Annotated in this window: 90 protein-coding genes, 1 tRNA gene and 1 other RNA gene (1 of these 92 cut by a window edge); 57 read left to right on the plus strand and 35 right to left on the minus strand. The window is 67.6% G+C overall.

Annotated features, from left to right (window positions below):
• The 5 genes from thiD to ACQG3P_RS14285 all read right to left on the minus strand — a co-directional run.
• Window positions 1-441, minus strand: partial view of a bifunctional hydroxymethylpyrimidine kinase/phosphomethylpyrimidine kinase gene (gene thiD / locus ACQG3P_RS14265; RefSeq protein ID WP_068850928.1) — the 5' portion only. The gene continues 369 nt to the left of window position 1, outside the view; the window shows 441 of its 810 coding nt (coding positions 1-441); the start codon lies at window positions 439-441; its stop codon lies off the left edge, out of view.
• A 55-nt stretch (window positions 442-496) separates the two neighbouring features.
• Window positions 497-1,000: a hypothetical protein gene (locus ACQG3P_RS14270; protein ID WP_426805449.1), complete on the minus strand. Its 504-nt coding sequence runs from the start codon at window positions 998-1,000 to the stop codon at window positions 497-499.
• On the minus strand, window positions 997-2,397 hold the full coding sequence (locus ACQG3P_RS14275) for a PhoH family protein (RefSeq protein WP_068850934.1): 1,401 nt from the start codon (window positions 2,395-2,397) through the stop codon (window positions 997-999). Before ACQG3P_RS14275 ends, ACQG3P_RS14270 begins: the two co-directional genes overlap by 4 nt.
• Window positions 2,398-2,478: 81 nt before the next feature.
• A complete protein-coding gene (locus tag ACQG3P_RS14280; RefSeq protein WP_093534134.1) occupies window positions 2,479-2,958 on the minus strand; it encodes a peroxiredoxin in 480 nt (159 codons plus the stop codon).
• 81 nt (window positions 2,959-3,039) lie between these two features.
• Window positions 3,040-3,600 carry a glycine cleavage system protein R gene (locus tag ACQG3P_RS14285; RefSeq protein WP_019183297.1) on the minus strand — a complete coding sequence of 187 codons (561 nt, stop codon included), beginning with the start codon at window positions 3,598-3,600 and terminating at the stop codon, window positions 3,040-3,042.
• 163 nt (window positions 3,601-3,763) lie between these two features.
• Here ACQG3P_RS14285 and dapA point away from each other — a divergent pair, with 163 nt between their 5' ends.
• Window positions 3,764-4,657, plus strand: a complete 894-nt coding sequence (gene dapA / locus ACQG3P_RS14290; protein WP_354276774.1) for a 4-hydroxy-tetrahydrodipicolinate synthase — start codon at window positions 3,764-3,766, stop codon at window positions 4,655-4,657.
• Between the two features lie 28 nt (window positions 4,658-4,685).
• Window positions 4,686-5,195, plus strand: coding sequence for a hypothetical protein (locus ACQG3P_RS14295; RefSeq protein WP_426805450.1), 510 nt, complete (start codon window positions 4,686-4,688; stop codon window positions 5,193-5,195).
• Window positions 5,196-5,915: 720 nt separating this feature from the next.
• Here ACQG3P_RS14295 and fdxA read toward each other — a convergent pair.
• Entirely contained in the window at window positions 5,916-6,239 is a 324-nt protein-coding gene (fdxA, locus tag ACQG3P_RS14300; RefSeq protein ID WP_184124067.1) for a ferredoxin FdxA, read from the minus strand.
• A gap of 248 nt (window positions 6,240-6,487) precedes the next feature.
• On the opposite strand from fdxA, the gene ACQG3P_RS14305 reads away from it, so the two are divergent.
• On the plus strand, window positions 6,488-7,909 hold the full coding sequence (locus tag ACQG3P_RS14305) for a sugar porter family MFS transporter (RefSeq protein ID WP_217535945.1): 1,422 nt from the start codon (window positions 6,488-6,490) through the stop codon (window positions 7,907-7,909).
• Window positions 7,910-7,972: 63 nt separating this feature from the next.
• On the opposite strand, the gene ACQG3P_RS14310 is transcribed toward ACQG3P_RS14305, so the two are convergent.
• Window positions 7,973-8,047 (minus strand) — tRNA-Glu (locus ACQG3P_RS14310).
• 50 nt (window positions 8,048-8,097) lie between these two features.
• Between ACQG3P_RS14310 and pcnB the strand changes: the two genes are divergently transcribed.
• From pcnB to pgi, 6 genes are all read left to right on the plus strand, one after another.
• Window positions 8,098-9,468: a polynucleotide adenylyltransferase PcnB gene (gene pcnB / locus ACQG3P_RS14315; protein WP_068850951.1), complete on the plus strand. Its 1,371-nt coding sequence runs from the start codon at window positions 8,098-8,100 to the stop codon at window positions 9,466-9,468.
• Between the two features lie 3 nt (window positions 9,469-9,471).
• The gene (folK, locus tag ACQG3P_RS14320) at window positions 9,472-9,960 is read left to right on the plus strand and encodes a 2-amino-4-hydroxy-6-hydroxymethyldihydropteridine diphosphokinase (RefSeq protein ID WP_068850954.1); all 489 of its coding nucleotides are present in this window, start codon (window positions 9,472-9,474) and stop codon (window positions 9,958-9,960) included.
• A 31-nt stretch (window positions 9,961-9,991) separates the two neighbouring features.
• Window positions 9,992-10,807 (plus strand): 3-methyl-2-oxobutanoate hydroxymethyltransferase, encoded by an 816-nt coding sequence (gene panB, locus ACQG3P_RS14325; protein ID WP_426805451.1) that lies wholly within the window; start codon window positions 9,992-9,994, stop codon window positions 10,805-10,807.
• Entirely contained in the window at window positions 10,804-11,646 is an 843-nt protein-coding gene (panC, locus tag ACQG3P_RS14330) for a pantoate--beta-alanine ligase (RefSeq protein ID WP_068850960.1), read from the plus strand. Before panB ends, panC begins: the two co-directional genes overlap by 4 nt.
• Window positions 11,647-12,391: 745 nt before the next feature.
• The gene (gene panD, locus ACQG3P_RS14335) at window positions 12,392-12,772 is read left to right on the plus strand and encodes an aspartate 1-decarboxylase (RefSeq protein WP_068850963.1); all 381 of its coding nucleotides are present in this window, start codon (window positions 12,392-12,394) and stop codon (window positions 12,770-12,772) included.
• Window positions 12,769-14,280 (plus strand): glucose-6-phosphate isomerase, encoded by a 1,512-nt coding sequence (gene pgi, locus ACQG3P_RS14340; protein ID WP_426805452.1) that lies wholly within the window; start codon window positions 12,769-12,771, stop codon window positions 14,278-14,280. The genes panD and pgi overlap by 4 nt, the downstream gene beginning before the upstream one ends.
• 126 nt (window positions 14,281-14,406) lie before the next feature.
• Here the strand turns inward: pgi and ACQG3P_RS14345 are convergent, their stop codons facing one another.
• Together ACQG3P_RS14345 and ACQG3P_RS14350 are read right to left on the minus strand one after the other, a co-directional pair.
• Window positions 14,407-14,985 carry a response regulator transcription factor gene (locus ACQG3P_RS14345; RefSeq protein WP_184124062.1) on the minus strand — a complete coding sequence of 193 codons (579 nt, stop codon included), beginning with the start codon at window positions 14,983-14,985 and terminating at the stop codon, window positions 14,407-14,409.
• Window positions 14,982-16,208 (minus strand): ATP-binding protein, encoded by a 1,227-nt coding sequence (locus ACQG3P_RS14350; RefSeq protein ID WP_426805485.1) that lies wholly within the window; start codon window positions 16,206-16,208, stop codon window positions 14,982-14,984. The genes ACQG3P_RS14345 and ACQG3P_RS14350 overlap by 4 nt, the downstream gene beginning before the upstream one ends.
• Window positions 16,209-16,292: 84 nt before the next feature.
• On the opposite strand from ACQG3P_RS14350, the gene ispG reads away from it, so the two are divergent.
• From ispG to ACQG3P_RS14365, 3 genes are all read left to right on the plus strand, one after another.
• Window positions 16,293-17,558, plus strand: coding sequence for a flavodoxin-dependent (E)-4-hydroxy-3-methylbut-2-enyl-diphosphate synthase (gene ispG, locus ACQG3P_RS14355; protein WP_210132284.1), 1,266 nt, complete (start codon window positions 16,293-16,295; stop codon window positions 17,556-17,558).
• Window positions 17,539-18,246: a phosphatase PAP2 family protein gene (locus ACQG3P_RS14360; protein ID WP_426805453.1), complete on the plus strand. Its 708-nt coding sequence runs from the start codon at window positions 17,539-17,541 to the stop codon at window positions 18,244-18,246. Before ispG ends, ACQG3P_RS14360 begins: the two co-directional genes overlap by 20 nt.
• 223 nt (window positions 18,247-18,469) lie before the next feature.
• On the plus strand, window positions 18,470-19,117 hold the full coding sequence (locus ACQG3P_RS14365; RefSeq protein WP_093534153.1) for a response regulator: 648 nt from the start codon (window positions 18,470-18,472) through the stop codon (window positions 19,115-19,117).
• Between the two features lie 50 nt (window positions 19,118-19,167).
• On the opposite strand, the gene ACQG3P_RS14370 is transcribed toward ACQG3P_RS14365, so the two are convergent.
• Complete coding sequence (locus ACQG3P_RS14370; RefSeq protein ID WP_426805486.1) at window positions 19,168-19,821, minus strand: bifunctional 4-hydroxy-2-oxoglutarate aldolase/2-dehydro-3-deoxy-phosphogluconate aldolase; 654 nt, start codon at window positions 19,819-19,821, stop codon at window positions 19,168-19,170.
• Between ACQG3P_RS14370 and ACQG3P_RS14375 the strand changes: the two genes are divergently transcribed.
• A complete protein-coding gene (locus tag ACQG3P_RS14375) occupies window positions 19,750-19,899 on the plus strand; it encodes a hypothetical protein (protein ID WP_237334374.1) in 150 nt (49 codons plus the stop codon). The two genes, ACQG3P_RS14370 and ACQG3P_RS14375, sit on opposite strands and share 72 nt — an antisense overlap.
• A gap of 217 nt (window positions 19,900-20,116) precedes the next feature.
• On the opposite strand, the gene edd is transcribed toward ACQG3P_RS14375, so the two are convergent.
• The 4 genes from edd to zwf are packed head-to-tail and all read right to left on the minus strand — an operon-like array spanning window position 20,117 to window position 25,245.
• Complete coding sequence (gene edd / locus ACQG3P_RS14380) at window positions 20,117-22,033, minus strand: phosphogluconate dehydratase (protein ID WP_426805454.1); 1,917 nt, start codon at window positions 22,031-22,033, stop codon at window positions 20,117-20,119.
• A gap of 46 nt (window positions 22,034-22,079) precedes the next feature.
• Entirely contained in the window at window positions 22,080-22,805 is a 726-nt protein-coding gene (pgl, locus tag ACQG3P_RS14385; protein WP_426805455.1) for a 6-phosphogluconolactonase, read from the minus strand.
• On the minus strand, window positions 22,802-23,809 hold the full coding sequence (gene glk / locus ACQG3P_RS14390; RefSeq protein WP_068850993.1) for a glucokinase: 1,008 nt from the start codon (window positions 23,807-23,809) through the stop codon (window positions 22,802-22,804). The genes pgl and glk overlap by 4 nt, the downstream gene beginning before the upstream one ends.
• On the minus strand, window positions 23,806-25,245 hold the full coding sequence (gene zwf, locus ACQG3P_RS14395; protein ID WP_426805456.1) for a glucose-6-phosphate dehydrogenase: 1,440 nt from the start codon (window positions 25,243-25,245) through the stop codon (window positions 23,806-23,808). The genes glk and zwf overlap by 4 nt, the downstream gene beginning before the upstream one ends.
• 332 nt (window positions 25,246-25,577) lie before the next feature.
• Here zwf and ACQG3P_RS14400 point away from each other — a divergent pair, with 332 nt between their 5' ends.
• Window positions 25,578-26,672: an ABC transporter ATP-binding protein gene (locus ACQG3P_RS14400; protein ID WP_426805457.1), complete on the plus strand. Its 1,095-nt coding sequence runs from the start codon at window positions 25,578-25,580 to the stop codon at window positions 26,670-26,672.
• Window positions 26,673-26,784: 112 nt separating this feature from the next.
• Here the strand turns inward: ACQG3P_RS14400 and ACQG3P_RS14405 are convergent, their stop codons facing one another.
• Window positions 26,785-27,648, minus strand: a complete 864-nt coding sequence (locus ACQG3P_RS14405; protein ID WP_426805458.1) for a YgfZ/GcvT domain-containing protein — start codon at window positions 27,646-27,648, stop codon at window positions 26,785-26,787.
• A 39-nt stretch (window positions 27,649-27,687) separates the two neighbouring features.
• Between ACQG3P_RS14405 and ACQG3P_RS14410 the strand changes: the two genes are divergently transcribed.
• The 10 genes from ACQG3P_RS14410 to ACQG3P_RS14455 all read left to right on the plus strand — a co-directional run bounded on the left by ACQG3P_RS14410 (window position 27,688) and on the right by ACQG3P_RS14455 (window position 34,698).
• Window positions 27,688-27,861 carry a DUF1674 domain-containing protein gene (locus ACQG3P_RS14410; protein WP_083214109.1) on the plus strand — a complete coding sequence of 58 codons (174 nt, stop codon included), beginning with the start codon at window positions 27,688-27,690 and terminating at the stop codon, window positions 27,859-27,861.
• Between the two features lie 57 nt (window positions 27,862-27,918).
• On the plus strand, window positions 27,919-28,311 hold the full coding sequence (sdhC, locus tag ACQG3P_RS14415) for a succinate dehydrogenase, cytochrome b556 subunit (RefSeq protein WP_068851002.1): 393 nt from the start codon (window positions 27,919-27,921) through the stop codon (window positions 28,309-28,311).
• Entirely contained in the window at window positions 28,308-28,694 is a 387-nt protein-coding gene (gene sdhD, locus ACQG3P_RS14420; RefSeq protein ID WP_068851005.1) for a succinate dehydrogenase, hydrophobic membrane anchor protein, read from the plus strand. The genes sdhC and sdhD overlap by 4 nt, the downstream gene beginning before the upstream one ends.
• Window positions 28,695-28,724: 30 nt before the next feature.
• The gene (sdhA, locus tag ACQG3P_RS14425; protein WP_068851008.1) at window positions 28,725-30,515 is read left to right on the plus strand and encodes a succinate dehydrogenase flavoprotein subunit; all 1,791 of its coding nucleotides are present in this window, start codon (window positions 28,725-28,727) and stop codon (window positions 30,513-30,515) included.
• 84 nt (window positions 30,516-30,599) lie between these two features.
• A complete protein-coding gene (locus ACQG3P_RS14430; protein ID WP_093534163.1) occupies window positions 30,600-31,385 on the plus strand; it encodes a succinate dehydrogenase iron-sulfur subunit in 786 nt (261 codons plus the stop codon).
• Between the two features lie 149 nt (window positions 31,386-31,534).
• Window positions 31,535-31,783, plus strand: coding sequence for a succinate dehydrogenase assembly factor 2 (locus ACQG3P_RS14435; RefSeq protein ID WP_426805459.1), 249 nt, complete (start codon window positions 31,535-31,537; stop codon window positions 31,781-31,783).
• 52 nt (window positions 31,784-31,835) lie between these two features.
• On the plus strand, window positions 31,836-32,171 hold the full coding sequence (locus tag ACQG3P_RS14440; protein ID WP_426805460.1) for a hypothetical protein: 336 nt from the start codon (window positions 31,836-31,838) through the stop codon (window positions 32,169-32,171).
• A 34-nt stretch (window positions 32,172-32,205) separates the two neighbouring features.
• Window positions 32,206-33,447 carry a lipoprotein-releasing ABC transporter permease subunit gene (locus tag ACQG3P_RS14445; protein WP_184124046.1) on the plus strand — a complete coding sequence of 414 codons (1,242 nt, stop codon included), beginning with the start codon at window positions 32,206-32,208 and terminating at the stop codon, window positions 33,445-33,447.
• Window positions 33,440-34,153 carry a lipoprotein-releasing ABC transporter ATP-binding protein LolD gene (gene lolD, locus ACQG3P_RS14450; protein ID WP_068851023.1) on the plus strand — a complete coding sequence of 238 codons (714 nt, stop codon included), beginning with the start codon at window positions 33,440-33,442 and terminating at the stop codon, window positions 34,151-34,153. The genes ACQG3P_RS14445 and lolD overlap by 8 nt, the downstream gene beginning before the upstream one ends.
• 86 nt (window positions 34,154-34,239) lie before the next feature.
• Window positions 34,240-34,698, plus strand: coding sequence for a DUF6491 family protein (locus ACQG3P_RS14455; protein WP_426805461.1), 459 nt, complete (start codon window positions 34,240-34,242; stop codon window positions 34,696-34,698).
• A gap of 14 nt (window positions 34,699-34,712) precedes the next feature.
• On the opposite strand, the gene ACQG3P_RS14460 is transcribed toward ACQG3P_RS14455, so the two are convergent.
• From ACQG3P_RS14460 to htpG, 4 genes are all read right to left on the minus strand, one after another.
• Window positions 34,713-34,982 (minus strand): oxidative damage protection protein, encoded by a 270-nt coding sequence (locus ACQG3P_RS14460; RefSeq protein WP_068851029.1) that lies wholly within the window; start codon window positions 34,980-34,982, stop codon window positions 34,713-34,715.
• A 3-nt stretch (window positions 34,983-34,985) separates the two neighbouring features.
• Window positions 34,986-36,083: an A/G-specific adenine glycosylase gene (mutY, locus tag ACQG3P_RS14465; protein WP_426805462.1), complete on the minus strand. Its 1,098-nt coding sequence runs from the start codon at window positions 36,081-36,083 to the stop codon at window positions 34,986-34,988.
• Window positions 36,083-37,378 (minus strand): signal recognition particle-docking protein FtsY, encoded by a 1,296-nt coding sequence (ftsY, locus tag ACQG3P_RS14470; RefSeq protein ID WP_426805463.1) that lies wholly within the window; start codon window positions 37,376-37,378, stop codon window positions 36,083-36,085. The genes mutY and ftsY overlap by 1 nt, the downstream gene beginning before the upstream one ends.
• Window positions 37,379-37,578: 200 nt before the next feature.
• Window positions 37,579-39,477: a molecular chaperone HtpG gene (htpG, locus tag ACQG3P_RS14475; RefSeq protein WP_320458505.1), complete on the minus strand. Its 1,899-nt coding sequence runs from the start codon at window positions 39,475-39,477 to the stop codon at window positions 37,579-37,581.
• 117 nt (window positions 39,478-39,594) lie between these two features.
• Here htpG and rsmD point away from each other — a divergent pair, with 117 nt between their 5' ends.
• The 6 genes from rsmD to ACQG3P_RS14505 all read left to right on the plus strand — a co-directional run bounded on the left by rsmD (window position 39,595) and on the right by ACQG3P_RS14505 (window position 44,372).
• A complete protein-coding gene (gene rsmD, locus ACQG3P_RS14480; RefSeq protein WP_426805464.1) occupies window positions 39,595-40,200 on the plus strand; it encodes a 16S rRNA (guanine(966)-N(2))-methyltransferase RsmD in 606 nt (201 codons plus the stop codon).
• A 7-nt stretch (window positions 40,201-40,207) separates the two neighbouring features.
• Window positions 40,208-40,717, plus strand: coding sequence for a pantetheine-phosphate adenylyltransferase (gene coaD / locus ACQG3P_RS14485; protein WP_093534179.1), 510 nt, complete (start codon window positions 40,208-40,210; stop codon window positions 40,715-40,717).
• A 45-nt stretch (window positions 40,718-40,762) separates the two neighbouring features.
• Window positions 40,763-41,254 carry a hypothetical protein gene (locus ACQG3P_RS14490; RefSeq protein ID WP_068851048.1) on the plus strand — a complete coding sequence of 164 codons (492 nt, stop codon included), beginning with the start codon at window positions 40,763-40,765 and terminating at the stop codon, window positions 41,252-41,254.
• Window positions 41,255-41,381: 127 nt separating this feature from the next.
• Entirely contained in the window at window positions 41,382-41,663 is a 282-nt protein-coding gene (locus tag ACQG3P_RS14495; protein WP_068851051.1) for a YfhL family 4Fe-4S dicluster ferredoxin, read from the plus strand.
• On the plus strand, window positions 41,660-43,405 hold the full coding sequence (gene ggt / locus ACQG3P_RS14500) for a gamma-glutamyltransferase (protein WP_426805465.1): 1,746 nt from the start codon (window positions 41,660-41,662) through the stop codon (window positions 43,403-43,405). The genes ACQG3P_RS14495 and ggt overlap by 4 nt, the downstream gene beginning before the upstream one ends.
• A 79-nt stretch (window positions 43,406-43,484) precedes the next feature.
• Window positions 43,485-44,372, plus strand: coding sequence for an MBL fold metallo-hydrolase (locus tag ACQG3P_RS14505; RefSeq protein WP_068851057.1), 888 nt, complete (start codon window positions 43,485-43,487; stop codon window positions 44,370-44,372).
• A gap of 11 nt (window positions 44,373-44,383) precedes the next feature.
• On the opposite strand, the gene upp is transcribed toward ACQG3P_RS14505, so the two are convergent.
• A complete protein-coding gene (upp, locus tag ACQG3P_RS14510) occupies window positions 44,384-45,019 on the minus strand; it encodes a uracil phosphoribosyltransferase (protein ID WP_068851060.1) in 636 nt (211 codons plus the stop codon).
• 157 nt (window positions 45,020-45,176) lie between these two features.
• Between upp and ACQG3P_RS14515 the strand changes: the two genes are divergently transcribed.
• Genes ACQG3P_RS14515 through ACQG3P_RS14530 form a run of 4 tightly spaced genes read left to right on the plus strand, consistent with a single transcriptional unit; the run spans window position 45,177 to window position 50,867 of the window.
• Window positions 45,177-47,726: a TonB-dependent receptor gene (locus ACQG3P_RS14515; protein WP_426805466.1), complete on the plus strand. Its 2,550-nt coding sequence runs from the start codon at window positions 45,177-45,179 to the stop codon at window positions 47,724-47,726.
• Complete coding sequence (locus ACQG3P_RS14520) at window positions 47,726-48,847, plus strand: phytase (RefSeq protein ID WP_426805467.1); 1,122 nt, start codon at window positions 47,726-47,728, stop codon at window positions 48,845-48,847. Before ACQG3P_RS14515 ends, ACQG3P_RS14520 begins: the two co-directional genes overlap by 1 nt.
• 35 nt (window positions 48,848-48,882) lie before the next feature.
• Window positions 48,883-50,223: a metallophosphoesterase gene (locus ACQG3P_RS14525; protein ID WP_426805487.1), complete on the plus strand. Its 1,341-nt coding sequence runs from the start codon at window positions 48,883-48,885 to the stop codon at window positions 50,221-50,223.
• 8 nt (window positions 50,224-50,231) lie between these two features.
• A complete protein-coding gene (locus ACQG3P_RS14530) occupies window positions 50,232-50,867 on the plus strand; it encodes an inorganic diphosphatase (RefSeq protein ID WP_426805468.1) in 636 nt (211 codons plus the stop codon).
• A 19-nt stretch (window positions 50,868-50,886) separates the two neighbouring features.
• Here the strand turns inward: ACQG3P_RS14530 and ACQG3P_RS14535 are convergent, their stop codons facing one another.
• Window positions 50,887-51,666 (minus strand): SDR family NAD(P)-dependent oxidoreductase, encoded by a 780-nt coding sequence (locus ACQG3P_RS14535; RefSeq protein WP_426805469.1) that lies wholly within the window; start codon window positions 51,664-51,666, stop codon window positions 50,887-50,889.
• Window positions 51,667-51,779: 113 nt separating this feature from the next.
• On the opposite strand from ACQG3P_RS14535, the gene ACQG3P_RS14540 reads away from it, so the two are divergent.
• The 3 genes from ACQG3P_RS14540 (at window position 51,780) to ACQG3P_RS14550 (ending at window position 54,362) form a co-directional block, all read left to right on the plus strand.
• Entirely contained in the window at window positions 51,780-52,670 is an 891-nt protein-coding gene (locus tag ACQG3P_RS14540) for an AraC family transcriptional regulator (RefSeq protein ID WP_426805470.1), read from the plus strand.
• Between the two features lie 55 nt (window positions 52,671-52,725).
• Complete coding sequence (locus tag ACQG3P_RS14545) at window positions 52,726-53,283, plus strand: TetR family transcriptional regulator (protein WP_426805471.1); 558 nt, start codon at window positions 52,726-52,728, stop codon at window positions 53,281-53,283.
• An 83-nt stretch (window positions 53,284-53,366) separates the two neighbouring features.
• On the plus strand, window positions 53,367-54,362 hold the full coding sequence (locus ACQG3P_RS14550) for an NAD-dependent epimerase/dehydratase family protein (RefSeq protein WP_426805472.1): 996 nt from the start codon (window positions 53,367-53,369) through the stop codon (window positions 54,360-54,362).
• A gap of 22 nt (window positions 54,363-54,384) precedes the next feature.
• Here ACQG3P_RS14550 and ACQG3P_RS14555 read toward each other — a convergent pair whose 3' ends face one another.
• The gene (locus tag ACQG3P_RS14555) at window positions 54,385-55,473 is read right to left on the minus strand and encodes a catalase family protein (protein ID WP_426805473.1); all 1,089 of its coding nucleotides are present in this window, start codon (window positions 55,471-55,473) and stop codon (window positions 54,385-54,387) included.
• Window positions 55,474-55,676: 203 nt separating this feature from the next.
• Here ACQG3P_RS14555 and ACQG3P_RS14560 point away from each other — a divergent pair, with 203 nt between their 5' ends.
• Window positions 55,677-57,086 carry a cryptochrome/photolyase family protein gene (locus ACQG3P_RS14560; RefSeq protein ID WP_426805474.1) on the plus strand — a complete coding sequence of 470 codons (1,410 nt, stop codon included), beginning with the start codon at window positions 55,677-55,679 and terminating at the stop codon, window positions 57,084-57,086.
• 118 nt (window positions 57,087-57,204) lie between these two features.
• Window positions 57,205-57,900: an OmpA family protein gene (locus ACQG3P_RS14565; RefSeq protein ID WP_184124011.1), complete on the plus strand. Its 696-nt coding sequence runs from the start codon at window positions 57,205-57,207 to the stop codon at window positions 57,898-57,900.
• 199 nt (window positions 57,901-58,099) lie between these two features.
• Here ACQG3P_RS14565 and ACQG3P_RS14570 read toward each other — a convergent pair whose 3' ends face one another.
• Window positions 58,100-59,119, minus strand: a complete 1,020-nt coding sequence (locus tag ACQG3P_RS14570; protein WP_068854629.1) for a LysR family transcriptional regulator — start codon at window positions 59,117-59,119, stop codon at window positions 58,100-58,102.
• Between the two features lie 141 nt (window positions 59,120-59,260).
• On the opposite strand from ACQG3P_RS14570, the gene ACQG3P_RS14575 reads away from it, so the two are divergent.
• From ACQG3P_RS14575 to ACQG3P_RS14605, 7 genes are all read left to right on the plus strand, one after another.
• Window positions 59,261-59,488 carry a hypothetical protein gene (locus ACQG3P_RS14575; RefSeq protein WP_068851096.1) on the plus strand — a complete coding sequence of 76 codons (228 nt, stop codon included), beginning with the start codon at window positions 59,261-59,263 and terminating at the stop codon, window positions 59,486-59,488.
• Window positions 59,485-60,255: an SDR family NAD(P)-dependent oxidoreductase gene (locus tag ACQG3P_RS14580; RefSeq protein ID WP_426805475.1), complete on the plus strand. Its 771-nt coding sequence runs from the start codon at window positions 59,485-59,487 to the stop codon at window positions 60,253-60,255. Before ACQG3P_RS14575 ends, ACQG3P_RS14580 begins: the two co-directional genes overlap by 4 nt.
• A gap of 92 nt (window positions 60,256-60,347) precedes the next feature.
• Window positions 60,348-61,550, plus strand: coding sequence for an efflux RND transporter periplasmic adaptor subunit (locus ACQG3P_RS14585; RefSeq protein ID WP_068851102.1), 1,203 nt, complete (start codon window positions 60,348-60,350; stop codon window positions 61,548-61,550).
• 128 nt (window positions 61,551-61,678) lie between these two features.
• Entirely contained in the window at window positions 61,679-64,849 is a 3,171-nt protein-coding gene (locus ACQG3P_RS14590; RefSeq protein ID WP_095364188.1) for an efflux RND transporter permease subunit, read from the plus strand.
• A 25-nt stretch (window positions 64,850-64,874) separates the two neighbouring features.
• On the plus strand, window positions 64,875-65,612 hold the full coding sequence (locus ACQG3P_RS14595) for an SDR family oxidoreductase (protein WP_068851108.1): 738 nt from the start codon (window positions 64,875-64,877) through the stop codon (window positions 65,610-65,612).
• The gene (locus ACQG3P_RS14600) at window positions 65,606-67,036 is read left to right on the plus strand and encodes an efflux transporter outer membrane subunit (protein WP_426805476.1); all 1,431 of its coding nucleotides are present in this window, start codon (window positions 65,606-65,608) and stop codon (window positions 67,034-67,036) included. Before ACQG3P_RS14595 ends, ACQG3P_RS14600 begins: the two co-directional genes overlap by 7 nt.
• Before the next feature lie 229 nt (window positions 67,037-67,265).
• The gene (locus ACQG3P_RS14605; protein ID WP_306298147.1) at window positions 67,266-67,451 is read left to right on the plus strand and encodes a hypothetical protein; all 186 of its coding nucleotides are present in this window, start codon (window positions 67,266-67,268) and stop codon (window positions 67,449-67,451) included.
• Window positions 67,452-67,524: 73 nt separating this feature from the next.
• Here ACQG3P_RS14605 and ACQG3P_RS14610 read toward each other — a convergent pair whose 3' ends face one another.
• From ACQG3P_RS14610 to ACQG3P_RS14620, 3 genes are all read right to left on the minus strand, one after another.
• On the minus strand, window positions 67,525-68,391 hold the full coding sequence (locus ACQG3P_RS14610; protein WP_426805477.1) for an endonuclease/exonuclease/phosphatase family protein: 867 nt from the start codon (window positions 68,389-68,391) through the stop codon (window positions 67,525-67,527).
• Window positions 68,392-68,486: 95 nt separating this feature from the next.
• Window positions 68,487-69,155, minus strand: coding sequence for a hypothetical protein (locus tag ACQG3P_RS14615; RefSeq protein WP_426805478.1), 669 nt, complete (start codon window positions 69,153-69,155; stop codon window positions 68,487-68,489).
• Window positions 69,156-69,228: 73 nt separating this feature from the next.
• A complete protein-coding gene (locus tag ACQG3P_RS14620) occupies window positions 69,229-76,695 on the minus strand; it encodes a deaminase domain-containing protein (protein ID WP_426805479.1) in 7,467 nt (2,488 codons plus the stop codon).
• A gap of 469 nt (window positions 76,696-77,164) precedes the next feature.
• On the opposite strand from ACQG3P_RS14620, the gene ACQG3P_RS14625 reads away from it, so the two are divergent.
• The gene (locus ACQG3P_RS14625; protein WP_095364192.1) at window positions 77,165-77,476 is read left to right on the plus strand and encodes a hypothetical protein; all 312 of its coding nucleotides are present in this window, start codon (window positions 77,165-77,167) and stop codon (window positions 77,474-77,476) included.
• A 67-nt stretch (window positions 77,477-77,543) separates the two neighbouring features.
• Here the strand turns inward: ACQG3P_RS14625 and ssrA are convergent.
• The 3 genes from ssrA to smpB form a co-directional block, all read right to left on the minus strand.
• Window positions 77,544-77,936: a transfer-messenger RNA gene (ssrA, locus tag ACQG3P_RS14630) on the minus strand.
• 111 nt (window positions 77,937-78,047) lie between these two features.
• Entirely contained in the window at window positions 78,048-78,404 is a 357-nt protein-coding gene (locus ACQG3P_RS14635; protein WP_184123990.1) for a hypothetical protein, read from the minus strand.
• A 69-nt stretch (window positions 78,405-78,473) separates the two neighbouring features.
• Window positions 78,474-78,977, minus strand: a complete 504-nt coding sequence (smpB, locus tag ACQG3P_RS14640) for an SsrA-binding protein SmpB (protein WP_068851133.1) — start codon at window positions 78,975-78,977, stop codon at window positions 78,474-78,476.
• A gap of 56 nt (window positions 78,978-79,033) precedes the next feature.
• On the opposite strand from smpB, the gene ACQG3P_RS14645 reads away from it, so the two are divergent.
• Both ACQG3P_RS14645 and ACQG3P_RS14650 read left to right on the plus strand, forming a co-directional pair.
• Window positions 79,034-79,462: a type II toxin-antitoxin system RatA family toxin gene (locus ACQG3P_RS14645; RefSeq protein WP_068851136.1), complete on the plus strand. Its 429-nt coding sequence runs from the start codon at window positions 79,034-79,036 to the stop codon at window positions 79,460-79,462.
• A 3-nt stretch (window positions 79,463-79,465) separates the two neighbouring features.
• The gene (locus ACQG3P_RS14650; protein WP_426805480.1) at window positions 79,466-79,723 is read left to right on the plus strand and encodes an RnfH family protein; all 258 of its coding nucleotides are present in this window, start codon (window positions 79,466-79,468) and stop codon (window positions 79,721-79,723) included.
• Window positions 79,724-79,773: 50 nt separating this feature from the next.
• On the opposite strand, the gene ACQG3P_RS14655 is transcribed toward ACQG3P_RS14650, so the two are convergent.
• Window positions 79,774-80,169, minus strand: coding sequence for an outer membrane protein assembly factor BamE (locus ACQG3P_RS14655; RefSeq protein WP_068851142.1), 396 nt, complete (start codon window positions 80,167-80,169; stop codon window positions 79,774-79,776).
• A 104-nt stretch (window positions 80,170-80,273) separates the two neighbouring features.
• Between ACQG3P_RS14655 and fur the strand changes: the two genes are divergently transcribed.
• Entirely contained in the window at window positions 80,274-80,690 is a 417-nt protein-coding gene (fur, locus tag ACQG3P_RS14660; protein ID WP_068851145.1) for a ferric iron uptake transcriptional regulator, read from the plus strand.
• Between the two features lie 78 nt (window positions 80,691-80,768).
• Here the strand turns inward: fur and ACQG3P_RS14665 are convergent, their stop codons facing one another.
• Window positions 80,769-82,001 (minus strand): SGNH/GDSL hydrolase family protein, encoded by a 1,233-nt coding sequence (locus tag ACQG3P_RS14665; protein WP_426805481.1) that lies wholly within the window; start codon window positions 81,999-82,001, stop codon window positions 80,769-80,771.
• Window positions 82,002-82,097: 96 nt separating this feature from the next.
• Here ACQG3P_RS14665 and ACQG3P_RS14670 point away from each other — a divergent pair, with 96 nt between their 5' ends.
• Window positions 82,098-83,015 (plus strand): LysR family transcriptional regulator, encoded by a 918-nt coding sequence (locus tag ACQG3P_RS14670; protein ID WP_426805482.1) that lies wholly within the window; start codon window positions 82,098-82,100, stop codon window positions 83,013-83,015.
• 45 nt (window positions 83,016-83,060) lie between these two features.
• Here ACQG3P_RS14670 and recN read toward each other — a convergent pair whose 3' ends face one another.
• Complete coding sequence (gene recN / locus ACQG3P_RS14675) at window positions 83,061-84,725, minus strand: DNA repair protein RecN (RefSeq protein WP_306989022.1); 1,665 nt, start codon at window positions 84,723-84,725, stop codon at window positions 83,061-83,063.
• A gap of 92 nt (window positions 84,726-84,817) precedes the next feature.
• On the opposite strand from recN, the gene hrcA reads away from it, so the two are divergent.
• The 6 genes from hrcA to ACQG3P_RS14705 all read left to right on the plus strand — a co-directional run bounded on the left by hrcA (window position 84,818) and on the right by ACQG3P_RS14705 (window position 91,962).
• On the plus strand, window positions 84,818-85,885 hold the full coding sequence (hrcA, locus tag ACQG3P_RS14680; protein ID WP_068851154.1) for a heat-inducible transcriptional repressor HrcA: 1,068 nt from the start codon (window positions 84,818-84,820) through the stop codon (window positions 85,883-85,885).
• An 82-nt stretch (window positions 85,886-85,967) separates the two neighbouring features.
• Window positions 85,968-86,483: a nucleotide exchange factor GrpE gene (grpE, locus tag ACQG3P_RS14685; protein ID WP_068851157.1), complete on the plus strand. Its 516-nt coding sequence runs from the start codon at window positions 85,968-85,970 to the stop codon at window positions 86,481-86,483.
• 130 nt (window positions 86,484-86,613) lie between these two features.
• Window positions 86,614-88,548 (plus strand): molecular chaperone DnaK, encoded by a 1,935-nt coding sequence (dnaK, locus tag ACQG3P_RS14690; RefSeq protein WP_068851160.1) that lies wholly within the window; start codon window positions 86,614-86,616, stop codon window positions 88,546-88,548.
• 160 nt (window positions 88,549-88,708) lie between these two features.
• Window positions 88,709-89,836: a molecular chaperone DnaJ gene (dnaJ, locus tag ACQG3P_RS14695; RefSeq protein WP_068851162.1), complete on the plus strand. Its 1,128-nt coding sequence runs from the start codon at window positions 88,709-88,711 to the stop codon at window positions 89,834-89,836.
• A 108-nt stretch (window positions 89,837-89,944) separates the two neighbouring features.
• The gene (gene pdxY, locus ACQG3P_RS14700) at window positions 89,945-90,853 is read left to right on the plus strand and encodes a pyridoxal kinase (protein WP_093534345.1); all 909 of its coding nucleotides are present in this window, start codon (window positions 89,945-89,947) and stop codon (window positions 90,851-90,853) included.
• A complete protein-coding gene (locus tag ACQG3P_RS14705) occupies window positions 90,850-91,962 on the plus strand; it encodes a prephenate dehydrogenase (RefSeq protein WP_426805483.1) in 1,113 nt (370 codons plus the stop codon). The genes pdxY and ACQG3P_RS14705 overlap by 4 nt, the downstream gene beginning before the upstream one ends.
• Window positions 91,963-92,078: 116 nt before the next feature.
• Here the strand turns inward: ACQG3P_RS14705 and ACQG3P_RS14710 are convergent, their stop codons facing one another.
• From ACQG3P_RS14710 to ACQG3P_RS14720, 3 genes are all read right to left on the minus strand, one after another.
• Complete coding sequence (locus ACQG3P_RS14710) at window positions 92,079-92,267, minus strand: hypothetical protein (protein ID WP_093534349.1); 189 nt, start codon at window positions 92,265-92,267, stop codon at window positions 92,079-92,081.
• A 68-nt stretch (window positions 92,268-92,335) separates the two neighbouring features.
• On the minus strand, window positions 92,336-94,102 hold the full coding sequence (locus ACQG3P_RS14715) for an ABC transporter transmembrane domain-containing protein (RefSeq protein ID WP_426805484.1): 1,767 nt from the start codon (window positions 94,100-94,102) through the stop codon (window positions 92,336-92,338).
• A complete protein-coding gene (locus ACQG3P_RS14720) occupies window positions 94,095-94,703 on the minus strand; it encodes an IMPACT family protein (RefSeq protein ID WP_184123965.1) in 609 nt (202 codons plus the stop codon). Before ACQG3P_RS14720 ends, ACQG3P_RS14715 begins: the two co-directional genes overlap by 8 nt.
• Window positions 94,704-94,866: the final 163 nt, after the last annotated feature.

Raw genomic sequence — 94,866 nt, forward strand, 5'->3', positions numbered from 1 at the left:
TTCGGCTTCCGGGGTGTTCGGGGTAAGCAGCGTGGCCAGCGGCAGCAGCCGCGTGCGCAGCGCGTCCAGGGCGCTGTCTTCGAGCAGGCGCGCACCACTGGTGGCCACCATCACCGGATCCAGCACCACGTGGGTGGGGCGATGCTTTTCCAGCGCGTCGGCGACCAGACCGATCACCTCGGCGTTGGCCAGCATGCCCAGCTTGACCGCATGGATGTCGAAATCGGTAAAGCAGGCGTCGATCTGCGCCTGCAGGAAATCCAGGGGCGGCACGTGGACGGCGGTCACGCCGCGGGTGTTCTGCGCGGTGAGCGCGGCAATCGCCGACAACCCGTGCACGCGGTGCGCGGCGAAGGCTTTCAGGTCGGCCTGGATGCCGGCACCACCGCCGGAATCGGAACCGGCGATGGTGAGGACGGACACGGGGGTGGAAGGGCTCATTTCGCGATTGTGCCATGCCGCCCCGGACGTAGCGGCAGCCACGCAGGGCGTGGCGCTACCCGCCGAAGCCGCCGTTGAACTGCAGCTCGGAGAACTCGCCACTGGTCGGATCGAACAGCGCGCCCCAGAACTGGTTGCCACCATCGCACACGCGGATCGCTTCGCGCGCGGGGTCCATGTCGCCGTGGTCGGGCAGGTGGAAGGCGTTGAGGTAGATCAGCTTGCGCCCTTCCACTTCGATGCCGACATACTGGCGGTCGAAATCGGTGACGTTGGGTACCTGCGCTTCCAGTGCGGGCAACCGGCTTTCCAGCTGTTCGATCTGCTGGCGGCTGGGTGCCCAGTAGCCGGTCACCCGCCCCGGCGTCTGGCCGGGGCTGGGACGGGAGCAGGTATCCAGGACCTGGGCAACCACCAGCGGGCGGGTGACCACCCACGACTGGCCGGTCTTGACCGCCGTCGGCACGGTGGCGCCGGGGCGGGTGTTGGCAGGCGTGCAGGCAGCTGCCACGGCCGCCAGCGCCAGTGGCAGCAACGCGCGGGACAGGGAACGGTTCACAGCACCTCCGAAGCGTAATCGGCCAGGCGCGAACGCTCGCCACGGCGCAGCGTGATGTGCGCGCTGTGCGGCCAGTTCTTGAAGCGGTCCACCGCGTAGGTCAGGCCCGAGGTGGTTTCGGTCAGGTAGGGCGTGTCGATCTGTTCGACGTTGCCCAGGCAGACGATCTTGGTGCCGGGGCCGGCACGGGTGATCAGCGTCTTCATCTGCTTCGGGGTGAGGTTCTGCGCCTCGTCCAGGATCAGGTAACGCGACAGGAAGGTGCGGCCGCGCATGAAGTTCAACGAGCGGATCTTGATCCGGCTGGCGATCAGGTCGTTGGTCGCCGCACGGCCCCAGGCGCCGCCTTCCTGGGTGTGGGTGAGCACTTCCAGGTTGTCGGTGAGCGCGCCCATCCACGGGGTCATCTTTTCCTCCTCGGTGCCGGGCAGGAAGCCGATGTCCTCGCCCACGCTGACCGTGGCGCGGGTCATGATGATTTCGCGGTAGCGCTGCTGGTCCATGGTCTGGGCCAGGCCGGCGGCCAAGGCGAGCAGGGTCTTGCCGGTGCCGGCGGTGCCGAGCAGGGTGACGAAATCGATCTCCGGGTCCATCAGCGCGTTGAGCGCGAAATTCTGCTCGCGGTTGCGTGCGCTGATGCCCCATACCGCATGGCTGCCATGCCGGAAATCGTTGACCAGCGACAGGATCACCTTGCCGCTGCCATCGACCTTGGCCACCCGCAGTTCGACTTCATCGTCGCCCGGCAGGTAGGCGTACTGGTTGGGATGCCAGTCTTCGTCATCCTTGGCCAGGATTTCGTAACTGGTGCGGCCCTTGTCGCTCCAGCTGCGCAGGTCGTCGGTGTGCTTCTTCCAGAAGTCTTCCGGCAGCTCGGTGGCGCCGGTGTAGAGCAGGCTGAAATCGTCCAGCGCGCGATCATTCTCGTAGTCTTCCGACACGATCCCGGCGATGGCCGCCTTGATCCGCAGGTTGATGTCCTTGGAGACGAACACCACCGGAATCTCGGGAACCTGTTCCTTCAGGGCCAGGATCGCGCCGAGGATGGCGTTGTCCGGGATGACCGCGCCGAAGCTCTTGCCGGCATCGAAATGGCTGGTCTGGAAGCGCAGCAGGCCCACGCTCTGCTTGCCGCGCAGCTGCAACCCGTTCGGGCGCTGCAGCGGAATGCCGTCGGCCAGGTTGTCCAGGCCCGAGGCCTGCACAAGCTCGTTGAGGAAGCGGCTCACCTGGCGGGCGTTGCGGCTCGCTTCGGACGTGCCCTTCTTGCCGTTGTCCAGCTCTTCGATCACCTGCATCGGCAGGTAGACATCATGCTCCTCGAACTTGAACAGCGCGGTTGGATCGTGCATGAGCACGTTGGTATCCAGAACGTAGATGCGCTTGCCTCGGGTCATCGTCATTTCCTGGTGGCAGAACAGGGACAAGCCATCACGACCTGCAGGGCAGGGTGATGGCCATTGTGGGGTACAGGTGGATCACTGGGTTTTCGCGGCCTTCAGGGCTTCAAGGACGGATTCGGCGTGGCCGGCCACTTTCACCTTGCGCCACGACTGCACGATACGACTGTCGGGAGAAATGAGGAAGGTGCTGCGTTCGATGCCACGCACCTGCTTGCCGTACATGTTCTTCAGCTTGATCACATCAAACGCGCTGCACAGCGCCTCGTCGCCATCGCTGACCAGCGGGAAGGCAAAGCCCTGCTTGGCGCAGAAGTTGTCGTGGGATTTGACCGAGTCGCGGGAGACGCCGAACACCCGGGCGCCGGCACGCTTGAACGCCGGCAGCAGGGCGTTGAAGTCGATGCCCTCGGTGGTGCAGCCCGGGGTGCTGTCCTTGGGGTAGAAGTACAGCACCAGCCACTGGCCGGCGAGATCGCCGAGGGTGGTGTGGTCGCCGCCGGACAGGGCCAGCGGGAGGGCGAGGGTGGTGCTGTCCAGGGTATCGCCGTTGTTCATGAGGTCCTTGCTGCGGAGCCTGAGTGACGCGTCTTACAACTGCATGAAACACCGCGCGTTGGTGATGAACGCGCGAAGCCGTCAGAACTTCATCGGATCCATGATCGCGTCCAGGTTGAGGTGGTCGCAGAATTCGAGGAAATCGTCGCGCAGGGCGGCGATGTGCATGTTGGCGGGCACCCCGATGGTGACCTGCGCCGAGAACATTTCCGCGCCGGTCTGCATAGCCCGGTAGCGGGTGCTCTGCAGGTTTTCGATGGTGATGCCCTGGCGGTCGAAGAAATCGGCCAGCTGGAACAGGATGCCGGGCTTGTCGGCGGCGATCACTTCCACGATGTAGGGCAGCAGGTTGGACTGTGCCTGCTTGGCACCGGTGCGGTACCACACAAGCTTCAGGCCTTCCTCGCGCTCGAGCCGGGTCAGCATGGCTTCCAGCTTGGCCACCGAGTCCCAGGAGCCGGTGGCCAGGGCGGTGACGGAGACATCGCGGCCAACGGTGGCAAGGCGGGCATCGACCAGGTTGCAGCCGCTGTCGGCGATGCGCCGGGTGACGGGCAGCAGGGGGGACTCCGGATGCGTCGTGTAGGCGTTGATCAGGAGATGGTTTTCGGTCGGCGCAGGCCGCGGCGTGGTGTCGGTCAAGGTGGTTCCGGTAATGCGGGATGAGTCTGAACGGCGCCGACGACGGCGCGTTCGCCGGAGTCCAGCATACTTGCCCGCGCTTTCGACCCGCAAGTAACATGCAACGTACGTCCGACCGCGCTTCCAGCGGCGTTCGTCCCCCTTACTTCCGAGCATCGTTTCCTTGTCCCTTTCCGGTCTCATCACCGCGCTGGCCACGCCTTTCCAGGCCAATGGCGCATTGGATCCCGACGGTTGGCAGCGCCTGCTGCACCTGCAACTGGAGGGTGGCGTTCACGGGGTGGTGGTGGCCGGGTCGACCGGCGAGGCCGCGACCCTGTCCGATGACGAATATGACCAGCTGCTGCGCAGTGCGGTCAAAACCGTGGCCGGGCGGGTTCCGGTGCTGGCGGGTACCGGCCTGTCCGGAACCGCCAAAACGATCGAGCAGACCCGCCGGGCGGCGGCCAGCGGCGCGACCCACGCGCTGGTGGTGACCCCGCCGTACGTGCGCCCGACCCAGGCCGGGCTGCTCGCCCACTACCGGGCGGTGGCGGACCAGGGTGGGCTGCCGGTGATCCTGTACAACGTGCCGGGCCGCACCGGCTGCGACATGCTGCCGGAAACGGTGGCCGAGCTGGCCGCGCACCCGAACATCGTGGGCATCAAGGAAGCGGTGGGCGATGTGGGCCGGGTCCAGGCGCTGCTGGCGCTGCGGTCGCCGACCTTTGCGATCCTCAGTGGCGATGACGGCACGGCCGCCCGTTCGATCCTGTCGGGGGTGGACGGGCTGATCTCGGTCGGCTCGAACGCGCTGCCCGGTGCCTACCGGCGCATGTGCGACCTGGCCGCGGCCGGCGAACGCGAGGCCACCGAGGCCTGGGATGCCCGGCTGGAGCCGTTCCATGAATTCTGCGGAGTGGAACCCAACCCCATCCCGGTGAAAGACCTGCTGCGCCGGATCGGCATCGGCCACGGCCTGCGCCTGCCGCTGCTGTCGTTGTCGGCCGCCCACCACGCCGCCGCCGAACACCTGGCCACCGACATCGGTGCGCTCGAAGCCCTTTCCAGCCACTGACATCAGTGGCCTGACCCAGGAGATTCACATGCGTCAATCCGTTTCCGCCATCCGCGTGCTGTCGTTCGCGATTCTGGCCACCGCCACCCTGGCAGGTGTCACCGGCTGCAAGCGCGGCGTCAAGGGCGACTACGCACTGGCGCCGGAAGTGCGCCCGCTGGAAATCCCGCCGGACCTGAACGCCCCGGGCGCCAGCCCGGCCGCGCAGGTGCCGGTGCTGGCCTCGCAGGCCGCCAAGCCGGCCTCGTCCCAGGCGCCGGCCGCCAACAATGCCGGTTTCACCGTCCCGGGCAGCAAGGACGAGGTGTTCGGCAAGGTCGGCACGGCGCTGGAGTCGGTTCAGGGCGTGAAGGTCGCCAGCAAGGCCCAGCTGCTGGGCTCCTACGACGTGGCCTTCGAAGGCAGCGATTTCCTGATCCGCGTGGTCGCAGTCGAAGCCGGCGCCTACATTTCGGCCGTCGACCCGCGCGGCCTGCCGGCTACCGGCGCAGCCCCGACCAAGCTGCTGGCTGAGCTGAAGGCCAAGCTGGCGCCGTAATTCCGCGCTTATTGCGGTTGCAGGCTGTCATGAGGCTGCCGGGCTTTGCCCGGCAGCCTTCTTGCTTTTTGGCGAACAGCCGGTGGGCACCGGTTGCCTGGTTTGGCGGGACGGTGCGGGTTTGCGGGGGACGCCGTGAACCCATCCCTGGGGGCTTGGCAAAAACATCCATGTTTTTGACACCCCCGCAAACCCGCCCCGTCCCACCTTCGACGGATGATGGGTGGCCACGGGAAATCACCAGCGGTCCCCGATGATTTTCATGCGTCTCCGGGTGCGGCAGCGTTCCCTGCCGTCGTTCGGGAACCGACGCTACCCGCCCCAAGCCCGTCCGGTGCACCTGCCACGTAACCGCCTCCAGGCTCATTCGGCGCACCCGCCGGGTAGAGCCACGCCGTGCGTGGCTGCTCTTGCCATCCGCCAACGACCATCCCACGGGGGGAGGCCGGCGGGCAGCCCCCGTAGGGACTGTCAAAAACATGGGTCCGGCGCATGCGCCGGGCGGGTTGGGCAGGACGCCCAACCCCGGTCTTGCCGTGCACGCAGGATTGCGTACACGCGCAAGTTTTTGCCAAGCCCCCAGGGATGGGTTTACGGCGTGTCCCGGAGCGGGGCTGCCCGTCGGCCTCCCCGGCACGTAACGATGAAACGCCGCTCTGGCTGTTGCTGTTGCTCCACACCCAAACAACAAAAAAGGCGCCAGAGGCGCCTTTTTCAGCTTCACCGCTCCAGATACTGGAGCTTGTCCGGCTTGCCGTCCCACTCGCCGGCGTCGGCGGGCGGGTCCTTGCGCACGGTCAGTACCGGCCAGGCCTTGGCCAGCTCGGCGTTGAGTTCCACGAACTTTTCCTGCCCGGCGGGCACGTCGTCTTCGGGGAAGATCGCGTTGACCGGGCATTCGGGCTCGCACAGGGTGCAGTCGATGCACTCATCCGGGTCGATCACCAGGAAGTTCGGGCCTTCGTGGAAGCAATCCACGGGGCACACTTCCACGCAATCGGTGTGTTTGCACTTGATGCAGTTTTCAGTGACGACAAAGGGCATGGCTGGATCTGGATCCGACAGTAAGCCGGACAATTCTAGAACAGTTGCGGCTTTGTCGCAGTGCACGATGCGCCGGAGCCGGTGGGTGCGGTTAGATGCCGATGCCTACCGGTAGACACCCGGGCGGCCAAGACGCAGGTAGATCAGGCCCCGGCAGCCCTTTGTGGGCGGGCAGGGCGTGTGAGAACCTGCCGGACGAGACCCCGCTGCGCTGACCCGTTGCTGTCCCACTCCTGCCAGGACCCTTCATGTCCACCACACTTGCAGCCAACGCCGCCCGCGGCGAGAACACCTCCTTCATCGTGCTGATCAGCTGCGTCGCCACCATCGGCGGCTTCCTGTTCGGCTTCGACAGCGGCGTCATCAACGGCACCGTCGATGGCCTCAAGCAGACCTTCCAGTCCAGCGAGGCCGGGATCGGCTTCGAGGTCGCCTCCATGCTGCTGGGCTGCGCGATCGGCGCCTTCTTCGCCGGCCGCCTGGGCGACCGCCTCGGCCGGCGCGGGGTGTTGATCATCGCCGCCGTCATGTTCCTGCTGTCGGCACTGGGCGCCGGCTCGGCGCACAGCTCGCTGGCGTTCGTGATCGCACGGGTGATCGGTGGCTTCGCGGTCGGCGCCGCCAGCGTGATGTCGCCGGCGTACATCGCTGAAGTGGCTTCGGCCCGGTACCGCGGGCGCCTGGCCACCGTGCAGCAGATCGCCATCATCAGCGGGCTGTTCTGCGCGTTCCTGAGCAACTTCCTGCTGGCCCGCGCTGCCGGGGCCTCCACCGAGCCGCTGTGGCTGGGCCAGGAAGCCTGGCGCTGGATGTTCTGGATGCAGGCCATTCCGTCGGCCCTGTTCCTGGTGCTGCTGCTGGGGATCCCGGAAAGCCCGCGCTACCTGGTGGTGAAGGGGCGTCGCGCCGATGCGCTGGCCGTGATGACCCGCCTGTACGGCGCGGCCGAGGCCCAGGCCAAGATTGCCGAGATCGAAGGCTCGCTGGCCCAGGACCAGCATCGCCCGCGGCTGTCGGACCTGGTCGACAAGGGCACCGGCAAGCTGCGCGGCATCGTCTGGGTCGGCATCGGCCTGGCCGTGTTCCAGCAGCTGGTTGGCATCAACGTGGTGTTCTACTACGGCGCGGTGCTGTGGCAGGCGGTCGGCTTCTCCGAAAACGACGCACTGCTGATCAATGTGCTGTCCGGCGCGCTCAGCATCGGCGCCTGCCTGCTGACCGTGGTGCTGATCGACCGGGTCGGCCGCAAGCCGCTGCTGTGGGTCGGCTCGGTCGGCATGTCGGTGGCGCTGGCGCTGATGGTGGTGGCTTTTGCCAGCGGCACCCTGGCCGATGGCCACCTGCAGCTGTCCGACGGCATGGGACGGCTGGCGCTGGTGGCGGCCAACGTCTACGTGGTGTTCTTCAACATGTCCTGGGGCCCGGTCATGTGGGTGATGCTGGGCGAGATGTTCCCCAACCAGATCCGCGGTTCGGGCCTGGCGGTGGCCGGCGCGGCCCAGTGGACCTCGAATTTCGCCATCACCGTGACCTTCCCGATCCTGCTGGCCGGCATCGGCCTGGCCGGCGCCTACGGCATCTATACGGTGGCGGCGGTGGCTTCGATCTTCTTCGTGCTGCGCTATGTGCGCGAGACCAAGGGCAAGGAGCTGGAGCAGATGGAGGGCTGAGGCCCGGCCCCACAACGCAAAAACCCCGCCAAGGCGGGGTTTTTCGTCGGCTGGCGCGGCAAATGGTGCTCCCTAGGGGACTCGAACCCCTGTTTTAGCCTTGAGAGGGCCACGTCCTAACCTCTAGACGAAGGGAGCATGCTTTGTCGCGAACTGCGCAGCGCGCTAGTATATGGACCTCGATGCCATTGGGCAATCCCGAAACTTCAACCGGAAGCGCCAACATCAATTCCTCCGCTACATCACCGTTCAGTCTGCGCGTGATCCCCCGCGACCAGCACAACATCTCCCGCAAGGACATCAGCCCCAACGCGTTGCGCGTCCTGTACCGGCTGCGCGACTCGGGCTTTGGCGCCTACCTGGTGGGTGGCGCCGTGCGCGACCTGCTGGTCGGCGGCAACCCCAAGGATTTCGACGTGGCCACCGATGCCACGCCGGAGCAGGTCAAGTCGCTGTTCCGCAACTGCCGCCTGATCGGGCGCCGCTTCCGGCTGGCGCACGTGGTGTTCGGCCGGGAAATCATCGAAGTGGCCACCTTCCGCGCCAACATCGACGATGGCAGCGGCGACCGCGAGATGGAAAACGGCATGCTGGTGCGCGACAACGTGTATGGCAGCATCGAAGACGATGCGGTGCGCCGCGACTTCACCTGCAATGCCCTGTACTACGCCATCGAGGATTTCTCGGTACGCGATTACACCGGCGGCTTTGAAGACGTGCAGGCGCGCCTGATGAAACTCATCGGCGATCCCGAAAAGCGCTACCAGGAAGATCCGGTGCGCATGCTGCGCGCGGTGCGCCTGGCCGCCAAGCTCGGCTTCCAGATCGACGACGCCAGCGCCGAACCGCTGCCGCGCCTGGCCAGCCTGCTGGGCGAAGCCGCGCCGGCGCGCCTGTTCGAAGAAGTGCTCAAGCTGTTCCTGTCCGGCCACGGCGTGGCCAGCTTCGAGGGGCTGGAGCGTTACGGCCTGCTCGACGTGCTGTTCCCGGAAAGTGCCGCCGCGCTGCGCAGCAACCGCAGTGGCGCGCTGCGCCGCATGGTCATCGAAGGCCTGCACAACACCGACCAGCGCGTGGCCAACGACGAGCCGGTCTCGCCCTCGTTCCTGTTCGCGCTGCTGCTGTGGCCGGCGTTCTGCCGCGCGCTGGCGACCCTGCAGAAGCAGGGCGTGCAGCTGGAAGAAGCGCAGCGCCGTGCCGCCGACCGGGTCACCCTGCACCAGCTGACCACCATCGCGCTGCCGCGCCGGTTCTCGCTGCCGATGCAGGAAATCTGGCTGCTGCAGGGCCGTTTCAGCTCGCGCCAGCGCAAGCGCGTGGTGCGCACCCTGACCCACCCGCGCTTCCGTGCCGCGTTCGACTTCCTGGCGCTGCGCCAGGTGGCCTCCAGCGAGCACCAGGCCGATGTGGAGTTCTGGCGCGAAGCCCAGCTGCAATCCGGGCCCGAGCTGGATTCCACGCTGGACGCCGCGCAGGCCGAAGGCGAGCTGGACGAAAACGGGGCGCCGCGCAAGCGCCGCCGCCGCCGTCGTCGTCCCGGTGGCGCTGCAGGCGAGTAAGTCGTGACCCTGGCCTGTATTGGACTGGGCGCCAACCTCGGCGACGCCGCGCAGACCCTGCGCGCGGCGTTCGCAGCCATGGCCGCGCTGCCGCTGACCACGCTGCAGGCGCGCTCGCAGCTGTACAGCACGCCGGCCTGGGGCAATGAAGACCAGCCGGCGTTCGTCAATGCCGCCGCGCTGCTCGACACCGGGCTGGAACCGACCGCACTGCTCGAGGCCCTGCTGGGCATCGAGCGCGACTTCGGCCGGGTCCGCGATGCGGCGGTGCACTGGGGCCCGCGCACGCTCGACCTGGACCTGCTGCTGTACGGCGAGGCAGTGATCGACCTGCCGCAGCTGAAGGTGCCGCACCCCTACCTGCACGAGCGCGCGTTCGCGTTGCTGCCGCTGGCCGAGATCGCCCCTGGGGCGATGATTCCGGGGCAGGGTCGCGTGCGGGACGCTGCGATGCGTATCGAGGCCTGCGGGATCGCGCCAATAGGAGGATAATGCGGGGCTTATCGCCACCGGTTATCAGCTCATGAGTACCCACGCAGACAGCAAGCCCTGGACCGTCCCCGCACTGGCCGAGGCCAAGCGCAACGGCCAGAAGCTGGTCATGCTGACCGCCTACGACGCCGGCTTCGCGCGTGCGTTCGATGCCAATGGCGTCGACCTGATCTTGATCGGCGATTCGCTGGGCATGGTGGTGCAGGGGCACGATTCGACCCTGCCGGTGACCACCGACGATATGGTCTACCACACCGCCTGCGTGGCCCGGGTGCTGACCCGCGCGCTGCTGATCGCCGATCTGCCATTCGGCGCTGACGCCAGCCCTGAGCGCGCCTTCGAGGCCTCGCTGCGCCTGCTCCAGGCCGGCGCGGAGATGGTCAAGATCGAAGGCGCCGGCTTCAAGCTGGACGTCATTCGTTACCTGGTGGATCGCGAGATTCCGGTCTGCTCGCATCTCGGCCTGACCCCGCAGTCGGTGCTGCGCCTGGGCGGATACCGCGTGCAGGGCCGCGGCGATGCGGCCCGCCAGCTGGTTGAAGACGCCAAGGCCGTTGTCGAGGCCGGCGCCAGCATGATGGTGCTCGAATGCCTGCCGTCGCCGGTGGCTGCAGAGGTCACCGCCGCGGTGTCGGTGCCCACCATCGGCATCGGCGCCGGCCCGCAGTGCGACGGCCAGGTGCTGGTGCTGCACGATTTCCTCGGCCTGGACAGCGGCCACCGCCGTCCCAAGTTCGTCAAGGATTTCCTTGCCGAAGGCGGGTCGGTCGCCGGCGCGGTCCGTGCCTACGCCGACGCCGTGCGCGACGGCTCCTTCCCCGACGCAGAACACGCCTACGCCTCATGATCGACACCGTCACCGAACTGTCCCGCCTGCGCGCCGTCGTCAACGGCTGGAAGCGCGAGGGCCTGCGCGTCGCGCTGGTCCCCACCATGGGCAACCTGCACGCCGGCCATTACTCACTGGTTACCCTGGCAAAGCAATACGCCGACCGCGTGGTCTCCAGCGTGTTCGTCAACCCGACCCAGTTCGGCCCGAACGAAGACTTCACCCGCTACCCGCGCACCCCGGAAGCCGACACCACCGGACTGGAGCAGGCCGGCTGTGACGTGCTGTGGCTGCCTACGGTCGAATCGATGTACCCGTTCGGGGTGGAGCTGGCGGCCAGCGTGAACGTGCCGGGCATTTCCAGCCTGCTCGAAGGCGCCCACCGCCCGGGCCACTTCGACGGCGTGTGCACCGTGGTCTCGCGCCTGTTCAACCAGGTCCAGCCGGACGTGGCTGCCTTCGGCAAGAAGGACTACCAGCAGCTGGCGGTGATCCGCCAGATGGTGGAGGACCTGGCCTTCCCGATCCAGATCGTGGGCGGCGACATCGTGCGCGAAACCGACGGGCTGGCCATGAGCTCGCGCAACCAGTACCTCAACGCCGAACAGCGCCCGGTCTCGACCACCATCCACCAGGTGCTGCTGGGCATGCGCGAAGGCTTCATCACCGGCAAGACCCGCAGCCTGATCGAAGCCGAAGCCGCCGCGGCCCTGCAGGCCGCCGGCTTCCAGGTCGACTACGCCGTGGTCCGCAAGCCGGACCTGTCCGAGCCGGCCGACAGCGAAGACGGCAACCGCGTCGCCCTGATCGCCGCGCGCATCGGCAACACCCGCCTGATCGACAACCTCGAGTTCTGATAGCGATTGGGTGAGCGCCGGCCAGGGATTGCGTTGGATCCCTGGCAGTCGGCCCTGAGGCCGACTGCTTCGCGCAATCTGGCAAACAGCCGATAGCTGAGCCTTGGTCTGAGCTGGGCCGAGCGGTGCGGGTTTGCGGGACACGCCGTGAACCCGTCCATGGGGGCTCGTAGAAAACATCCATGTTTTCTACGGTCCCGCAAACCCGCCCCGGCCGACCCTCCGACAGTTGGCTTTAGGCCACGGGAAACGCGGAATGCAGACCGTTGGTCGGCAACAGTCGGGCGCCGCGACCCCGGTAGGGTTGGTTCCCAAACAACCGCCGTGAACGGATCAACGTTCGGTTACGCATGACCCAAATCGAGGCCCGTTGACGGCCAACGGCCGTCCTCCGCCTTTCCCGCGGCAACGACACACTGTCAAAAGGCGGGTCGGGGCGGGTTTGTGGGGGTGTGAGCGGCATGGATGCCGCGACCAAGCCCCCAAGGATGGGTTCACGGCGTCCCCCGCAAACCCGCACCGTCCCGCCAAGCCAGGGAAACTGCTGGCAACCAGCTGTTCGCCATAAATCGTCAGCTGCCGGGCGAAGCCCGGCAAATCAGCCAACCGTCGAATGCCGCAAAAAAGTCAGCACTGGCGGCAGCGACCCTCATCTGCCTGAACCGCCGGCAGCGGGCGGGTGGAAACCCCTGCCGCCCGGTGCCCGGGTGCTAGAATTTCCCTTTCCTTTACGTCGTCCCGTGCCATGCACCTCTCCCTGCTCAAGACCAAGATCCACCGCGCCACCGTGACCCATTCGGAGCTGAACTACGAAGGGTCCATCGCCATCGATGACAACCTGCTGCTGGCCACCGGCATCCGCGAGTTCGAGCAGGTGCACATCTGGGACGTCACCAACGGTGCGCGCTTCTCGACCTATGCCATCCGCGCCGAAGCGGGCAGCGGCGTGGTCTCGCTCAACGGCGGCGCCGCGCGCCACGTGCAGGTCGGCGACATCATCATCATTGCCGCCTTCGCCAGCATGAGTGAAGAAGAAGCTGACAGCTTCCGGCCGAAGTTGGTATATGTGGACGGCAACAACCAGATCTCCCACACCAACGACAGCATCCCGACCCAGGCCGCATGACACAGACCAACGGATTCGACCCGCTTCACTCCCATGCCCAGCGCCTGCGTGGCGCGAGCATCCCCGCACTGATCGCCGCCGAACCCGGTCGCGCACAATCGCTGGGGCTGCGGGTCGGTCCGTTGTATGCCAACTTCGCGCGGCAGAAGTACGACCGCGCGGCGTTGGACGCGCTGCTGCAGCTGGCCGCCGAGCGCGATGTCGCCGGCGGCTTCCAGCGCCTGTTCCGCGGTGAGACGGTCAACGTCACCGAAGGCCGTGCCGCGCTGCACACCGCCCTGCGTGGCGATGTCAGTGGCGCCCCGGTCGCCGCAGAAGCCTTCGCCACCGCCGCGCAGGTGCGTGCACAGATGGGCGAACTGATCGCCGCACTGGAAAAGACCACTGTCACCGACATCGTCAGCGTCGGCATCGGCGGTTCCGACCTCGGTCCGCGCCTGGTCGCCGACGCGCTGCGTCCGGTCACCGGCGCGCGCTTCCGCGTGCATTTCGTTTCCAACGTGGACGGCGCCGCCATGCAGCGCACGCTGGCCACGCTGGACCCGACCACCACCGCCGGCATCCTGATTTCCAAGACCTTCGGCACCCAGGAAACCCTGCTCAACGGGCAGATCCTGCACGACTGGCTGGGCGGCAGCGAGCGCCTGTACGCCGTCAGTGCCAACCCCGAGCGTGCCGCCAAGGCGTTCTCGATCGCCGCCGGCCGCGTGCTGCCGATGTGGGACTGGGTGGGCGGACGCTATTCGCTGTGGTCGGCGGTCGGTTTCCCGATCGCGCTGGCGATCGGTTTCGAGCGTTTCGAACAGCTGCTGGCCGGTGCGGCCGAAATGGACGCGCATGCGCTCAACGCGCCGCTGGCGCAGAACCTGCCGGTCCTGCATGCCCTGACCGACATCTGGAACCGCAACCTGCTTGGCCATGCCACGCATGCGGTGATGACCTACGACCAGCGCCTGGCGCTGCTGCCGGCCTACCTGCAGCAGCTGGTGATGGAAAGCCTGGGCAAGCGCGTGCAGCTCGACGGCACCCCGGTCGGCAGCGACACCGTGTCGGTGTGGTGGGGCGGGGCGGGCACCGACGTGCAGCACAGCTTCTTCCAGGCGCTGCACCAGGGCACCAGCGTGATTCCGGCCGATTTCATCGGCTGCGTCCACAATGACGACCCGTATGAAATCAACCACCAGGCGCTGATGGCCAACCTGCTGGCGCAGACCGAAGCACTGGCCAACGGCCAGGGCAGCGACGATCCGCACCGCGAGTACCCGGGTGGACGCCCGAGCACGCTCATCCTGCTGGACGCGTTGACCCCGCAGTCGCTGGGTGCGCTGATCGCGATGTACGAACATGCCGTGTACGTGCAGTCGCTGATCTGGAACATCAACGCCTTCGACCAGTTCGGCGTGGAGCTGGGCAAGCAGCTGGCCAGCCAGCTGTTGCCGGCGCTGCAGGGTGAGGCGCATGGCATCACCGATCCGGTGACGCTGGAGCTGTTGGGGCGTTTGCGCTGACAAGCAGTATCGACCAACGGTCGATACCTACCGGCGGCGCATCGACCAACGGTCGATGCCTACCGGTTCGCCGATCGTGATGCGCGGTAGGCGACGACCGTTGGTCGTCGCGCCGCGATCCCGCCATTACCTCGTCGGATCGCGCTCCGGGCTCGGCCGCTTGGCCAATTTGCGCTGCAGCGAACGCCGGTGCATGCCGAGCAGGCGCGCCGCCGCCGACACATTGCCGCCCGTTTCATGCATCGCCTGCTGGATGTGTTCCCACTGCAGGCGGCTGATCGGGGTCATCGCATCCGGTGGCTCCATCTCGCCATCGTCGGCCGGGCCGTCGTCTTCCTCGCCCAGCGCACGCAGGATCATCGGCACCGTGGCCGGCTTGGGCAGGTAGTCATCGGCGCCCAGCTTGATCGCCTCCACCGCGGTGGCAATGCTGGCGTAGCCGGTCACCAGCAGGATGCGCATGTCCTCGCGCAATGCCCGCAGCGGCTGGATCAACGCCAGGCCGGACTCCGAACCCAGCTTCAGGTCGATCAGGGCGTAGGCCGGCGGCTGCTGCCGCGCCAGCACCAACGCCGAGGCGATGTCGCTGGCGGTCACCGTTTCCAGCCCCTTGCGGGCCAGGCTGCGCTGCAGCGTGCGCAGGTACAGTTCGTCATCATCGACCAGCAGGCCGTGGCTGGAGGCGGGCAGGGTGGGGGTATTCATGGCGAAATCTCCGGTGCAGCCAGGGGCAGGCGGAAGCCGACGCGGGTGCCGGCGCCCTGCGCCGGCCGCATCCACAACTCGCCGTCCAGGCGCTCGATGGTGGCATGGGACAGGGCCAGGCCCACGCCCATGCCCTGGGTCTTGCCGCTGTTGAACAGGGTGCCGGGCAGCACCGCATCGCGTGCGTCGAAGCCGCGCCCGTAATCGCGCACTTCGCCGATCAGGTCGCTGCCTTCGATACGCAGGGTCAGGTCCACCTGCGGCCGTTCGGCCTGTTCGCCGGCGTCGGCGGCGTTGTTGAGCAGCACCATCAGCAGGTGGCCGATGCCCGGGTCCAGCGGCTGCTGCAGCGGGGCATCCTCGTTGCGCTTGAGGGTGATGGTCGGGCGCACCAGCTGCCACTGCTCCAGCACCTGCGGCAGGGTCACCGGCGCGTTGCCGCGCGCCTGGCCGGCGGCCGGGCGCGCCAGCGCCAGCACCCGTTCGCGGCACTGCACCAGCAGCTCGCGCAGCGTGTCGACATCGTCACGTACTTCCGGGTTGTCGGTCTGGTCGGCGATGTCGTCGGCCAGCAGGGTCATGGTCGCCAGCGGGGTGTTGAGTTCATGCGCTACCGAGGCGGCATGGGTGGCCAGCGCCACGATGCCCTCGTTGCGCGCGAAGCGTTCGCGCAGCAGGGCCAGTTCGTGTTCGCGCCGGCGCAGTGCCATCGCCAGCCGGGTGGCGAAGGCCAGCACCACCGCCGCCGACAGCAGGAAGTTGGCCACCACGCCCCACTGGTGCAGGTCCATGGCCGTGAAGTAACCATGCGGCAGCGGCTTGCCGAAGATGCCGCTGACCGCATAGCCGATCAGGCAGGCGGCGGCCACGGCCAGCGTCCAGCGCACCGGCAGGGCCAGCGCGGCCAGTGCGATCAGGATCAGGAACAGCGAGCCGAACGGATTGCCCACCCCGCCGCTCCAGCCCACCATCCAGGTCAGCACCGCCACGTCCACCAGGATGTGGCAGAACGCGGTCAGCGGCGCGGTATCGGCATCCAGCACGCGCAGCTGCGCGTAAAGGTTGAACAGGATCAGCACCAGCACCCCGGACCACAGCGGCAGCTGCGGCAGTTCCAGCCCCAGGACCCAGCTGGCCACCAGGATGGTCGCGGCCTGGCCGGCCACGGCCAGCCAGCGCAGGCTGCACAGGGTGCGTAGGAAGGGGGCGTCGGTACCGGTCATCGGCTGCCATCGTATGCGCTTGCGCGGTTCGCTGCCTGCGACAATCGGCCGCATCGGGCGCGCGCGGGTGCGTTAAAATGGGGAATGCACGACGCCGTCAGCCAACCGACCCAACCTTCCGACACCACCGTGTGGGCCCGCCGCCAGACCCAGCCTGTCCGCATCGGCGGCGTGGTCGTGGGCGGGGGCCACCCCGTGGTGGTCCAGTCGATGACCAACACCGACACCGCCGACGTGGCCTCCAGTGTCAAGCAGGTGGCCGAGCTGTGGCGGGCCGGGTCGGAAATGGTGCGCCTGACCGTGAACAATCCCGAGTCGGCCGCCGCCATTCCGCGCATCGTGGAGAAGCTGCGGATGATGGGGATCGAGGTCCCGCTGATCGGCGACTTCCATTACAACGGCCACCAGCTGCTGACCCAGGAACCGGCCTGCGCCGAAGCGCTGGCCAAGTACCGGATCAACCCGGGCAACGTCGGCTTCGGCAAAAAGAAGGACACCCAGTTCGCGCAGCTCATCGAGTTCGCGATCCGCTACGACAAGCCGGTCCGCATCGGCGCCAACTGGGGCTCGCTGGACCAGTCGCTGGCCGCGCGCCTGATGGACGAAAACAGCCAGCGCGCCCAGCCCTGGGACGCCGGCCGGGTGCTGCGCGAAGCGCTGATCCGTTCAGCGCTGGATTCGGCGCACACCGCCGTGGAACTGGGCCTGCCGCGCGACCGCATCGTGCTGTCGGCCAAGGTCAGCGGCGTGCAGGAACTGATCGCCGTGTACCGCGACCTGGCCCAGCGTTCGGACTTCGCCCTGCACCTGGGCCTGACCGAAGCCGGCATCGGCAGCAAGGGCATCGTCGCTTCCTCGGCGGCGCTGGCCGTGCTGCTGCAGGAAGGGATCGGCGACACCATCCGCATTTCGCTGACGCCCGAACCGGGCCAGTCGCGCACGCAGGAAGTGATCGTCGCCCAGGAACTGCTGCAGACCACGGGCCAGCGCGCCTTCACCCCGCTGGTCACCGCGTGCCCGGGCTGCGGCCGCACCACCTCCGAGTTCTTCCAGGAGCTGGCCAAGGTCGTGCAGAACCACGTGCGCGGCAAGATGCCCGAATGGAAGGTGAGCCATCCCGGCGCGGAAAACATGACCCTGGCCGTGATGGGCTGCATCGTCAACGGGCCGGGCGAATCGCGCCACGCCAACATCGGCATCTCGCTGCCCGGCACCGGTGAAACCCCGGCTGCACCGGTGTTCGTCGACGGCGAAAAGACGGTCACCCTGCGCGGCGACAACATCGCCCAGGAATTCGTGGCGCTGATCGACGAGTACGTCGAACGCAAGTATGTCCGAAGCGTCGGATAAGCCCGCCGTGCTGGCCGCGCCGGAGCCGGCCGCCGGCGTCCGCCACTGGATGGCGCGCAATGCCTGGCGCTTCGTGCTGCTGTTTGCCGGCGTGTTGCTGCCGCTGGCCGGGTTCGTGGCGCTGGCCGACGAAGTGCACGAGCTGGAGGCGTTCTACTTCGACGCCCCGCTGTTGTGGAAAATGCATGACGTGGCCCGGCCCAGCTTGGACGCCGCGTTCGTGTTCATTTCCCGGATCGGCTACCAGTGGGGCGTGATCCCGGCCGACATCCTGATCGTGGCCGTGCTGCTGGTGCGCCGGCGCTGGCGTGAAGCCAGCTTTGCCGCGCTCAGCTTCGCCGGCTCGGCCCTGCTCAACATCGGCAGCAAGCAGTTCTTCCAGCGCGACCGGCCGACCCTGTGGGAGTCGATCGCCCCGGAAAGTACCTACAGCTTCCCCAGCGGCCACGCCATGGGCTCGATGACCCTGGCCGCCGTGCTGGTGCTGCTGGCCTGGAACACCCGCTGGCGCTGGCCGGCGCTGGTGTTCGGCGTGCTGTTCGCCGGCTCGGTCAGCCTGTCACGCATCTACCTGGGCGTGCATTACCCGTCCGACATCCTGGCCGGATGGTGTGCCGCACTGGTTTGGGTGGTAGGGTGCTTCCTGGTGATGTTCCGCCGCCGCCATCCCTGGCGCCGCCGGCACTGACCGGCCCGCTGGGAGCGGGCCGGATGCGGTAGGGGTTTCCGCGGACCGTCATAGGTCCAATAAACCGACATGGCCTGGGGTGATAGGCATGGGGCAGGGGTAGCCCGGCACGGATGTGACGCGGGCATCAGAATGCGCTGATGGGGAAAATACTTCCTTGTTATCGTCCGACCCCGTCGCTAGGCTGGCCCCGGTTTGCAGCGTTTGGACGAAGGTGGGTGGGATGACGATTCGAGTGTATCTGGTGGACGACCACGCGCTGGTGCGAACCGGCATGAAGATGATCCTGTCCAACGAGACGGACATCGAAGTGGTGGGGGAAGCGGAATCCGGCGAAGACGCGCTGCCCGCGATCCGCCAGCTGCGCCCCGACGTGGTGCTGTGCGACCTGCACCTGCCCGGGGTAAGCGGAATGGAAGTCACCGAACGCGTGGTGCGTGGCGACCACGGCACCCGCGTGGTGATCGTGTCCGTGCTGGAAGACGGCCCGATGCCCAAGCGCCTGCTCGAAGCCGGTGCCTCCGGCTACATCGGCAAGGCCTGCGACGCCCAGGAACTGCTGCGCGCCGTGCGCGACGCCGCGCTCGGCCGGCGTTACCTGGGCAGCAGCATCGCCCAGAACCTGGCCCTGTCCAACGTCGAAGGCAGCCAGTCGCCGTTCGACAGCCTGTCCCCGCGCGAACTGGAAGTGGCGTTGCTGCTGACCCAGGGCCTGCGCCAGGAAGACATCGCCAAGCGCCTGAGCCTGAGCGCCAAGACCGTCAACACCCACAAGGCGCGCCTGTTCGAGAAGATGGGCATCCACGACAACATCGCGCTGGCGCGCATGGCCAGCCAGTACGGCCTGGTGGACCCGTCACGGCCGATGTAAGCCCGCCTCGCGCTCCAAAAAAAAGCCCGGGAATTCCCGGGCTTTTTCGTTCAGCGCGAGCGGACCCGCGCCACGATCTTCGCCGCCTGCGCCGCGCTGTCGCGCACCTTGTCCCACTCGCCGTTCTCGATCCAGGGGCCCGGCACCATCCACGAACCGCCGATGCAGACCACGTTCTTCTGCTCCAGGTATTCGGCCGCCGTGGTTTCCGTGATGCCGCCGGTCGGGCACAGCTTCAGGTCCGGGATCGGACCGGCCAGGCCCTTGATCATCGCCAGCCCGCCGACCGCCGAGGCCGGGAACAGCTTGCACACCCGGAACCCGCGACGATACAGCTCCAGCAGTTCGGTCGGCGAGGCCGCACCCGGCACCACCGGCAACGGCGCCTCCGCCAGCGCATCGGCCATGAACGCCGGCGTGCCCGGCGTCACCAGGAAATCCGCGCCCGCATCGATGGCCTGCTGCATCTGCTCGACCGTGAGCACCGTGCCCGCACCCACCACCACATCCGGCAGCTCGCGCTTGAGCATTGCCAACGCCTCCATCGCCACCGGCGTGCGCAGGGTCAGCTCGATCGCCGGCAGGCCCCCTTCCAACAGCGCCGCGCTGACCGCGCGTGCCTGGTCGAGGGTATGCACGGTAACGACCGGCAGGATGCCGGCGGCAAGGAGGAGGGATTCAGCGCGTTTTTGATGTTCGGCGATGGTCATAAAGAAGCCTTTCGGTTGTTCGAAGCATTGGATGGCAGGATTCAACGCCTGCCGATTGCCGGGGTGTTGTAGACCGCGTGGGCCGACCAACGGTCGGCGCTACCAGGGGCATGCATTTGAGGGAGGCGCCGCAATGTGTGGTGAGGACGCGGTGGGGGTCCGCGTAGGGACCGTAGAAAACATGGATGTTTTCTACGAGCCTACAAGGACGTATTTACGGCGTGTCCCGTAGCGGGCCCCCAGCGCGGCCTCACATCAGGCGATACCACCGCCGCTTGTGCTTTTCGCTTCAGGCGTCCTTGGCTTCGTGCGGGGCCAACGCTGCCGCAGCATCGTTGCCCAGCTCGTATTCGGCGTCGTAATTCCACATGTCGCCGTCGTCAGCCGCCGGACCGCACGAAATCGAAATCGCGCCCTGGTCGGCCGGACCCACCAGGCGGCGGTTCATCGCGAACAGGTTGCGGCCCAGATCGTTCGCCGCCGGTGCCGTGTTCGGCGCCTGCTCGCGCGCTGCCCATTCGGCTGCGTCCACCAGCACCTCCAGCGTGCCCGCCTCACCATCCAGCCGGATGATGTCGCCCTCGCGCACCCGCCCCAGCGGACCACCGCGCGAGGCTTCCGGCGTCATGTGGATTGCCGCCGGGAACTTGCCCGACGCGCCCGACAAGCGACCATCCGTCACCAGCGCAACACGCCGGCCCTGGTTCTGCAGCAGCCCCAGCAACGGCGCCAGCGAATGCAGTTCCGGCATCCCGTTCGCACGCGGCCCCTGGTAACGCACCACCGCCACGAAATCCTGCGGCAGCAGCCCCGCCGCATGCAGCTTGTTCAACACCTGCGGCGCATCCACCACCACCGCCGGCGCCTCGATCGTCCGGTACTGCGGCTTCACCGCCGACAGCTTGATCAGCGAACGGCCCAGGTTGCCGCGCAGCAGCCGCAGCCCGCCCTGTGCCTCAAACGGCTCGGCCACCCCGCGCACCACCTCGCGGTCCGCGCTCTCGGCAATGCCCTCGATCCACGTCAGCGCACCGTCGCGCAGCGCCGGATCCTGCGTGTACTGGCGCATGCCACCTTCGGCCACCGTCACCAGGTCCGCGTGCATCAGCCCCGCGTCCATCAGCTCACGGAACACGAACGCCGTACCGCCTGCCGCCGCGAAGCGGTTCACGTCCGCCTCGCCGTTCGGGTACACCCGCGCCAGCAGCGGCACCAGCTGCGACAGCTGGTCCATGTCGTCCCACGTCAGCACGATGCCCGCCGCCCGCGCCACCGCGATCCAATGGATCGTGTGGTTGGTCGAACCGCCCGTGGCCATCAGCGTGACCACCGCATTGACGATCGCCCGCTCATCGATCAACCGGCCCAGCGGCCGGAAATCATCGCCCAGCGCACAGATTTCCAGCGCACGCACCGCCGCATGCCGCGTCAGCGCATCGCGCAGCGGCGTTTCCGGATTCACGAACGACGCACCCGGCAGCTGCACGCCCATCGCTTCCAGCAGCGTCTGGTTCGAATTGGCCGTGCCGTAGAACGTGCACGTGCCCACCCCGTGGTACGACGCCGCTTCGGCTTCCAGCAGCTCCTCGCGCGTGGCCAGGCCCGCCGCGTAGCGCTCGCGCACCTCGGCCTTCTGCTTGTTCGGAATGCCCGGCGTCATCGGCCCGGCCGGCAGGAAGATCGCCGGCAGGTGACCGAACGCCAGCGCGCCGATCAGCAGGCCCGGCACGATCTTGTCGCACACGCCCAGGTAGACCGTGCTGTCGAACATGTCATGGCTCAACCCGATCGCCGTGGACTGCGCGATCACATCGCGCGAGAACAGCGACAGCTCCATGCCGCCACGACCCTGCGTGACCCCGTCGCACATCGCCGGCACGCCGCCGGCGACCTGCGCCGTCGCGCCCACCGAACGCGCGGTCTCGCGCAGGATTTCAGGGTAATGCTCGAACGGCTGGTGCGCCGACAGCATGTCGTTGTAGGCAGTGATGATGCCCAGGTTCGGCGTGACCCCGCCGCGCAGGCGGCTCTTGTCGGTCGGGCCACAGGCCGCAAAGCCGTGGGCCAGGTTGCCGCAGCTCAGGCGCGAACGGAACGGACCGTCGCGCAGCGCGGCGTCGATGCCCGCCAGGTACGCAGCGCGCGACGCGGCACTGCGCTGGACGATGCGCTCGGTGATGGCATGGAGTTTGGGGTGCAGGCTCATTGGCTACCGGCTATGAGAGGGCGAACGGAATGACAGCGGCATCGAATCAGTCGCACCAGTGGATGCGCAGCATCGGGCGGCCATCGAGATCGATCGCGTTGAGAATGGGATACAGCGCTGCGTTGTTGCTTTCCAGCGCCTGCTTGAGCACTTCCAGCTTCTGCTTGCCGCGCAGCAGCAGCAGCCGCTGGCGGCACTGGCGCATGCCGTGCGGTGTCAGCGTGATGCGCAGCGGCCACTGGTTCGATCCCGGGCAGCCGGTGGCATCCAGCGCGGCGTAGGGCAGGGTACTTTCCAGCGCGCGGGCCAGGTCCTTCGAGCCGGGGAACAGCGATGCCGTATGCCCGTCATTGCCCATGCCGAACACCGCCAACGACGGTGCCTCGGTGTGCTGCGCCTGCAGGTTGGCGGTGTAGACACATTCCGGCAACGGCTTGCCCACCCGCACCAGCGGATCGAAGTGTGCGCCCTCGGCGCGGTTGAGCAGGCTCTGGCGAACCAGCCAGGCATTGCTGTCGCGGTCCTGCGGCGACAGCCAGCGCTCGTCGACCAGGCTGACTTCGACCCGGTCCCACTGCACGTCCAGTTCGGCCAGCGCCTGGTACACCGGTGCCGGCGTGGTGCCGCCGGAGAGCAGCATCCGGGCCCGGCCGGCAGCGTCGATGTCATGGTTGAGGATCTGCGCCATTTCGGCTGCGATCGTCTCGATCCACGCATCGGCGTCGGTGTGCCGGATCAGGGTGAAGCGGTTGGAATCTTCAAGTGCGTTCATGCGGCGCCTCCTGGCAGGTCGCGTTCGAGGTCGGCTGCGTAGGCGGCCGCGCCCAGCAGGCCCGCGTGCGGGTGCATCACCGCCAGCGACGGCACCCGGGCCATGATCGACGAGAACCGGCCCTTGTGTTCGAAGCGCTGGCGGAAGCCGGAATGCTGAAGGGAATCGAGCATCTTCGGCACCAGCCCGCCGGTCAGGAACACGCCGTCCCACGCGCCCTGGATCAGCACCAGGTCGCCGGCAATGGCGCCGAACACCGCGCAGAACAGGTCCACCGTGCGCATCGCCTGCGGGTCGCCATGCAGGGCGCGCGCGGTGACGTCCACCGGCTGCAGCTGGCCCGGGTCGACATCGGCCATCTCGCACACCGCGCGATGGATGTTGACCAGGCCCGGCCCGCAGATCAGGCGTTCATTCGAGACCCGGCCGAACTGCTCGGACAGGATCTCCAGGATGCGGATCTCCTCCGGCGTGCCGGGCGGGAAGCTGACGTGGCCACCTTCGGTTTCCAGCGGGTAGCAGCGGCCGTGGCGCAGGATCAGCCCGCCCACGCCCAGCCCGGTGCCCGGGCCGATCACCGCGTAGTTGCGCGGCTGGCCGGGCTGGCCCGGCACCCACGCCGCGCCGCCGACCTGGACCACGTCCTGCGGCTGCAGCAGCGAGATCGCCATTGCCTGCGCGGCGAAGTCGTTGATCAGGTGCAGGCCATCGAAGCCGAGCATGTGCGCGGTGCGCATGCGCGAGATCACCCACGGATGGTTGGTGATGCGCGCCTCGTCACCATCGACGCGGCCGGCCACGGCGAATACGCCGCGGCGTGCTTCGGCGCCGATCTGCTCCAGGTAATGCCGTGCGGCATCGCCCAGCGACGGGAAATCAGCGACCACGAATTCGCGGATGCTGTCCTTCAGCAGCGGCGCGGCCAGGCTGGTGTCGGCCAGCGCGAAGCGGGCGTTGGTGCCCCCGATATCGGCCACCAGCGCCGGTTGGGTCGACACCGTCATGCGCGATCCTTGCGGTTGGCCTCGGCATCCACATCGGCCGGCAGGAAGCCGAACGCCTGTTCCGGGCCCCATTCGCCGGCCGGGTAGGGCTGCAGCGGCAGCTGCGCTTCCTTCCAGGCATCGCTGACGCTGTCGATCCAGGCCCAGGCGGCGCGCACTTCATCGTCGCGCACGAACAGCGCATGGTTGCCGTTGAAGGCATCCAGGAACAGGCGCTCGTAGGCGATGCGGCGGTGCAGGCCGGTCGGCACGGACAGTTCCAGTTCCAGCGGGTGCAGTTCCAGCGCGCCCCACTCCGGGCCGGCCAGGCTGCTCATCAGGCCGAGCTCGATGTTTTCCTGCGGCTGCAGCTGGAAGGTGATGCGGTTGGGCGTGGCGTTGGCGCGGTCGGGCCGTTCGAACAGCCAATGCGTGACCGGCTTGAGGTTGACCACCACGCGGGTGGTGCGCTCGGCCAGGCGCTTGCCGGTGACCAGGTGGAACGGCACCCCGGACCAGCGCCAGTTGTCGATATGCGCGGTGACCCCGGCGAAGGTTTCCACATCGCTGCCTTCCGGCGGCTGGTAGGCCTGCGCGGGCTGGCCGTTGATGGTGCCGGCGGTGTAGCGGCCGCGCACGCTGTCGCGCGCGGCATGCTTGGCATCCAGCGGACGCAGCGCACGCAGCACCTTGACCTTCTCATCGCGGATGCGGTCGGCTTCCAGCGACGCCGGTGGTTCCATCGCCACCAGGCACAGCAGCTGCAGGATGTGGCTCTGGACCATGTCGCGCAGCGCGCCCGAACGCGCGTAGTAGGCATCGCGGCCATCCACGCCTTCGCTCTCGGCGACCAGGATGTGCACCGATTCGATGTAGTTGCGGTTCCACACCGCCTCAAGCAGCGTGTTGCCGAAGCGCAGGGCGATCAGGTTCTGCACCGCCGCCTTGCCCAGGTAATGGTCCAGGCGGAACACGCGGTCTTCGTCGATCCACTGGCCGATGGTGGTCAGGATCTGTTCGGCGCTGGCGCTGTCGCTGCCTATCGGCTTTTCCAGCATCAGGCGTGCCGGCGCGGCCAGCGCGCCCCCCAGGGCCAGGCCCTCGCAGGTGGAGATGTACAGGCCCGGCGGAATGGCCAGGTCGCTCACGCACTTGCGGTCGACCAGGTCGCTGACCGAGGCGGCCACCGACTGCGGATCGCGCAGGTCCACCGAGCGGGAGTCGATGCGGTCCAGCAGCGACTGGATGTCATCCAGGCTGGCCGCCGGCATCGCCTGCTGCAGGCGCGGGCGCCGGATCTGGCGGAACGCGTCGGTGTCGTGCGGGGACAGTGCCAGTGCGCGGACCTTGAAGTCTTCCGGCAGCAGGCCGTCGCCCAGCAGGCGCAGCAACGAAGGGAACAGGTAGCGCTGGGCGAGGTCGCCGGTGGCGCCAAACAGGAAGAGGGTATCGTGCATCGCTCGAGTTTCAGATCCGGGTGACATCGTTGTCAATCGCTTCTCGTCTATGTTCTCGGGGGTCAAGCTGGCCGCGGTGTCCGGTTGCTGCAATCGCAACATGAACAGGTGCGGGCCCGCCCATCATGGGGCATGTCACGTCCTGACAGCGACGCGGTCATGACCGACCATTGGATACTGCCACGTGAAAACGTTTACATGGCAGAATGAGCAGACTGTATTCGATTGCAGTGGTCGCCGTCATGCGGCACCACGCCATCGACCTGCCATCGGGAGGGCCGAAGGCAGTTCCGCATCAACAGCCCGGCAGCGGGCGGACTGGAATGGGTGATATGGCAAAAGTGCAGTTGCAGGGCGTGCGCAAGGTGTACGACAACGGCCAGGTGGCCGTCCAGGGCGCGACCTTTGAAGTGGCCGATGGGGAATTGATGGTCCTGGTGGGGCCGTCGGGGTGTGGCAAGTCGACCCTGCTGCGCATGGTCGCCGGCCTTGAGGAAATCAGCGGTGGCACGCTGAGCATCGGCGACCGCGTGGTCAACGACGTGGCGCCGAAGGACCGTGATATCGCCATGGTGTTCCAAAGCTATGCGCTGTACCCGCACATGACCGTGGCCGAGAACCTGGCCTTCGGCCTGAAGCTGCGCGGCCACGACAAGGCGACCATCGCCAAGCGCGTGAACGAAGCGGCGCAGACGCTGGGCCTGACCGAGATGCTCGACAAGCTGCCCAAGGCGATGTCCGGCGGCCAACGCCAGCGCGTGGCGCTGGGCCGTGCGCTGGTGCGCGAACCGGCGGTGTTCCTGCTCGATGAGCCGCTCTCGAACCTGGATGCCAAGCTGCGCCACAGCGTGCGCACCGAGATTGCGCAGCTGCACCGCAAGCTGGGCACCACGATGATCTACGTGACCCACGACCAGGTGGAAGCGATGACCCTGGGCCAACGGATCGTGGTGCTCAAGGACGGGGTGATCCAGCAGATCGACACGCCGATGGCGCTGTACGACCGCCCGGCCAACCTGTTCGTGGCCGGCTTCCTCGGCAGCCCGGCGATGAACGTGCTGCGCGGCACCCTTCAGCGCGTGGATGGCGGGGTAGTAGTGCAGGAGGGCACGCTGCGCGCGCCGCTGGGCGCTGCGACCATCGACCCGTCCTGGATCGGGCGGACGTTGGCGGTCGGGGTCCGGCCGGAGCATCTGCAGCCGGCCGTGCCGGGCGATGCCAACGCGTTTGACGCGACCATCGATGGCATCGAGCCGGTGGGCAACGAGATCTTCGTCAACATGACCCATGGCGACCAGGCGCTGGTGATGCGCGTCGCGCCGCAGGCATTGCCGGCGGTGGGTGGCACCATCCGCGTGGCGATCCAGCCGCAGGGGCTGCATTTCTTCGATGCGGAGTCCGGCGAGCGGTTGAACCACGACGCGTGATGGGTCCGGTCACGACCAACGGTCGTGACCTACCGGGAGACGGAAAGTTGGTAGGACACGACCGTTGGTCGTGTCGCGTGCGGTAGGACACGACCGTTGGTCGTGTCGCCCGTCAACGGGCGAGGCCGTCCAACAATGGGACGCCGTGGGCTTCCACGCCGCCAACGCTCAATGCCCCCTCGGCCATCTCCAGCGGCAGCACCGCCAGCGCCAGGTCTCCGGCCACGCTCGCCACCGTGCCAACGGTGGCGCCGTTCTGCTCGACCTTCGCGCCACTGGCGGTGCCATCGGCCACGCGCAGCAGCTGCAGGGCGCGCTTGGCCTTGCCCAGGAAATGGGTGCGGGCCACGATTTCCTGGCCCGGGTAGCAGCCCTTCTTGACGCTGTAGCCGTTCAGGCGGTCCAGCCCCAGCTGCTGCGGGGTCCAGGTTTCGCGCTGGTCGGCATCCAGGCGCGGCACCCCGTAGCGCAGGTCGGACTGGCGCCAGGCCAGTTCGAACGCGGCATCCGTGGCGGTTGCATCGGCCGGGGCCGGTGCGATCTTCAGGGTGCGCGGCAACGCATCGCTGCCCGCGTCCAGCTCCAGCGCGTCACCCTCCAGCGCAATTGCGGCGCCAGACGCCGCTTCCGGCGCGGTGAAGCTGCCGGCCACCGCCAGATCGGTGCGCACCTCGATCTTGACCTTGCGGCGGAAGACGAAGCGCTGTAACTGCGACGCAATCGCATCGGCGTCACCGTCGGCCAGCACCAGCAGCACGTGCTCCTGGTCCAGCTTCAACAGCTGAAACACAGCAAGGGTGCGGCCCTTGGCGCTCAGCCAGGCGCTCCACTGCCAGTGCTGGACGGGCAGGGCGGTGACATCGCTGGCGAACTGGGCATGGGCGAACGCCGCCGCATCCACACCGCGCAGGCTGAGCAGCGCGTGACCGGAAAGGCGCGGAAAACCACTGAAATCGAAGGGCAGGTTGTCAGGCACGTGAACGGGGTCTAAAATTTGTGCGTTGCGAGACCACCCATGATAGGCCAAACAACCCCCACTCCCGATATCGATCCTGAAGCCCCGCTGGTACCGGAGGAGCAGCCGCTCGCCGTTACGCCGGTGGCGCCTGTGGAAATCGGTGGCCGCGGCGGACTGGATCCGGTGCGGTATGGCGATTGGGAGAAAAACGGACGCTGCATCGATTTCTGATCAGCATTGAGCCAACGCGGCAATTGTGCCGCCCAGCCGAGACAACGAGCCCAGCGAATGGCCGCCAGAGAACGTCCCCTTTCCCCGCACCTTCAGGTGTATCGCTGGCAGATTCAGATGGCCACCTCGATCCTGCATCGAGCCACCGGCATCTTTCTGTCTGTTGGAGCCCTGATCATCGCTGGCGGCCTGCTCGCCCTGATGATGGGTCCTGAATCCTGGAACTGCTTCACCGGCCACGCCGGCAGCTGGTACGGAAAGCTGTTCCTGTTCGCCTGGACCTGGTCCTTCGCCTACCACCTGTGCAATGGCATCCGCCATATCGTGCAGGACTTCGCGATCGGCTTCAGCATTCCGGCCTTCGTGCGCAGCAGCTGGATGTCGGTCATCGCCAGCCTGGTGATCACCGCGCTGGTCTGGGCCTATGTCTTCATGGGAGCGACCGCATGAACAAGTTCCGTACCCCGTTGAAGAACGTGCGTGGCCTGGGCGCGGCCAAGACCGGCACCGAGCACTTCGTGCTGCAGCGCCTGACCGCCACCGCGCTGGTCCCGCTGACCATCTGGTTCCTCATCTTCGTGCTGAGCCTGGTCAACGCCGATTACGTGACCGCCGCCGACGCTGTGTCCAAGCCGTGGAACGCGGTGCTGCTGGTGGGCTTCCTGGTGGCCATGTTCTGGCACGCCCAGCTGGGCCTGCAGGTCGTGCTGGAAGACTACATCCATAATTCGTTGCTGGCCCTGGCGCTGCAGACCACGGTGAAGTTCATTGCCGTGCTGGGCGCGATCGTCAGTGTTTTTGCGGTCGCCCGCATTGCGCTCGGCGTTGCCTGAGTCAGGCACCAAGACAGGAATCCAGAGTAGATGTCCGCTTACAAGATTACGGAACACAAATACGACATGGTCGTGGTGGGCGCCGGCGGCGCCGGCCTGCGTGCCACGTTCGGCCTGGCCGCCAAGGGCCTGCAGACGGTCTGCCTGACCAAGGTCTTCCCGACCCGTTCGCACACCGTGGCCGCGCAGGGCGGTATTTCCGCCGCGCTGGGCAACATGGGTGAAGACGACTGGCGTTACCACTTCTTCGACACCATCAAGGGGTCGGATTGGCTGGGCGACCAGGACGCGATCGAATACATGTGCCGCGAAGCGATTCCGGCCATCATCGAACTGGAACACTACGGTGTGCCGTTCAGCCGCACCGAAGACGGCAAGATCTACCAGCGCCCGTTCGGTGGCATGACCACCAAGTACGGCGAAGGCCCGTCCGCGCAGCGCACCTGCGCCGCCGCCGACCGTACCGGCCACGCCATGCTGCACACGCTGTACCAGCAGTCGCTGGCGCACAACGCGCGCTTCATGATCGAGTACTTCGCGCTCGACCTGATCTTCGATGAAGAAGGCGTCTGCCGCGGCGTGCTCGCGCTGGACATGGCCGACGGCTCGCTGCACCTGTTCCGCGCCCACGGCGTGGTGCTGGCCACCGGCGGTTACGGCCGTGCCTACTTCAGCGCCACCTCGGCCCACACCTGCACCGGCGACGGCGGCGGTCTGGTCATGCGTGCCGGCCTGCCGATGCAGGACATGGAGTTCGTGCAGTTCCACCCCACCGGCATCTACGGTGCGGGCTGCCTGATCACCGAAGGCGTGCGCGGCGAAGGCGGCATCCTGCGCAACAGCAACGGCGAGCGCTTCATGGAGCGCTACGCACCGCATTACAAGGACCTGGCCTCGCGCGACGTGGTGTCGCGTTCGATGACCATCGAAATCCGCGAAGGCCGCGGCGTCGGCGAGCACAAGGACCACATCCTGCTCGACCTGACCCACCTCGGCCCGGGCGTGATCGACGACAAGCTGCCCGGCATTGCCGAAAGCGCGCGGATCTTCGCCGGCGTGGACGTGCACAAGCAGCCGATCCCGGTCATCCCGACCGTGCACTACAACATGGGTGGCATCCCGACCAACTACCACGGTGAAGTGGTGCGCAAGGTCGGCGACAACCCCGATGCCGTGGTGCCGGGCCTGTACGCCATCGGCGAAGCGGCCTGCGTGTCGGTGCATGGCGCCAACCGCCTGGGCTCCAACTCGCTGCTCGACCTGGTCGTGTTCGGTCGTGCGGTGGCCAACCGCTGCGCCGACACAATCAAGCCGGGCCAGCCGCACAAGACGCTGGCGTCGGATGCGTGCGACAAGGCGCTGGGCCTGCTGGACAAGCTGCGTTACGCCAACGGCGACACCCCGACCTCGGTCATCCGCGACCGCATGCAGCGCACCATGCAGAACGACGCGGCGGTGTTCCGTACCAGCAAGACGCTGGAAGAGGGCTGCGCCAAGATGTCGGAGATCTTCGACTCCTTCCAGGACGTCAAGGTGTCGGACCGTTCGCTGGTGTGGAACTCGGACCTGATCGAAACCTACGAGCTGAACAACCTGCTGCTCAACGCGGTGGCGACGATCAACTCGGCCGAACAGCGCAAGGAAAGCCGTGGCGCACATGCGCACGAGGACTTCCCGGACCGCGACGACGTCAACTGGCAGAAGCACACGCTGGTCAATGTCGACGACAACGGCAAGTGCAGCTTCGATTACCGCCCGGTGCACATGTACACGCTGAGCAAGGACGTGGACGTGGTCCCGCCCAAGCCGCGCGTCTACTAAGCGCCATGCGGATCGACTTCCTCACCTTCCGAGCCAGCCGCGCCTGCATTGCAGCGCGAGCCGCCTGAGCCAACGAGAACAGCCATGGCCGAGTTTTCCCTCCCAAAGAATTCCAAGATCGGAAAGGGCAAGCACTTCCCCGCCAAGAGCGGTGCGAAGAACACCCGTACCTTCAAGATCTACCGCTGGAGTCCCGACGACGACAGCAACCCGCGGACCGATACGTACGAGATCGATCTGGACGCCTGCGGCCCGATGGTCCTGGACGCGCTGATCAAGATCAAGAACGAGATCGACCCGACCCTGACCTTCCGCCGTTCGTGCCGCGAGGGCATCTGCGGTTCGTGCGCGATGAACATCGACGGCACCAACACGCTGGCCTGCACCCGCGCCATCGCCGACTGCGGCAAGGCCGAAGTGCCGATCTACCCGCTGCCGCACATGAGCGTGATCAAGGACCTGGTACCGGACCTGACCCACTTCTACGCGCAGTACGCCTCGATCAAGCCGTGGATCCGCACCCAGACCCCGCCGCCGCCGGACCGTGAGCGCCTGCAGTCGCCGGAAGACCGCAAGAAGCTGGACGGCCTGTACGAGTGCATCCTGTGCGCGTGCTGCTCGACCAGCTGCCCGAGCTACTGGTGGAACGGCGAGCGTTACCTGGGCCCGGCGATCCTGCTGCAGGCCTACCGTTGGATCGTCGACTCGCGCGACGAAGACACCGGTGCGCGCCTGGACGACCTGGAAGACCCGTTCAAGCTGTACCGCTGCCACACCATCATGAACTGCGCCCGCACCTGCCCGAAGGGCCTGAACCCGGCGCTGGCGATCGCCGAGATCAAGAAGCTCATGATGGCGCGCCGCGCCTGATCGTAGAGCCACGCCCTGCGTGGCTGCCAAGGCATGACGGCGAAGCCGCGCCCCCTTGACCTAGGGGGCGCCTTTGTTTTCAGCGCGTCGCCACGCGCCCGTGTACTGCCGCGCACCCGGATGACGTGCTCCAGTCTGGAATCACCGAAATGGACGAAGCCACCCTCCTCAAGAAACTCCGCTGGCGCTGCCGCCGCGGCATGCGCGAGCTCGACCAGCTTTTCGAGCGCTATCTCGACAGTCAATGGGCCACTGCACCCACTGAAGAGCGCGAGGTTTTCCTGCGGCTTCTCGACTGCGAAGACGATAAGTTGTGGCGCTGGTTCATGGGTTACGAGGTATGCCCGGATGCCGAGCTCATCGACCTCATCGCCCGGATCCGCGCCCTGCCGGCTTGAGTGGCGCCCCTCGCGCTGGCAGGTTGCCGCGCACGTTCTGTTTGCGCTGCTGATGCCTTGGGTAGCCATGGCCAGCGCGCTGCCGTCCGCCGCGCAGTGGCCGCTGGGCCTGGCGGCCGGGGCGGGGACCGCCTGGCAGGGCTGGCGCCATGCCCGCCGACGGCCGCGTGCCTTCGTGATTCCGCCGGGCGACAGCCCGGCCCAGGTCGATGGCGAACCGGTGGAGGGGATCTCCCTGCATGACCGCGGCCCGCTCCTGCAGCTCAGCTGGCGCCAGCACGGCCGCCGGCAGGCCTGCCTGTTCTGGCCCGACACCCTGCCGCCGCCGCGCCGACGTGAACTGCGACTGGCGATCCGGGCCCGTCCCATTCCGCGTTCACCTCCGTGATGGCACCATAGGCTGAATTGTCCGGCGTACCTGCATGTTCAAACCCATACCAGTAGCCATCGGCCTGCGTTACCTGCGGGCCAAGCGCCGCAACGGCTTCATCTCCTTCATCTCCATGGCCTCGATCCTCGGCATCGCGCTGGGCGTGACCGTGCTGATCACCACGCTGGCGGTGATGAGCGGTTTCCAGAAGGAAATCCGCGACCGCCTGCTGCAGATGACCGCACATACCACGATCACCGCCGACGGCGCGCCCATGGCGGACTGGCAGCATGCGGTAGAGGTGGCCCACAAGGATCCGCGCGTGGCCGGTGCCGCGCCGTACATCGAGATCCAGGCCATGCTCAGCGGCGCCCGCGTGCAGGGTGCGATCGTGCAGGGCATCGACCCGGCGCTGGAGCCGGCGGTGTCGGTGATCAACACCAAGCTCAAGAAGGGCAGCTTCGACAGCCTGAAGGAAGGCAGCTACAACCTGCTGGTCGGCCAGGAACTGGCGATCTGGCTGGGCGTGGATGTCGGCGACACCGTACTGGTGACCCTGGCTGAAGTGCAGGGCACCCCGATGGGCGCGATGCCCCGGCTGAAGCGCTTCACCGTCAGCGGCATCTTCGAGGCCGGCTACAACGAAATCGACCGCGGCGTGGCCTACGCCAACATGGCCGACCTCGAGCGCGTGCTGCGCATGGACGGGGTCACCGGCGTGCGCCTGAAGCTGCATGACATGGACAAGGCGCTGGACGTGGGCGTGGACCTGGCCCACAACCTCCGCGGCGGCTACCGGGTCAGCGACTGGACCCAGCAGAACGCGAACCTGTACCACTCGCTGCGCATGGAAAAAGTGGTGATGGGCATCCTGCTCTCGCTGATCATTGCCATGGGCGCGTTCAACCTGGTCTCCTCGCAGGTGATGCTGGTCACCGACAAGCAGGCCGACATCGCGATCCTGCGCACCCTGGGCCTGACCCCGGGCGGGGTGATGCAGGTCTTCATGGTGCAGGGCTCGCTGATCGGCATCTTCGGCACCGTGCTCGGCGTGGTCGGCGGCATCACCCTGACCTTGAACCTGGAGCGCATCCTCGGTGCGATCGAGACGCTGTTCAACGTCAAGCTGCTGCCCGAAGACGTTTATTACATCACCGGCCTGCCGACCGACATGCAGACCCCGGACATCGTCATCATCACGGTCATTGCGCTGGTCATGAGCTTCCTGGCCACCCTGTACCCCGCGTGGCGCGCTGCCCGCACCCAGCCGGCGGAGGCCCTGCGCTATGAATGAGCCGATCAACCGCGGCGACGAAGTGATTCGCGCGCAGGGGCTGGCCAAGACCTACGCCGAAGGCCGCATGCAGACCCCGGTGTTCAACGGCCTGGACCTGAGCGTGGCCGCCGGCGAGACGGTCGCCATCATCGGTGCCTCCGGCGCCGGCAAGAGCACGCTGTTGCACCTGCTGGGCGGGCTGGACACGCCGACCGCCGGCGAAGTGTTCGTGGCCGGCAACCAGATGTCGTCGCTGTCCGACAGCCAGCGCGGCCGCCTGCGCAACCGCGCGCTGGGCTTCGTGTACCAGTTCCACCACCTGCTGCCTGAATTCACCGCGCTGGAAAACGTGATGATGCCGGTGCTGCTGGGTGGTGAAGAGGTGGCCGATGCCCGGTCACGCGCAAAGGCACTGCTGGAATCGGTGGGCCTGGGCCACCGCCTGGAGCACAAGCCGGGCGAGCTGTCCGGTGGCGAGCGCCAGCGGGCCGCCGTCGCCCGTGCGCTGGTCAACCGCCCGGCCTGCGTGCTGGGCGACGAACCGACCGGCAACCTGGACGACAAGACCGCCGCAACCGTGTTCGAGCTGATGCTGGACCTCAACCGCGCCCACCACACCAGCCTGGTGCTGGTGACCCACGACCGCAGCCTGGCGCGCAAGCTGGACCGCGTGCTGGAACTGCGCGAAGGCCGGCTGCACGCCCTGGCCCACGCCGAGGTCTGAGCTGGCAGCTGAACAGCCGCCCGCCCGAACCTGCGGGCCGGCGGCAGCGGGTGCATGATCGCCTTGTTCCCCACCGCGGAGGTGCCATGAAAACGCTTGTCGCCATCGTTGCAATGGGCCTGGTGCTGGCCGGTTGTGCCACCGGCCGCCTGAGCAGCGCCGAACGCCTGGAGCTTTACCGCGCGCACGCCGGCCCGCCGCAACCGTCCATGCGGTACTTCGGCTCGCTCAATGGCTGGACCGAACTGGGCGACAGCGCGCTGGCGGTGTGGACCCGCCCCAGCGAGGCCTATCTCATTGAACTGCGCGGCCCGTGCTACGGGCTCAGTTACGCTACCGCGATCGGGCTGACCAGCCAGACCGGGCAGGTGACATCGCGCTTCGACCGGGTGCTGGTCCGCGATCCCAACCACGGCCCGAGCGTCCCGTGCTTCATAGGCGCGATCCGCCCGCTGGACGTCAAGGCGCTGCGCTCCTCGGAGCAGGAAATGCGCCAGGCGCAGGTGCAGGAGCGCGAAGCGGGGCAAACGCCGCCGGCGGAATAGGTCGTTCGCTGCTGTCAGGCCTCGGGAACGAACCCGGCCGGCTTCTCGGCGCCACCGCTGAAGAGGTACTTCACCAGCTCTTCTTCCAGGAACGCGCGATGCTTCGGATCGCGCGGCGACAACCGGTTCTCGTTGATCAGCATCGTCTGGTGCGCCAGCCACGCGGCCCAGGCGGTCTTGCCGATGCCGTTGAAGATGCGCTGGCCCAGCTCGCCGGGATAGGGCACGAAATCCAGCCCTTCGGTGTCGCGTTGTTCGTACTGGCAGAAAACGGTGCGGGCCATGGGCTAGTCGATCCTCTTCAAAGTCGTTGCAGCGCGTAGTTTACGGCTACTTCCGTTTTCCAGCAGTTTGCGGATCGGCGCGGGCAGACCCAGGCTGGGCAGCTCCTGCGCCGGGACCCAGCGCAGGCCAGCAATGTCATTGCGCAGGCCATCCACCTGCCGCGACAGGATCTGCAGGTGCAGGCGATAGTGGCTGAAGGTGTGCTGCAGCACCGGCAGCTCTTCGGCATCTTCCAGCGAGCCCAGCACGTGCGCATCGAACCAGTCCTGCAGCGCGGTGCCGCTGTCGGCCTGCGGCAGCGTCCACAGCTGCGCCCAGATGCCGGTGTCCGGCCGCTTCTGCAGCAGCACGCGGCCCTGTGCATCGCGCAGCAGCAGCGCCACCGCCTCGCGTTCGGGCAGGGCCTTGCTGGGCTTCGGGGTGGGCAGCTGGTCGCTGCGGCCTTCGCGGCGCGCCACGCAGTCGTCCTGCAGCGGGCAGATCACGCAGGCCGGCCGGCTGCGGGTGCAGACCGTGGCGCCCAGGTCCATCTGCGCCTGGGTGTAATCGGCCAAACGGCCGCCAGGGACATGCTCCACGTGCAGCTCTGCCAGCGCCCACAACACCTTTTCCACCGCCGGCAGGCCGGGGAATCCTTCGATGCCGTGGTAGCGGGTGAGCACGCGCTTGACGTTGCCATCGAGGATCGCGAAGCGGTCGTTCCAGGCCTGGCTGAGGATCGCGCCGGCGGTGCTGCGGCCAATGCCCGGCAGTGCATGCAGTGCATCGACGTCGCGCGGCAGCTCGCCGCCGTGCAGTTCGACACAGCGCTGCGCGGCGGCATGCAGGTTGCGCGCGCGGGCGTAGTAGCCCAAGCCGGCCCACTGCGCCATCACCGCGTCGTTGCTGGCGGCGGCGAGGTCGGGCAGGGTGGGGAACACGGCAAGAAACTTCAGGAAGTACGGAATGACCGTGGCGACCTGGGTCTGCTGCAGCATGATTTCCGACAACCACACCCGGTACGGCGTGCGCGGATGCTGCCAGGGCAGGTCATGCCGGCCATGGCCGTCGAACCACGGCAGCAGCCGGTCGACGAACGCGTCGGCGCTGGCGGGCGACATCAACCGCCCAGCGCTTCCGGCAGCAACGCATCCACGAACGCTTCCGGGTCAAACACGCGCAGGTCTTCGGGGCGCTCGCCGATGCCGGCGAAGCGGATCGGAATGCCGAATTCGCGCGCCAGCGCGAACACCACGCCGCCTTTGGCGGTGCCATCGAGCTTGGTCACCACCAGGCCGGTCACATTGACCGCGGCATGGAACTGGCGCAGCTGCGAGAGCGCGTTCTGGCCGGTGGTGCCATCAATGACCATCAGCACCTCGTGCGGCGCGCTTTCATCGATCTTGCCCAGCACGCGGCGGATCTTGCCCAGCTCGTTCATCAGCCCGCCCTGGGTATGCAGGCGGCCGGCGGTATCGGCGATCAGCACCTCGGTGCCGCGTGCCTTGCCGGCCTGCAGCGCATCGAATGCCACCGAGGCGGCATCCGCGTTCTGGCCCTGGGCGACCACGGCCACGTCGTTGCGCTCGCCCCAGGCCTGCAGCTGCGCCACGGCGGCGGCGCGGAAGGTATCGCCGGCGGCCAGCATCAGGCTGTGGCCATCGTCCTTGAAGCGCTTGGCCAGCTTGCCGATGGTGGTGGTCTTGCCGACGCCGTTGACGCCGACGGTGAGGATCACGAACGGCTTTGCGCTGCGGTCGATCACCAACGGGCGGGAGACCGGCTGCAGGATCGCGATCAGGTCGGCGCGCAGCGCCTTCAACAACGCGTTCGCGTCGGTGAATTCGCGCGCCTTCATGCGCTTGCGCAGGCCTTCCACCAGTGCGGTGGTGGCACCCACGCCGACATCAGCGGTGATCAGGGCGGTTTCCAGCTCATCGAGCAGGTCGTCGTCGAGCTTGGGGTTACGCGAGAACAGGCCGCCGAAGCTGCGTGCGATGACGCTGTTGCGCAGGCGGTCGCGCCAGCCGGTCTTGCCGGGCGCGGCGGGTGCGGCTTCATCGAAGGCGGTCGGGGCGGCCAGCGGCTGCACCGCTTCCTGCACGATATCAGTGGCCACCACGACCGGTGCGGGCGGATAGAGCGGGGTGGGTGCCGCCTGCACGGCTTCGATGCGGGGCGCATCGACCTGGGCCGCTGGCGTGCTCATGGGAGCGGCTGCGTCGACGCCGGGCGTCGCCACCGGTGCTGCGATGGGCGTGGGCTCGACGGCGGGCGCGGCAGCCGGCACGACCGGCTCGGCCTCGGTGGCGGCGGACGGGAACGCGGCGGCCAGTTCCTCAGCGGTGTAGTGCTGGGTCTTGGGCGCGTCCTGCGGAGCGTCCTGGGGCTTTTTGCGACGGAAGAAACTGAGCATGGGATTCGGCGCTGAAATCAGGGGGATATGCTAACACCCGGGCCCGTAAGGCCCGCGTGGAGTGGCGGACGGGTCGTGGCGCTTCCGGCGCCTGCGCACGACCAACGGTCGTGCGCTACCCCGCAAGAAGGGCCGGGTACCGACCGTGGGTCGGTACGCCGCAGATCATGGTAGGTAACGACCGTTGGTCGGTACGCCGCTCAGGCGGACAATTCCAGCAACAGCTTGTTCAACCGGCGCACATAAGCCGCCGGATCCTTCAGCGTATCGCCCGCAGCCAGCGCGGCCTGGTCGAACAGCACCCGGCTCAGGTCGCCGAAGCGGGCGGCATCGGCTTCCTGGTCCAGCTTGCCGATCAGCGGGTGGGCCGGGTTGAACTCGAACACCGGCTTGCTGTCAGGCACCTTCTGGCCGCTGGCCTCCAGGATCTGGCGCATCTGCAGGCCCAGGTCCTGTTCGCCGATGGCGAGGATGGCCGGCGAATCGGTCAGGCGGTGCGACACGCGTACATCGGCCACGTCATCGCCCAGCGCGCCCTTGATCCGCTCGACCAGGCCCTGCTTGTCCTTGGCGGCCGCTTCCTGCGCCTGCTTGTCTTCGGCCGTTTCCAGCGCGCCCAGGTCGAGGTCGCCACGCGCCACATCCACGAACGACTTGCCGTCGAACTCGGTCAGGTAGCCCATCAGCCACTCGTCGATGCGGTCGGTGAGCAGCAGCACTTCGATGCCCTTCTTGCGGAACACTTCCAGGTGCGGGCTGTCCTTCACCTGGGTGTGGCTGTCGCCGGTCAGGAAGTAGATCTTGTCCTGGCCTTCGATCATGCGGCCGATGTAGTCGGCGAGCGACACGTTCTGCTCGCCGCTGGCGTCATGGGTGGAGGCGAAGCGCAGCAGGCCGGCGATCTTCTCGCGGTTGTTGAAGTCTTCGGCGGGGCCTTCCTTCAGCACCTGGCCGAACTGTTTCCAGAACCCGGCATACACCTCGGGCTTGTCGGCGGCCAGCTTCTCCAGCATGTCCAGCGAGCGCTTGGTCAGCGCCGACTTCATCGAATCGATGACCGGGCCGGACTGCAGGATTTCGCGCGACACATTGAGCGACAGGTCGTTGGAATCGACCACGCCCTTGATGAAACGCAGGTACAGCGGCAGGAACTGCTCGGCCTGGTCCATCACGAACACGCGCTGCACGTACAGCTTCAGGCCCTTGGGCGCGTCGCGGTGGTACAGGTCGAACGGCGCGTGGCCGGGCACGTACAGCAGCGAGGTGTACTCGAGCTTGCCTTCAACCTTGTTATGACTCCACGCCAGCGGATCCTGGTGGTCGTGCGCGGCGTGCTTGTAGAACTCCTGGTACTCGGCGTCGCTGATCTCGGTGCGCGGGCGGGTCCACAGCGCGCTGGCGCGGTTGACGGTCTCCCACTCGACTTCGGCCGGGGCGTCGTCGCCGTGGTGTTCCCTGGCCATCTGGATCGGCAGGCCGATGTGGTCGGAGTACTTCTTGATGATGCCGCGCAGGCGCCAGGCATCGGCGAAGTCCTGCTGGTCGTCCTTCAGATGCAGCACGATGCGGGTACCGCGTTCGGGCTTGTCGATGGTTTCCACGTCGAACTCGCCCTCGCCACGCGAGGACCAGTGCACGCCTTCGCTGGCCGGCAGGCCGGCGCGGCGCGAGTACACGTCGACCTGGTCGGCCACGATGAACGCGCTGTAGAAGCCGACGCCGAACTGGCCGATCAGTTGCGAATCCTTCTTCTGGTCGCCGGACAGCTGGCGCAGGAAGTCGCCGGTGCCCGACTTGGCGATGGTGCCCAGGTGGGCGACGGCCTCGTCGCGGCTCATGCCGATGCCGTTGTCGTCGATGGTCAGGGTATGCGCCTGCGGGTCGACGCTGACCTGGATGCGCAGTTCACCATCGCTTTCGAGCAGGCCCGGCTGGGTCAGCGCTTCGAAGCGCAGTTTGTCCGAGGCATCGGCGGCGTTGGAGATGAGCTCGCGAAGGAAGATTTCCTTGTTGGAGTACAGCGAGTGGATCATCAGCTGCAGCAACTGCTTCACTTCGGTCTGGAAGCCCAGGGTTTCTTTGTGGGTCTGCTCGGTCATCGGGGAGTGCTCCTTGGACGGTGCCGCGCCCGGCGCGGCGGCTGCACAAGGGGTAAGGACGGATTGTCCCGATTTCAAGATGGCAGCGTTTCAATGGGGTCACGGTATTCTTGGCGGATGAATTCACGTTCCCCCGCATCCCACCCCGTAGGCCAGGTCCGCATCATTGGCGGCAAATGGCGCAATACCAAGTTGCCGGTGCCGCTGGCGCCGGGCCTGCGGCCCAGCAGCGACCGGGTCCGCGAGACCCTGTTCAACTGGCTGTTGTCGCGCCTGGGCGGGGCCCGGGTGCTGGATCTGTTCGCCGGCAGCGGCGCGCTGGGACTGGAAGCGGTGTCGCGCGGGGCGGTCCAGGCCACGCTGGTGGAGCGCGATGCCGCGCTGGCCCGCCAGCTGCGCGAATCGGTGGCCAGGCTGGGCGCCCAGGGCCAGGTCGAGGTGGTGCAGGGCGATGCGCTGCACTGGCTGGGCCAGCGGCCGTCGGGGCTGGCCGACATCGTCTTCATCGACCCGCCATTCGCCGACGGGCTGTGGGAGGCCGTGCTGGCGGGGCTGGGGCCGCACCTGGCGGCCGATGCCTGGCTGTACCTGGAGTCGCCGGCCGGGCAGACCCTGCGCCTGCCGCCGGGCTGGCTGCTGCACCGGGAGGGCGCTACCCGCGAGGTCCGCTTTGCCCTGTACAGGCGCGCCACTGCTACACTTTCACCAGATCAGAACGCGTAGCTTCCGCATGACCGCAGCCAACCGCCGCATCGCCGTATACCCGGGCACCTTCGATCCGATCACCAACGGTCACATCGACCTGGTGAACCGGGCCGCGCCGTTGTTCGAGAAGCTGGTGGTCGGCGTGGCGCAGAGCCCGTCCAAGGGGCCTTCGCTGCCGCTGGAGCTGCGGGTGTCGCTGGCGCGCGATGCGCTGGCCCACCACCGCAACGTGGAAGTGCGCGGTTTCGACACCCTGCTGGCACATTTCGTGCGCTCCGAGCAGGGCGGGGTGCTGCTGCGCGGCCTGCGCGCGGTCTCCGATTTTGAATACGAATTCCAGATGGCCAGCATGAACCGCCACCTGATTCCGGAGGTCGAGACGTTGTTCCTGACCCCGGCCGAGCAGCACAGCTTCATTTCGTCCTCGCTGGTCCGCGAGATCGCCCGTCTTGGCGGCGACGTGTCCGGCTTCGTGCCGGCCTCGGTGCTCGAGGCGCTGCGCAAGGTCCGCGAAGCGAAGTCTGGCCCCACGTAAACCCCAAGACCCACACATACCAAGCATCACCAAGAGGGAGACTCCATGAACAACACCATGCGTGCCATGTTGATCGCGTCGTTCGCGCTGGCGTTCACCGCCTGCAAGAAGGAAGAAGCCGCACCGGTCGCCGATGCCCAGCAGGCGCTCGTCGCCCCGGCCAAGGATGACGATGCGGGCTGGAAGAAGTACCTGCAGTCCGTCGCCGTGCAGAACATGGGCAACATCACCAACAGCCCGTTCCTGTACTACCTGTCCCCGGAATCGGATCCGGAGTTCCAGGCCAAGTACGACCGCCAGGTCGAGAGCGCCACCGCTGCTGTCGCCCGTGGCGTGCAGCCGGGCAACATGCTGGCCTTCGGTTCGTCCGCCTCGGGCAAGATGGCCGACATGATCCAGGCCGTGTTCAAGGACGTGTCCGCCGACTCGATGAAGGGTGTGCGCGTGGTGTTCATCGGCCAGGCGGCCGACAACGCCCGCGTCCAGTCGATCGTCCAGCCGACCGGCGCCGAGTACATCTTCGTCGAAGCCAAGTAAGCCGTGCCATGGCGGCCGCGCACGTGTGCGCGGCCCGGGCGGCGTCCTTCGTGGACGCCGCCGTTGACCGGCCCGCGCAGCTGCGCAAGCCGGTTTTCCTCTGCCGGCACTGGCGTGGAGTAACGCCATGTCGCTGAAAATCAATGAGCTCTGCGTCAACTGTGACGTATGCGAGCCCGCCTGTCCCAACCAGGCCATCTCGATGGGTGAAACCATCTACGTGATCGACCCTGCACGCTGCACCGAATGCGTGGGGCATTTCGACGAACCGCAATGCGTGGTCGTCTGCCCGGTGGAATGCATCGATCCCGATCCGGACATTCCCGAAACCCAGGAAGCGCTGCTGGCCAAGCTGCATGGGCTCCAGCGCGATCATCCCGAACTCTATGTGGAGTCTGCGCCCGAATGAACACCCCCTCCCGTCGCTGGTTGCTGCTGCTCCTGCTGTGGACACCGGCCCTGTGGGCCGCCGAGCCTGCGCCGCAGGCCACGCTGGCCGCGCATCCTGAAGGCGTCGCCATCGCCAGTGGGCATCACCTGGCCACGGAAGCGGGGATGGAGATCCTGGCCAAGGGCGGCAACGCGTTTGACGCCGCAGTAGCGGTGTCGTCCACCCTGGCAGTGGTCGAACCGATCAGCTCCGGCCTGGGCGGCGGTGGCTTCTTCCTGCTGCACGATGCGAAGACCGGCAAGGACGTGATGCTGGACGCGCGCGAGACCGCGCCGGCCGCCGCGACCCCCGAAGCATTCCTGGACAGCAAGGGCGAGCTGGACCGCGACCGGTCGGTGAACGGCCCGTGGTCGGCCGGCATTCCCGGCCTGCCGGCGGCGCTGGTGGAGCTGTCGGCCAAGCACGGAAAGCTGCCGCTGCAGGCATCGCTGGCCCCGGCGATCCGCATCGCCCGCGAGGGTTTCCCGGTGTATGCGCGCATGGCCAAGGGCTATGCCTCGCGCCGTGAAGTGATGGAGCGCTACCCCGGCACGCGCGAGGTGTACCTGCGCAATGGCAAGCCGATCGCCGAAGGTGATGTGTTCAAGCAGCCGGAGCTGGCGCAGACGCTGGAGCGCCTGGCCGCAGGCGGATTCGATGGCTTCTACAAGGGCCAGACCGGCAAGCTCCTGCTGGCCGGGGTGAAGCAGGCCGGTGGCAAGTGGACGGCCGACGAGCTGGCCGGCTACCGGGTCAAGCAGCGCGAACCGATCGTGTTCAATTACCGCGACTGGAAGATCACCACCGCCTCGCCGCCGTCGTCCGGTGGCATCGCACTGGCCTCGATGCTGCAGATCCTGGAAGGCTGGGACCTGAAGGCGATGGATCCGGCCCACCGCACCCACCTGGTGGTGGAATCGATGCGCCGCGCGTTCCGTGACCGCACCTTCTTCCTGGGCGATCCGGACTTCGTGCAGATTCCGCAGAAAGTGCTGACCAGCCGCGATTACGCCCAGGGCCTGCGCGCCACCATCCACCCGGAAAAGGCCACCCCCAGCGACCTGCTGTCGGGCAACCCGACCCCGCTGGAAGACGACGAGACCACCCACTTCTCGATCATCGACCAGCAGGGCAACCGCGTGGGCGCCACCCAGACCGTGAACCTGCTGTACGGCTCGGGCCTGATTCCGTCGGGCACCGGCGTGCTGCTCAACAACGAGATGGACGACTTCGCGCTCAAGCCGGGCACGCCCAACGCGTTCGGCGTGATGGGCTATGCGGCCAACGCGCCCAAGCCGGGCAAGCGCATGCTCAGCTCGATGACCCCGACCTTCATGGAATCGGCCGACAAGGTCGTGGTGCTCGGCACCCCGGGCGGCAGCCGCATCATCACCATGGTGCTGCTGGGCGTGCTGGGCTACGACGATGGCCTCGACGCCCAGCAGGTTGCGGCGTTGCCGCGCTTCCACCACCAGTGGCTGCCGGACGTGATCGAGGCTGAAACCGGTGCGTTCGATGCGGGCACCATCCAGCAGCTGCAGGCGATGGGCCACAAGATCGACCTGCCCGGCGACAGCGCCGAAGGCGGGCGCGGCTCCAGCCATGTGTGGGGCAACCTGCAGACGGTGGAGTGGAACCGCCGCAGCAACCAGCTCAGCGTGGGCAGCGACCCGCGCAACCCGGTCGGTTCGGGAGCGGTCGCTCCTGCGGCGGCACGGTAAACCAGAAACCCCGCCACGGCGGGGTTTTTCATGCCGGCGGATAGCGAATTATTAACGCAGCCCGCCGGATAATTTACCGATGAAACTATGGTCCATCCGCGGTAACTCACAGAAGCTCGATGGCGGCGCGATGTTCGGCAATGCGCCGCGTGCGGTCTGGGAAAAATGGGCGGCACCGGACGATCTCAACCGGATCGAACTGGCCTGCCGTGCACTGCTGGCCAGCCCGCTGGCCGGCAGGACCGTGCTGTTCGAAACCGGTATCGGCGCGTTCTTCGAGCCGAAGCTGCGCGATCGTTACGGCGTGCAGGAACCCAGCCACGTGCTGATCGAATCGTTGCGCGAAGCCGGCTTCGAGCATGAGGACATCGACGTGGTGGTCCTCAGCCACCTGCATTTCGACCACGCCGGTGGCCTGCTGGCGCCGTGGAGCGAAGGCCGCGCGCCGGAGCTGCTGTTCCCCAACGCGACCTTCCTGGTCGGTGCCGAACACTGGGAACGCGCGCTGGACCCACACCCGCGCGACCGCGCCAGCTTCATTCCCGAACTGCCGCAGCTGCTGCGCGACAGCGGGCGGCTGGAGATCGTGCAGGGACCGTATTCGCGCACGCTGGGCACAAGCGTGCGTTTCAGCTTCAGCGATGGGCACACCCCGGGCCTGATGCTGGCCGAGATCGTCGGCCCCGAACAGGTCCAGGGCGAGCCGCGCGGTGGCGTGGTGTTCTGTGCCGACCTCATTCCCGGGCGTTCATGGGTGCACGTGCCGATCACCATGGGCTACGACCGCAACGCCGAACTGCTGATCGACGAGAAACGCAGCTTCCTGGAAGACAAGCTGGCGCGCAACGTGCACCTGTTCTTTACCCACGACCCCGAATGCGCGCTGGCCCAGGTCACCCGCGATGAGAAAGGGCGGTTCGGTACCGCCCACGAACAGGGTGAATTGAAGGCCCGCGCGCTGGCCTGACGGCGCGCGGATCAACCGGCCACGCGGGTCCCGAAGATGCGGTCACCGGCATCGCCCAGGCCCGGCAGGATGTAGCCCTTCTCGTTGAGCCGCGCATCGATCGCGGCAGTGAAGATCTCCACATCGGGGTGCGCCGCCTGCACGGCCGCGATGCCCTCCGGCGCGGCCACCAGGAAAATCCCCTTGATCCGCCGCGCCCCGGCGCGCTTGAGCATGTCGATGGTGGCGATCAGGGTGCCGCCAGTGGCCAGCATCGGGTCCAGGATCAGCGCATCGCGTTCTTCCAGGCGGCCGGTGAGGCGCTCGAAGTAGGGCACCGGCTGCAGGGTTTCCTCATCACGCTGCAGGCCGACCACGCTGACCCGCGCCGCCGGAATCAGCGACAGCACGCCGCTGAGCATGCCCAGCCCGGCGCGCAGGATCGGCACCACGGTGATTTTCGCGCCCGCGATGCGCTGCACGGTCACAGGGCCGGCCCAGCCGGAAAGGGTGTGCGCTTCGGTGTCCAGGTCGGCGGTGGCCTCGTAGGCCAGCAGGCCGCCCAGTTCGTTGGCCAGCTCGCGGAAGTCCTTGGTGCTCAGGGACGCATCGCGCATCAGGCCGATCTTGTGCTGCACCAGCGGGTGGCGAACTTCGACGATTTTCATGGGAATGCCAACAAAACGGGGAGAACGCCATTTTGCCGCACCGGTGCCATGGCCGGCCATAGCCCGCCCCCGAGCGTCACAATCGCCACCGGTGTCACGTTCATGCAACCTCCCGGACATACCGTGCTGACCCAACCTTTACACCGTTGGGGAAGCCGTGCAGAACAAATCGCCGTTGGGGCTGGCCATCAGCCTGTCGTTGCTGGTCCTGTCCACCGCGCCTGCCGTGGCCGCCGCGAGCGGGGAGCTCGCCGGCGCTGCCGCAGCCACCGAGCTGGACCGGGTGGAAGTGCGCCCGCAGCTGGAATCGCAGACCCGCGCGGTCGACCTCAAGCGCAGCAGCGATGCCATCCAGGACGCGGTATCGTCCGATGCCATGGGCGTCTACCCGGACAAGAACGTGGCCGAATCGCTGCAGCGCCTGCCCGGCGTCAGCGTCACCCGTGACCAGGGCGAGGGCCGTTTCGTGGTGGTGCGCGGCCTGGATGCCAACCTCAACAGCGTCAGCATCGACGGCATCGCCGTGGGCACTCCCGAAGATTCCAGCCGCGCCGCACCGCTGGACGTGATCCCCTCCGACTCGACCGAACGCCTGCGCGTGGTCAAGTCGCCGACCCCGGACATGCCCGGCGACGCCATCGGCGGCGCGATCCTGGTCGAGTCCGCCTCGGCGTTCGACCGCGACGGGCGCAGCCTGCGCGGCAAGATCGAAGCCAGCCACCAGGAGCTGTCCGGGCACACCAGCCCCAAGGCCGCGTTCAATTACAGCGAAGTGTTCGCCGATACCTTCGGCGTGGCGCTGGGCGTGAACTACCAGAACCGCAAGTTCGAGTCCGACAACAGCGAAGTCGAGTACGGCGAATTCGACGGCGGCAGCGAAGACGAGCTGTTCGCCAACAGCCTGCAGCACCGCAAGTATGAGATCGAGCGCAAGCGCATCGGCGCCAACCTCAATTTCGACTGGCGCCCCAGCGAAGACAGCCAGTACTACCTGCGCACCCTGTACAGCCAGTTCGATGACGCCGAAACCCGCCAGCGCACCATTTTCAACTTCGGCGATGGCGAGGTCACCGCGCTGGGCAACAACCAGTTCCGGGTCGACGACCTGCCGGCCGATGCGATCCAGAAGCGCATGCGCTACCGCACCAAGAAGGAAAACACCTTCGCCGCCAGCCTGGGCGGCGAGAACCGCCTGACCAACGCCGTGCTGGATTACAAGGTTGGTTACACCCGTACCGAAGAACGCGTCAACGACGAGATGGAAGCGCGCTTCGAGTACAACGGCGATGACCTGGCCGCCACCGTGGACCAGAACAGCGGCATCCCGCGCTACACGCTCAGCGATGCCAACTGGATGGACAACGGCAACTACGACTTCGACCGTTTCGTGGTCTCGCCCAAGCGCGTGGACGACAAGGAGCACAGCGCCCAGGTCAACATCCGCTTCGACGGCGACAACAGCAGTTACAAGTTCGGCCTGCTGGGCCGCTGGCGCGACCGCGACGTGGACACCGACGAGCGCGAACTGCGCGTGGGTCCGGACGTGGCGTTGTCCGACTGGACCACCACCACGCCCGACCATCGTGGCGGCAGCCTCGGCCAGGGCATGAGCTCGGATGCGATGCGTCGCTACTGGGCCCGGTTCGGCAGCCAGTACAGTGCCCGCCCGCAGGATGTCGGCGCCAATGCGATGACCTCGCTGGAAGAGGATTACACGGCCAGCGAAGACATCTTCGCCAGCTATGCCATGGGCACCTGGGACGTCGGCAACCTGCGCATCATCGGCGGCGTGCGGGTGGAAAACACCCAGTTCCAGGCCACCGGCAACCAGGTGGACGTGGCCGCCAACGGCCGCAGCTACACCGTGACCCCGCTCACCGCCGACCGCAGCTACACCAACGTGCTGCCCGGCGTGCACCTGCGTTACGACGCCGGCAGCGACTGGGTGCTGCGCGCAGCCGCCAACAAGACCGTGTCGCGCCCGTCGTTCGGCGACATCGCCCCGCGCATCGGCTACAACCGCGGCGACGAGGAAGTGCGGCTGGGCAACCCGGAACTGGATCCGTACGAATCCAGCAACGTGGACCTCTCGTTCGAGCGCTACATCGGCAGCACCGGCATCCTCTCGCTGGGCCTGTTCCATAAATCCATCGACGGCTACATCGTCAACACCGTCAGCGACAGCGATCCCGAATACCCCGGCTTCGACGTCACCCGCGTGATCAACGGCGACAAGGCCAAGGTCTACGGCGCCGAGTTCAACTGGCAGCAGCAGCTCAGCTTCCTGCCCGCCGGCTGGGATGGCCTGCTGGTCGGTGCCAGCGGCACCTGGTTGGACACCGATTTCGACCCGGGCCTGGATGGCCGTGCCGACGAGGACTTCACCCTGCCGCGTGCCTCCAAGCACGTGTACAGCGCACACCTTGGTTACGAGAAGGCCGGCTTCAGCACCCGCCTTGCCGCCGTCTACCGCAGCGAGTACCTGGATACGCTGGGCGACAGCCGCGCTTACGACATCTTCGTGGCACCCAACACGCAGCTCGATTTCAGCCTGGACTACAAGATCACCGACAACGTAAGCGTGTACCTGGAAGCGCAGAACCTGCTCGACAAGCCGCTGGAGCTCTACCAGGGCGTGCGTTCGCGCACCCTGCAGAACGAAGAATACGGCCGCACCTACGCGCTCGGCCTGAAGGTGGCGCTGTGATGCGCGCAGGTCCCGCACTGGGCCTGCTCGCGCTGGCGCTGCTGGCCGGCTGCAGACCGGCCGTCACGCCGGTACCGGCGGCATCGAACGCACCCGCAGCAGACCCGGCGGCGGCGACCACCGGGCGCTCGGTGGCCACCGTGGCCGAAGCGTTCCTCACCCCGATGACCCCGGCCGACAACATCGATTCACCGGCCAGCTGGACCTCGCCGGAAGGGCAGGTGTGGCTGATCGCCACCGCCAAGGCCACTGACAAGCTGGTGGTCTATGACGGCCAGACCGGCGCGCACCTGCGCGATGTCGGCAGCACTGGCACCGCCCCGGGCCAATTCGTCCGCCCCAACGGCATCGCCGTGGTCGACGACCTGGTGCTGATCGTGGAGCGCGACAACCACCGCGTGCAGGTGCTGCAGCTGCCGTCATTCACCCCGCTGGGGACGTTCGCGGCCGATGACCTGCGCAAGCCGTATGGACTGTGGGTCAACAAGCAGGCCAGCGGCTACGACGTGTACGTGACCGATTCCTACGATGCCGGCGAAGATGCGCAGGGCAACGACGTGCTGCCGCCGCTGGCCGAACTGGACAAGCGCGTGCGTCGTTACGCACTGCAGGTGGCGGACGGCAAGGCGCAGGCCAGCCTGGTCGGCAGCATCGGCGACACCAGCGAGAAGGGCGCCCTGCGCGTGGTTGAATCGATCTGGGGCGATCCGGCCAACGACCGCCTGCTGATCGCCGAAGAAGACGAAACCTATGCCAGCGAAATCAAGGTGTACTCGCTGCAAGGGAAATTCAGCGGCACCACCTTCGGCCGCGATGCGTTCAAGGCGCAGGCCGAAGGCGTGATGCTGCGCACCTGCGGCAAGGACGGCTGGTGGATCACCACCGAACAGGGCAAGGATCGCAGCGTGTTCCACCTGTTCGACCGCCACACGCTGAAGCATGTCGGCGCGTTCCAGGGCAACACGGTGGCCAATACCGACGGCATCTGGCTGGACCAGGCCGCCTCGCCGCGCTTCCCGCATGGCGCGCTGTATGCCGTGCATGACGACCAGGGCGTGGTCGCGTTCGACTGGGCCAGCGTGGCCAAACAGCTGTCGCTGCCGCTGGAGTGTGCAAAGTGAGCGGTATCCATGCATGCGCCCGCGCGCTCGCGGTCGTGCTGCTGCTGGGCAGCGCCGCCAGCTGGGCAAGGCCGGAGGGCAAGGCCGAACCGAACACCCAGGTGCCGGCCGGCAACCGGCATTACGCGGCGACCGGCTTCCCGGACCGCATCGTGGCATCGCCGACGCAGGACGCATCGCGGGGCTTCGCCGTGGCGTGGCGTACCGATACCAGCGTCAGCACGCCGCTGCTGGAATGGGTCGTTGCAGGCGACTCGCCCGATGTCGGCACGCCAACGCGCGTCACCGCCGTGACCGCGACGCTGGACACCGAACTGGGCCCTTCGCACCATCACCGTGCCGACGTCGCTGGCCTGGCGCCGGATACGCTGTACCTGTGGCGGGTGCAGGGCAATGGCACCTGGAGCGCCTGGAACCAGCTGCGTACCGCCGGGCGGGCCGACCAGCCATTGACCCTGCTGTACTTCGGCGACACCCAGAACAAGAACGTCAGCCACGTCTCGCGCGTGCTGCGTGCCGGCATCAAGGCCGCACCGGATGCGCGCCTGACCCTGTTTGCCGGTGACCTCGTAAGTGGCGGTGACGGCGTGGACGACAGCGAGTGGGGCGAGTGGTTCGCTGCCGCCGGCTGGCTGCCGCAGGAAACCGCAGTGGCACCGGCGATCGGCAACCATGAGTACTTCGAGGAATTCGAAGACACCCCGCAGGAACGCCGCGTGCTGGGCCGGCACTGGCCGGTGACCTTCGCCCTGCCGCGCAACGGCGTGGATGCCGCGGCCACCAGCACCTACTGGTTCGACTACCAGGGCGTGCGCATCGCCGTGCTGGACGGCACCTCGGCGCTGGACCTGGGCACGGCCCAGGCGCAGGCGGCGTGGCTGGACAAGGTGCTGGCCGACAACCCACACCCGTGGAGCATCGTGCTGCTGCACCAGCCGTTCTATTCGCCGCGCGAGGGACGCGAGAACGCCGAGCTGCGCGATGTGCTGCTGCCGGTGGTGCGCCGCCACAACGTGGACCTGGTGCTGCAGGGCCACGACCACACCTACGGGCGCCGTGGCGAAGGCCAGGCGGCCACCCCGCAGTACGTGGTGACCGTGGCCGGTCCCAAGCAGTACCGGCTGTCCGACGAAGCCCGCGCGACGATGGCGCCGGTCGGTGAGGACACCCAGCTGTACCAGGTGCTCACGATCGATCCACGGCACATGCGCTATGAAGCACGCACGGTCACCGGCCGCCTGTACGACGGCTTCGAACTCAACCGCGAGGCCGACGGCAGCAAGCGCAAGACCGAACTCACCGAGGGCCGCATCGCCCCCCGCGACTGCACGCGTACCCAGACCCTGAAGGGTCGTGCCGACCGCTGCTGGGAATAAGGACTGCCATGAACCCGCAACCCAAGCTTGCCCTGATCGCCCTGGCTGCCGCACTGCTGCTGCTCACCGGCGCCAGTCTCGCCAGCAACGCGGTGCTGCACCCGTTCCTGGCCGCCCAGCCGAAGGAAGCGCCGGAGGAAGCCAACCTGGCCGTGGAAATCCCGGCCGGCAGCTTCACCAAGTACGAGATCAAGGAAGACGGCCTGGTCCACGTCGACCGCTTCCAGTCGATGCCGGTTGCGTACCCGGCCAACTACGGCTCCATGCCGCGCACCCTGGCCGGCGACAACGACCCGCTGGATGCACTGGTGTTGACCCGCGAACCGCTGCATCCCGGCGTGATCGTGCGCTTCCGCCCGATCGGCTACCTGAAGATGGTCGACAAAGGCGAGCACGACGAGAAGGTGATCGGCGTGCCGACCGACAAGATCGACCCGACCTACGCCAACATCCGCGACCTGCAGGACCTGCCGCTGATCGAACGCCAGCGCGTCGAAGCGTTCTTCCGCGTCTACAAGGACCTGCCGGAAGGGCGCAATCCAGTGGAACTCAGCGGCTGGGGGAACGCGGCCGAAGCCAAGGCGCTCATCCGCGAATCAATGCAGCGCTTCGACGCGCAGCAACGCCGCGCCAAGGGCGATTGAGCCTCAGCACCGCCCGGGCCTACAGCAGGATCCCGCCGCCCACCTCGATCCGCTGCGCGGTCACCCAGTGGTTGTCGGGCCCGACCAGCGCGGCCACCATCGCCCCGATATCCTCGGCGTGGCCCGGGCGCCCGAGTGCGGTGTGGTCGCTGACATAACGCTGCACGTCGGGGTTGTCGCGCACCGCGCCGCCGAAGAAATCCGTCTGCGTGGGGCCGGGTGCCACCGCATTGACGGTGATGCCGCGCGGACCCAGTTCCAGCGCCAGATAGCGGGTCATCACCTCCAGCGCGCCCTTCATGGCGGCGTAGACGAGGCTGCCGGCGGCGGTGTGGCGGGTGAGGCTGCTGGACAGGTTCACAATGCGCGCCCCGTCGGCCAGCAGCGGTGACAGCACCTGGGTCAGCAGCAGCGGCCCCTTGAAGTGCAGCGCATGCAGAAGGTCGATGTCATCGGCGGTGATTGCACCGAACGGTGCCGGTGCGTGCGCGCCGGCATTGTTGATGAGCGCGTCGAGCTTCTGGCCCTGGCCTCGGGACTGCAGCCAACCGGTCATCGCGGCCAGGCATGCCGGGAAGCTCCCGCTGTCGGTGACGTCCAGCGCCAGGGTCATCACGTCGCGGCCCTGACGTGCGATGTCCGCGGCCACGCTGCGGGCGGCGGCGGGGTCGCTGCGGTACGTTAAGATCACATCCCAACCGCGCGTGGCCAACTGCAGCGCGATGCTGCGGCCAATGCCCTTGTTGCCGCCGGTGACCAGGGCCACGCGGGCGGGGAGAAGTGGAGAGCCAGTGTGCATGCGATAACCAGACGAGGGGAACGAGCAGGCATGATCGCGGGGTGCCGCGCCGCGCTCTTGCAAGTTACGCGCAGGCATTTGCCTGATCCTGCACCCCTCCGCGCGGGGGTGGCATGCTGACGCGTCTGCATGACGCAGTGGAGAGCCTCCTGAGCCGATCGGCCGGAGAGGGCGACCGTGTACTGTCGCCGCTGCCGGGCGTGATCGTATCGACGACCCACCGTGCCCGGATGCCCACCCATGCGCTGTACCGGCCCGCGTTGGGTGTGGTCGTGCAGGGGGCAAAGCAGGTTCTGGCCGGAAGACGCAGCCTCGATTACCGTGCCGGACAGGGACTGGTGACCGGGATCGCGATGCCGGCAAGTGGGCGCGTGCTGGCGGCCAGCAGGGCACAGCCGTTCATGGGCGTCTCGATCGAGCTGGACACGGGCGTGCTGCAGCAGGTGCTGGCCGGGCTGGACCCGGGGCCGTCAGCCCTCGCCGCGGCCTCCGGCCTCAGCGTACATACCCTGCCAGCGCCGCTGCTGGACTGCGTGGCACGCATCGTTGAAGCGGTGCGTATCGACGATGCGGCGGCGGTGCTGGTGCCCACCTTGTTGCGCGAACTCAGCTACTGGCTGTTGACCGGGCCAACCGGCCCGGAGGTTGCGGCAATGGCGCGCCCGGAAGGCACGTTGCACCGGATTGCCGAAGCGGTGGTGCACCTGCGCCGGCATTTCCGTCAGCCGCTTCAGGTGGAGTCGCTGGCGGCGGCCAGCAACATGTCCGTGTCACTGTTCTACCGGCGCTTCCGCGCGGTCACCGGCATCTCGCCACTGCAGTTCCAGAAGCAGCTGCGTCTGCTCGAAGCACGGCGGCTGCTCGAAACCCAGGCCGTCAACGTGACCACGGCGGCGCTTGCCGTCGGGTACGAGAGCCTGTCGCAGTTCAGCCGCGAGTACCAGCGCTGCTTCGGCCACACCGCGCGGGAAAGCCTGCAGCGGTCCACGCCTTCCGTGGATTGACCTCTGGTTGCCGACCCATTAATATCCATCCGGACGGATATTAATTGGTAACGACATGGCCCGACCGCGCTCCATCGACCCGAATCACCTGCTGGACGCCGCCGAACGGGTGGTGGCCCGCCATGGCGTTCCCGGGCTTACCCTGGAGGCCGTTGCAGCCGAGGCCGGGATCAGCAAGGCCAGCGTGCTGTACGACCATGGCAGCAAGACCGCACTGGTGCAGGCCGTACTGGTGCGCGCGCTGCAGCGGGACCGTGCCCAGAACCAGGCCGCGGTTGACGCGGTGCCCGCGCATGACAGTCCGGTCATCAAGGGTCGGCTGGCGGCCGCTGCACAGCCGCTGCCGGACGCCTTCCGACCGGTCGCCCTGAGCCTGGTGGCGGCCATGGCCGGCGACTCGAGCCTGCGCGGGCCGTTCCAGCAACACCAGCGCGAGGTGATCGAGGCGGTCGAAACCACCTCGCAGCAGCCTCGTGGCGCGATGCTGGCGTACCTGGCGCTGGAAGGACTGAAACTTCTCGAAGCGCTCGACTACCACCGCTGGCCCGCGCAACAGCGGGAACAGCTGCTGCGGGACATCGCGTGGCTGGTGGAGCAGGTACCGCCTGACTGATCCATCGGTTTGGGGCGACGTTACGCCCACCTGTCTTCTCTCCCACTCATCAATGCGGCCCGGCAGCGGCTGCAGGACCCCCCATGTCTTCTCTCCAGCGGATTTTCCTTACCGGCGGCAGTGGCTATGTCGGTCGCAACCTCATCACCTCACTGGTCTCCCAGGGCCACGCCGTGGTGGCCTTGGCGCGCAGCGAAGCAGCGGCGCGCGCAGTCGAACAGCGCGGCGCACGGGCATTCCGCGCCGACCTGCTCTCGGGTGACCTGGCCACGGGCATGCAGGGCTGCCACGCCGTTGTCCATGCGGCCGCCGATACCGACCATGTGGCCGGTGGGGGGCGCCAGCATCGTGTCAACGTCGATGGCACGCGCCGGGTGATCGACGCCGCCGGACAGGCGGGCGTCGCCCGCGTGCTCCTGCTCAGCACCGAGTCGGTGCTGGCCAGCGGGCGCGCGTTGCCAGGCGTGGACGAGCGCACGCCACTGCCACGCCGCTCCATCGGTGGCTACTCGCGCAGCAAGGCCGAGGCGGAGCGGGTTGCGTTGGCGGCCAACAGCGAACACCTTGCGGTCAGCGTGCTGCGCCCACGGTTCGTGTGGGGCCGCGACGACACCACCGCACTGCCACAGCTGTGCGACGCGGCGCGGAGCGGACAGCTTGCCTGGATTTCGGGCGGCAACTACCTGACCTCCACCACCCACATCGCGACCCTGTGCGCGGCTGTCTCGGCAGCGCTGCGCCATGCACGACCGGGCGAGGTCTATTTCATCGCCGACGAGCAGCCTGTCCAGTTCCGTGCCTTCATCACCGCGCTGCTGGAAACGCAGGGGATCGCCGCGCCGGAAAAGTCGGTCCCGCGTGCGCTGCTGTGGGCACTGGCATCGCTGGGCGATGCACTGGCGGCAGTGAGTGGTGGACGGGTACGCGGTCCTCTGACCCGGCAGCAGTACGCTGCCTCGGCGGTTGAAGTGACGCTGGATACGCGCAAGGCGCGGCGTGAGCTGCACTTGCGCGACGCGATCACGCGCGAGCAGGGGTTGGATGAGCTTCGGCTCGTGCGCTCTGGCGTGCGCGTGTGAAGCCGCCACGCAGGGCGTGGCACTAAACGTTGGGTGCCGAAGGCTCGTGGATGGGACAACGGTTGAAGCGGGCGCGGAAGTCGCGCGAGGCGGCCATCACGATCCGGCGTGCGCGGTTGATGTTGCCCAGCGGTTGATGGGCCGCCAGCGCGTGCCAGGGAGCGAAGGCGAGGCGGTCTTCGCTGGCCTCGGCGTCGGTGTTCCAGGATGACTGCTCACCGACCGCCAGCCGACCTACCGGCTGGAACGGGCTGAGTTCCTCCGGCCAGACCACCGAAGCGTCTTCGATCGGCATCTTTTCAAGATCGCGGCAGAGCTGCACGCGCAGCTCCCACTCGGCCACGGCGCCGGGCTGGGCGAAGAACGCGGCCACCGCCTCACGCTGCGTGTCGGCTTCGGAAGGCAGCTTCTGCCCGGTCAGCGCGACCAGTGCCGGCGACACCGGCACCCACGAGAACTTGGCCATGTACGGCCCGTAGCGGAACGGGACCTGGGTGAAGAACGTTTCGCCGAGCGGATGGTGCTGCGGTTCGCCACCGAGCGCCTTCAGTGATGCGCTCTGGCCACCCACTGCCTCCAGCGCCGCCTCGGTGCCGCGCAGCGTGGCGGAGAGCACCTGCTTGGTCCGCGGCATGCGCTCGTTGGTGGCGGCCAGCAGCTTGGCCGAGCGGAGGAAGCCGCTGATGCCCGGCGTGTTGAAGGCCGGGCCGTTGACCATCAGGAAATCCTGGCTGTGCTGCTCGTCGCCGCCGTCCACGCGCGCGCCGGGCACATCCATGATCTTGACGGCCATCGCGCGCGGCGTAGAGACGGTATCGGGCAGCTGCTCGGCCGGCGGCGAGGACAACCGCACCAGGGCGTCGTACTCACCGGGTGCGGCGAACAGGCCCTGGCTCAGTTCGGGCGAGAGCCCATCCAGTACGCGGAAGCGCCCGCGCAGCAGCGCGTGCCCCTTGGCATGCACCGCACGGTGCGCATGGCCTTCATGCTCGGCAACCACGCCGGCCATGCGGGTGAATACCTCCACCAGTTCGGCGATGGTGGCGTCTTCGTCAGGCGCGCGCTGTTCCACGTCAGCGGAATAAGCGACAGCAGGCTGGATCGGCGTCATGGGCATGGTTCCGGAAAGTGGAGAGAAGGCGCCGGCGACCACGAGGTGTTGCCTTGGCAGGGACCGGCTGGGGCATGTGCCCACCTTCCCGCTTGAGCCGTGCACGAGCGGTGCAGGGGACATCGCCGTGGCGCGAAGGGCGCGTGCAATGCCTTCACTCCAGATGGCTATCATGTGGCTCTCTTTCAGCGTAGGCAGTGCTTGTGTCGGTAGCTCTGGTCTGGTTCCGCCGTGATCTTCGTCTTCAGGACAACCCGGCATTGCAGGCCGCGCTGGAGGCGGGGCATACCCCGGTGCCGGTTTATATCCATGCACCGGACGAGGAGGGTGCGTGGGCGCCGGGCGGTGCGTCGAACGCATGGCTGCACCGCTCGCTGGCCGCGCTGGATGCGGACCTGCGTGCGCGCGGGTCGGCGCTGGTGCTGCGCCAGGGGGACAGCCAGGCGCAGCTGCAGGCGCTGATCGACGAAACCCGCGCCGAGGCGGTGTACTGGAACCGCAAGTACGAACCGGCCACGCAACCGCGCGATGCCCGGATCAAGCGCGAACTGCGCGAGCAGGGCATCGAGGCGACCAGCTGCAACGGCAGCCTGATGTTCGAGCCGTGGGATATCGCCACGCTGCAGGGCGGGCCCTACAAGGTATTCACTCCGTTCTGGCGCAACGCGCTGACCCGCATGAATATTCCGGCGGCCACCCGGCTGCCGCAGACCCTGCCGCCGCACGCTGCAAAAGGCGTGGCACTGAACACCTTGGGACTGGCGCCGACGCTGGACTGGGACAAGCAGTTCTGGGAGCACTGGCAACCCGGCGAAACCGGCGCGCAGGAAGCGCTGTCGGTGTTCATCGACGGTGCGTTGAACGGCTACCGCCAGCAGCGCGATCTGCCCGACCGCGTGGGTACGTCACTGCTGTCGCCGCACCTGCACTTCGGCGAAGTCTCGCCGTGGCAGATCGTGCGGCGGCTGGAAGCAGAGCGCAGCGCCAGCCGCGATGCCGATATCGATGGCTACATACGCGAGCTGGGCTGGCGTGAGTTTTCCTACCACCTGCTGCACCACTTCCCGCAGACCCCCGAACAGAACCTCAACCCGCGGTTCGCGAACTTCAGCTGGGCCAAGCCGAACGCGACACAGCTGCAGGCCTGGCAGCAGGGGCGTACCGGGGTGCCGATCGTCGATGCGGGGCTGCGCGAGCTGTGGGCCACCGGCTACATGCACAACCGCGTGCGGATGATCGTGGCCAGCTTCCTGTGCAAGCACATGCGCCAGCACTGGCTGCACGGCGCGCGCTGGTTCTGGGACACGCTGGTGGACGCGGACCTGGCCAACAACACCATGGGCTGGCAGTGGGTGGCCGGCACCGGTGCGGATGCGGCGCCGTATTTCCGGATATTCAACCCGGTCACGCAGTCGCAGAAGTTCGATCCGCATGCGCGTTACATCACCCGCTGGGTGCCCGAACTGGCGCCGTTGCCAGTGAAGGCACGCTTCGCACCGTGGCAGTCGCCGTCGTTGCTGGCAGAGCTGGCGTCGGGCTATCCGGCGGTGCCACTGGTGGATCTGGCGGCCGGCCGCGAGGCGGCATTGGCCGCGTATCGGCACACCGGCTGATGCCCCAAAGCTGAACGAAATGCCGAATCCGTGCGTGTTCATCATGCCGGCATCGCGTCGGCGTGTTTATGCTTCTGGCCGTTCGCACGCCGACCGCCGGCACTTCAGGAGAAAACACATGATCCGATCCGCACCCCGCAACGTGGCCCTGGCCCTGATGACCGCTGCCGCCCTGTCGGCCTGCGCCACCGGTGGTTCCTACGTGCAGAGCGACCAGTACGGCAACCCGGTCGAGCAGCAGAGCCGCACCGGCCGCAATGCGCTGATCGGCACCGCCATCGGCGTGGCCGCCGGCCTGCTGACCGGTGACAGCGCGACCGAACGTCGCCAGCACGCGATGGTGGGTGCGGGTATTGGCGCGCTTGCCGGCGCCGGCGTGGGTGCGTATCAGAACAAGCAGGAACGTGAGCTGCGCGAGCGCACCGCCAACACTGGTATTGACGTGCAGCGCCAGGGCGACAACATCGTGCTCAACCTGCCCGATGGCGTGACCTTCGACTTCGGCAAGTCGCAGCTGAAGCCGCAGTTCTACGGTGCGCTCAACGGCGTGGCGAGCACGCTGAACGAATACAACCAGACCATGATCGAAGTGGTTGGCCACACGGACAGCATTGGTAGTGACGCGGTCAACAACAAGCTGTCCAAGGAACGCGCCGATTCGGTTGCGCAGTACCTGACCGCCCAGGGCGTTCAGAGCGTGCGTATCGAGACGCTGGGTGCCGGCAAGGCCTACCCGATCGCCGATAACAGCACCGACGCCGGTCGCGCCAAGAACCGCCGCGTGGAAATCCGCGTGATTCCGTTGCAGCAATAAAAGGCGCAAGCGCCTTTTATTGCTGCGTTGCATCGGCCACGCCGATGCAACGCAAAAATGCCGCCCCAACGGGCGGCATTTTCTGTAGAGCCGACTGTTAGTCGGCTGCACCGTCGGCATGCAGGAAGACGCGCTTCGCGCGTAGCCGACTAACAGTCGGCTCTACCTGCCGGCTCGGCCTGCCGCACCACCGCGACGATCAGGCCGTCACCGTCTCCAGGATCCGCTTCCCGGTCTCCTGCAGCTCCGCTTCGGCTTCCTTCTGCTGCTGCTTGGCCAGCTTCGCCGCCGGGCACTGGGCCAGCATGTAGTTTGCGTCGAAGTTGAGCTTTTCGACCAGGAAATCGACGAACGCGCGCACCTTCGGCGACACCAGCCGGCCGCCGGCGAACACCGCGTTGAAGTCCACTTCCGGGCCGGTCCAGCCCGCCAGCACACGGCGCACCATGCCCGATTCGATGAACGGCTTGGCCATCACATCGCCGGTGAGCAGCAGCCCCTCACCGCAGACCAGCGCGCCATTCAACGCCGACGGATCGTTGGCCACCAGCAGTGGATTGACCGGGAAATCGCGCAGGTCGCCGCCGTTCTCGCCCAGCTGCCAGAAGAACCGATTGTTGTTGAGGTTGCGGGCCTTGCGCATCGCCAGGATGCGGTGGAACTGCAGTTCGTCCGGGTGCAGCGGCTCGCCGTAGCGTTCGATGTAGGCGGGGCTGGCAAACACCTGCGTGCGCAGGCTGCCGAGCTTGCGCGCCACCAGGTTCGAATCGGGCAGGGCGCCCACGCGCAGCGCCAGGTCCGCTTCACCCGCGATGAGGTCGAGCTTTTCGTTGCCCAGGTGCATGTCCAGCTGGATCTCCGGATACTGGGCGTGGAACTGCCCCAGCAGCGGTGCGATCCAGGTGATGCCGATCGAATAGGGCACGGTGAAGCGCAGCCAGCCACGTGGGCCGGACTGCAACTGGTTGACCGCGCCTTCGGCCTCTTCCAGCTCGCGCGCGATGCGCTGGCAATGTTCGTGGTACACCGAGCCGGCCTCGGTCAGGCCCAGCCGGCGCGTGGTCCGGTGCAGCAGGCGTGCGCCCAGGCGCGTTTCCAGTTCCTGCACTTTGCGGCTGACGGTGGTCTTGGGCAGGCCGAGCGCGTTGGCAGCGGCAATGAAACTGCCTTGCTCGACCACCTTGACGAAGATCAGCGTGTCGTTGAGATCGTGGGCCATGACGGAGTCCATATCGGGGGATGGGTAGGGTGCCCGAAAGATTGTGCCGGGTACGGGACGATTATTCCCCTTAATTCGGACTAATCAAGGGGGAGTTCGAGGACTAATCTGGCGCCATTCCCGAATTGGAGGACGCCAACCATGTGGTTGCAGAACATTCTAGGCCGCGTCATCGGTGGCCGCACGCCCTCGCTGGACCTGGCCCTGACCGTTGAAAAGCGCCCCTCGGCCTTCTCCGGCAAGGCTTTCCGCGAGTTCACCCCGCCCGCCAACCTGCAGCGCGGCGGGAGCCTGCGCCTGGGTGCCCGCAGCGGCGGCCGACTGGGCCGAATTGGGATTATCCCGGCGACGGGAGTTAAAGTCCCATGAACGGGACACTGGCCCCCGAAGTGCTGGTGCTTGGCGGCACCGGCAGCGTCGGGCAGGGCATCGTGGCTGCGCTGCTGGAGGCCGGCAGCCCGGTCCTGGTGGTTGGCCGCGACCCGGGCCGGCTTGCAGCGCTGCGCGAGCAGTTTGCCGACGAGCCGGGGCTGGAAACGCTGTTGGGCTCGCTCGCAGACGATGGCTCGGCGCTGGCCCTGGCCGAACGCATCGCGCAGCGGCCGCGCACGCTTGCTGCGGTCATCGATGCCATGGGCGGCCCCTATAACCGTGGTCGGGTCATCGACCGCAGCGGCGATGCGCTGCTGCAGGCGCTGCAGGCCGACGTGATGCCGCACGTGCACGCCGGCCGCCGCCTGCTGCCGCTGCTGCAGAGTGAAGGCCACCCGCGCCGCTATGTGCTGGTCGGCAGCCCGGCCGGCTTCAAGCCGTGGGCCGGCTATGGCGAAAGCTCCATCACCGGCGCCGCCACGCGCATGTACGCGCAGGTGCTGCACCAGGAAGCGCAGGCCCTGGGCGTGCGCGCGCAGATGCTGGAAGTGTGCAACCCGGTGTGCACGCCGACCAACGCCGCCAACGCCTGCATCGAATGGCCGAGCGCGCTGCTGGTCGGCCGCCGCGTGGTTTCCCTGCTCGACAACTGCGTCGACAACCGCGCCATCGTGCGCTGCGACACCCGCGATGCGGAACTTCCGCGTGGACTGCTGCAACTGGACCGACCTCCCGCTTGGCGCGACATCGCCGGTGTCGCTTGACCTTTACCTAGGTTCAGGTCCCAGGCTACCGCCCCCGGCAGTACCACGTGATTTTGTTTTTCTTTGACCACCCCTACGTACGGATGCATTCCATGACTTCCTCCAATTCCACTCCGCATCGCTTCTCCCGACGGCTGGCCATGGCCGGCGTGTCGATCCTGGCCGCCGCGGTGCTGACCGCGTGCAGCGGCAGCCAGGCCGAAACCGCCGGCCCGCCGCCGCCGCAGGTCAGCGCCGCGCCGGTGCTGGTCAAGCCGGTCAGCCAGTGGGACGACTTCAGCGGCCGCGTCGAGGCGGTGCAGAGCGTCGAACTGCGCCCGCGCGTGTCCGGCTACATCGACAAGGTCAACTACGTCGAAGGCGACGAAGTGAAGAAGGGCGATGTGCTCTTCACCATCGACGCGCGCAGCTACCAGGCCGAGTACGACCGCGCCCGTGCCGAACTCACCCGCGCCCGCACCCAGTCCACCCTGGCGCGCAGCGAGTCCGAGCGCGCCAAGAAGCTGTCCGAGCAGCAGGCCATCTCCACCGAATCCTGGGAGCAGCGCCGCGCCGCCGCCGACCAGGCCGGTGCCAACGTGCAGGCCGCGCAGGCCGCGTTGGATGCGGCGGCACTGAACCTGGAATTCACCAAGGTGCGCGCCCCCATCAACGGCCGCGCAGGCCGCGCGATGGTCACCGCCGGCAACTTGGTCACCGCGGGCGACAGCGCGAGCGTGCTGACCACGCTGGTCTCGCTGGACACCGTGTTCGTGTACTTCGATGCCGACGAGGGCACCTTCCTGCGGTACGCGCAGATGGCACGCAAGGGCGAGCGCCCGAGCGAGCGCGACAGCGAGCTGCCGGTGAAGGTCGGCCTGTCCGGTGAAGAGGGCTTCCCGCATGCGGGCAAGGTCGACTTCCTGGACAACCAGGTCACCCGGAGCACCGGCACCATCCGCGTGCGTGCGCTGCTGGACAACGCCGACCGCGCCTTCACCCCGGGGCTGTTCGCCCGCGTGCAGCTGCTCGGCAGCGGCGAGTTCCAGGCCATGCTGATCGACGACAAGGCCGTGCTCACCGACCAGGACCGCAAGTACGTGTACGTGGTCGACAAGGAAGGCAAGGCGCAGCGCCGCGACATCCAGCTGGGCCGCACCGCCGAAGGCCTGCGTATCGTGCAGCAGGGGCTGGCGGCCGGCGACCGGGTGATCATCGATGGCGTGCAGAAGGTGTTCATGCCGGGGATGCCGGTGCAGGCCAAGGCGGTTGCGATGCAGCCGGCTGCGGCGGCTGCGCCTGTTGCATTGAATTGAAGAGCAGCCGACCAACGGTCGGCTCTACCGTGTCTTTCAACGCCCCGTGGGGCACCGCTCCCGCTGTCGTCTTCGACAGCGGCAGGGGTGCTGCACGCCGGCGTTGGTGAAAACCCAGGAATCCCCTAATGGACTTTTCCCGTTTCTTCATCGACAGGCCGATTTTCGCGGCGGTGCTGTCGATCGTGATCTTCGCCGCCGGCCTGATCTCCATACCCATGCTGCCGATCGGCGAGTACCCCGAAGTGGTGCCGCCCTCGGTGGTGGTGCGCACCGTGTACCCGGGTGCGAACCCGAAGGTGATCGCCGAAACCGTGGCCACCCCGCTGGAAGAGGCGATCAACGGCGTTGAGGGCATGATGTACCTCAAGTCGGTGGCCGGTTCGGACGGCGTGCTGCAGATGACCGTCACCTTCCGCCCGGGCACCGACCCGGACGATGCGGCGGTGAAGGTGCAGAACCGCGTGGCCCAGGCCCAGGCACGCCTGCCGGAAGATGTGCGGCGGCAGGGTGTGACCACCCAGAAGCAGTCGCCCACCTTCCTGATGGTGGTGCACCTGACCTCGCCGAAGGGCAAGTACGACACCCTGTACCTGCGCAACTACGCCCGCCTGCACGTCAAGGACGCGCTGGCGCGCATCCAGGGCGTGGGCGACGCGCAGATCTTCGGTGGCGGCGACTACGCCATGCGTGCCTGGCTGGACCCGGACAAGGTGGCCGCGCGCGGCCTGACCGCCAGCGACGTGGTGCGCGCCATGCGCGAACAGAACGTGCAGGTCTCGGCCGGCCAGCTCGGCGCCGAGCCGATGCCCAACAGCCAGTTCCTGACCCTGATCAATGCCCAGGGCCGCCTGCGCAGCGAGCAGGAGTTCGGTGACATCGTGCTCAAGGCCGGTACCGACGGTGAAGTAGTGCGGCTGTCCGACGTGGCCCGGGTGGAACTGGGTGCCGGCGATTACACCCTGCGCTCGCAGCTGGATGGCAAGAACGCGGTGGGCATCGGTATCTTCCAGGCCCCGGGTGCCAACGCGCTGGAGATCCGCGATGCGGTGATCGGCACGATGGACGAGATGCAGAAGACCTTCCCGGACGACGTCAAGTACGAAGCGGTGTACGACACCACCATCTTCGTGCGCGACTCGATCAAGGCGGTGGTCTCCACGCTGCTGGAGGCCATCGCGCTGGTGGTGCTGGTGGTGATCCTGTTCCTGCAGACCTGGCGCGCCTCGATCATTCCGCTGATCGCCGTGCCGGTGTCCATCGTGGGTACGTTTGCTGCGCTGTACGTGCTGGGCTTCTCGATCAACACGCTGAGCCTGTTCGGGCTGGTGCTGGCGATCGGCATCGTGGTCGACGACGCGATCGTGGTGGTGGAAAACGTCGAACGCAACATCGAAGAGGGCCTGACCCCGCTTGCCGCGGCGCACCAGGCCATGAAGGAAGTGTCCGGGCCGATCGTCGCGATCGCGCTGGTGCTGTGCGCGGTGTTCGTGCCGATGGCATTCCTGTCCGGTGTGACCGGCCAGTTCTACAAGCAGTTCGCCGTCACCATCGCCATCTCCACGGTGATCTCGGCGATCAACTCGCTGACCCTGTCGCCGGCGCTGGCCGCGCGCCTGCTCAAGCCGCACGATGCGGCCAAGGATGCGCCGACCCGCATCATCGACCGCCTGTTCGGCTGGGTATTCCGTCCGTTCAACCGCTTCTTCAAGTCCAGCTCGGAGAAGTACGAGCGCGGCGTGTCGAAGATCCTGGGTCGTCGTGGCGCCGTTTTCCTGGTGTATGCGGTGCTGCTGGTCGCCACCGGTTTCATCTTCAAGGTGGTGCCGCCGGGCTTCATCCCGACCCAGGACAAGCTGTACCTGATCGCCGGTGTGAAACTGCCGGAAGGGTCGTCCATTGCCCGTACCGATGAAATGCTGCGCAAGGTGGCCAGGATCGCCCAGGAAACCGAAGGCGTGGCGCACACCATTTCGTTCCCGGGCCTGAACGCGCTGCAGTTCACCAACACGCCCAACACCGGCGTGGCGTTCATTCCGCTCAAGCCGTTCAACGAGCGCCATGGTCGCACCGCTGCCGAGATCAACGCCGAGATCAACCAGAAGATCGCCGGGCTGCAGGAAGGCTTCGCCTTCGCGATGATGCCGCCGCCGATCCTGGGCCTGGGCAACGGCAACGGCTACCAGATGTTCATCGAAGACCGCGGCAACCTGGGCTACGGTGCGTTGCAGACGGCGGTGAGCCAGATGCAGGGTGCGGTGGCGCAGACCCCGGGCATGGCCTTCCCGATCACCAGCTACCAGGCCAACGTGCCGCAGCTGGATGCCGAAGTGGACCGGGTCAAGGCCAAGGCGCAGGGCGTGCAGCTCACCGAGCTGTTCGACACCCTGCAGACCTACCTGGGTTCGTCCTACGTCAACGACTTCAACGAGTTCGGTCGTACCTGGCAGGTGATCGCCCAGGCGGACGGCCAGTTCCGCAACAGCGTGGAAGACATCGGCAAGCTGCGTACCCGCAACGACCGTGGCGAGATGGTGCCGATCGGTTCAATGGTGACCGTCAAGGAAACCTACGGCCCGGACCCGGTGCTGCGCTTCAACGGCTACCCGGCCGCGGACCTGGCCGGCGAAGCCGACCCGCGCCTGCTGTCGTCGGCCGAAGCGATGAACAACCTGACCGAGATCGCCGCCAAGGTGCTGCCGGTGGGCATGACCACCGAATGGACCGACCTGAGCTACCAGCAGGCCACCCAGGGCAAGGCCGCCTTCATCGTATTCCCGGTGGCGATCCTGCTGGCGTTCCTGGTGCTGGCCGCCCTGTACGAGAGCTGGTCGCTGCCGCTGGCGGTGATCCTGATCGTGCCGATGACGTTGCTGTCGGCCCTGTTCGGCGTATGGTTGACCGGCGGTGACAACAACGTGTTCGTGCAGGTGGGCCTGGTGGTGCTGATGGGCCTGGCGTGCAAGAACGCGATCCTGATCGTCGAATTCGCCCGCGAGCTGGAAATGGGCGGCAAGGGGATCGTGGAAGCCGCGCTGGAAGCGTGCCGCCTGCGTCTGCGTCCGATCGTGATGACCTCCATCGCGTTCATCGCCGGCACCATCCCGCTGGTGGTGTCGCACGGCGCCGGCGCGGAGGTGCGCTCGGTGACCGGTATCACCGTGTTCGCCGGCATGCTCGGTGTGACCCTGTTCGGCCTGTTCCTGACCCCGGTGTTCTACGTGGCGCTGCGCAAGTTCGTCAGCCGCAATGGCGGCGGCAAGCTGGTCACCCATGGCGAATCCACCCTGCATCACTGATCCCGACCCCTACGAGGAATCACCCATGAATACCGCTACTTCCAAGATCGCCCTGGTCACCGGTGCCACCCGTGGCATCGGCCTGGAAACCGTGCGCCAGCTGGCCCAGGCCGGCGTGCACACGCTGCTGGCCGGGCGCAAGCGCGACACCGCCGTGGCCGAAGCGCTGAAGCTGCAGGCCGAAGGCCTGCCGGTGGAGGCGATCCAGCTGGACGTCGGTGATGCCGCCAGCATCGCCGCCGCCGTACAGGAGGTCACCGACCGCCATGGCCGGCTGGACATCCTGGTCAACAACGCCGGCATCCTGCTCGACGACCCCGCGCTGGCGCCGTCGGCGCAGACCCTGGACACCTGGCGCCAGACCTTCGACACCAATGTGTTCGCGGTGATTGCGGTCACCCAGGCGTTCCTGCCGTTGATCAAGGCATCGCCGGCCGGGCGTATCGTCAACGTGTCCAGCATCCTCGGCTCGCTGACCCTGCACAGCCAGCCGGGTTCGCCGATCTACGGTTTCGCGGTGCCGGCCTACAACGCGTCCAAGAGCGCGGTGAACGCCTGGACCGTGCAGCTGGCCTATGAGCTGCGCGAGGGCACCACCAAGGTCAACACCGTGCACCCGGGCTACGTGAAAACCGACATGAACCGGGGCGAAGGCGAAATCGAAATCGCCGATGGCGCGCGCTCCAGCGTGGGCATGGCGCTGATCGGTGCCGATGGCCCGAACGGCAGCTTCACCTACCTGGGCGAGGTGCTGCCATGGTGATCCGTGTGTTGACCGCCGCCGTTGCCAGCGCGCTGCTGGCCGGCTGCGTCAGCGTCGGCCCCAACTACCAGGCACCACCGGCGCAGCCGGTGGTCCTGCAGGGCGCCGCCGCGCCGGTGTTCAGCACCACCTCGCCGGTGGCCAGCTGGTGGGCGCAGTTCGATGACCCGGTGCTGGAACAACTGGTGCACGACGCCCTGGGCGACAACCTGGACCTGCGCATCGCGATGGCGCGCGTGCGCGAAGCCCGTGCGGTGTTCGTCGAGCAGCGCCTGGACCAGCTGCCACACGTGACCAGCGGCGGCAGCTACGACCGCCGCAAGCAGCCGGACCTGACCGCCGGTGGCGAGCGTGTCTTCAGCGAGACCTACCAGCTTGGTTTTGACGCCGGCTGGGAGCTGGATCTGTTCGGTCGCCAGCGCCGTGCCGCCGAAGCGGCGCGTGCCGACCTGGGCGCCGAGCAGGACAACCTGGCCGACGCCCAGGTCACGGTGGCCGCCGAAGTGGCGCGCAACTACTTCGAACTGCGCGGCACCCAGAAGCGCATCGAAGTCGCCAAGCGCACGCTGGTGAACCTGCGCGACACCCAGAAGCTCACCGAAACCCGGTGGGACCTGGGGGCGGGCAGCGAACTGGACGTGCAGAGCAGCCGGGCGCGGTTGAAGGCGATCGAGGCCGACATTCCGCTGCTGGAAGTGGCCGAAGTGCAGTCGCGGCATCGCCTGGCGGTGCTGCTGGGGCAGCGCCCGGACGGGTTGGACACGCTGCTGGAACCGCGTGATGCCGCGCCGTATGCCAAGGCATTGCCGCTCGGCGATACCACCGACCTGCTGCGCCAGCGTGCCGACGTGCGCGTGGCCGAGCGTCGCCTGGCCGCCGCCACGGCGCGGGTTGGCGTGGCCACCGCTGATCTGTTCCCGCGGATCAGCCTGAGCGGGTTTGTCGGCTTCCTGTCCGGCGATGCCAGCGGGCTGGTCAACGGCAACAACAAGGCGTGGTCGGTGACCCCGTCGATCAGCTGGGCCGCGTTCGATTTCGGTACCGTGAAGGCGCGACTGCGGGCCAGCAAGGCCCAGGCCGACGGCGCGGCGGCCGAGTATGAGAAGGCGGTGCTGCTGGCGCTGGAAGATACCGAGAACGCGTTGACCCGTTATGCCAAGCAGCAGGCCCGCCTGGCCATCGTCGCCGAGCAGGCGCAGGCCGCGCGGCGTGCTGAACAGCTGGCGCAGATCCGCTACCGCGAAGGGTCGGAAGATTTCCTGACCCTGCTGGATGCACAGCGCACCCAGCTGGCGGCTGATGACGCGTTGGCGGCGGCCGAGTCGACGGTGAACGTCAGCGTGGTCGGTGTGTACAAGGCGCTGGGCGGTTGGGGCCAGCAGCAGGATGCAACCCCGCCGGCGGTGGCCGGCACGATGCGGTGAAGGTTCGCGGGGGGCGGCAACAGTCGCCCCCTGCACCTTTTGTAATGGTTCGCCGCAAAGGCGTACCGGAGAACCCCGCGCTGACGGCTTTGCCTCTGCCGGGTAGGAGCGACCCGGTGCTAAAAAAAGTCCCTGCCCGGGGATATGTGTAATGCAACGGAATTGCTGGAAGCCGCCACGTGCGGGAAAGGAAGAACAGGCATCGGCGTCCTCTGGACTGTCCCCAGGCGTGATTGTGTTGCTGGTTGTCGCCGCCCTCACCGTGAGCCTTGGCTTCGCGCGCTTGCCCGACAGCCTGCTCGGCATCGGCGTAGTGGGCGTCGGCGTATTCCTGGCCATCAGCGCCCGGATCTGCCAGGCCCGCGAACAGCATCAGGCCCTGTGCAAAGCACTCGAGGGCCTGCGCCGGGGGTAGCTTCGCATCCCGATCGACTGCCGTTGGGTTTCCGGGAACCGCCTGTGCTCCGTTGAGGGTCACGCGTTACCAGTCAAGGCGTGGACGCGGCCGGGAACACCAGTTCTGCCAGGACCGGGTAGTGGTCCGACGGCACCACGCCGCCCGGTTTCTGGTCCAGCGTGGCGAATCGGTTCACACCAAAGCCGCGGACCAGGATCCAGTCGATCTCGGCGGTGGGCGTATCGCTGAAGTTCTGGAAGGTCAGGCGCGGGCCTTCGACCTTGCGTGCCAGCTTGCGGGCATCGGCCAGCCCAGTGGTGAACGCCGCATACGTGGTGCTGCCCGGTTCGCTGTTGAAATCGCCGGTGACCACCACCGGAATGTCCTTCGGCAGCGCGGCCAGGCGCTGGGTGATCAGCTTGGCGCCCAGTACGCGGCGCGGCTCGTCTTCATCGCGGTAGGGCAGGTGGGTGTTGTACAGGTAGAAGCGCTTGCCGTCGGCGGCACGTTCGAACAGCGCCCAGGTCACCATGCGCGGCATCAGGTTGCCCCAGGTGATGCTGCCGGCCACCTCCGGTGTATCGGACAGCCAGAAGTTGCCCGATTCGACCACCTTCAATGCGGCGCTGTCGTAGAACACGCCCATGTGCTCCTCATTGTCGCCGGGCCCACGCGGCTCGCCGAACCACCGGTAGCCGGGCAGGTGCTGCACCAGGTAGTCAGCCTGGTTGGTCTTGAGCTCCTGGGTACCGAACACCACCGGGTGCTGCTCGCGCAGCAGCGCCACCATCGCATCGCGACGGTCCTCCCAGCGTTTGTTCGGCTCGGTGTCCACCGGGGTGCGGACATTGAATGACATCACCCGCAGCGGCTCGGGCGCCTTGGCCAGGGCGGAGCCGAGCGGCAGCGCCAGCGCGATCAGGGCCAGCAGGGCCGGACGACGAAAACAAGACAACATGGGAATCCCTCCATTCCGTGAAATCGTTTGCAGAGGGTGCCATGGAATGACCGGGCCCGACTATGCGGACGTTGGCGGCAGCGGCGGGCAGCGGCTTAGCTGCCCAGCAGCACGAAACCGACCATCACGTTGATCGCCGTTCCGAGCGCGAACACCCAGAGCGTCGACAGCACGGTGTTGAGCCATGAACGCTGCAGCGCCACCTTCAGCCATCCTGCCTGCACCGCAATGAACCAGGCGGCCGCCACCGCAGAGCTTGCCAGCCCGATGGTGGTGGACAGCTGCCCGGGCAGCCGCACGAACACCATGCTGGTGGACAGTGCCACCGCGAACGGGGCGGTGAGGTAGCACTGCATGAAGAACGGGCGGCGCAGCGATTCGCGGGTCATCGGCACGCGCTTGCGGCGCAGCAGGTGCACCGTGGCCACCAGCGGCCAGATCGCGAAGGTGATCGAGCGGAACAGCAGCAGGCTTTCCTCGTTGCCCAGGACCGAGCGCGACAGGTCACTGGTGCCGACCACGGTCTGGTGCATCAGAAGTTCCACCCCGTGCGCGACCAGCACCGCCAGCATCAGGAACATCGGCGGGCTGATCGCATCGTCGAACTGGCGCTCCAGCTTCTGGGTCAGTTCGGTGTTCACGTACTGCGCCATCCGCCGCGGGTGGACGATCACCCGGTACAGCGTGCGCGGGAAGAACAGGAACCAGGTGCAGAGCTCGTACAGGAACTCTTCGAGCGAACGCAGCAGCTTGAGGAAATCCATGCAGGCCTCGGGCGCGGGGCAGGTCGCGACGCCGCAGGACGCGGCGCCGCCGGTACCAGCATGGCCCAAGGCGCTATCTCATGCCAGCGTCCTGACGCCACTGGTCGAAATAGGTGACCAGCCCTGCGTCGGGCTCCAGCCGCTCCGCAGCGGCCGGCACTGGCTCGGGCACGCGCGCGGAGGCTCCGTAGTCCACCATGTAACGCACCGAGAAGGGTTCGGCGTCCGGGAACCGGTTGCGGAGCTGTTGCATCACCACCCCGCCGCATGAGCGGCAGGTGTCCTGCAGCGTCCACAGCCTGAACGAGACCGCGCGGGGGTGGTCCTGCATGGCGCTGGCGATCAGCCGCTCCGAATCCACCTCGCGGCCGAACGGGCGCCCTTCGAGATTGCCGAGGTTGCGCACAACGGGCAGGCTGGTGATCGTCTTCAAGGGTGCTACGCCCTGCATCGCCTTGCGGGCATCGACGAAGCGGGTGCCGTCACCGAGCGATGCGTCTTGCCGCAACTGGACGTTGCGCCCCCGCTTTCCACCGGAGAGCGCGTACTCGATGGTCCGCTTGCCGTCATCGTCGATGATCTCGGCAAACGCCAGGTTGGCGCCCTTCAGGTGCGCCTGGATCGAGCGGCCGGTATCCGGCAGGGCCAGCGCGGCCGCGTCCACCGGCTGCCAGGTGCCCTTGCCACCGGTCGCCGGCAGCAGCGCATTGAGCACGTCGGCAACCTGGCCGCGTTCTTCTTCCGTGGCGCTGCCCATCGCCTTCCAGTCCGGGATGCGGCGACGCGCGATCTGGACGAAGCCGAGCTGCTCCCGCTCGCCGGTCAGCACTCTGTCAGCGTAGCGCTTGAGCACATCCGGGCGCCCGTGCGCGGCGAAGTAGTCGACGTACGCGTCGTAGGTAGGGAACTGCGCCAGCTGGTCCTCGCTCAGGCCGGGGCGGATGAAGCTGTACGCCAGGCGCGCGATGTTCTCCCGGTCCTGTTCCAGGTACGGGCGCAGCAGGTTCATCCGGTAGCCTTCTGACGTGCGCAGGTAGGCATGGATGGCTGCCGCGTCGCGCTCGTTCTGCAGGCGGGTGAACTGCACTTCGGCGCCGGCCTCGAGGGCATCCGGCAGCGCGGCCTGGTAGAACACCCCATCATCGGGCTCGATGCACAACCCGCGCAGGAACGGTGTTTCCACCCGGATCGCACGCAGGCGGCGCGCATCGGCGATACCGGGAACCAGTGCGCCGAGGTCCACCACCGGCAGCGTCTGCCGCAGGCGCGTCAGATCTGCCGCCTGCGCCGACGCACCCAGGCCGAAGTCCGGCGCATCCACCAGCGTGCCGCGCAGCGTGTCGGGATAGCTCACGCTGGCGGGCAGGCCGAGCGCGTCGCGCAGCGCCGCCGGCAGCGGGGGCAACGTCGGGGGTGCGCCCTTCGCCGACGGGGTCCACGCGCAGAACTCGCCCTTGTGCACCATCAGGCGCAGCGTTTCACCGGTGTCGGGGGAGACGTGGGCCAGGTCCAGGGTGAACTCGCGGGTGGCAGCGGCAAGGGCGTCCATGCGCTCCGGTGGAAGGGTGCCGACGTCAAGGTCGCTGGCCGCATCCGGGACGAAGCGCAGTCGCGACTGCCGCGCACACGGCAGCATCTCCAGCGAACGCCGCGGGCGGCAGCTGCCCGGCAGCGGCTGCCAGTGACCGGGACCGGTGGGCCGCGCGTTGGCAGGCAGAGCTTGCAGTGCGTCGCCATCGGCGTTGAGGCGGTAGCGTTGGCCTTGCAGCAGTACGTCCCACTCGTCATCTCCGTGTGCGAGGAACTGCACGGGCGTATCGCCCACCGATACCTGCAGGCCCTGTTCCGTGCGGCGTGCCGGAATCGTGGACGGCAGCTCGTGCTCGAAGGTGAATTCCTCCAGTGGCGGCCCATAGGCGTGACCTGTGATCAGGTCGAAGCGGTGCCAGGACGTGCGCTGCGCGACAACCAGCGCCACGCTGCCGTCGGCCAGCCGCGCCTCGGCCAGCGATGGCGTTCGGGTCTTCAGGGCCTCCACCGCGCCTGCCGGCGCAGCGCCCTGCGAGACAGCGCGCTCCACGGCCAGCGCTGATCCGTCCAGCGCGGTGCCGCTGCGCAGCGCCCGGCGCAGCCAACCTGCGCCCTCCAGCGCACTGTTCCAGGCATGGCTGCCTGCCCACAAGGCGCCCTTGCCAACCGTTTCGATCGTGCCCAGGCCGCCCTTGCGCGCGACGTCCTTGCCCAGCGTCACCAGCGCGCTGCCGGCCTCGGCGGCAATCGACTGGATGGTGCGCTCGCCGGCCGCTTCCGCGATGCGCACGGTGCAGGCGACGAACCTGCCCACCTCCAGCACGGGTGCGTCCATCGCACACTTGGCGAGCGTGCCCAATGACAGGTCACCGGCCTGCAGCTGCTCGGCGCAGCCGTACCCCGGCACCGCGAATTCGGCCAACTCGTTCAGCACATGCAGCTCGCGCTTCCGCCGTTGTTCCAGCCCGGTCAGGCGGGCCAGCTCCTCGTTGCGGACGCGGTCCAGCACCGGCTGCCACAGGTGCGTGGCGGCCAGTTTGGCGATGCCGCTCAGCTTCTGCCCATCGCTGCCGCGGATGGCCACGCCGGAAGACGCCAGCGACAGACCCGGCAGCGGGTTGAGGCCGTTGCCATCGCGGGTGCGCCGCACCGCGCCGCTGATCAGTCCTTCAAAATCGATCAGCGGCCCGAGCACCGGGTCCGCCCATGCCCGGCGTGCCATGCCGGCCTGCGGCACGATTTCGTAATACACCGGTGCGTCATCGCTATCGGCCGGATCGCAGCGCAACAACAGGCCCTGGTCGGCCTGGCGGCCATCGCAGCTGACCCGCAGCGTGCTGCACGTCGCCTCCTGCAGCAGCTGGCGGTCCTCCGCCGGCAGGCCCTCCAGTGCCGTGGTGATCAGGCCGGCCAGGCCGGACTCCACGCGCCGCTGGTAGGTATCGAATTCGGCAGCGTAGCGGTCTGCGGTGGTGGGTCCGGAGGTGGACAGATAGGCATCCGCCACCAGCAGTGCCTGCAGCGAATCATCGTTGGTGACCAGGATCCGCTGCTGCGGATCGTCGGGCGGATCACCGCCCGCGGCCGAGGGTTTGCCCAACGCGTAGAGATGCGATTCGAATGCCACCAGGCGCGACGGCACGATGCCATGCTGCGCCAGGTAGTCCTCGCCGATATCCGCCGGGCGCTGCGACCACAGCGCTGGCGGCACGCCGGCTTCGCGCAGCGTTTGTGCCGCAACGTCCATGCGTCGCGGTGCGGGGCTTCCCAGCTGCTCCACATGCAACGCGTGCTGGCCCTGCTGCGCCTGCAGGAAGGCGAGTGCATCGCTGATCTGCTGCCCGCTTATCGCATCGAGCCGGGTGTTGGGGGGAATCACGCCGTGCGCGCTCGCACAGACCACCGCCGCCGGCACAAGCGTGCGTGCCCACGCCTCATGCAGTGCATCGTGCTCGCCTGCGGCATCCACGGGCTTCGCCAGCTGCGCGGGCAGGGCGGTGACCGTGTCGAAGTCGAGTCGACCGCAGGCACCGGGCTGCATGGCATTCACGAACGTCGCGGCATGCAGCAGCGACACGCTCAGGGGCGAGCTTGCATAGCCCAGCCACTCCGGAATGCCGCTGACCAGCAGCGCAGGCTGCTCCAGCTCGCTGGCCAGCATCCAGTACACGATCTCCAGTGCCGCCGGTGATGCGCCGGGGTTGGTCTGCAGCACCGCATCGCGCAGCTCGCGGGCGAGGTCGGTAAAGCGCGCATCGACCACGCTGGGCGAGGCGAATCGATCACGCAGGACGTCGATCCGGTCAAGGCCCACATAGCGTTCCAGCATCAACGTTGCCAGCAGCGACTGCGCGCCACGCGGCGACGCTGTCTCTCCCGCGCTGCCGCCGTGCCAGCCGGCCTCGGCCAGCAGCGGCCGGCAGAACTCGGCGAACTGGCGGGTGCGGCTCATCAGCGCCCACGCGTCCACGGCCGCCAATGGCGCCGCATCGCTGTCGCGCTCACTGCGTGGGTGCAGCACCGAAAGCCCGAAACGGTCGAGCAGGGTATCCAGTTCGGGCAGGCGGGATGGGTCAAGGCCGGACCTGGCCGGTGCGGGCGTTGGCATTTCGCGCAGTGCGTATTCCGGCAGCGCCCGCTCGGTGGCATCGGCGGGTGCGGGAAGATCGCGGCGCGTCGCCAGCAGCGGGAACTGCAGGGGTGCGTCCGGCCCGCTTGCTGCACGCGCACCGGGCGGCAGCAGCACGGTACTGAAGGCGATGGCCTCATCGGTGGTCAATGCCGGGTAACGTGCACGCAGCGCGATCGCCAACGACAATACCGGTGCGCCATCGTCGGCAGCCGTGCGCTCGCCCCATCCGCCCGGTTCCGCAGGTACTGCGAGCTGGGCCTGGGCCGAGGCCGACAGCAGCGCGGTACAGGTGGCGGCTGTCAGCGGAGCGGCATGGTCCAGTCGCGACGGCGCGGTGCCGCCCGGCAGCGGGCGCAGCAGATGGCGCCAGACCGTGCGGCGCGCGTCGTCGCTGCCGCACCAGTCATCGAGCGCGGCGGGTCCTTCCATGATCCGCGTCCACAATTCCGGCACGCCCTGCGCCTGGCGCGTCTGCGCGCGCGAGGCGCTGGCGCGGTTCACCACCTTCACCAGGCCGCGCCGGTTGTCGTAGCCGTCCGGGGCGCGCCATAACGCGGCCAGCGCACTGGCCGGTTGCAGCGTCAGCCATTCGGCGGGTGACAGGTGCCAGGTCGAACCGCGCTCGAATGCCGTTCGCCAGCCGCCCAGCGTTTCACCACCGGGCAACACCGCCAGGGTGCGGAAGAAGCCGTGTGCAAGCTCCGGCGTGACCGCTTCCCTGGCAATGCCCAGCGTCGAGGCGATCAGCTCGCGGCTTTCATCGCCGCGCATGAGCCGCAGCAGGGCGCGCTCCAGCTCCGCTGCCGTGGCCGGGTAGCGCTCGCTGCCCAGTAGATGGCGGATCACCGCACCAGGCAGCGGCCGGCCGATGCTGATCGGCGGCAGCAGCCGGCGCAGCGGCACTGGGTTGCCGCCCAGATCCATGCGTTCGAGCAGGTCCAGTGCCGGCGACGAACGGGTGTCGCCTACCCACGCAAAGAACGCCGCGCAGGTGCTGTACGCCACCGGGTACCAGGGATCGGCACGATCCATCGGCATGTCCAGTCCGGCATACAGCTGCACCACCGGTGCGATCAGCTCACGGGTCAGCACGCGCAGATCGCTGCGGCGCGGATCGATGACCGACTGCAGCGCCGGTTCCAGGTCGTCGTAGCGCGCCAACGACGCGGCAATGTGATGGAACAGCGCGCCCAGTTCGGTCGCCCAGTGCGTGCCCGCCATCGCCGCGCGGCGTTCCAGATGATCACGCCAGTCGGCAACCGCGGGGGCACCGCCGCGCCACTCCCAGCCTTCGCCGAACCGCAACGGATCGACCATGCCGCGCAGGCTGACCAACAGGTCGGCCAGCAGCGCGTCAGCGGCGTCCAGCACCTCGAAGCCGGTGGCATCCAACAGCGCAGGCTCTGCCTCGACCAGCCAGCGCCGGGTCTGTGCCGGGTCCCCAGGATGCTGGACCGGCATGCCGTACGCCTGGCGCATGCGAGCATGGTGGGCGTCCAGCTGGGGCGTGGTCATCGGCACCGCCAAGCGTCCGGCGACGGTATCGGTCTGCCAGGCCAGTGCATCGAAATACGCGTGCGCTGCAGCCAGTGGGACATCCTCCTGCGCCTGCAGATGGCCGACGGCAGCGCTGCCGATGCGGGCCAGCCGGTGCAGCGCGGCAGCATCGGCGTCCTCGTGTGGGCCATGGGTCAGCACGTCCAGCATGCGGGTAAAGGCATAGGCGCGGGCGGCAGCACTGTCGCCGCCTGCAAGCGTGCGCTTGGCGCCTTCGGGCAGCAGCGCGAAATCCTGCAGCGCGGCGTACCATGCGCGCGCGGGAGCGGCATCGAAGAAGGTTGCGAACGCCGCCGGCGTCGGCGTGCGCTGCTGCAGGTCGAGCCCGGCCACGGCGAAGGCATCGGTCACTGCGGCATGCAGGCCGGCGGGCGTGCGCGGGACCTGCCAGTCCAGCGCCCCCCACCAGTCGCGCGGCGGAATGCGGTCCATCAGCGGGACCAGTACCGCCAGTGGCAGCGCACCTTGCATCGGCACCATGGCTTGGGCGGCTGCGCTGCCGAGCAGCGACGGCGTGCCAGTCGGGACGAACGCCGGTACGCCCATGTCGGTGAGTGCACCGGACAGTGCCAGTGGCAGCACAGCGGGATGATGCACAGAGCGCGCCTCTGCAGTGGGTACCATCGCCTGCATCGGCGTCCGCTGTGAAGTTGCAGCAGGTTGTGCTTGGCGTGCCAGCAGCGCACCCATCGCCGCCGCCTGCGCGCGCAGCAGGCCCGGCACGGTGCGCCGCTCTTCCCAGCACTGGCCCGGTTGCGCGAGCGCGGTGCCGGGGCGCTGCCGACCGAGCAGCGCATCGCTGTTCGATGCAGGCGTGGCGGCGCCAGCCGCCGGTGTACAGGCAACGGTCTGCAACGGAAGCATCCAGGCGGCATCGAGGTCCAGCGTCCGCGCGGCATCGACAACCGCATCCGCTGCCCGCGCGGTGTGACCCAGCAGGCGCGCACCCACCGCACCGGCGTACGCCACGCCGAAGCCGGTGCCCAGCATCTGCGGCAACTGCAACGGCACGCTCAACAGGCTGACCAACGCGCGGGCGACGCTGTCATAGCGGCCCAGCGGCATTACCTGTGCCTGGCAGTCGAGGCTGGATTGATGGGATACCGCCAGCAGCTCGAGGGCCAGCGCGTGGGGTGTGACACCTGCGGACGATGCATGGCCTGCATCGGTTGCACCCCCATGAAGCGCCGCCAGGCGCGCGTAAATAGCCTTGATCGCGGACGCATCCAGCGAGTCGAAGACCTTGGGCAGGCCGGCGCGCGGCTCGACCAGACCGGCATCGCGCTGCTGGCGCACATGCCGTAGTGCCCGCTGCAGCGTTCGCGGCGATGCTTCCGGTGCCAGCGCTTGAAGCTGGGCCAGGGCCCAGGCCCAGCGGAGGTGGTCATTCTTTCCACCGAGACGGTCCTTCTGAAGATCCAGCGCCACCGCGCGCGCGTCTGCCTGCCCGTCCTGCTGGCGACGTTCGAGCAGCAGTGCCTGCCATTGCCCGGGTGTGACGTGCATCGGGCGATACAGCGCGTCGCGCAGTCGCTGCAGAAACGGGTCTGCAGCGGCGGTGGCGGCCGTGAGCCGCTGCCGTTCGGTGATGCATTCAACCTCCCAGTGGGCAGTTGGCAGTCGAAGCGCATGCAGCAGCACGCATCGCCATGCCAGCGCCTCTTCCTTTTTGCACACCGGCAGCACGCAGCGCTCTGCCAGCCACTCGGCAATGCCATCCCCAAGTGGCGTTCCCGGCAACCCTCCCTCGATCAGCGCGTGCAACAGCGTGGTGTCGATCGGTGCCGCAGCCAGGCGGTCGGCGAGCGCGCGCAGCCGCATGTGGGGTACTCCGCGCAGCGGCAGCGTAATCACTGATCCCATCACCGTACGGTTGTGCACCTGGCGCGGGCTGGGCATGCGCGTTGGCGGCGACGCGACGGCGGGCACGCGTGCCACGGCAGGTAAACGAGTGGAGAGGACGGGGGAGGGAGACATCGTCGGCACAGGCAGGGCGTCGCGGCAGGCGCAGGGGGCGCGGAAGGGCGCCGATCCTACCCACGGGCTCTGCTGCTGCGATCCACTACATCCATCGAACCTGACTAAACCATTCAAGCGCTGCTTCGAAGTCGTTGCAGGGCGCGGGATCCCGGCAGGCCGTCATCACCCGTGCGCCATCGGGCGGCGGTGTCGGGATCGGAATTGTTGTAGTGACGTGCCGACAGAGGCAGGCGTTCCGGGACAGCAATACCCGGGTGCCGGAACAGGGGGTACTCTGGGCAGTCCCCATCGCCAACCCCGGGCCCGCCGCATGGATTACCAGCTGATCATCAAGTTCTGGAGAAAGTCGCTGGACGACGAAGCCTTCCTGGCCACGCTGGAGGCCGAGCTGGGCACCGCCCTGGGCAGCGCAGCCAAGCTGGACGGTTATGACGTCAGCGCCAAGGAGATCAACCTCTTCATGTTCACGGCCGACCCGCGCCCGGCCTTCCGTCGCGCCAAGGATGTGCTGGAACGGCTGGGCGTGCTGCACAGCGTGTCGGCCGCCTACCGGCTGGAGGGTGGCGCGCAGTTCACGTCGCTGTGGCCGACCCGCATGGCGCGGAAGTTCACGCTGCCCTGAAGGCAATAAAAAAGCCGAGAGTCCCAAAGGATCTCTCGGCTTTCCAGGGTCTTCGCAGACCCCGCATTGGTGGAGGTGGGCGGAATTGAACCGCCGTCCGAAGGCACTCCATCCCCAGTTCTACATGCTTAGCTCACCGTTTGGTGTCGTCCTGTGGCAGTACGGTGTGCGAAACGCACCCCAGGATCAGCCTGCTTTAGGTTAGGTCGCAACTGACAGGCAGCCATCGCAACCGATTCCATGATAATGACCCTACACCGACGAGCATGGACACAAGTGGGTTCGGGGCTCCGCCTAAGTCGGCAGAAGGTAACTCAAACAGCTTTTAGGCTGCGAGAGCGACCGGAGCGTAGTTGTCGTCGTTGGCAACTAGAAGTTTGCTGCTGGATTAACGAGGAAAGCTGCCCCCTCGGCATGCACCAAGTGACTTCACAACCCCCGTCGAAACCAATGCACCCCCGGTTTCTTCAAGAACTGCAAGGCGTCTGGCGACCCAGACGTTACTTGATGGGACTGATCCTACTCCGATTCAGCTGAACAGTCACCTGAAAACGTCACGGCCCTGTCGGATCTACCGGCCTTCGCGCTGGCGCTTGCTGTCGGCCTGGTGCTTGGCCCGGACCTTGCGGTCGTGGTTCTGCGCGTTGCGCTGGGTCATGGCCTGCTTGCGGGCTTCGGGTTCGGCCCGGGCCATCAGGGCCTCGATCCGGGCGACCAGGCGGCGGTGCTCGAGCGAGTCGTAGCTCTGAGCCTCCGAGGCGACGCGCTTGGCGTTGCGCAGGGTGTAGGTCAGCACCTTGAGCAGGGCGGCCGGGTCCATGGCGCGGGCCAGTTCGCCGAAGATGGTCTCGTAGGCGGCGACGTCGGCCTGCAGCGTGGCGATGGGGTCCGCGCTCGGGGCGGTCTCCTGGGGAATTTCCTGGGTCACGCGGTGCTCCGGACAGTTGGGGCGGGTAGGGCAGCCGGGCCGGGCCCGGCTCTACGAATGGGGTGGATCTCAGGCGTCGCGGTTGTGGCGGCGCATGGTGCGCTGCTTTTCGCGGGCCCAGTCGCGGTCCTTTTCGGCGTCGCGCTTGTCGTGGGTCTGCTTGCCCTTGGCCAGCGCCACTTCCAGCTTGATCTTGTTCTTGCTCCAGTACATCGCCGTGGGGACGATGGTGTAGCCGTCACGTTCGACCTTGCCGACCAGCTTGTCGATCTCGCTGCGGTGGAGCAGCAGCTTGCGCTCGCGGCGGTCGTTGGCCACCACGTGGGTGGAGGCCTGGATCAACGGGGTGATCTGGGCGCCGATCAGGAAGATCTCGCCGCTTTTGACGTAGGCGTAAGCGTCGATGATGTTGCCGCGCCCGGCGCGGATCGATTTCACTTCCCAGCCCTGCAGGGCCAGGCCGGCCTCGAAACGGTCCTCGAGGGTGTATTCGTGGCGGGCACGCTTGTTGAGCGCGATGGTTTTGTTGGCCGTCGCGTTCTTTGCTTTATCCTTGCCGCTGTTCTTGCTCATTTACCTATTGTCTCCGATTCGGGCCCCCGCGGTCGATTCGCCAGCCAAGCCTTCGCATGCCAACCATCAAACGTAGTGCCCTGGTCGAACATTCGGCTGCCCGCATGTTCGACCTGGTCAATGATATCGAGGCCTACCCGCACCGTTTCCGGTGGTGCTCGGCGTCGCAGATCCTGGAATCCGGTCCGGACCGGCTGGTGGCGCGGCTGGACCTGGGGTTGGGGTCGTTTTCCACCTGGTTCATGACCGAAAACACCCTCCAGCGCCCGCACCACATCGACATGCAGCTGCGCGATGGCCCGTTCAAGCGCCTGCACGGCCGCTGGGAATTCCATGCGCTGGCCGAAGATGCCTGCAAGGTCACCCTCACGCTCGAGTTCGAACCCAACTCACGCCTGTTGGGGCCGGCGCTGGCACTGGGCTTCCAGGGCCTGGCCGACCGCATGGTCAATGACTTCGTCCGCGTCGCCGACGAGCAGGACTGAGCCGTGATCCGGGTGGAAGTGGTGTTGGCCTGGCCCGACCGGGCCGAGTCGCGCCCGCTGGAACTGGCTGAAGGCGCCACCGTAGCCGACGCCATTGCCGCCGCCGCCATCGAGGGCAGCGAGGACTGCCCGGCCGTGGCCGTGCATGGGCTGCTGGCCAAGGCCAGCCAGGTGCTCAACGACGGGGACCGCGTGGAATTGCTGCGGCCCCTGCTGGCCGATCCGAAGGACAACCGGCGCAAGCGGGCCCGCGCGCGCTGATGCCGCGTCGCCACCCGCCCGGTCAGTGAAGTGCCGGGCGGTGCGCCGGATCAGCGGCTGCGCTGCTTCTTCTTGTCCTTGGCCAGGTTGCGGCCGAACTGGCGCACCTGGTCCCGGGCCAGCTGGGCATCGTTGTTGGGGAAGTAGTCGCCTTCCCAACGGGTGACCTGGTCGCCTTCGAAGAACACCACGAAGTTCTTCACTTCGGTGCGGCCGAGGCGGTCGAGCCGCTGGCTGGCGGTGTAGTCCCAGCGCTGGGCGTGGAAGGGGTCGTCAATGGAGGGGGTGCCGAGCAGCGCGTTGACCTGCTGCTTGCTCTGGCCCACCTGCAGCTGACCGACAGCCTGCTCCCGGATCAGGTTGCCCTGATAGATGGGTTGCTTATAGATGATGCCGCAGCCCGTGGTGGACAGGGCAACGGCGGCGACCAGCAGGAGATTGCGCATCGGGGAATGGCGTTTTGGGAAATCCAGTCGATGATACACTCCGAACGTGTCGCCGCGACCCAATCCGAGGCAGCTGGCGCTAAATCGCCAATGAACGGAGACTTATGGAAACCCACGACCTGCGCAAAGTTGGCCTGAAGGTGACCCATCCGCGTATGCGGATCCTTGCCCTGCTTGAGCAGCGCGACGCCCAGAAGCACCAGCACCACATGACGGCCGAAGACATCTACCGCCAGCTCCTGGAGCACGGTGACGAGATCGGCCTGGCGACGGTTTACCGCGTGCTGACCCAGTTCGAGGCCGCCGGCCTGGTGCTGAAGCACAATTTCGAAGGCGGCCAGGCCGTTTACGAACTGGACCGGGGCGGCCACCACGACCATATGGTGGACGTGGACTCGGGCAAGATCATCGAGTTCGAAAGCCACGAGATCGAAGAACTTCAGCGCAAGATCGCCGCCGACCACGGTTACGAGCTGGAAGAGCACTCGCTGGTGCTCTACGTGCGCAAGAAACGCAAGTAACCGCAGGTTACACGCACGGTAGCTACCGACCGTTGGTCGGTAGACTTTTAAAGAAAACCCGGGCCGCCCCCGGGTTTTTTATTGCCCGAACACCGCCAGGTCCACCGCCTCGGCCATCGCCCGGTTGCCGGCATCGCCCGGGTGCAGGTGGTCGCCGGAGTCGAACGCGGGTGCCAGCCGGGCCGGGTCGGCCGGATCGCGCAGGGCGGCGTCCAGGTCGATCACGGCATCGAACGGGGCCTCCCCGCGCAGCCAGGTATTGAGCTGCTGGCGCAGGGCGTCCTTGTCCGCGACGTAATAGTCGTCCAGCGGGGTGCCCGGCAGCGCCCCGGCAAACGGGGTCAGGGTGGCGCCGATGATCCGCACGCCGTGGGCATGCGCGCGTTCGACCAGCTGGCGGTAGCCGGCCTGGAGTTCAGCCAGCGACGGTCGCGGCTGCTCGCGGGCGAAGGCGGTGCCGGGCCAGCTGATGTCATTGATGCCGACCAGCACCACCACGCTGGCCACGCCGGGTACGCCCAGCACGTCGCGCTGGAACCGGGCCAGCGCCGAGTCGCCCATCCCGTCACGCAGCAGCCGCCCGCCGGAAATGCCAGCGTTGACCACTGCCATCCCCTGCGGCGCGAGCCGGGCAGCCAGGTGGTCGGTCCAGCGCTGGTCGCGGTCGAGACTGGCGGTGGCGCCGTCGGTGATTGAATCGCCGATCACCACCACGGCGCGCGCCGCCGCCGGCGCCTCCACTTCGATCCCGGTCAGGAACAGCCGCGCGGTGGTGGGGGTGCTGCCGCGCAGCGCAACGCGGCCGGTCTGGTCGCCCGGGGCGATCGCACTGGTCTGGCGCCCATCCCAGTGGAAGGTCTGCAGCGGCGTGGGACCCGCTACGTACACGTCGACCTGCACGGCCTGCTGGGCGGCAATGGGCAGGGCAAGCGGGTCGCTCAGACGGTCCTGGCCGGGCGGGATGTCCGTGCCCGGGTGTCCGTCAAACGACAGCGTTACCGGCGCTGCCCCGGCGCTGCCGGCCACGCTGACTGCGTCGATCCGCAGGGGCGTGGTGCCGTAGGCATTGCTCAAGCGCACGCGCAGCCTCGGCCCGCCCAGGCTGATCCGCGCGGTCTGGCGGAAGGTCTGGTTGTCCAGCAGCTGCGGGATACCGGTCGGAAACAGGAAGTCGGCGCCCCAGACCGGCTGCGGGCTGGCCTGCCAGCTCGCAACCCAGTGCGGCGGCGCCGGGGCAGCAGACGCGGCGGCGGACGTCGCAGCTGAAATGGTGAGCAGCGTGCCGGTGGCAAAGCGGATCAAGCGGTTCATGCGGGCCATCCCGTGGAAGAGGCGGCCATGGTGCGCGGCAGACCATCTGTGAAATAGACTGCCCATGGACAATCATCTGTGAACTGAATTCATCCCATGCCCGCACCCGACATCAATCGCTCCGGCCAGCTGGAGATCTTCGTGCGGGTGATCGAAGCCGGCAGTTTCTCGGCGGCGGCCCGCGCGCTGGACATGAGTCCTTCGGCAATCAGCAAGCTGGTAGCGCGGCTGGAACAACGGCTGGGCACGCGCCTGCTGCAGCGCTCCACCCGCCAGCTGCAGCTGACCCCGGAAGGCTGCGCGTTCTATGAGCGTGGCCTGCGCGTGCTGGCCGACCTGGACGAGGCCGAGCGCTGCGCCAGCGCGCATGCCGAACCGCGCGGGCGGCTGCGGGTGAACAGCAACGTGCCGTTCGCCCACCATTTCCTGCTGCCGCTGCTGCCGGCCTTCCTGGAGCGGCACCCGCAGGTGGGGGTGGACCTCATGCTGACCGATGAGGTGATCGACCTGCTGGAGCAGCGTACCGATGTGGCGGTACGGGCCGGCCCGTTGAAGAGCTCCAGCCTGGTTGCGCGGCGGCTGGGCAGTACCCGGATGATGATCGTGGCGGCGCCGGCATACGCAGCCAGGCATGGACTGCCCGGCGATGCGGCGGCGCTGTTGGCGCACAACCGGCTGGATATCGGTCATGCACGTGCGCAGACCGGCTGGCCGGTGCGCGAACACGGGCAGGTGCTGACGGTGCCGACCGGCGGCAACGCACGTGCCAGCGATGGCGAGGCGTTGCGGCGGCTGGTGCTGGGCGGCGCGGGTATTGCGCGGCTGGCCGCGTTCCAGGTGCAGGCCGATGTCGCCGCCGGGCGGCTGCTGCCGGTACTGGAACAGGCCAACCCGGGCGACCTGGAAGATGTGCACGCGGTGTTCGTCGGGCAGGGCGGTTACCTGCCCTTGCGGGTGCGGGCGTTCCTGGATTTCCTGGTGGAACAGGTGGACCTGGCCAAGCCGTTGGCGTAACCCGGTCACGCCATGGGCAGGGACCCACCGTTGGTGGGTACGCCGTCAGGTCTCCTGCAGGAGTTTGCGCGCGGCCGCGCGGGCTTCCTTGCTGACTTCCACGCCGCCAAGCATGCGCGCCAGCTCTTCCTCGCGGGCCTTGGCATCCAGCTTCTCCACCGCGCTCTGGGTCATGCCTTCCACCGGTGCCTTGCTGACCCGGTAATGGGCGTGGCCCTTGGAGGCGACCTGCGGCAGGTGGGTAACGCACAACACCTGCCGTTTCTCGCCGAGCGCGCGCAGCTTCTGGCCGACAATATCGGCCACCGCGCCGCCGATGCCGGAATCGACTTCGTCGAACACCATGGTCGGCACCGCATCCAGGCCCAGTGCGGCCACTTCAATGGCCAGCGAGATGCGTGAGAGTTCGCCGCCCGAGGCCACCTTGCGCAGGGCGCGCGGCGGCTGGCCGGCGTTGGCGGCCACCAGGAATTCAACGCGCTCGGCGCCGTTCGGGTCCGGCCTGGCGGCCGCGTGCGGTTCGATCTCGATCAGGAACTGGCCCCCGCCCATGCCCAGCTCGCCGATCAGCGTGGTGGTGGTCTCCGACAGCGCCTTGGCCGCGGTGGCGCGGCTGGCACTGAGCGTGGCCGCCACGGCCTGCCATTGCGCGGCCGCGCGGTCGATCTCGCCGGCCAGCGCCTGCAGGCGGGTATCGGCACCGCGCAGCTGCTCGACTTCGGCTTCCATCGCATCGCGGTGTTCGGCCAGGCCTTCCATCGGCACGCGGTGCTTGCGCGCCAGGTCGTGCAGGCGGCCGAGGCGGCGTTCGATGTCCTCGAACTGCTCCGGATCGGCATCGAGGTCGTCGTGGACCCGGTCGAGCAGGGCCAGCGCTTCGTGCAGCTGGATGACCGCGCTGTCCAGCAGCGCGTCCACCTCGCCCAGGCGGGTGTCGTGTTCGGCCACGCGGGCCAGGTCATGCCGGGTCTGCTGCAGCAGCTGCAGCACCGACACCTCATCGTCGCCATTGAGCCGGGCGGCGGCTACGTCGCAGGCGCTGACCAGCGCCCCGGCGTGGGCCTGGCGGCGGTGGCTGCTGCCCAGGGCGGCGATCGAGGCCGGCTCCAGGTCTTCGCGCTGCAGTTCGCCCAGCTGGTGTTCCAGGAAGCCGATGCGGTCGCTGACATCGCCCTGTCGCGACAGCGACTCGGCTTCGTCGACCAGGGCCTGCCAACGGCCAGCCGCCTGGCGCACCTGGACGCGCTCGGCCTCGTTGCGGGCGTAGGCGTCCAGCAGCGCCAGCTGCGAGGGCCGTGCCAGCAGCGCCTGCTGTTCGTGCTGGCCGTGGATTTCCACCAGCATGCCGGCCAGCTCGGTGAGCTGGGACAGGGTCACCGGGCGGCCGTTGATCCAGGCGCGCGAGCCGCCGTCGGCACGGATGATCCGGCGCAACTGGCACTGCTCCTCGTCATCCAGTTCGTTGTCGCGCAGCCATTGCCGGGCCGGGGCGTGTTCGCCCGGCGCGAACTCGGCAGACAGCTCCGCGCGCGCCGCGCCGTGGCGGACCACGCCGCTGTCGGCGCGCAGCCCGGACAGGAAGCCCAGCGCGTCGACCATCAGTGACTTGCCTGCGCCCGTCTCGCCGGAAACCACGGTCATGCCTGCGCCGAATTCCAGTTCGGTGGCGCGGACAACGGCAAAATCCTTGATCGATAGATGTCTGAGCATGGTATTGGGTTCTTGAGCCGCGCAACGCTAGCATGGGTGGGGCAGGCAGTGTTCCTGCCATTATCCAACGTCGCGTCTCACAGGTTGATTCCATGCACCCTTCCGCGCCCCATCTTGCGCCGCGCGCCCGCCATCTGCTGCGGACGCTGATCGCGCGCCACATCCAGGACGGCGAGCCGGTCGGCTCGCAGACGCTGGCGCGGCTGGCCGGGTTGGACGTCAGCCCGGCCACCATCCGCAACATCCTGGGTGACCTGGAAGACCTGGGCCTGCTCAGCTCGGCGCACGTCTCGGCCGGGCGGGTGCCCACCGCGCACGGCTACCGGGTGTTCGTCGACAGCCTGGTCAAGATGCAGCCGCCCGGCGAAAGCGAGCTGAGCCGCCTGCGCAGCGAGCTGTCCACCGGGGCGGGCACCCAGGCGCTGCTCGGCAGTGCCTCGGAGCTGCTTTCGGCGATGAGCCATTTCGTCGGCGTGGTCGGCGCGCCGCGGCGCGAACAGTTCGCGTTCCGCCACATCGATTTCGTGGCGTTGGATGCGCGCCGGGTGCTGGCCATCCTCGTATTCGCCGACAACGAGGTGCAGAACCGGGTGATCGAGCCCAAACGCAGCTGGGAGCCGGCCGAGCTGGAGAAGGTGGCCAACTACCTCAATGCCCATTGCGCCGGCCGCCCGTTGGCCGAGATCCGCGCCACCCTGCTGGTGGAGCTGCGCCAGGCGCGCACGGAAATGGAGCAGCTGCTGGCCCACAGCGTGGAGCTGGCCGAACAGGCAATGGCGCCGCCGGCCGACGACATGGTGCTGGCCGGGCAGACCCGGCTGATGGGGGTGCAGGACCTGTCCGACCTGGACCGCCTGCGCGAGCTGTTCGACCTGTTCGCCAGCAAACGCGAGATCCTGCAGCTGCTGGAGCGCACCATCCAGGCCCCGGGCGTGCGCATCTTCATCGGCGAGGAAACCGGAGTGATGCCGCTGGAGAACGTCTCGCTGGTGACCGCGCCGTACTCGGCCGGCGGCCAGGTGCTGGGCGTGCTGGGGGTGATCGGGCCCAAGCGGATGGCCTACGACCGCATGATTCCGCTGGTGGAGGCCACCGCCCAGGTGCTCGGTGCGGCCCTGGATGCCCCGGCCGGCGGCGGATTGTCCCGGGATCGCACCTAAACACGCCCCCAGCTCTTGAATCGGGTCCGGCCGCCCACATAGGGGTGGGTGGAGGCGGAGAGTCACCGCCAAGGATCCGGAAATGAACCAAGATCAGCCTGATATCGCATCCCAGACCCCGGCCGGCGACGCCGCCACGGGCGATACCCTGCAGCAGCAGCTCGACGCCCTGCATAACGAAGTGGCGCTGCTCCGGTCCGAGTCGCTGCGTGAGCGCGCCGACCTGGACAACCAGCGCAAGCGCGTGGCCCGTGACGTTGAACAGGCGCGCCGCTTCGCCAACGAGAAGCTGCTGGGCGAGCTGCTGCCGGTGTTCGACAGCCTGGACGCCGGGCTCAATGCCGCCGGCGCCGAACCCAGCCCGCTGCGCGAAGGCCTGGAGCTGACCTACAAGCAGCTGCTCAAGGTCGCCGCCGACAACGGTCTGACCCTGCTGGACCCCACCGGCCAGACCTTCAACCCGGAACATCACCAGGCCATCAGCCAGGTCGACGCCCCCGGCGCGGCGCCGGGCAGCGTGGTCCAGGTGTTCCAGAAGGGCTACCTGCTCAACGATCGCCTGCTGCGGCCGGCCCTGGTCGTGGTCGCCCGGGACTGACCTGAACGCGTTTGGCCGCCATCGGACACAGCGTTCGATGGATGGGTTGAAAGTGTCAGCAGCGTCCCACACATCCCATTCATAACCCGGCAGCTGCCGGATGTTCCCCAAATTTTCAGGAGTCTCCCTCATGGGCAAGATCATTGGTATCGACCTCGGCACCACCAACTCGTGTGTGGCGATCATGGACGGCGGCAAGGCCCGCGTCATCGAAAACGCGGAAGGCGATCGCACCACGCCGTCCATCGTCGCCTACACCAAGGATGGCGAAGTGCTGGTCGGCGCCTCGGCCAAGCGCCAGGCCGTCACCAACCCGAAGAACACCTTCTACGCCGTCAAGCGCCTGATCGGCCGCAAGTTCACCGACGCTGAAGTCCAGAAGGACATCGCGCACGTGCCTTACGGCATCCTGGCCCACGACAACGGCGACGCCTGGGTGCAGACCAGCGATGCCAAGAAGATGGCGCCGCAGGAAATCTCCGCGCGCGTGCTGGAGAAGATGAAGAAGACCGCCGAAGCGTTCCTGGGTGAGACCGTCACCGAGGCCGTGATCACCGTGCCGGCCTACTTCAACGACAGCCAGCGCCAGGCGACCAAGGACGCCGGCCGCATCGCGGGCCTGGAAGTCAAGCGCATCATCAACGAGCCGACCGCTGCTGCCCTGGCCTATGGCCTGGACAAGGGTGACGGCAAGGACCGCAAGATCGTGGTGTACGACCTGGGCGGCGGCACCTTCGACGTGTCGATCATCGAAATCGCCAACGTCGACGGTGAGAAGCAGTTCGAAGTGCTGGCCACCAACGGCGACACCTTCCTGGGCGGCGAAGACTTCGACAACCGCGTCATCGAATACCTGGTGGACGAGTTCAACAAGGACCAGGGCATCGACCTGCGCAAGGATCCGCTCGCCCTGCAGCGCCTGAAGGATGCTGCCGAGCGCGCCAAGATCGAGCTGTCGACCAGCCAGCAGACCGAAGTGAACCTGCCGTACGTCACCGCCGATGCCTCCGGTCCGAAGCACCTGAACATCAAGCTGACCCGCGCCAAGCTGGAAGCGCTGGTGGAAGACCTGATCAAGAAGTCGATCGAGCCGTGCCGCATCGCCCTGAACGATGCCGGCCTGCGTTCGAGCGACATCAGCGAAGTGATCCTGGTCGGCGGCCAGACCCGCATGCCGAAGGTGCAGCAGGCCGTGACCGAGTTCTTCGGCAAGGAACCGCGCAAGGACGTCAACCCGGACGAAGCCGTGGCACTGGGTGCGGCGATCCAGGGCGGCGTGCTTGGCGGCGACGTCAAGGACGTGCTGCTGCTGGACGTGACCCCGCTGTCGCTGGGCATCGAAACCATGGGCGGTGTGTTCACCAAGATCATCGAGAAGAACACCACCATCCCGACCAAGGCCTCGCAGGTGTTCTCCACCGCCGAGGACAACCAGTCGGCCGTGACCGTGCACGTGCTGCAGGGTGAGCGCGAACAGGCCCGCTACAACAAGTCGCTGGCCAAGTTCGACCTCTCCGGCATCGAGCCGGCCCCGCGCGGCCTGCCGCAGGTGGAAGTGTCCTTCGACATCGACGCCAACGGCATCCTGCACGTGTCGGCCAAGGACAAGAAGACCAACAAGGAACAGAAGGTCGAGATCAAGGCCGGTTCGGGTCTGTCCGAGGACGAGATCGCGCGCATGGTCGCCGACGCGGAAGCCAACCGCGAAGAAGACAAGAAGTTCCACGAGCTGGTCCAGGCCCGCAACCAGGCCGACGCGCTGATCCACGGTACCCGTACCGCGATCAACGAACACGGCAGCAAGGTCGGTGGCGATGTCATCGGCAAGGTCGAATCGGCCCTGGCCGACCTGGAAACCGCGATGAAGGGTGACGACAAGGCCCAGATCGAAGCCAAGTCGAAGGTGCTGGAAGAAGCCGGCCAGTCGCTGTTCGCTGCATCGGCCGCGGCCGAGCAGGGCGGTGCCGCACCGGGTGCCGATGCCGGCGCCGGCAACAATGGCGGCGCGCACGACGATGTGGTCGACGCCGAGTTCACCGAAGTCAAGGACGACAAGAAGTCCTGATCCGGACACGACGCGGGACGTTGCGCAGGCAACGTCCCGTTGTCATTCCACTGGGTCCTGACCGCCGTACCCCGGTGTGCCGGGGCGCCCAACGAAAGAGCGGACCTGGTTCCGCTCTTCCGCTTTGACGAATCCCGACTTCCGGATACTGATTCACACCATGAGCAAGCGCGATTACTACGAAGTGCTGGGTGTTACCCGCACGGCGACCGAAGAAGAACTGAAGAAGGCGTATCGCCGTTGCGCGATGAAGCACCACCCTGACCGCAACCCCGGCGACAGCGCCGCCGAAGCGGCCTTCAAGGAGTGCAAGGAAGCCTACGAAACCCTGTCCGATGCCAACAAGCGTCGCATGTACGATGCACACGGCCACGCGGCCTTCGAGCACGGCATGGGCGGTGGCGGCGGCCCGGGTGGCCCGGACATGGGCGACATCTTCGGCGACATCTTCGGCAACATCTTTGGCGGTGCCGGCGGCGGTCCGCGCCAGGCACGTCGCGGTGCCGACATCGGCTACGTGATGGAGCTGGACCTGGAAGAAGCGGTGCGTGGCATCGAGCGCCGCATCGAGATTCCGACCCTGGCCGAGTGCGACGACTGCCACGGCAGCGGCTCGGACGATGGCAAGGTCGAAACCTGCAGCGTGTGCCGTGGGCAGGGCCAGGTGCGGATCCAGCGTGGCATCTTCGCCATGCAGCAGGCCTGCCATAACTGCAACGGCCGCGGCCAGATCATCCAGAACCCCTGCAAGACCTGCCACGGCAATGGCCGGGTAGAGGAAGACAAGGTGTTGTCGGTCAAGGTGCCCGCGGGCGTCGACACCGGCGACCGCATCCGCCTGGCGGGCGAGGGTGAGGCCGGTCCGGCCGGCACGCCGCCGGGCGACCTGTACGTGGAAGTGCGGGTGCGCGAGCACGCCATCTTCCAGCGCGATGGCGACGACCTGCACTGCGAAGTGCCGATCCGCATTTCGCAGGCCGCGCTGGGCGACACCGTGCGCGTGGCCACCCTGGGCGGCTATGCGGAAATCCGCATCCCGGCCGAAACCCAGACCGGCAAGCTGTTCCGCCTGCGCGGCAAGGGCGTGCGTTCGGTGCGCAGCCGCAGCGAAGGCGACCTGTACTGCCGCGTGGTGGTGGAAACCCCGGTCAACCTGACCGCCGAGCAGCGCAAGCTGCTGGAACAGTTCGAAACCACCTTCACCGGCGAAGAAGCGCGCAAGCACTCGCCGAAGTCGGCGACCTTCATCGATGGTGTGAAGGGCTTCTGGGATCGCATGACCTCGTAAGCGGTTGGTTCCATCGGTAACGAAAACGCCGGGCACGTCCCGGCTTTTTTGTGCCTGCGATTCAGCGGGCAGGTACCGGCCGTTGATCGGTACGCTCTAAAATGGGCCATGAACGATACCCTCGAAAGCCATCTGGTCCATGGGCGCCGCCAGCGCCCGGACGGTCCGTCGCCGGTCGACGTCATCTCGGTCCAGTCGCAGCTGGTCTACGGCCACGCCGGCAACAGCGCGGCGGTGCCGCCGCTGCGTGCGCTGGGCGTGCGCGTGGCCGAAGTGCCGACCACGCTGCTGAGCAATGCGCCGTTCTATCCGACCACGCGCGGCCGCGTGCTGCCGGCCGACTGGTTCGCCGACCTGCTGTTGGGCGCCAGCGAGCGCGGCCTGCCGGCGCGCGCGAAGATGCTGGTGTCCGGTTACTTCGGCAGCGTCGGCAATGGCGCGGCGTTCGCCGACTGGCTGGACACGGTGCTGCCGGCGTCGCCGCAGCTGCGCTACTGCCTGGACCCGGTGATCGGCGATACCCACACCGGTCCTTACGTGGAGCCGGGCCTGGAAACCATCTTCGCCGAGCGCCTGCTGCCGCATGCCTGGCTGGTCACCCCGAATGCGTTCGAGCTGGGCCGGCTGACCGGCCTGCCCAGCCTGGCCGAGGCCGATGCGATTGCCGCCGCGCAGGCGCTGCTGGCACGCGGGCCGGAATGGGTGCTGGCGCACAGCGTCGGCGGCGACCCGGGTGAGCTGGTCACGCTGGCGGTCAGCCGCGATGCGATCTGGCGCTGGTCCTCGCCGCACCTGCCGGTGGACGTGGCCGGCACCGGCGACGTGCTGATGTCGCTGCTGGTGGCGTTCCTGCTGCGCGGTGAGCGCTTCGAGCAGGCGCTGTCGCGGTCGATCTCGGGCGTACACGCCGCGCTGGAGGCCACCCTGGCCAACGACCACGAAGAATTCGACGTGCTGGCCGCCGCACCGGCCGCGCTGGCGCAGCCGCACCGCTTCCGCGCCGAGCGGCTGGCGTGAGCCTGCGCCCGGTTGTCGGCATCGTCGGCAGCGCCGGCGCGTATGGGCGCTGGCTGCGCACGTTCCTCGAGCAGCGCCTGGGGCTTGAGGTGATCGGGCATGATCCGGCCGATCCGCAGTCGGACGATCCCGAAACACTGCTGGAGCGCGCGGACGTGCTGGTGTTCTCCGCGCCGATCCGGCACACGCCCGCCTTGATTGCCGATTACGTGAGGCGTTCGGCCGGCCGCGAAGCCGGCCGGCTGTGGCTGGATGTGACCTCGGTGAAGAGCGAGCCGGTGGCTGCGATGCTGGCCTCACGGGCCGAGGTGGTCGGGCTGCACCCGATGACCGCACCGCCCAAGGCACCCACGCTGAAGGGCAGGGTGATGGTGGTGTGCGAAGCGCGCTTGTCGCAGTGGCAGCCGTGGGTAAGCGGGCTGTGCGCGGCGCTGGAAGCCGAGTGCGTGCGCGCCACGCCCGAACACCACGACCAGGTGATGGCGCTGGTGCAGGCCATGGTGCATGCCACCCACCTGGCCCAGGCAGGGGTGCTGCGCGAATACGCGCCGCTGCTCGGGCCGCTGTCGGAGCTGATGCCGTACCGGTCGGCCTCGTTCGAACTGGATACCGCGATCATCGCGCGCATCCTCTCGCTCAACCCCGTCATCTACGAAGACATCCAGTTCGGCAACCCGCATGTGGCGCCGATGCTGGACCGCCTGCTGGGCCAGTTGCAGGCCCTGCGCAGCCAGGTGGAGCAGGGCGATGATGCCGCGCGCGCCGCGTTCCGTGAGCAGCTGCTGCAGGACAACCGCGAGCATCAGGGCAAGGCGCTGCTGCAGGCAGGCAATTACACCTTCGAACGCGTGGGCTACCTGCTGGCCGACCTGACCGAGCGCAACGCGATCAGCGTGCACCTGCCGGAGGATCGTCCCGGTTCATTGCGTGAGCTGCTGCATGTGTTCGAACGGCATGGGGTCAGCCTGGCCTCCATCCACTCCTCGCGCACGCCAGGCGGCGAGGTGCATTTCCGGATGGGATTCGTGGCTGGCAGTGACCTCGATGCGCTGCAGCGGGCGGCGGTGGAAATCGACGCCAGCGGCATCGGGCGGGTGCTGCCGCGCTGACAGCCTGTCGCATTCATCCACAGGGGGTGTGGATGAAATGCGGACAAGCATGTGGATAACCGTGCGCAGCCCCCGTGGGGCAACGCTGTCAAGATGGGTGGCGAATAATTGACCAGTCAGATGGTCAGGGTGAGCTCGCCACCGCTGGTCCGGAACACCCGACCCTCACGCACCAGGTGACGGCCATCGGCCAATTCGTAACGGACGTGCGGGTCGGCAGCGGTATCGCCGGCCTCGTCCTTGAATTCGATGACCACATGGTCTTCGCCGTTGGCATCGATCGCGGGAAACTGACGGAACGACATCAGACACCTCCTGCAGCAGGTTCATGGGGCGCTGCCACCATGCAACCTGCCGCGTTATCGATGCGTCATCAATCGATGAACTGCAGCTTGGCCAGTTCAGCGTACAGTCCACCTTCGGCCAGCAGCTCGGCGTGGGTGCCCTGCGCCACGATCCGCCCGTGGTCCATGACCACGATGCGGTCGGCCTTGAGCACCGTGGCCAGCCGGTGCGCAATCACCAGCGTGGTGCGCCCCGCCATCAGCCGCTCCAGCGCCTGCTGCACCGCACGTTCGCTTTGCGCATCCAGCGCGCTGGTGGCCTCGTCCAGCAACAGGATCGGCGCGTCCTTGAGCAGCGCACGCGCGATCGCGATGCGCTGCTGCTGGCCGCCGGACAGGCGCGCACCGCGCTCGCCCAGCTCGCTCAGGTAGCCGTCGGGCAGCGCCTGCAGGAACTCATCCGCTTCGGCCGCTTCCGCGGCACGCTGCACTTCCTCGTTGCTGGCTTCCAGCCGGCCGTAGCGGATGTTCTCCAGCGCGCTGCTGGCAAACAGCGTGGGCTGCTGCGGCACCAGCGCCATCTGTGCGCGCAGCTGCGCCGGATCGACGCGGCGCACGTCCACGCCATCCACCAGCACGCTGCCGGCGGCAGGATCATGGAAGCGCAGCAGCATCGACAACACCGTGCTCTTGCCGGCGCCCGAGGGCCCGACCAGCGCCACGGTTTCGCCCGGGCGCACATGCAGGTCGAAATGGGCCAGTGCCGCGGTGTCCGGGCGCTGCGGATAGTGGAAGACCACGTCCTGGAAGCGGATCTCGCCGCGCAGCGGGGTGGGCAGCGGCAGCGGGTCGGTCGGTGCGGTGATTTCGATGTTTTCGTGCAGCAGCTCGGCGATGCGCCCCATGCCGCCGGACGCGCGCTGCAGTTCATTCCACACTTCGGCCAGCGCACCGACCGAGCCACCGCCGATCAGCGCGTACAGCACGAACTGGCCCAGGGTGCCGGCCGTCATCCGGCCGTCGTTGACGTCATGCGCACCCAGCCACAGCACGCCCACGATGGCACCGAACACCAGCACGATGGCGGTGGCCGTCACCAGCGACTGCGCGCCGATGCGGCGCCGCGCGGCGCGGATCGATTCGGCCAGTGCTTCATTGAAACGGTTGCGTTCATACGGTTCGCGCGCGTGCGCCTGCACCGTGCGCACCGCGCCCAGCGTTTCGGCGGCCAGGCTGTTGGCATCGGCGATGCGGTCTTGGCTGGCGCGCGAAATGCCGCGCACGCGCCGCGCCCCGATGACGATCGGCAGCACCGCCAGCGGAATGCCGACCAGCGACCATGCAGCCAGGCGCGGGCTGGTCACGAACAGCATCACCAGGCTGCCGACCACGGTGACGCTGCTGCGCAGCGCGACCGACATGGTGGAACCAATCACGCTGCGCAGCAGCTCGCTGTCGGCGGTCAGCCGCGAGACCAGCTCGCCGCTGCGGCTGCGGTCGTGGAAGCCGGCGCCCAGTGAGATCAGGTGCGCATACAGGCGGCTGCGCAGGTCGGCCACCACCTTCTCGCCCAGCAGCGAAACGAAGAAGAAGCGCGCGGCCGTGGCCAGCCCCAGCACCACCGCCACCAGCAACAGCAGGGCGAACGCGCGGTTGATCTGCCCGTTGCCGCTGAACCCGTGGTCGATCATCAGCTTCACCGCCGGGGGCAGGCTCAGCGTGGCGGTGGAAGAGACGGCAAGCGCCACCAGCCAGGCCGAGAACAGCCCACCGTGCCGGCGCACGAACGGCCACAGCGTGCCCAGGCTGCCAAGGCGGCGCAGCGCCGGTTCCGGTGCGGAAGAGGGTTCAGTCATGGACAAGGCCTGGTTCGGTGCGCGGATGCACGCGGATACGATCACGGGTGGCGTCGCGCAGGCGGGTTTTCAACGGGTCGGCCTGATCGGCGGGAAGGCGGACGTGCAGTTCCACGCCCGAGGCGGTGAACGTTTCGTCCAGTTTTTCGGCCAGGTGCGCTGCCAGGGCGGCATGCAGCGCGCCCAGGTCCTCGAACGCGGCCTGCACGGTCAACTCGGCCAGCGCCACCAGCGGTAGCCGTGGCGCGGTGCGCAGGCACTCGGCGGCAGTGCCGCCATAGGCCCGCACCAGCCCGCCCGCGCCCAGCTTGATGCCGCCGTACCAGCGGATCACCACCACCATGACGCGATCAAAGCCCTGGCCGTCGATCGCCGCCAGGATCGGGCGGCCGGCGGTGCCGGCCGGTTCCCCGTCGTCGCTGGACCGGTACTCGTTGCCGTGCCGGTAAGCCCAGCAGTTGTGCGTGGCATCGGGCACCGCGACCTGCTGCAGGAACGCCAGTGCGTCTTCGGCAGAGCCGATCGGCGCGGCATGTGCGACGAAACGGCTGTGTTTGATTTCCAGGCTGTGGTTGACGGCGGTGGCGAGTGTATCGGGCATCCCCGCCATTCTAGTGGGGGTCGAGCAGCTCGCGCAGATCCTCGGGAATACGCGCTTCCGGATACTGCTGCAGGTAACGCTCCAGGCTGGCCCGCGCGGTATCCAGGTCGCGGTCGTCGCGGCGCTCGCGGATGCGCTTGATCCACTGCCGGCGGGGCAACGA

It is taken from the genome of Stenotrophomonas sp. SrG, from assembly GCF_050031795.1.
GTDB classification, from domain to species: domain Bacteria; phylum Pseudomonadota; class Gammaproteobacteria; order Xanthomonadales; family Xanthomonadaceae; genus Stenotrophomonas; species Stenotrophomonas rhizophila_A.

What these genes read in the sequence shown, in the direction of transcription:
- pgl (WP_426805455.1), bottom strand. Translation starts at nt 22,805, where the DNA reads ATGAACGCACTTGAAGATTCCAACCGCTTCACCCTGATCCGGCACACC.
- ACQG3P_RS14455 (WP_426805461.1), top strand. Translation starts at nt 34,240, where the DNA reads ATGAAAACGCTTGTCGCCATCGTTGCAATGGGCCTGGTGCTGGCCGGT.
- ACQG3P_RS14345 (WP_184124062.1), bottom strand. Translation starts at nt 14,985, where the DNA reads ATGAATACCCCCACCCTGCCCGCCTCCAGCCACGGCCTGCTGGTCGAT.
- ACQG3P_RS14305 (WP_217535945.1), top strand. Translation starts at nt 6,488, where the DNA reads ATGTCCACCACACTTGCAGCCAACGCCGCCCGCGGCGAGAACACCTCC.
- coaD (WP_093534179.1), top strand. Translation starts at nt 40,208, where the DNA reads ATGACCGCAGCCAACCGCCGCATCGCCGTATACCCGGGCACCTTCGAT.
- edd (WP_426805454.1), bottom strand. Translation starts at nt 22,033, where the DNA reads ATGAGCCTGCACCCCAAACTCCATGCCATCACCGAGCGCATCGTCCAG.
- ACQG3P_RS14620 (WP_426805479.1), bottom strand. Translation starts at nt 76,695, where the DNA reads ATGCGGCTGCGCGCGCTCGCCGACCGCCTGGCTGCGGCACCGATCGAC.
- pdxY (WP_093534345.1), top strand. Translation starts at nt 89,945, where the DNA reads ATGAACGATACCCTCGAAAGCCATCTGGTCCATGGGCGCCGCCAGCGC.
- ACQG3P_RS14540 (WP_426805470.1), top strand. Translation starts at nt 51,780, where the DNA reads ATGCTGACGCGTCTGCATGACGCAGTGGAGAGCCTCCTGAGCCGATCG.
- sdhA (WP_068851008.1), top strand. Translation starts at nt 28,725, where the DNA reads ATGTCCGCTTACAAGATTACGGAACACAAATACGACATGGTCGTGGTG.
- ACQG3P_RS14625 (WP_095364192.1), top strand. Translation starts at nt 77,165, where the DNA reads ATGGATTACCAGCTGATCATCAAGTTCTGGAGAAAGTCGCTGGACGAC.
- ACQG3P_RS14600 (WP_426805476.1), top strand. Translation starts at nt 65,606, where the DNA reads ATGGTGATCCGTGTGTTGACCGCCGCCGTTGCCAGCGCGCTGCTGGCC.
- rsmD (WP_426805464.1), top strand. Translation starts at nt 39,595, where the DNA reads ATGAATTCACGTTCCCCCGCATCCCACCCCGTAGGCCAGGTCCGCATC.
- ACQG3P_RS14575 (WP_068851096.1), top strand. Translation starts at nt 59,261, where the DNA reads ATGTGGTTGCAGAACATTCTAGGCCGCGTCATCGGTGGCCGCACGCCC.
- ACQG3P_RS14365 (WP_093534153.1), top strand. Translation starts at nt 18,470, where the DNA reads ATGACGATTCGAGTGTATCTGGTGGACGACCACGCGCTGGTGCGAACC.
- panC (WP_068850960.1), top strand. Translation starts at nt 10,804, where the DNA reads ATGATCGACACCGTCACCGAACTGTCCCGCCTGCGCGCCGTCGTCAAC.
- ACQG3P_RS14275 (WP_068850934.1), bottom strand. Translation starts at nt 2,397, where the DNA reads ATGACCCGAGGCAAGCGCATCTACGTTCTGGATACCAACGTGCTCATG.
- ACQG3P_RS14550 (WP_426805472.1), top strand. Translation starts at nt 53,367, where the DNA reads ATGTCTTCTCTCCAGCGGATTTTCCTTACCGGCGGCAGTGGCTATGTC.
- ACQG3P_RS14655 (WP_068851142.1), bottom strand. Translation starts at nt 80,169, where the DNA reads ATGCGCAATCTCCTGCTGGTCGCCGCCGTTGCCCTGTCCACCACGGGC.
- ACQG3P_RS14580 (WP_426805475.1), top strand. Translation starts at nt 59,485, where the DNA reads ATGAACGGGACACTGGCCCCCGAAGTGCTGGTGCTTGGCGGCACCGGC.
- ACQG3P_RS14565 (WP_184124011.1), top strand. Translation starts at nt 57,205, where the DNA reads ATGATCCGATCCGCACCCCGCAACGTGGCCCTGGCCCTGATGACCGCT.
- ACQG3P_RS14410 (WP_083214109.1), top strand. Translation starts at nt 27,688, where the DNA reads ATGATAGGCCAAACAACCCCCACTCCCGATATCGATCCTGAAGCCCCG.
- ACQG3P_RS14715 (WP_426805484.1), bottom strand. Translation starts at nt 94,102, where the DNA reads ATGACTGAACCCTCTTCCGCACCGGAACCGGCGCTGCGCCGCCTTGGC.
- ACQG3P_RS14495 (WP_068851051.1), top strand. Translation starts at nt 41,382, where the DNA reads ATGTCGCTGAAAATCAATGAGCTCTGCGTCAACTGTGACGTATGCGAG.
- ispG (WP_210132284.1), top strand. Translation starts at nt 16,293, where the DNA reads ATGCACGACGCCGTCAGCCAACCGACCCAACCTTCCGACACCACCGTG.
- ACQG3P_RS14505 (WP_068851057.1), top strand. Translation starts at nt 43,485, where the DNA reads ATGAAACTATGGTCCATCCGCGGTAACTCACAGAAGCTCGATGGCGGC.
- ACQG3P_RS14430 (WP_093534163.1), top strand. Translation starts at nt 30,600, where the DNA reads ATGGCCGAGTTTTCCCTCCCAAAGAATTCCAAGATCGGAAAGGGCAAG.
- htpG (WP_320458505.1), bottom strand. Translation starts at nt 39,477, where the DNA reads ATGACCGAGCAGACCCACAAAGAAACCCTGGGCTTCCAGACCGAAGTG.
- ACQG3P_RS14610 (WP_426805477.1), bottom strand. Translation starts at nt 68,391, where the DNA reads ATGTTGTCTTGTTTTCGTCGTCCGGCCCTGCTGGCCCTGATCGCGCTG.
- ACQG3P_RS14350 (WP_426805485.1), bottom strand. Translation starts at nt 16,208, where the DNA reads ATGACCGGTACCGACGCCCCCTTCCTACGCACCCTGTGCAGCCTGCGC.
- ACQG3P_RS14590 (WP_095364188.1), top strand. Translation starts at nt 61,679, where the DNA reads ATGGACTTTTCCCGTTTCTTCATCGACAGGCCGATTTTCGCGGCGGTG.
- ACQG3P_RS14720 (WP_184123965.1), bottom strand. Translation starts at nt 94,703, where the DNA reads ATGCCCGATACACTCGCCACCGCCGTCAACCACAGCCTGGAAATCAAA.
- ACQG3P_RS14570 (WP_068854629.1), bottom strand. Translation starts at nt 59,119, where the DNA reads ATGGCCCACGATCTCAACGACACGCTGATCTTCGTCAAGGTGGTCGAG.
- ACQG3P_RS14440 (WP_426805460.1), top strand. Translation starts at nt 31,836, where the DNA reads ATGCCTTGGGTAGCCATGGCCAGCGCGCTGCCGTCCGCCGCGCAGTGG.
- ACQG3P_RS14460 (WP_068851029.1), bottom strand. Translation starts at nt 34,982, where the DNA reads ATGGCCCGCACCGTTTTCTGCCAGTACGAACAACGCGACACCGAAGGG.
- ACQG3P_RS14490 (WP_068851048.1), top strand. Translation starts at nt 40,763, where the DNA reads ATGAACAACACCATGCGTGCCATGTTGATCGCGTCGTTCGCGCTGGCG.
- ACQG3P_RS14530 (WP_426805468.1), top strand. Translation starts at nt 50,232, where the DNA reads ATGAACCCGCAACCCAAGCTTGCCCTGATCGCCCTGGCTGCCGCACTG.
- ACQG3P_RS14520 (WP_426805467.1), top strand. Translation starts at nt 47,726, where the DNA reads ATGCGCGCAGGTCCCGCACTGGGCCTGCTCGCGCTGGCGCTGCTGGCC.
- ACQG3P_RS14435 (WP_426805459.1), top strand. Translation starts at nt 31,535, where the DNA reads ATGGACGAAGCCACCCTCCTCAAGAAACTCCGCTGGCGCTGCCGCCGC.
- ACQG3P_RS14545 (WP_426805471.1), top strand. Translation starts at nt 52,726, where the DNA reads ATGGCCCGACCGCGCTCCATCGACCCGAATCACCTGCTGGACGCCGCC.
- ACQG3P_RS14295 (WP_426805450.1), top strand. Translation starts at nt 4,686, where the DNA reads ATGCGTCAATCCGTTTCCGCCATCCGCGTGCTGTCGTTCGCGATTCTG.
- recN (WP_306989022.1), bottom strand. Translation starts at nt 84,725, where the DNA reads ATGCTCAGACATCTATCGATCAAGGATTTTGCCGTTGTCCGCGCCACC.
- fdxA (WP_184124067.1), bottom strand. Translation starts at nt 6,239, where the DNA reads ATGCCCTTTGTCGTCACTGAAAACTGCATCAAGTGCAAACACACCGAT.
- dnaJ (WP_068851162.1), top strand. Translation starts at nt 88,709, where the DNA reads ATGAGCAAGCGCGATTACTACGAAGTGCTGGGTGTTACCCGCACGGCG.
- ACQG3P_RS14555 (WP_426805473.1), bottom strand. Translation starts at nt 55,473, where the DNA reads ATGACGCCGATCCAGCCTGCTGTCGCTTATTCCGCTGACGTGGAACAG.
- fur (WP_068851145.1), top strand. Translation starts at nt 80,274, where the DNA reads ATGGAAACCCACGACCTGCGCAAAGTTGGCCTGAAGGTGACCCATCCG.
- ACQG3P_RS14615 (WP_426805478.1), bottom strand. Translation starts at nt 69,155, where the DNA reads ATGGATTTCCTCAAGCTGCTGCGTTCGCTCGAAGAGTTCCTGTACGAG.
- upp (WP_068851060.1), bottom strand. Translation starts at nt 45,019, where the DNA reads ATGAAAATCGTCGAAGTTCGCCACCCGCTGGTGCAGCACAAGATCGGC.
- ACQG3P_RS14670 (WP_426805482.1), top strand. Translation starts at nt 82,098, where the DNA reads ATGCCCGCACCCGACATCAATCGCTCCGGCCAGCTGGAGATCTTCGTG.
- mutY (WP_426805462.1), bottom strand. Translation starts at nt 36,083, where the DNA reads ATGTCGCCCGCCAGCGCCGACGCGTTCGTCGACCGGCTGCTGCCGTGG.
- glk (WP_068850993.1), bottom strand. Translation starts at nt 23,809, where the DNA reads ATGACGGTGTCGACCCAACCGGCGCTGGTGGCCGATATCGGGGGCACC.
- ACQG3P_RS14665 (WP_426805481.1), bottom strand. Translation starts at nt 82,001, where the DNA reads ATGAACCGCTTGATCCGCTTTGCCACCGGCACGCTGCTCACCATTTCA.
- lolD (WP_068851023.1), top strand. Translation starts at nt 33,440, where the DNA reads ATGAATGAGCCGATCAACCGCGGCGACGAAGTGATTCGCGCGCAGGGG.
- panB (WP_426805451.1), top strand. Translation starts at nt 9,992, where the DNA reads ATGAGTACCCACGCAGACAGCAAGCCCTGGACCGTCCCCGCACTGGCC.
- panD (WP_068850963.1), top strand. Translation starts at nt 12,392, where the DNA reads ATGCACCTCTCCCTGCTCAAGACCAAGATCCACCGCGCCACCGTGACC.
- sdhC (WP_068851002.1), top strand. Translation starts at nt 27,919, where the DNA reads ATGGCCGCCAGAGAACGTCCCCTTTCCCCGCACCTTCAGGTGTATCGC.
- smpB (WP_068851133.1), bottom strand. Translation starts at nt 78,977, where the DNA reads ATGAGCAAGAACAGCGGCAAGGATAAAGCAAAGAACGCGACGGCCAAC.
- ACQG3P_RS14535 (WP_426805469.1), bottom strand. Translation starts at nt 51,666, where the DNA reads ATGCACACTGGCTCTCCACTTCTCCCCGCCCGCGTGGCCCTGGTCACC.
- ACQG3P_RS14400 (WP_426805457.1), top strand. Translation starts at nt 25,578, where the DNA reads ATGGCAAAAGTGCAGTTGCAGGGCGTGCGCAAGGTGTACGACAACGGC.
- ACQG3P_RS14280 (WP_093534134.1), bottom strand. Translation starts at nt 2,958, where the DNA reads ATGAACAACGGCGATACCCTGGACAGCACCACCCTCGCCCTCCCGCTG.
- dnaK (WP_068851160.1), top strand. Translation starts at nt 86,614, where the DNA reads ATGGGCAAGATCATTGGTATCGACCTCGGCACCACCAACTCGTGTGTG.
- zwf (WP_426805456.1), bottom strand. Translation starts at nt 25,245, where the DNA reads ATGCACGATACCCTCTTCCTGTTTGGCGCCACCGGCGACCTCGCCCAG.
- ACQG3P_RS14585 (WP_068851102.1), top strand. Translation starts at nt 60,348, where the DNA reads ATGACTTCCTCCAATTCCACTCCGCATCGCTTCTCCCGACGGCTGGCC.
- pgi (WP_426805452.1), top strand. Translation starts at nt 12,769, where the DNA reads ATGACACAGACCAACGGATTCGACCCGCTTCACTCCCATGCCCAGCGC.
- hrcA (WP_068851154.1), top strand. Translation starts at nt 84,818, where the DNA reads ATGCACCCTTCCGCGCCCCATCTTGCGCCGCGCGCCCGCCATCTGCTG.
- ftsY (WP_426805463.1), bottom strand. Translation starts at nt 37,378, where the DNA reads ATGCTCAGTTTCTTCCGTCGCAAAAAGCCCCAGGACGCTCCGCAGGAC.
- ACQG3P_RS14360 (WP_426805453.1), top strand. Translation starts at nt 17,539, where the DNA reads ATGTCCGAAGCGTCGGATAAGCCCGCCGTGCTGGCCGCGCCGGAGCCG.
- ACQG3P_RS14375 (WP_237334374.1), top strand. Translation starts at nt 19,750, where the DNA reads ATGCACGGTAACGACCGGCAGGATGCCGGCGGCAAGGAGGAGGGATTC.
- ACQG3P_RS14595 (WP_068851108.1), top strand. Translation starts at nt 64,875, where the DNA reads ATGAATACCGCTACTTCCAAGATCGCCCTGGTCACCGGTGCCACCCGT.
- ACQG3P_RS14710 (WP_093534349.1), bottom strand. Translation starts at nt 92,267, where the DNA reads ATGTCGTTCCGTCAGTTTCCCGCGATCGATGCCAACGGCGAAGACCAT.
- sdhD (WP_068851005.1), top strand. Translation starts at nt 28,308, where the DNA reads ATGAACAAGTTCCGTACCCCGTTGAAGAACGTGCGTGGCCTGGGCGCG.
- grpE (WP_068851157.1), top strand. Translation starts at nt 85,968, where the DNA reads ATGAACCAAGATCAGCCTGATATCGCATCCCAGACCCCGGCCGGCGAC.
- ggt (WP_426805465.1), top strand. Translation starts at nt 41,660, where the DNA reads ATGAACACCCCCTCCCGTCGCTGGTTGCTGCTGCTCCTGCTGTGGACA.
- ACQG3P_RS14445 (WP_184124046.1), top strand. Translation starts at nt 32,206, where the DNA reads ATGTTCAAACCCATACCAGTAGCCATCGGCCTGCGTTACCTGCGGGCC.
- ACQG3P_RS14645 (WP_068851136.1), top strand. Translation starts at nt 79,034, where the DNA reads ATGCCAACCATCAAACGTAGTGCCCTGGTCGAACATTCGGCTGCCCGC.